The sequence below is a fragment of the Belliella pelovolcani genome, assembly GCF_900156785.1.
Taxonomy (GTDB): domain Bacteria; phylum Bacteroidota; class Bacteroidia; order Cytophagales; family Cyclobacteriaceae; genus Belliella; species Belliella pelovolcani.
Map to the genome: position 1 here is coordinate 115,343 of NZ_FTOP01000003.1, position 115,343 is coordinate 230,685.

Genomic DNA, 115,343 nt, shown 5'->3' on the forward strand with positions numbered 1-115,343 from the left:
TCGGCAATATTTGATTACAACTCGCCTGAGTTAAAAACAGACCTTACTCGAGCTACATACAAAGTCATGGATCAATTTAGGGTGTTGACGAGAAATTAACAGTTAGAAATTTAAATTTTTAAATAGGCTCTTTCTACAGATGGGAGCCTATTTTTATTTTTGCTCAATATTTTCTTTTTCTACCCGAATTCCTCACATATTTGTGACATGATGGATGATAGATTTCCTTTTTTGAATGAAAAGCTCAATTTTCCTCAATTTGAATTTAGGCTTCAAGAAGAGCAGGATGGTAAGCTGAGTATTTTTGATTCATTGAGAAAAAAGTACTTGATCCTGACACCTGAAGAATGGGTGAGACAGCATATTATCCAAGTTTTAATTCAAAAATATGAATATCCGAGAAGCTTATTTGCATTGGAAAAGGGATTAAAATACAACCGACTTCAAAAAAGGTTTGATGTCTTGGTTCACGACCGAAATGGTCTACCTTTTTTGTTGATAGAATGCAAAGCACCTGAGGTGAAGCTTACCCAAAAAACTGTCGAACAGGTCTGTATTTATAATAAAACCATCCAAGCTCCATACCTCGGAATCAGTAATGGAAAGCAACATATTTTTTTGAAATTTGAGGAGCTGGCCAATAACTTTATTCAAATCAGTGATTTGCCTAAAATTTAGTTTATTGCGTCTGTATTTTATGACAAATGTTGGTTTTTTGATTATATTTAGACATTGAAGAAATGAATATAAGTAACCCCATTTTAGGCTATGATTAAAGAAAAAGCAAGTCCCTGCGAACTTTGTTTGAGTAGGAAATTTTCCATGTTTGCAGATTTAACGGACGCTCATCTTTGCAATATTTCCGATAATAAAAACTTTATATCGCACAAAAAAGGGCAGATTTTGTATTACGAAGGCACCAAGCCACTTGGCGTTTTTTGTGTGAGTTCGGGTATTGTAAAAGTCTTTAAAACAGCCTCCAATGGAAAGGAACAAATCATCAGACTTGCACAGAAAGGTGATTTTCTTGGCTATTCCTCAATGCTTGGCGAAGAAGCCTATTCAAATACTGCTACCATTGTAGAAGATGCCAAAATTTGTTTTGTACCGAAAGATGTGTTCTTAAAGGTATTGGTCGAAGACAATAATTTCCATAGAAGATTGACTAAAGCGCTGTGCAACGACCTGGGGATGATGGAGGAGAAGCTCACAGATGCTACACAAAAAACGATCAGAGAGAGGCTTGCTTTTACACTACTCAAGCTCAGTGATACTTATGGTGTAGATGGAGGTGAAGGTGAGAAAATAGATGTCGTGCTGACTAGAGAAGAGATTGCAGGTTTAGTTGGTACTGCTACCGAAACAGTCATCAGGTTACTGTCGGAATTCAAGAAGGATAATCTGATAGAATTTGAAGGAAAGAAAATCATCGTCAATGATAAAAAAGGACTGGCTAGACTGAGTGATTTTTATGGGTAATGTTCATTGTAGTTTAGATAAAGCCATAAGTTGATTAAAACAATTCCAAAGTTTAATTAAAGTTAAATTGAACTTATTTCACATGCATCAACTTTGGAAAAGTAATCCTAAATATACAACATTAGTTAATGATCAGTAATCAACTACACCATCAGGAGAGTCTCGTGTCGATCACATACGAGGCTTTTGTTTTTATTTAGGTTTTGAACTTTAGCAATGCATCAATGTTCAAGTAGTATGAAATTCATTATCTCAGTCTTTTTCTTGTTTTTAACCACATTCGCAATGGTCAATGCTCAGAGTTTCGCTTACAAGACCTTGCTGAAGGGTGTGTATGATTCAGATTTTCCTGTCATTTATCCAGACAATGACTCCTTGATCGGGAAAGCCGTATTGCTAGACACGAGAGAAAAGAGAGAGTTTGAAGTAAGTCATTTAGAAAATGCCAAATGGGTAGGTTATGAGACTTTTGACCTTGAAGTGATGAAAACTATTCCTAAGGATCAAGTAGTGATAGTCTATTGCTCTATAGGAGCGAGAAGTCAGGAGATTGGCAAAAAGCTTCAATCAGCAGGCTATACACAGGTATACAACTTGTATGGAGGAATTTTTCATTGGGTCAATGAAGGTAAGCCGGTCCACAACCAAAACGGTGCGACAAATGCTATTCATCCTTATAGCAAGACTTGGGGTATTTGGTTGACTAGAGGAGTCAAGCAATATTGATCCTATATACTGATAGTTGAATTTTAATTTTTGAAACGTTGGTAACATGTTGTAGCTAATTAAGCTTTGTATTGATATTGGTTGATATTAGAAATTCATGGATATTAGTCTTAAGCAAGCGATAACGCTAAGAAATAAATTGATACTGTCAGAGAAGCATATCATCTGGTAAAAAGTGGAGCCTAGCATATTTCTCCAAACTGAGCTTTGGAAAAATTGGATCAAAAGTAAAGTATTGATTATTGTATATGAAAAGACAAAAGCCTACTAAATATGTTCGATTAGTATTCAATCCATAAGCCGACATTACTCGTTAATTGTGTAAAAAAATGAAAGTTCAAATCCTCCTTGCTTGTATTCTGCTTTTTAACTTATCATGTGGTGCATCCGATTTAGGAGCATTGGGAAGTAGTGCGCCATCCCATGAATTATTTGATCAATTGCTCAAAAAACATGTCACCAAAGACGGTATGGTGGATTATCAGGGCTTCATCAAAGACAAAGCTATACTAAATCAATATTGTGACCTGCTGAGCAAAAATGCGCCTGATCGCAAGAGTTGGTCTGAAGCTGAACAATTGGCCTACTGGATCAACGCTTACAATGCTTTTACCATCAAATTGATTGTGGATAATTACCCAGTAAAAAGTATTCAAGATTTGCATCCAAAAATCAAGATTCCCTTGATCAATACTGTCTGGCATATCAAATTCTTCCAGATAGGAGGTCAAGACGCTAGCCTAGATGAAATTGAACACAAGATCTTGCGTAAGGAATTTGAAGAGCCACGCATTCACTTTGCGATCAATTGTGCCTCTTATTCTTGCCCGCCCTTACTCAACGAGGCCTTTGTACCAGCTAAGCTTGATGCTCAATTAGATAAAGTGGCAATAGCATTCATCAATGACCCCAAAAGAAATAAAATCAGTAAAGACAAGGTCGAGATTTCAAAGATTTTTTCTTGGTTTAAAGGAGATTTTACAAAAAATGGGAATATAATTGATTACCTTAACCAGTATTCCAAAGTAAAAATCAATACCAAAGCCAAAGTCTCCCATCTCGATTATGACTGGTCTCTCAACGAAAAGTAAATCAAAGCATTTTGTAATCATAGGCAATGGAATAGCAGGAGTTACATGTGCTAGACACCTAAGAAAAGCAGATCAAAACTGTCAAATCACAATTATTTCTGGAGAAAGTAAGTATTTCTTTTCAAGAACAGCCCTGATGTATATCTACATGGGGCAAATGAAATATGAGCATACCAAGCCTTACGAGGATTGGTTTTGGGAGAAAAATAACATCAATCTGATACAAGCCTGGGTAAGTGAAGTTGACACGGATAATAAACAGCTGATTTTCTCGGATAAGACCATTTTTGACTATGATGTATTGATCATTGCGTCTGGATCCAAACCCAATAAATTTGGATGGAAAGGCGAAAATCTGAACGGTGTGCAAGGTCTCTATAGTCTACAAGATTTGGAGTTGATGGAACAGCAAACTCATGGGATTTCAAAAGCAGTTGTTGTAGGAGGTGGTTTGATTGGGGTCGAAATGGCGGAGATGCTGGCAAGCAGAAAGATTCCCGTGACTTTTCTAGTCAGAGAGCGGAATTTCTGGGATAATATCCTGCCAATGGAAGAAGCAAAACTGATCAATCGACATTTATTGGAGCACCATATTGACTTACGTCTAGCTACTGAGTTGGATGAAATCATCGGAGATGAAAATGGCGCTGTGAAAGCTGTCAAGATCGATTCAGGTGAAACAATTGCTTGCCAGTTTGTAGGATTGACTGTGGGAGTGAGTCCTAATGTAGATTTCCTCAAAGGAACTGCTATTGAATTGGGTAGAGGGGTGAAAATAGACGGATATTTTAGAACTAACATAGCGGATATATATGCCATTGGAGATTGTGCGGAATTTCTTGAAGCACCTGCTCCGGATAGAAAGAATATCGAACAAGTATGGTACACAGGAAGAATGCAGGGTGAGACACTTGCCTATAATTTGACCCAAGCCAAGCCAGTCAAGTACCAGCCAGGCATTTGGTTCAATTCTGCCAAATTCTTTGACATAGAATATCAAACTTACGGTTTTGTCCCTCCAGCATGGGGGAAGGAGTTTGAGAGTTTTTACTGGGAAGACCAAGGTGGCAAAACAGCCATCAGATTTTTATATTATAAATCAAATCAGCAAATCTCCGGCGTCAATGCCATGGGCTGGAGATTGAGACATGAATATTTTGATAATGCCATACAAAAGGGTTTCCAACTCGAAAAAGTTATTTCTGAATTGGGCAAAGCGAGTTTCAATGCGGAATTTTACCAGCCATTTCATCAAGAAGTTTTGCAACAATACAATACTCAGTTTGGAAAGTCTATCAAGCAGAGCAAACAATCATTTCTCCAAAAACTGATAGGGTCAAGGTTATGAAAATAATGCAAAAAATCGGCTTAGGCTTATTTCTACTAGCCATGCTCAGTTTCAGTTTCTTGCCATTCGTTGGTTCTTATCAACTGGAAGCCGATATCGTACGAGCTGAAACCAAAGATATACACCAAGAGGCCATGCTAGAGATTTTACAACCTATGTATGGTAAGTCTTATGATTCTAACATCAGATTCATAGCCGATTTCAATGAATATTTCAATGCTTATAATGAAGGCTTGAAAAAAGCAGAAGAATGGGATCGGGTGATATGGGATGATTATGCATTTGCGCTGACCAAGGCCGCTTCAACTGGGCCAGTTGGCGAGCAGCCTTATTTATACCTTGGAATTACCGTATTACTGGGCGTGATTGGAGCATTGCTGTATATTTTACCACTATATCGCGGTCAACCAGAGGGGATCAAAAATGATGGTATTTTCTTTTCTTCAATGAAGTCAAGGGGGCTTATTGGCATCTTGACTGGGAGTTGGTTGATTTTGTTTTACATCGTGTTATATTGGTTTCCCGAGTATTTGACTAACCTGGTATTGATGGTCGATCCTTTATCTATGGCATTATCAGGCAACCCAGCTTCCCAATGGTTTTTGTATGGTTTTGTCTATACTTTGGCAATTTTGGTGATGGGAATCAGGATGTTTAGAAAATATCGAGGCAACAATTACCAAATGATTCGAACAGCTTCTGTGATGTTTTTTCAGCTTGCTTTTGCATTTATGCTACCTGAAATATTGGTTCTACTAAATATGCCATGGCATGATTTCAAGAATATCTGGCCTTTGGACTATTCATTTTTCTATGACTACAGATTAGATGGCATGCTGGGCTCTGGTGCATTGGGGATGTTTATGTTGGTTTGGGGAATAATTCTGATTGTGTTAGGAGTTCCCATTTTCACATACTTCTATGGCAAAAGGTGGTATTGCAGCTGGGTATGTGGCTGTGGTGGATTGGCTGAGACGCTAGGGGATCCGTATCGTCAGCTTTCTGATAAATCACTTAAATCGTGGAAAATTGAGCGCTATTTGATTCATGGAGTCCTGGTATTTGCAGTGGTAATGACGGCTGTCACTTTGGCTAACTACTTCATGGAATTTGAATTGCTTGGCTATGCGACCAATGAGCTCCATACAGTCTATGGCTTTATGATAGGCTCTGCATTTGCAGGAGTGATAGGGACTGGCTTTTATCCCTTGATGGGTAATAGAGTTTGGTGTAGATTTGGGTGCCCATTGGCAGCTTACCTAGGGCTAGTCCAAAGATTCAAGTCCCGTTTCAGAATCACCACCAATGGCGGACAATGCATCTCTTGCGGAAACTGCTCTACTTATTGTGAGATGGGAATTGATGTTCGCTGGTATGCTCAGAGAGGACAAAATATTGTCCGGTCTTCTTGTGTAGGCTGTGGAGTCTGCTCAGCCGTCTGTCCAAGGGGCGTATTGAAATTAGAAAATGCAAATGAAGAAGGTAGAATCAATGACATGCCTATCATCATTGGCAATAAATCCATAAGCATAAAATCTTAATGATCTTTATTTATATCATCATGGGCATTTATGTCCTTGCGATGCTGTTTATCTTATTGTATAGCTTTGCTCAGGCAAATTTACTTTATCATTTTTTTAAGTTTAGAAAAAACATCCCTAAGGCAAGTCCTCCTGCTTGGGAAAAGCTTCCTTTTGTGACGATACAACTCCCGATTTTCAACGAAAAATATGTTGTCGAGAGGCTTATTGACGCCGCGGCTAAATTCAACTATCCAAAGGACAAGCTTGAGATTCAGCTGCTCGATGATAGTACAGATGAAACTGCGGATATTATCAAAAGCTATATTCAAAATTATCCAAAGATCGATTTTCAGTATATTCACAGAACAGATCGGAGAGGATTCAAAGCCGGTGCACTCAAAGCAGGATTGGAACAGGCAAAAGGTGAATTTATCGCTGTTTTTGATGCAGATTTTGTGCCTGATCCTGATTTTATTCTCCAGACTATCGGGCATTTTTCGAATGAAAAAATCGGCATGGTACAAAGTCGCTGGACCCATCTGAATGAAGGTTACTCTATTCTGACAAGGCTTCAAGCTTTTGCTTTGGATGCACATTTTATGGTGGAGCAGATGGGGAGAAATCATCAGCAAGCCTTTATCAATTTCAATGGAACAGGTGGGATTTGGAGAAAATCCTGTATCCTCGATGCCGGAAATTGGCATGATGATACCTTGACAGAGGATTTAGACTTAAGTTATAGAGCGCAGCAAAAAGGGTGGGAATTTATCTATCGTCCAGATATAAAATCACCTGCAGAATTGCCGCCTGTAATGTCTGCGATCAAGTCCCAGCAATTTCGCTGGACGAAAGGTGGCGCTGAGTGTGCTGCAAAACATTTGAAAAATGTCTGGTTGAATCCTTTTGGGTTGAGAAAAAAACTTCATGCATCAGCACATTTACTCAATGCGGTGATTTTTATTGCGGTGGTGTTTGTAAGTTTATGTAGCATTCCACTGTGGTGGGCTTTTCAGCAAGAAATGATTCCCGGAGAGATTTTTAGAGGTGCAGCTGTGTTTTTGGTTGGATTCGTGATTATCGCTTTGGTCTATTTCTTCGCCAACTTGAGCTTGGTGGAATTTTCTACAAAAGGAATTTTGAGGTTTCTGTGGGAATTACCCTTATTTCTCTCTGTTTCTATGGGACTTTCCATTCACAATGCGCAAGCGGTATGGGAAGGACTAACGGGTAAAAAATCACCTTTTATCCGAACGCCAAAATACAACCTGAGCGAATCAGAGTCTTGGAAGAAAAATAGCTATCACCAACTCAAGGTACCCATGACAACTTATTTAGAGGGAATAATGTCAGTGGTATTTTTATTTATGGTTGTCATGTCTATTTATTTTCAGACCTACGAAATGCTCGTGTTTCATGCGATGCTGGCACTAGGTTTTACGCTAGTCAGTATCGAATCTTTCAAAAGCTACAGGTTGAAGTAACCAAGTTCAAACCCTTTCTTTTCACCAAATCAAAAATTTTGCAATTGAATCAGCCTATCATAGACGTCATTATTCCAGCTTTCAATGAGGAGGATTCCATTGGAAAAGTTATCCGAGATATCCCCACAATTGTCAGGCATGTGGTGGTGGCAAATAATGGTTCTTCGGATTCCACCAAAAAAGTTGCTGAAGCAGCAGGAGCAATTGTACTGGATGAACCGCAGAAAGGCTATGGCAAAGCTTGTTTGACAGCCATGGATTACCTGTCAAAAGTTGAAGAACAAGCAGATATTGTCGTGTTTTTAGATGGAGATTATTCTGACTATCCCGAACAGCTGCTTGATTTGATAAAGCCGATCATAGACCAGGATAATGATATGGTCATTGGTTCTCGGGCTTTGGGGAAAAGAGAAGGCGGCTCGATGACCTTGCCTCAAGTTTTCGGGAATTGGCTAGCGACGACACTGATGCGCTGGATTTACAAGACCAACTATACCGACCTTGGCCCATTTAGAGCGATCAAGTGGGATCAATTGAAAGCCTTGGGCATGGTAGATGAAAACTACGGCTGGACCATAGAGATGCAAATCAAAGCCGCCCAAGCAGGTCTCAAAACCACAGAAATCCCCGTAGATTACAGAAAGCGCATAGGCGTCTCAAAAGTAAGTGGAACGGTGAAAGGAGTATTTGGAGCAGGATATAAGATTCTTTGGACGATTTATAAGTATTGGTAGTGGAGAGGATGAGATAGGTAGCATTCATCAAATATACCCTGTTGGGGGTATTTTTTTAGAGAGTAGATGGTGGTAGTTTTGGGTGGAGGAGATTAGGGTTTGGGAATCATTCATCAATCACGATTTTAAACCTGTCGAATTCGATACCTTTAGAAAACAGCTAGTGCTCAAAAGTTTTAGCATTACATTTAGAAAATAGCTTCCTGCAGCGCAGATCTGTTTTCTGGATCCACTGAGAGCCTAGATGGAAAGCAAAAATGATTTAGTAGAAGGGTTTAAAGAATTAAGATTCCCATTTATATTATAAAGAATGGAATTATTAACCACAAAAATCATAGAAAGTAGAATATTCACTTTTCAAGGAAAGCAAGTGATGGTAGATCGGGATTTGGCTGAATTGTTTCAAGTTGAAGTCAAAAGATTGAATGAGCAGGTAAAAAGAAATAGTTTAAGGTTTCCTGCCCATTTCCGATTTCAGCTATCTGATACCGAGAAGAATGAACTGGTCGCAAATTGCGACCGCTTCGAGATACTCAAACATTCAAGTTCGAACCCATACGTTTTCACCGAACAAGGAGTAGCCATGCTTTCAGCAGTATTGAGAAGCGAGAAAGCTATAATGGTAAGCATACAGATTATGAATACCTTTGTAGAAATGAGGAAAGTATTGGCTCATCATTCGGGGCTTTTGCAACGAGTAGAAAGCATTGAGTCGAGACTGCAATTAAACGACCAACATTTTGAAAAAATCTTTACTGCTTTGGAACAAGGTAAACCTACAGTCAAACAAGATGTATTTTTTAAAGGGCAAATTTTTGATGCCTACAGTTTTGTAATTGACTTAATTAAAAAAGCAGAAATCACGCTCGTAATTATAGATAGTTATATAGATCTGAGCATTTTGGAAATGCTTACAGAAAAATCAAAAATTGTTAGTGTTACCATCATAACACAAAAAAATACACCTATTAAAGCCTTAGATATAGAGAAATTCAATGCTCAGTATGGCAAATTAGAAATAAAGCATAGTCAAGACTTTCACGATCGATTTTTAATCATTGACCATAAAGAACTGTATCATATAGGAGCTTCTTTGAAAGATTTGGGAAAGAAGTGTTTCGCATTCTCTATGGTTGAGGATAAGAGTTTACTACAAAACTTAATCAATAAAATATGATAACCATTTGATATAATTATTACCTATTTTTATTAAAGCAAAGCAGCACAAGCTGGCTACAAAACCACAGAAGTTCCCGTAGACTATCGAAAGCGAATAGGCGTTTCCAAAGTAAGCGGTACAGTCAAAGGCGTATTTGGAGCAGGCTATAAGATTCTATGGACGATCTATAAGTATTGGTAGCGGAGAGGATGAGATAGGTAGCATTCATCAAATATACCCTGTTGGGGGTATTTTTTTAGAGAGTAATTGTTTGTAGTTTTAGGTGGAGGGGATTAGGATTTAAGCCCAATAAAACCAGATTTATTTCTTATCAATGGATGTTAAAGTCTGGTTTTTCTAGATATATAGATAAGTTATAGTGCATATTAAGAACCCCAAACCTAGCACAATCAGTTTTTTAACTTTGAAAATAGTAACTTTAAAGTTGCATTTGTATTATGGAAAAAGTAAGGGAAGTCATTGCTTATCAGGACCATTTTGAGAACTTTTTAAAAGCCCAGACAGAAAAAGTTCAAAATAAGATTTTTAAGGTCATTGAAGCGATTGAAACTTTGAAAGAGTTCCGGAGACTTACCTGAAACCAATTAAAACAAAAAAAGGGCTATATGAAGCAAGGGTTCAGTTGGCAAGTAATATTTGGAGGGTGTTTTGTTTTTTTTGATGAAGGTAAATTGGTGATTTTGCTCAATGGCTTTCAGAAGAAAACCCAAAAAACACCCACCAAGGAAATTGAAAAGGCTGCCAGACTGATGGATGAATATTATGCTGAAAAGGAAGTTCAAAAAGGTAAAAAGAAAAAAAATGAATACGAAGAGCTGGAAAGAAATCAACGATGAAGTGTATGGAGTCAAAGGAACCGAACGCAGGGATGAATCAGAAAGGGATTTTGAGTCTTTCAAAATTGGTTTGCTATTAAAAAAGGCAAGTGAGGATAAGAATCTAACTCAGGAACAATTAGCAGAATTAGTAGATAAAAAGAGAACTTATATTTCAAGAGTTGAAAACAATGGAAGTAATCTGACATTGAAAACCCTTTATGAAATAGTTGAAAAGGGATTAGGTGGTAAGGTGAAAATCTCCATTGAGCTTTGAAAAGGGAAATACGCACTATAACATCACCATGGATACAGCGGACAGTTTCGTTTAAAGATGGGGATTCGTATATTGCTAATGATTGGGGTAGGCTGGAAGGTAGGTGCTCCGAAAGCTTGTCTGTCCGCCAGGCAGGCCCGCCGTCTCCAAGCTGAATCCGGTTATGGGTAAGTTTAAAGGACGTTTCATAATAAATTGACACTTGAATAAAAAACTAAAATATGGACTTTTAATATTAGGAATAGCGAATGTCTCGATATTTGGATTTATTGGTTTCGGACTTTATGCAATGGAAATAGAAGACTACTATGGAGACCTTCAAGAAATTTTTTATTCTGCGAAAAATGGCGACCTGATTTTAAACAAAACGACTTGCGACTTTGGGAGAGTTGAAAAAGGTTAGACTCGCATCCAAATCATAAAGTCGAAAAACGAAGTTTACGATTTGTATAATTGGGTTTATCAGGATGGTGTAAAGAATGAAATAGAATTGTACAGACCATCGAAAAAGCTGACTCTTGGAAACATTTCTTATACCGAGCTGACTGACTTAATTGAAAACAACGACTTGAAATTAATAAATCAGAACTGACAGAAATGAATAGAAATCTAAAAATAGGACTATTGACCGTAGGGATTTTAATCTTAACTGGGTTTGGGCTAAAAGGTCGAATAACTCACGAAAAATTCACTTCTGACAGATAGAAAAATTGGGAAGAAACAGAATCTGAATGGTCATTACGTTGGGATATGATGAATAGTTTACGGAATAACTATCAATTAAACGGAATGACTAAGGACGAAATAATTGAATTACTTGGAGAACCTGAATCACAATATCAAAATGAATTTAGTTACTATCTTGGTATGGAGAAAAGGGGAATAGACATTGGAACCTTGACAATAAAATTTAATGAAGAAGGGAAAGTGACAAATTACAAGGTTAGACGAAGTTAGAAAACCTGCCCATAACATTTAGCCCACTAGAGAAAAGCCCTCGAAAAAAAGCCCTGATAGGAGAAAAAATCTATCATAGTTCCGATAGCTACCGGAATAGTAGCTGTTGACTGACATCCGTAGAGTGAAGTGTTTGCTAGGTGGAATAGTAGGATGATTGGTGGATTTTAGGAAGCGGTTGTTTTGGTTTTGGGACTAGAAATAGGCTCTTTGGTTTTTTTATCTCCAATATTATTCACCCTTGAATAAAAATACCTATAAATATAGTTGATGCTAGCATTATGACAATGAGATTTAAGCTAAATAAAGATGTAATCTAATCAAGCTCTTATCCCATTGCATCTAATCATTTAATCGTAAATTAGTGATCGCATAAATGATCAAATACTATGAAAAAATCACCGTCCATACTTTTTTTGATTACTTTACTCTGCTTCTCTTGCTCCAAAGCGCCTCAGCGGGAAAATATTGATTTTGAAGCTTGGGGTAAATATTGGTTTCAGGGAAAAGCAGAGATCAGTAGCTTCGACCTGAGTCAGTATAGGTATGGGGAAGAGCGGACAGGAGAGGCTGTGTTGATTTTTGTGACGGAGGATTTCTCTAGGAGCAAGCAGGTGAAGCTTGATGATCCCAATGCTGCGGGTAAGGATAAGGTTGCTGTATTGAAAATGAATCAAACTAGGGATTTTGTCACGGGGATCTACCCTTATCACATGATGCTGTCTGCATTCACCCCAACCAAAGAAAAAGCTCAAGGATTGAAATTCACGGCTAGTGTACAGGAATGGTGTGGGCAGACATTTACGCAATTGAATAAGTCAGGAGAGCAAAGCTATACAGGGAAGTTATTTTCCTATTTTGAAAAAGAGGGTGATGCTGCCTTAAGTGTGACAGGCTTGGCGGAAGATGATTTGTGGAATTTGATTCGGATTTCGCCTAGTGAAATCCCAATTGGGGGCGTTCAGGTTTTTCCTTCTCTTTTTTATCAGCGAACGACCCATGAACCTTTGAAGGCAGAGGAGGCATTTATCCGTGTGCATGACATCAGCAATAATCGCAAGCAACTTGAATTGACTTACGGCTCTGGACTGAGGGTGTTGAAAATAGACTTTGAAAAGGATTTTCCACATGAAATCATGGCCTGGGAAGAAATACAAACCAAGTCCAATGGACAGCAGGAAATTACCAAGGCCAAGAGAAAGGCCATCAAAGTGATCGATTATTGGAAGCAAAATAAAGTAGAAGACGAGTTTTTAAGACAGGAATTAAAATTGAACTTCTGATATCTTAATTAAGTAAATACACTTTGAAAAGTAAACCACTTTACTGGCTTTTGGCTTTGACCTATGCAGCTTGCATTTTGGTATTAGGTTATGGATTGGAGCGAGTGGAATTCTGGAAGCTATTTGGTCTTTATTCAGTTTGCTTTGGAGTTTACTTGATTTTTTGTGCAAGAGCAGCAGCATGGCAGTTTTCTTTTGGTCGTATTGTTATTGTATCCTTGGGGCTTAGAGTATTGCTATTGCTCGCCATGCCCAACTTGTCCGATGATTTTTACAGGTTTGTATTTGATGGACAGCTGGTCAGGTTTGGAATCAACCCATATTTGTATCTTCCATCGGAGAGTTTTGCCATGCTTGCGATTGAGAAGACTCCCTATTGGGAAACTTTGCTCTTGGAGATGAATTCTGAGCGCTATTATTCAATTTACCCTCCTTTGCATCAGTTGTTTTTTTGGTTGTCAGCTTTAGCAGGAGAAAGTTTGCTTGCTAATGTTATCGTGCTGAGATCATTTATACTGCTTTTTGAAGCATTCAACCTGTTCTTGATTTCGAGGATTCTAGCCCAATGGGAGCTACCACAATCAAAGCTTTGGCTGTATGCTTTGAATCCCTTGGTGATATTGGAGTTGACGGGTAATCTGCATTTTGAAGGGATGGTATTGACTGGACTGCTTGCGATGGTTTATTTCATGGGAAAGCGTAAGCCGATTACAGCCATACATTCTTGGCTTTTTGCGGTAGGCGTGAAGTTGCTTCCTTTGATTCATGCTCCATTGGTCTTGCTGTCCATTCACAAAAAGGATAGGTCGAAGGTCATTGTCATTCTCGTATTGGTGATGTTGATGCTTTTGAGTCCCCTGTTTTTTGGAGATGCATACCTGAACTTCTGGAGTAGCTTTCGACTGTACCAAAGTAGTTTTGAGTTTAACGCTTCGATTTATTATTTACTCAGATGGCTCAGTGGGTTTTGGTTGGATTATAATCCGATCCAAAAGCTTGGACCTATTTTAAATGGAATTGCCTTAATTGGTGTTCTTTGTGTCAGTATTAGAGTGAAAGTAGGAGGTATCAAAGATTTGGTCAAGAGCATAGTATGGGTTTATTTGATCTATTTGCTATTGCAGACTACCATACATCCTTGGTATCTGATTCCCGCATTTGGATTGGGTATTTTGGTCAAGGATAGGATTTTCTTGATTTGGACTTGGTTGGTCTTTTTGTCATATCATGCTTATGGGAGGGAGCAAGTTGATGAGCAGTCCATTTTCTTAGTATGCCAATATGCTTTATTGTTGATTTTGATTTTGTGGAGATTTAAGAGCAAATTTGCATTTCTTAATCACCTGCAAATGAAATCCCCTTTAAGTTTATTCTTGTTTTCTGGATTCCTCCTAATTGCTTGCAATTCATCTCCGGAGAAGCAAGCGAAAGCTATCATTGATGCTTCTGTTGATTTTCACGATCCAAAAGGGAGTTGGTCGACTGTTGATCGCGTACAAGTTGACAGAGATGTCCAACACTTTAATCAAGAGGGAGAATTGGTTGCTGTCGATAAATTCAATCTGGAATTTAGGCTGAAGCCTTTTTTTGAAGCTAAAAGCTACTGGGTAAAGGATAGCCTTGTGCACCGGGTTACTCTTGATGGCTTGAAAGTAAGCTATTGGATGGGACAGAATGAAGTGCTCAATGAAGGCTTCCTAGCCAACAAGAAGTCAGAGTTGGAGTCTTTTTATCATGATTTTACTTTTCCACTAAGCTTGAATGCAAATATAAGCTCAGCATATTATCAGAATAAAATTCAACTCTCTGATAACAGAGAAGCTGAAATTGTGCAAGCGGAACTTCGAAACGGTAATGTCCTTACACTTTTCTTTTTACCAGAAAACCATCAATTCATTGGTTACAAAAGAGCCAACAGGGGGGAACATGAAGTCGTAAATACTGTAGAAGTTCAGCAAATCAAAGGAGTGATTTTCCCTGCAAAGAAGGAGGTTTTCGCTGCAGATAGCTTAGGGAATCATCTTTTTCTCAAATCAGTTATTACCTATCAATTAACAAATTGATTGCGTAACTTTCGGGCAATCTTGATCTACCCTAAATATGAAAACTTATATACTTTACATACTTGGTGCGCTTTTGCTTTTTTCTTGTGATTCACGAACAGAGGCCGAAAAGTTGATAGACCAATCAATAATGGCTCATGGAGGAAAGAAATTTGAGTCTGCCAAGATTAGTTTTGACTTTAGAGATCGCTCTTATCAAATATTCAAATCACCTACTGGTTTTGAATACATCAGAGCATTTTCAGACAGTACAGGTCAGGTGAAAGATGTGTTGAATAATGAAGGTTTTACTCGTTTTGTCAATGGTAATGCCGTAGAATTGGATGAAAAAAGAGAGCGGGCATTTACCAACTCTGTCAATTCAGTAGCCTATTTTGCTTATTTGCCTTATGGGCTCAATGACCCAGCGGTATTTAAAACGTATATCGGTTCTACTGAAATTGATGGTAGCAAGTATGATGTAATCAAGGTGACCTTTGCCGAAGAGGGTGGTGGAGAGGATTTTGATGATGAGTTTTTGTACTGGATCAATCAAGAAAACCATTTGATCGATTATTTAGCCTATTCATACCATACCGATGGTGGAGGTGTTCGATTCAGAAAAGCCATCAACAGGCATGAAATTGGTGGCTTGATCTTACAAGATTATGAAAACTACAAACCGTCTGATAAATCCGCAAAACTAGAAGAGATGGAAGCTTTCTACAAATCAGGAAAACTTGAATTGCTTTCTGAGATTTTACTGGAAAATGTGTTAGTGGAATAGAGATGTAATTGGAAGTCAATAGATTAAAGTGGGAACTTGTTTTTCTTAGCTTAATTTTGAAATTAGACTAATTCCAGGTGTACCCAATAACTAATTAACTCAATAACTATCTAAAGCTCCTCAAATGCCGGTTTCATATTGGCCCAAAAAGCATCTAAGGCGATGATTCTGGGCTTGAGGAAAGAGATGATTTTTGGCCAATCATTTTGATTCATCACATTGACATTGGGTAGTGTTTTTTGCGTGCGGGAAATTATACTCCCAAACTCGTCTACATGATGCAGCTCCCAGTCCCATGCTTCTCCAACTTCTGAGTGTAGGATGTTTTTAAATTCCTCCAATTGCTCGAAAAACAGCTGTTGAAGTTCTATATCCGAATGTGTAAATTCTATACCAATAGAAGCGAAGCCCTGTTCAGCTTTCATCTTAAAAAATAGATGCTTGACTCCTGTTTTATAGTTTGGCCAATTGACCTTAGTGCCTTCAGCAGAAGGAACAGGCTTCATATATTGACCAAAGGCTGTCCAAAAATCCTTTCTAATTTTGGATTTTTCCGCTTTACTGTACATGTATTAGTAACTTTTCGGACTATCGGAAGGCAACACAAAGATAAAATCAGCAATCCCTATTGAAGCGTCTTCCAAGTTGCTAATATCATTTTGCTCAACTGTCGCTATGGTTAATATTTTTGCTTCAGGATACATCTGTTTGATATACCATACTATTCCTTCGTAATTATTGGAGTGATAGCTTCCATTGATATGATAGATTTGTTGCTTCTTTTCAACCGCATCATAAAGTGAGTATGCCATTGTAGCGTCTTTGATAGCTTGAGCTTCTACCATGTAGTCTACATTCATGCCTGATCCATGCATCATATTCTTCATACCTACATAGCCAGGAAGATCTTTGTCAATCACAATAGGCAATGGAGCTATGAAAGCTTTTGCTTCTTGGGATAATTCTTCCAGAGCAGTCAGTCCATCTCTGCTCACTAAAGAAGCGTATTTTCTTGGTATATTGGAGGCTATAAATGGAATATTATTTTGCTTAGCATAAAGCATCAAAGGCTTATAATCTGTGCTATAATTGTTCCAGAGTTTGGCCTCTGCTTCAAAATTTTTGTCAGTGATTTTTCCTGAAAACCATTCGTTGATATTCAGTTGATCATCTCTTTCAAAAAACTCTCCAGCTAAAACCAAATCAGCCCTAGACTGATGCAAAGATTTCAAAAGTTGCAGTTGCAGCCAGTGTGCAATGGAGTTGTTGTGTAGCTCCCCAAAGAATATGAGTTCAGACGAAGAGGAGGCCTCCAAGATTTGTTCAATTGTAGCAGTCTTGCCTTCTTTGTCAAATACCTGATGCGTTGATATTTGTGCATTGAGGAAATTAGTCGCGAATATAAAAAAAGTAAGTAAGCTTAATATTCTAGTCATAGTCTTCGGGGTAGTTTACGGTGATGACGGAGTAATTGACCACGCCTCCGATGGAAGGGTTATGTTTTTTGATGGTGATAGCTACTTGTTTGGAGTCAGGATAGGTCTTCAGAATATCTTTGATCATCAGATGTGCAAGATGCTCTAGAAGTTTGACTGGCTCAAGCATATGAGACTTTGCGATCTGGTAGATTTTAGCATAGTCGACAGTGTCCTTTAGCGTATCATGAAGCATAGCTTGTCTAAAATCCGTCTCCACATGGATATCTACTGTAAACCTATTCCCTAGCTTATTCTCTTCTGAGAATACGCCATGATAAGCGTGAAATTCTATTCCTTCTAATGATACTTTTCCCATTAACCTACTTCGTCAAAAAATGAAGTTCCTTTATTTCCTTTATTTTTTTCTTCTTCTGGCTCTTCTTGTATTGAATCCTCTTGGGGCACGTCAATTTCTTGCGATAATTCTGAATCTATCTCTTGTGCCTTAGATTTTACATCTTCAATATTACTTTCTTCTTCTGTTTCGACTTGATTTTCGCTATGAATATCTGGAATCTCTGAAACGTCAACTTCCTCGTTTTCTATTGTAAACTCCTCTTTCGTTTCTAGTGTCATTTCACTATGCTCAATGCTGTCTACATTAGCTATCGTAAAAGCCTCAGTTTTTGTCAATATTTCGACCATTTCTAAGTGTGCATGCAAATTGATTTTCTCAAGGTTACCATTGGAAACACTGATGTTGTCTTGGATGTCATCGGATAGACTTTTAAGATTTTTTAGGATCAATTCACGCTGCTGAACCAGTGTTTCATATCCTCGTATCAATGAGCTGACATCATTTTTGAGCTCTTCCATGATTTGCTTGGCCTTTGATTCAGCTGTTTCGATCAGGTTTTGAGATTTGGTTTTTGCATCATTGAGCATGGCGTCAGCATTTTGATGTGCCTCTCTGACGATATACTCAGCTGCTTCATTAGCCTCTTCGATGATACTAGCTCCAGTGTCTTCAGCTGTCTTTAAGGTCCTGAAAAGAGAAGCTTCTACTTCTTTCATTTTATTAGCTTCCTTGATGCTGTCGTCTAGCTTTTTCTGAAGTTCCTCTGTCGCATTGTTTACCTTTTCCCACTCTTCTGAAAGCTCTTTTAAGAAAGCATCAACTTCTTCTTTATCATAACCTCTGAAGTTTTTCTCAAAGGATTTTTTACGGATTTCTAAGGCTGTTATCTTCATATGGTTAAAATTCTACTTTCCAAATTGAAATACTTCTATCATCACTGACTGAGATGATAGATTGGTCATAACTGCTCCACAATACCTTATTGATAGAGGTACCATGTCCAGCGTGCCGGGCTTTGTCTATTACTTTCAAGAGTTTATGACTCTCTGCATCCCATACTTTTAAGGACTTATCCATGCTACAAGTCACAAAATACTTACCATCTTCTCTGAAGGATAGGTAATTGATGGCAAACATGTGCGCAACTACCTGATCTGAAAGGTTATAAGATTTAGTGTTCCAGATTTTTAAGTGAGCATCTCTACCCCCAGAGATCAATTTCTCCTCTATCGGGGAATAAGCCAAAGCAAATACAGAATTGCTATGGGACTCTAGATTGTGAAGTGCTTTGTAATCTTTAGTACTAATGATTTTAATGGTATGATCACTAAAACCCACAGCTAGAGATTTTCTATCATTGTCAAATGCCATGACCCGAGCACTTTTTGAGCTTAATTTCAAATGCTTTTTGACTGCTTTTTGATCTACATCGACCACGATAACTACTCCATCTGCAGCTCCAACGTAAATTTCCGTCCCCAATGATTTGATATCAAATATGGATTGATCAGTGAGCTTGAGAGACCATATCTCCTTATTTTCATTCAAATCAATCACATGAATTCCTTCAAAATTGTGACCAATGATCAAGAGGTTTCGCTCTCGATCTACTTCTAAAGCATAGACAGAATGTGGAAGCTTGGCGATAAGTTTGCCATCCTTTGGATTATCCAAGTCCCACTCGACAACCATTCCATCACCAGACCCTGTATAGAAATACCTCGGGTTAGCTCCCTCTGCAAGAGCATAGATACAATCATTGTGTCCTGTTAGTGTATGAAGTTTATTAACTTGGATTTTTGACATATATTGCGTTTTATGCAAAACAAAACCCATAGTGGGCTATGCAAACAAAAATAGAAAAAATAAGTACTTTATCGGCCTTGGCTGTAAATAATATTCAGGAAGTCTGTAATCAAGAGGTTGATTTTTTGAGTTTTCGCGAGAAGCTATCACTGGCAAATATTTCCAAAATCGAAAAAAGAAATGAATGGAAAGCTGCAAGATTGGCTATCAAAGCAGCCTTAGACTGTATTTCTTTGCCTTATCCTGGATTTTATAAAGATGAACATGGAAAATCTCATGCTATGGATGGTTATGGACATGTTTCGCTTACTCATACCAAGGGTATAGCTGCAGCTATTTTTCATAAGGATATGCCAGTAGGTATAGATTTGGACTACGTAAGAGAAAAAGTAGTAAGACTTGGCCAAAAGTTTCTCGATCATTCAGAAATTGAATTTCTGAAGAGTGATCCATTGCTTTATACAATGGCTTGGTCTGCCAAGGAATCAATTTATAAATGTCAAGGTCGAAAAGGGATCAGTTTAAAGGAAAATATACTTCTAAAACCCTTTGGGGTAGAAGATCAAGTGATCCAAGGTAAAGTGTATGATTCGGAATTTTCAGATCATTTCTACTCAGTAAAAGTTGAAGTGTCAGGTGAAATGGTGCTGACTTATACAATTTGGTAGAAAGTTTGTTTATATATTTATGTATTGTAAAACAGTTAGATCACCCCAGCTATGAAAAGGTTTTATGTATTCATTTTAATTGCATTGTTATCTTCATCATTTGTTCACGGACAGCGCGTAGATAATTTTATGCTAGAAGATGTTTTGACGGGTCAGAACTTTGAGTTGGATAAACATGAAGATGCTAAAGCAGTGGTGTTGATTTTCAATACATTATCTTGCCCATTTTCAAAGCTTTATGAAAATAGAATCATTGATCTCTATGAAAATTTTAAAGCTGATGGCTTTGTTTTTGCCATTGTAAACCCACACTTTGGAAATGATCCCGATGAAAATAAACAGGCGGTGGAAGAAAGATTTAAAGGGAGAGTACAAGGCCTGTCCATCTTAAATGATGGAAACCAGAATGTGACTAAACAGCTACAAGCTACCAAATTACCTGAGGTGGTAGTGATTACGCCGAGTCCAACTGGATTCGCCATTGCTTATAGAGGTGCTATAGATAATAATCCGCAAGTGCCAGAAAGTGCAAACATGCGTTACCTCGTCTCAGCCATCCAAAGCATACAAAATAAAAGAAATCCAAGCCCAAGTTCAAGTAGGCCGGTGGGTTGTAATATTAGGATGAAATAAAAAAAGGGCCTCAGCCCTTTTTTTATTCTAGTATCTGCAATAGTGCTTTTACTTCTTCGACTTTTCCTGTTTCTCCAAGTTTTTCAAAAGAAACAATCAGATTGCGAATCATCCTGGTGACGATATCCTTATTGCTACATGGTTCAAAGAAAACATCTCTTGGAGCGATTTTCAAATGTTCTAGGTAGTTATGAATGTCCTGCTTATTGAATACAAGCCCTTTGTTGAACGCATTGATATAGAAATTGACATCTGAAGATTTGTAAGTCAATACAAAAAGATTGGGCAGGTTTACGCCATATATCGGCAAACCGAGCTTCTGTGACACAAGTAGGTAAATGGCGCAAAGACTAATTGGATTGCCTTTTCTAGTCTCTAGCACATTGCTCAACATGCTATTACCTGGAGAATGGAAATTTTTGGTATTTGCAGAAAACCTCAAGTTACTAAAAAGCACGTGGTTGATGGCTTTGATTTGTTCGTGAGGAAGTAGGTCATTTTTGAATCCTGTCCAAACTTCAAAATAAATTTGATGCATATCAGCATTGATTTTATCAAACTCTAAATCTGGATATTGGTAGGTGTTGATGATCCAAAGCCCAGTGAGTAAATCTTGATCTGGAGAGTTTACCCAGTCTTTTAGTCTTTCTTTGAGCTGTGAGAATTGTAATTGATGCACGAGGTCTTCAATTTCCTTTTGTACCTCGGGATTAAAACTATCCTCCCATTTTTTTTCCAAAAAAGGAATAATTCCATGCCCCAAAGAGATGATTTTGTCCTGTACATGTGACTTGATCTCTTGATCTTGATCATCAAGCAAAGAAACTAAAGCATGTAATTCCTTGTCTGTCAATTCTTCCATGAAGTTTTCTCAATGTGCCATTACTAAATTACGGGATTTTAATTTTTTTAGCTTAAAATATCTCAAGAAGTTTTCTAAAAGCAAATAGCGCACAAGGGGTCTTATTTCTTGTGCGCTATCCGTAAATGCCATGATCAATGTCAAATCAATCTACAAGCCATAAGTAATCTGCATATCCTTCGGCTTCCATGTCATTTTTAGAAATAAATCGCATTGCTGCCGAATTCATACAATATCTCAGTTGAGTTGGTCTTGGACCATCGAAAAAGACGTGACCCAAATGGGAGTCTCCCAACTTGCTCCTGACTTCAACCCTGACCATACCATATTCATAATCCAAAGGCTTATCGATGAGTCTTGCATCTATGGGTTTTGTGAAGCTTGGCCAGCCAGAATAGGATTCATATTTGTCCTTTGAACTAAACAACGGAGCACCAGAAACAATACACACATAAATGCCATCCTCTTTGTTTTCGTTATATTTATTATTGAAGGCCATTTCAGTTTCATTATTGATCGCTACTTCATATTGCAATGGTTCCAATATCTTTTTTAATTCTTCTCTGGAAGGACTTTTATATTTATTTTCCAAATTAGTTGGCCAATACTTAGCGATGAAAGCATCCCTACCAGACCCTCTTCTATAAGCATGGTATTCTTCAGGATTCTTTTTGTAATAGTCTTGATGATAGGCTTCTGCTTCGTAGAAGTTGCTGAATTTGATTATCGGTGTGACTATCGGTTTGTCAAACTTTCCTGATTTGCCTAATCTTTTTTTAGATTCTTCTGCTACTTGTTTTTGAATGCTGCTATGATAGAAAATAGCGGACTCGTATTGTGTGCCTCGATCATAAAAAGAGCCACCTGCATCTGTTGGGTCAAATTGCTGCCAGAAGATATCCAGTAACTCTGAATAACTGATGACTTCTGGGTTGTAGGTGATTTGGACAGCTTCTTTGTGACTGGTTTTGCCAGCACTCACGTCGGCATAACTTGGGTTCTTTTCTTTTCCGCCAGCGTAACCAGATACGACCGAAACCACACCTTGAATTCCTTCAAAAGGGGCTTCGATGCACCAAAAGCATCCTCCAGCAAAAGTTGCTAGCTCTGTTGGACCGTCATAATTTATTTCTTCGGTTGAGGTTTCAATTGCTTCTTCCTTATTATTGGCTTGGGAGCATGCGATCATTCCGAAACTAAAAACCTGAATTAATACCAGCGAAAGTGTGAATTTTAAATTTTTCATAATGCTTTTTACCAGTTGTTGTGTTTTGGTGATTTAAAGGGCACGATTTTAGAATATGCGTGATTCATAATTTGTCAATGGTTAAAACAACACAGGGCTGAGATTGTTCTCTGAGACGTTTTGACCTTATCAAACCCAAATACGATTTAAAACCAAATTCAGATTGGATTTGCAAGATCAAGAAATTCTGACTTTATTGGTAGGATTTTGATCTATCAAAATTCTGATAAACAAGAGCTTTAACCTAATCACCCCATGAAAAAGCTAATTCAGATTACTTTAGTGCTTTTAGGTGTACTATGCTTCAGCACAGAAATCAATGCCCAGTCTAAGACAGGTTGGGGTATAAAAGGAGGACTTAATTACAATTCCAATGGTAAATATTTCAGAGATGCGGAACTTGTATTGAGTGACCCTTTGAATAATTGGGGATACAATGTAGGCCTTTTTGGAAAAATCGAAGTAGGTCCTCTATTCGTTAGACCTGAACTAGCATACACACAGTTAAACTCGGAAATCAACTCGACCCAGCTGAGAACAGAACGACTGGATATGCCACTATTGGTTGGGCTTAATGTGCTGGGTCCAGTTGTTTCTTTCTTTGGAGGCCCAGCCCTTCACTACACCATCCAAGATGATCTCAAGTCTCTTGAATATGACAAATACAATATGGGGTATCAGTTTGGTATAGGGTTGAATTTCAATAATCTTGGGCTAGATATCCGATATGAAAGGGAGCTCAATGACCAAAAAATTAATATTGATAATGTGTTCACAGGTCAAGGAGATTTCAAATACCAGCAGATCACTTTGAACATGAGTATCAAATTTTAAAGCTTTTTGAAGAAAAGCAGAAGTTTTGACTTTGGTCAATATTTCTGCTTTTAAATTCATTTTTTGGCAAATTTTTCCACTTTTTCCCTAAAAAATAACGATATTTAGAATCATCCGTTTTTTATAATAAGATTTTAAACTTAAACCGATTCTGATTATGTCACAAGATCCTTTTAATGCTAAGAAATCACTTAAATCTTCAAAAGGCTCCTTTAATTATTGGAGCTTAATTGCTTTACAAGAAGCTGGGTATAAAGTTGATCAATTACCATTCTCTATAAGAATTCTTTTAGAAAATGCCCTAAGAAATTATGATGACTTTGCGATTACTAAAGAGCATATTGAAACACTCGCTAGTTGGTCTCCAGAACCCTCGGACAAGGATATTCCTTTTAAGCCAGCAAGAGTATTGATGCAAGATTTTACAGGAGTGCCAGCTGTAGTAGATATTGCATCTTTGAGAGCAGAAGCGGTTAGGAAAGGCAAAGACCCCAAAAAAATCAATCCCCTAATACCAGTTGACTTGGTCATAGATCACTCTGTGCAAGTGGATTATTTTGGCACCAATTATTCTTATCAGAAAAATGTTGATGTAGAATATGAGCGAAATGGAGAGCGTTACCAATTTCTAAAATGGGCTCAAAAAGCTTTTGATAATTTTTCTGTGGTACCTCCAGGGATGGGGATTTGCCATCAAGTGAACTTAGAATACTTAGCTCAAGGAGTGATTGCTAGAGATGGGGATGTTTTCCCAGATACACTTGTGGGAACTGATTCCCATACTCCCATGGTCAATGGGATAGGTGTAGTAGCTTGGGGTGTAGGGGGTATAGAAGCTGAGGCGGCTATTCTAGGGCAGCCGATTTATTTCATCATGCCTGAAGTTGTGGGATTGAAGCTGACAGGCAAACTTCCCCTTGGGACTACTGCTACTGATATGGTTCTGACCATTACACAATTGCTGCGTAAGCATGGAGTAGTTGGCAAATTTGTGGAGGTATTTGGGTCTGGATTGGATCATTTGACGGTTCCAGATAGGGCTACAATCTCTAATATGTCTCCTGAGTTTGGTTGTACTGTTACCTATTTCCCCATTGATGACCGTACCTTGGATTACATGGGCAAAACCAATAGAGCCAAAGATCAAATTCAATTGGTGGAAGATTATACCAAAGCCAATATGCTCTGGAGGGAAAATGAGGACAAAATCAAATATAGCTCTGTAGTTGAATTGGATTTGAGTACAGTAGAGCCTACTGTTTCAGGTCCAAAAAGGCCACAAGATAAAATCCTCGTTCGTGAGTTTAAGCATAAGTTCGGTGAGTTGCTCGAAGAGGTACACGGAAGAAAATACATTCCTATAGATAAAAGGGATGAGGGGCGTTGGTATGGAGAAGGAGGGAGTCAGCCTTCAGATAGAGAAGGAAATAACCTTGCAGAAATTGAATATGAGACCAAGGTAAAAAATGGGCTCAAGACTGTTGTTGTAAAACTCAATAATGAAAAGTTTGCCTTGCATGATGGTTCCATCGTAATTGCTGCGATTACCTCTTGTACCAATACATCAAATCCGTCAGTCATGATAGGGGCGGGCTTGGTAGCTCGTAAGGCAAGAGAAAGAGGGTTAGATGTGAAGCCTTGGGTGAAGACATCCTTAGCGCCTGGATCCAAAGTAGTTACAGATTATTTGGAAACTGCAGGGCTTTTGGATGACTTGGAAGCTTTAAGGTTTCATGTAGTGGGTTATGGTTGTACTTCTTGCATTGGAAATTCAGGTCCACTTCCGAGACATATCGCCAAGGCCGTAGAGGAGAATGATTTGGTAGTAAGTTCGGTTTTGTCGGGAAATAGAAACTTTGAAGCAAGGGTTCACCCTCAAGTGAAAATGAACTACTTGATGTCACCTATGCTTGTGGTCGCTTATGCTTTGGCAGGAAGGGTAGATGTGGATTTAAATGAAGAACCACTGGGTTATGATCCAAATTTAGAGCCTGTTTATCTTAAGGATATTTGGCCTAGCAATGATGAGATTTTTGAGGTAATGGGTAAAGTGCTTTCACCAGCTGATTTTGAAAAAAGCTATGGAGAAATCTTTGAAGGGAATGAGCAGTGGGTAAAACTAGAAGCGCCCAAGGATGAAATTTATCAATGGTCTGATCAAAGTACCTATATCAAAGAAGCACCATTTTTCGAAGGGCTATCTGAGAATGTGACAGAACCCAAAGATATCTTAGATGCAAGAGTACTTTTGAAATTAGGGGATAGCATCACTACGGATCATATTTCTCCAGCTGGATCCTTCGCTGAAAGTAGTCCAGCTGGTCAATACCTGAAGAATCGTGGAGTCGAGAAAAAAGATTTCAATTCCTATGGATCAAGAAGGGGGAATGATGAAGTCATGGTTAGAGGAACCTTTGCCAATGTCCGAATTAAAAATCAACTGGCTACAAAAGAAGGTGGCTATACGACCCACATACCGAGTGGGGAAGAGATGAGTGTCTATGATGCCGCAGTCAGCTATAGAAAAGCTCATACACCTCTTATAGTACTTGCAGGTAAAGAATATGGTAGTGGTTCTTCAAGAGACTGGGCTGCCAAAGGAACCAATTTATTAGGAATCAAGGCTGTTTTGGCTGAGAGCTATGAGAGGATTCATAGGAGCAATTTGGTAGGTATGGGTGTGCTCCCTTTGCAATATGTAGAAGGTGATACAGCAGAAAGCCTTGGTCTCAATGGAAAGGAAAGCTTCAGTATCAGAGGGATTTCTGAGGGATTGTCTCCTCTCAAGAAGTTGACTGTAGAAGCAATTTCGAATGAAGAAAATTCTAAAACTTTTGAAGTCGTTTGTCGCTTAGATTCAGCCATCGAAATTGAGTACTTCAAAAATGGAGGAATATTACATTATGTATTGAGAGATTTTCTTAAAAAATAGGCTCCATGTTGAAGTGATTTTCAACAAAACAAAAATGAAACGGGCTAGTAAAGTTTTCTATTCAATTAGGGGGCTTTGCTAGCCCTTTTGATTTCAAATACTTTCAATTTCTAATCTTGGACATTTTATCTATATTTAAGTCCTTAGATCATTCCTACTTATGAAATATATAAGTTTTGCAATTGCCTTGATTATCACAATTTCTCTCGGCGTTGCACTATCCCTACAGTTTGGTAGCATTCCACCACTGGGCAAATTATTAGATCCCAATCACGGATTTTGGCAAAATGCCTATTCTGAGGATCAACTTGCCAAAGAAGAAATTAAGTTATCTGGACTTTCTTCTTCAGTAATCATACAATATGATGAAAACTTGATTCCTCACATTTTTGCACAAAATGAATTGGATCTTTACAGAGCCCAAGGCTATGTTACAGCCCAAAACCGCTTGTGGCAAATGGAATTTCAAACCATGGCAGCAGCTGGTAGAATCTCTGAGATCGTTGGTTCTATGGCTATTGATCTTGATAGGATGACTAGGAGAAAAGGGATGCCTTTTGCCGCAGAGCAAGGAATACAATTTTTAGAAAATACAGACCCAGAGACTTTTAAGCTTGTGCAGGCTTATGCTGATGGTGTAAACCAATACATAGAATCTCTCACGGATGCGAGGATGCCAATAGAATACAAGATCCTCAATTATAGACCTGAGAAATGGTCGCCTTACAAATCCCTGCTTTTGCTAAAGTACATGGCAGATATGTTGGTGGGAGATAGGGATTTAGAATATACAAACCTACACACTATTCTTGGTCCTGAATTACTTGACAAGCTATTCCCGCTTTTCCCAGAGGAAAATGATCCAGTCATAGAGGCTGATAAGACTTGGGATTTTACGCCATTGCAAGTTACTAAGCCAGAGGGAGTTGTTTATCCTAATGATTCAATATTTGTAAAAACCATGCCTCAACCTGAGCCTGGAGTTGGCTCCAATAATTGGGCTGTGGCAGGAAGTAAATCAGCCTCAGGCAACCCTATACTTGCCAATGATCCGCATTTGAGTTTGAATCTTCCTTCCCTCTGGTATGCGATGCAATTGACTACTCCTAATCACTCGGTCAAAGGTGCTACGCTTCCAGGTGCGCTAGGGATCATTTCAGGTTTCAATGAAAATATCGCTTGGGGTGTTACCAATGCCACACGAGATACCAGAGATTGGTATGCCATTACTTTTAAAAACGATGATCGTACAGAGTACCTATACAATGATCAATGGATTCAAAGTACATTTAGAATAGAGGAAATCAAAGTCAAAGGTGAGGCTTCTTATTTCGATACTGTGGTTTATACCCATCATGGTCCCGTAGTATATGATCAATCCTTCAGAGCAGAAAGGCAAGATGTGAATTTTGCGCTCAAATGGACTGCTCATTTACCTTCCAACGAGCAAAAAACCTTTCTTTTATTGAATAAAGGGAAATCACATGAGGATTATATAGCGGCATTAGACCACTATACCTCACCAGCTCAAAACTTTGTTTTTGCATCCCAATCAGGAGATATCGCCATGAAGGTACAAGGTAGATTTCCCTTGAAATGGGAAGGGCAAGGGAAGTTTTTGATGGATGGAAATGACCCTAAAATGGAATGGAAGGACTTTATTCCAATTGAACATAATGCAGCGACACTAAACCCCACAAGAGGTTTTGTGTCTTCTGCCAACCAACATTCTGTAGACCCTTCTTATCCATACTATGTTTTTGACAATAGTTTCGAGCATTATAGAAATAGAAGACTGAATCAGCGATTGGCTGAAATGAACCAAATCACGATAGCCGACATGATGGAGTTGCAGTTTGATAATTTTCACCTTCATGCTTTTGAGGCACTTCCTGTTATGATGAATTATATTCAGGCTGATTCTTTGATCAATGCTGGTGTGGAACATGTTTCTTACTTGAAGGACTTGGCTGATTGGAATTTCTTTACTTTTCCTAATCAAACAGCCCCAACATTATTTCACCTTTGGTGGAGGTATTTACATAGGAGCGTATGGGAAGACTTGAGAAAATCTGAGCTCCCTGTCGTGCTTCCTAATAATTACCAGACAGTTAAATTATTAGCAAACGAACCAAACTCAAGTCTGTTTGATAAAAAAACTACAGGTATAATAGAGACTGCTAAGGATCATGTCATGGCAAGTTTTGATTCTATGATTGTTCAAGTGAAAAAAATGGAGCAAGATAAGGGAGATTATACTTGGGCAAATCAGAAAAATACAACTATCCAGCATTTGGTTCCCAATTTCAAATCATTTTCCTATGAAGGTGTATATACTGGTGGTGGGGCAGGAATTCTGAATGCTACATCTGAACGTCATGGGGCTAGTTGGAGAATGGTGGTAGAATTAGGAGAAGAACCTGAAGCTTTTGGGATCTATCCAGGAGGACAATCTGGTAATCCAGGAAGTAAGTATTATGACTCATTTTTGAAAAAATGGGCTAATGGAGAATACGTGAACTTCAAACTCAAAAAGATGGAAAATTCTCAAACTAGCCTTTTTTCAACCACTTTAAAGCCTTGAAAAATATGAAATTTACAGCATTATTTGTCTTGACAGTTTTACTGGTCTTGTTTTTAGGACCATATTTTAGCTATCCCTATCTGATGGGAGTCATTGTCATACTAGCATATTTAATGGCATCAAATGGTACTGCCTCTTTCTTTGCTTCTGGACTTGCCATGGGGCTTGTTTGGTTAGGAAAAGCTATTTCCATCAGCATCGAGACAGGTTCTTCACTTCCAGATAAGATGGCCATATTGATGGGAATGGAACAAAGTAATTTGTTGTGGGTAGCTACGGGTGTATTAGGATTTTTACTTGGAGGATTTAGCGGACTTACTGGAGCACTTTTAAAGAACCTTTCAAAGCCAAAAAGACCACAAGGGATGTACAGATATTAGTTGAACTTGATTCTCCCCATTCTAGCTGAGAATCAAATTATCGGCCAATGTCTACAGGCTATACAGAAATGCTAGTATGTAACTTTTTTATATCCCAACTTAAGGAAAAGACAGAAACACAAAACAAAAAAGTCAGGAGATTGATCTACTGACTTTTTTGTTTTGTATCACCAAGCATAAATTAAGTTTGGATGACGCCTACATTGAATTTTTCTGTGATAGGAGCATGATTAGCTGCTTCGATTCCCATGCTGATGACTTTTCTAGTTTCTAGTGGATCGATGACACCATCTACCCAAAGTCTCGAAGCTGCGTAATAGGGGCTTAGTTCTTCATTGTATTTGGCAGTGATTTCTTCGAGTAGATTCTTTTCATCTTCAGGAGTAATTGTCTCTCCTGATTTTTTGAGAGAGGCTATTTTGATTTGGAGTAAGGTTTTGGCGGCAGAAGCTCCAGACATTACGGCCATTTGAGCCGTTGGCCAAGAGTAGATCAGTCTAGGGTCATAAGCTTTGCCACACATGGCGTAGTTGCCTGCGCCATAAGAATTTCCAATCACTATGGTGAATTTAGGAACTACAGAATTTGCCATGGCGTTGACCATCTTTGCGCCATCTTTGATGATACCACCATGTTCTGCTTTACTGCCGACCATAAATCCAGATACATCTTGAATAAAAATAAGCGGTATTTTTCGCTGATTACAGTTCATGATAAATCTAGCCGCTTTGTCAGCAGAATCTGAGTAAATTACGCCCCCCATCTGCATTTCACCTTTTTTATTTTTGACGATCTTTCGCTGATTGGCTATGATGCCGACAGCCCAACCATCGACTCTCGCAGTTCCGCAGAGTAAGGTTTTGCCATAATCTTTTTTGTATTCGTCAAATTCTGAATCATCAACGAGACGTTCTATGACTGCTCGCATATCATAAGGCTTAACCCTGTCTGATGGGAATACACCATAGAGTTCATTTTCATCTTTTTTGGGTTTTGAAGGCTCTTTTCTATCAAAACCAGCTTTTTCGTAAGCACCTATTTTGTCGAAAATATTCCTAATTGCATCTAAACATTCTTGGTCTGTGTCGTACTTATTGTCTGTCACGCCTGATATTTCGCAATGTGTGGTGGCGCCTCCTAGTGTTTCATTATCCACACTTTCTCCGATAGCAGCCTTGACCAGATAGGAACCAGCTAAGAAAATAGAACCTGTCTTGTCTACAATCATGGCCTCGTCTGACATGATCGGTAGGTAGGCTCCTCCAGCGACACAACTTCCCATGATAGCTGCTACCTGTATAATACCCATGGAGGACATCTTGGCATTGTTTCTGAATTGCCTTCCGAAATGCTCTTTGTCAGGGAAAATTTCATTTTGCATAGGAAGGAAAACGCCTGCACTATCTACCAGATAGATGATGGGGAGTCTGTTTTCCATGGCGATCTCCTGTGCTCTAAGATTCTTTTTTGCTGTCATTGGAAACCATGCACCAGCCTTTACAGTCGCGTCGTTGGCAACAATCATACACATACGACCTTTGACATATCCGATTCCAGTGACTACACCTGCAGAAGGGCAGCCTCCTTCTTCTTCATACATGCCATCTGCTGTAAGTGCACCCACTTCCAAAAATTCTGAACCAGCATCTCTCAAATAATCAATTCTTTCCCTTGCAGTCAATTTACCCTTCTGGTGCTCCTTGGCAATTCTCTTTTCCCCTCCCCCTAATTTGACTTTTTCTAATTTTTTGCGCAGCTGAAAAAGTAATTGTTTGTTTTGATCTTCGTTTTTATTGAATTCAATATCCATAAAGTTATTCGGGTTTAATTTTCAAAGCTAAAATAAGGTAATATGTTGATAAGTTTCAAAATAGGATGGGAGTTTTGATGTGTGGGACTTAATAAAAATAAAACGCCTTCACAAAGCGAATTGGTGAAGGCGAATTTAGCTTATTTTATGTTTTGGTCAAGGAAGGAATTATAGAGATTCTATTTCCTCTTTGTATGCTTTTACCGAACGATAGATGGCAGATGCCAAATAGGTTTGGCCATCTTTGCTATTGAGGTATCTTTCTTCATTAGGGTTGGATATAAAACCGAGTTCAACCAAAACGGATGGCATGCTTGTGGTCCAAAGGACGTAGAGTGGTGCTTGCTTGACACCTCTACTATGTCTATTGACTCGGCTAGTAAAATCATTTTCTATTTTTGAAGCTAGCGATAAGCTATTGGAAAGGAAAGCTTTCTGCATGATGTTGAACATGATGTAGGATTCCGGAGACGTAGGATCGAATCCTTCATAATTTTCCTCATAATTTTCCTCAAGTAGGATCACAGAGTTCTCTCTTTTTACAATATCGAAATTCGCTTCGAAGTTTTTAGTACCCATGACGAATGTTTCTGTTCCATAAGCAGATCTATTGGAAGCAGCATTACAATGAATTGAAATAAAAAGATCAGCTCGATTTCTATTGGCAATATTCGGTCTTTCTTTCAGGTCTACAGCAACATCAGACTGACGTGTATAAATGACCTTGACATCAGGTAGATACTCCTCGATATATTTACCAACCTGTAGGGCTACTTTTAATGTAATATCTTTTTCTTTACTGAAAGAGCCTAGTGCCCCAGGGTCTCTACCACCATGTCCTGCATCGATGACCACAGTCCTTAATTTGAACTCCGGTGCCCTACTTCCTGTGGGTTGGAAGCCCATAAAAAGAAAGGAAAATGTAAATAAAGTAATTGCAAGAATATTTTTAACTTGAAGTCGTTTCATAAGCACTAAATACCATTAACTTTGCTCGTTCGAAATTTAGAAATTTTTAAACAAATTTGATTCAATCGGTGCGGAATAACAGGCTCCAATTCATAATATTCCTACTATTTTGGGTAATCCCCCAATTTGTATTCTCTCAAGAGAGAAGAACGAGGAGGGTGGAGAATCCAATTGTTGCACCTGATTCTATTTTAAGAGCACCAGCTCAGGTACTTCCTGAAGTGGAATTACCAGAAATAACCCTTCCAGACAGCCTTCCAGAAAACGACTCTACAAAGGTAGTGCCTAAAGGTGACATAGAAACCATTATCAATTATTATGGGGAAGATAGTATCATCACTGATTTTGCTCAAAATAAAATCTATTTACACAAAGAAGCTTGGTTTGAGTATGGAAATATCAGACTTGATGCAGATCTGATTATCATTGATTGGGATAAAAGTGAACTTTTTGCTTCTGGGGTGACAGACTCGTTGGGTAATATCCAAGGTAATCCGATTTTTAAAGAAGGTAATACCACTTACGAAATCCGAAAAGAGATGCGTTACAACTTCAAAACGCAAAAGGCAATCATCAAGGATGTAGTGACAGAGCAGCAAGACGGTCTCTTAAGAGGAGAGACGATCAAGAAAACTACAGATGGTAGTATCTACATGGATAGAGGTTATTACACTACCTGTAACTTAGCCGAGCCACATTTTCATATATCAGCTGCCAAAATCAAATCTATCAGGGGCAAGCAAGTGGTCACAGGTCCATTCAATCTCTATTTTAATAATATCCCTACTCCAATTGGGTTGCCTTTCGGTATTATTCCCGATACGCCTGAGGAAAAAGCTTCTGGAATTGTCTTCCCTTCATATGGTCAAGAACAAAGAAGGGGTCTTTTCTTAAGAGATTTTGGTTATTACTTTGCTTTCAATGATTTTATTCATACACGACTGACAGGGGATATTTATTCCAATGGAGGATGGGGGGCAAAAGCCGCCTCGATTTATAAAAAGCGTTATCGCTATAATGGTAGTTTTAATATAGATTACCAAAGCTTCAGAAGTCCAGAGACAGAATTGAATCCACTTGATTTTACATCAGTTTGGGTAAGTTGGCAGCATACACCAGAAACTAGAGGTAATTCTAGGTTTTCAGCTTCAGTCAATGCAGGTACTCAGAATTATAATAACTTGGTCATAAACCCAAATAATTTTGCAAATAACGTAAGGGCGGATTTCACATCTAATATAGCCTATAGCAAAACATTTGCAGGGACTCCCTTTAGTATGTCTGCAAACTTGAGACACTCACAGAATATCAATACGGACGAAGTTAACTTGACTCTACCTGACGTCGCTGTCAATATGAATCGTCAAAATCCTTTTCAGAATTTGACTAGGTTTGAGCCTTTGAAGACACTAAATATTGCTTGGAATTTCAACCTTCAAAATCAAATCACCAACAGAATTACACCCGCATTAGGTGTTCAAAATCAAAATTTTCAACAGGATTTTGGTTTTGGTGAAGAGTTTCAGCAAGCTCCTGATGTTTTAGCATTTAGTTTTGCAAACTTACCGCAACTTTTAAGAGATGCCAATAATGGTGCAAGAAGTACTATACCTATCTCGTCCAATTTCACACTCTTCAAGTATTTCACTGGAACTGCATCCGCAAACTATACCGAACTTTGGTATTTGGAAAGGATCAATTACTTCTATAATGATGTAGAAAATAGAGTAGATAGAATTCTCGAAAATGGCTTCAATAGAGTGGGCTTCTATACCACTTCATTCAATATGAACACCAATGTGTATGGTTTCTATACTTTTAAGAATAGTAAGAAAGTAGAAGCTATTCGTCACCACATGCAGCCATCATTTGGGTTTAATTTTACTCCAGATTTTTCTGATCCGAGATTTGGATACTATCAGCAGGTACAGGTCGATAGTGCTGGCAGAACACAATTTTTTTCCAGACATCAAGGGTTTATCTTTCAAGGGGCTCCATTGGGTGAATCTAGAGCCTTGAGTATTTCTATCAGGAATGTACTTGAAGCGAAGATCAGAACAGAGAGTGATACAGCAGAGGTCAAAACCAAAAAGATCCCATTGCTTCAAACCTTGAATGTGACTACGAATTACAACTTCGCAGCCGATTCCTTTCAGTTGGCTCCTGTAAATATGAATACTAGAACATCATTTTTTGACAATAAGCTTTCTGTCAACCTTTCTGCAACTTTAGATCCTTATGCCTCAGGAGTCTCTAGAACAGCTCAAGGACAAGAAGTAGCTAGAAGAATCAATGATTTTGCATGGAGAAGGGGACAAGGTATTGGGAGTATTCGTAATGCCTCTGTCAATATCAATGGTAGCCTCAATCCAAGTAAATCCGAACGCTCCCCTGGTGAAGTAAGAGATGAAATCACCAATAACTTTCTTCAGCAAGGTGGTCAGATGAATGAGTTCGTAGAAAATGAAATCAACCGAATCGTCAATGATCCTAGTCAATACATAGATTGGAGTATTCCTTGGAACTTAGGATTTGGTTACAACCTATCTTACAATAACAGACCCGGAGGACAGTCCAATGTGACTCAAGCCTTGAATATCAATGGAGATGTAAGCTTGACAGATAAGTGGAAGGTCAATTTCAATACAGGATATGATTTTTCCACAGCTAAAATCACTCAAACCATGATTTCTATAGCCAGAGACTTACACTGTTGGCAGATGAATGTATCATGGATTCCATTTGGAACTTTTACTTCATACAGTGTAGATATTCGCGTCAAGTCAGCCATTCTACAAGATCTTAAGGTCAATAGAAGAAGGTCATTCTTCGATAGGTAGAAGTTGATTTAAGATTTTAGAATGATGTAGCTACGATTCATATCGGTAAAAAAGATTCAAGATGTATGATATGTATTGCAATGCGCAGCACAACATTTTAACTTTTAAACTTTCTAACCTTCTAACATCAAAACCAGATCCGTCAAATTTTTGCTCTACTTAATGGCATGGTCATGCATCTAGGGCCACCAAGTCCACGAGAAAGCTCAGAAGAAGGGATTTCCAAGACTTCCACCCCAAGATTTCTCAAAGCGCGATTGGTGTGCTTATTTCTATTGTAAGAAATGACCCTTCTTGGTCCTATGGCAAAAACATTTGCGCCATCAAACCACTGCTCTCGCATGGCATAATCTGGATTGCCATCGGCTGTATGGAGGATTTCTAAATAGGGGATTTCTTTCTCCAATACAGTTAGGAGTGACTCATTTAAGACCTCTCTTTTGATATGTACTTTGTCCTCCTTGATTTCTTTGAGTGTGTAAAGTGATGTTTGAAGTACAGCATTGAGCGCATCTGGATAGGTCAATACCAAATTTTCATCCAAAATGGTAAATACCGTATCAAGGTGCATGTAGTTCCTTTTTTGCGGTAGGTGAACTTCATAAACTCGCTCTACAGTACCTTCTGCAAGTAAGGACTTGGCCACATGATAAATAGCCTTTTCATCAGTTCTTTCTGAGTTGCCTATAGCCACTGCTTTTTTTGATAAAATGATGATGTCACCACCTTCAATACTTGCGGGGTTATTGTGGCCATTGACTGGGTAGATACAATTGATGTTTTCTTTAAAATCGGGATGATTTTCAAAAATACTTCTTAAAAGATCTGCTTCACGCTGTCTACCCTCCATTTTCATACTAGAAAAGACAATCCCACCCGGTGTGACGGCCATTGGGTCTCTTTGGAAATATAAGTTGGGACTAGGGGGGATGATAAACGCATAGTCCATCAATTCACCAGCTGATAAATTTGGGATTTTTCTTTTAAGCTCGTGTACTTTGATGCCAGCCATCAAAGCTACCGCACATTCTGCAGTTGATAATCGCCCCATGATTTGCTCAGCCAAATGAGTCATATTGGATCTGCTAAGGGCTTGTTTCATAAGTTTGAAAAGTAATTTTTCATCAGATAATACTTGAATCAACAACTCTTGTAGTCTATAGACAGTAGCTCCGGTAGTCTGTTTAATCAAATCAGTAAAAAAATCATGTTCCTTCTGCATGGCTTCGAGATAAGGAACATCTTCAAAAAGCAAGAACTCCTTATTGTAAGGTGTCAACCTATCAATCTCTTTTCCTGGTCTATGCATCAATACAGCCTTCAAGGTGCCAAATTCTGAGTTCAATCTTAGATTCATGGTTAAATTATCAATGATGTTTTTTAAAAATAGTGTAAAAAATTAAAAATATGATTTAATAAATGACTTAATAAATAAAATAAACTGTATAGGTCATGAAAAAAGCCGAATCTCACGACCCGGCTTTGTTATTCATTTAATCTCCAATCTCCCTGATTCCTCAGGACTGAAATCTAAAATCTTAAGATAACCAAGATTCTACTTCTTCTTTAGTAGGATTGCTGGCGTCTAGTTTTAGTTTTTTTCTTCTTCCGCAGACATCATTGAAGAGTTTGTTGGCGTCTTGCTCCTTCAGTTGCTCCATGGTATGGATATTCAGATCTCTCAATGCAGGAATCAACCCTTGTGGAATGCCCACTGCCATGAAATCTTCATCAGTAGCGATTTTTACTTTTTTCTCAGGGCGCATTTGTGGGAAGAAGAGTACCTCTTGAATGGTAGTCTTATTGGTCAGCATCATGGTCAATCTATCTATACCTATTCCGAGACCAGATGTAGGAGGCATGCCGTATTCCAAAGCTCTCAAGAAATCATCATCCATAGCCATCGCTTCATCATCTCCTCTAGCAGCTAGTTTTAATTGCTCTTCGAATCTTTCTCTTTGGTCGATTGGGTCATTCAACTCTGAATAAGCATTGGCGATTTCCTTACCATTTACAAATAGTTCGAATCGCTCTACCAGTCCATCTTTGGTTCTATGTTTCTTAGCCAGAGGTGTCATTTCGATCGGGTAATCTGTAATGTATGTTGGCTGAATCAAATGATCTTCAACTTTAGCTCCGAAGATTTCATCAATCAATTTGCCTTTGCCCATGCTGGCATCTGTTTCGATTCCTAGGTCAGTACATACTTTTCTCAATCCATCCTCGTTCATCTTAGATACATCAATACCCGTATATTCCTTGATAGAATCATACATGCTGATTCTTCTGTAAGGTCCTGCAAAATCAATCTGCTTATCACCAACAGTGACTACGGTAGTACCATGAATGGAATGTGTTACTTTTTCTAACAACTCTTCCACCATTTCCATCATCCAAATATAGTCCTTGTAGGCTACATAAATTTCCATAGAAGTGAATTCAGGGTTGTGAGTACGGTCCATGCCTTCATTTCTGAACATCTTCCCAAACTCGTACACGCCGTCAAAACCACCTACAATTAATCTCTTGAGATAAAGCTCATTGGCAATTCTCAGGTAGAGTGGCATGTCTAAGGTGTTGTGATGCGTGTTGAATGGCCTTGCCGCAGCACCTCCATGTACAGCTTGGAGTATGGGGGTTTCTACCTCTAACCAACCGTGGTCATCAAAGTACCTTCTCATATTAGAGATGATCTTGGTTCTGGTGATAAAAACTTCCTTTACTTCAGGGTTTACTGTCAAATCTACATATCGCTGCCTGTATCTCAATTCAGGGTCAGTGAAGCCGTCATATACATTACCATCATCATCTCTTTTGACAACTGGAAGTGGTTTTACAGCTTTAGAAAGGACCTTGAGCTCTGTGACATGAAGAGAAATTTCACCTGTTTGGGTAGTGAAAATATATCCTTTCACACCGATGAAGTCACCAATACCGAGTAGCTTCTTGAATACAGTATTGTAAAAAGTCTTATCCTCACCTTCACAAATATCATCTCTACGCACATAAATCTGTAATCTACCGGTAGCATCTTGAATCTCAGCAAAGGATGCAGAACCCATGATTCTTCTACTCATCAATCTCCCTGCTATGGAAATGTCTTTGTAGTCAGTTTTATTGTTTTCGTAGTTTTTATGAATATCTGCCGCAGTGACGTTAATTGGAAATGATTCTGCTGGATAAGGATTGATTCCCAGCTTGATCAACTCTTCTCGGTCTTTTCTGCGCTCTATTTCCTGTTCACTTAATAATTGCATTGTTTATAGATTTGAATAGAGAAGGTCTCAAATGGCTCCTCCTGATTGGTTTGATATTTTTTTACTTATTCAAGTTTCTTCTTCTAGCAATCTCTTTTTTGATCAAATCAAACTCTCTTGAGCTTTGACCTGCTACAGAAGTATTTTCTTCAGCTCTTCGACCTAGATATGGCATGACCTTCTCCACCGGACCGTAAGGAACATACTTGACTACATTGAAACCTGCATTAGCCAAGTTGTAAGAAATATTATCACTCATGCCATAAAGTTGGGCAAAGTAGACGTTTTCATCTTTTGGATTGATTTGTTTTTCTTCGATCAATTCAGTAAGATAAATATTGCTTCGCTCGTTGTGTGAGCCACTTACTAGGCTGATTTGTCCAAAATTTTCAATGCAAAAGGCCAAAGCTGCATCATAATCCCTGTCCGAAGAAGCCTTGTCAGGTTGAATTGGTGAGCGATAGCCTTTCACTTTGGCTCTTTCTCTTTCTTTTTCCATGTATGCGCCTCTCACGAGTTTCGCTCCTAGCTTGTACCCTTTGGATTCAGCTACTTCATTGGCATCCTTAAGCCTTTGAAGCATGTCATGTCGATACATTTGATAGGTATTGTACACAATGCAATCTTTCTGATTGTATTTTTCCATTGCCTCATACACCATCTGATCTATGACATCCTGAAACCATGACTCCTCAGCATCGATCAAGATCCTTGTGTTCGCCTCAGCGGCTGCTTGACATAAGCCATCTACTCTAGCTTTCAGTTTGTCAAAGGATGCACGTTCAGCATTGTTCAGCATTTTTCCTTCTTGTACTTTGATCATGATTTTATAATCACCAAGACCAGTTACCTTAAATACTGCGAAGGGAATATTATCATCTCCTGCGGATCTTTCTATAGTCCTCAAGATTTCTTTATAAGTGGCCTCGTAACTATCTTCATTCCCCTCACCTTCTACCGAGTAATCTAAGATTGTCTTGATGTTGAAAGCTGCCAATTCGTCTACTGTTTGCTGGGAATCTTCAATGCTTTCTCCTCCGCAAAAGTGTCCAAACATGGTGCTTTTCATCAGACCCTTGATTGGGAATTTGATTTTAAAAGCCAAATTGGCCATTTTGATCCCCATTTTTACAGCAGTGTTGCTGTTCATGGTTGCAAAGATGAGATACATTTTTCTCAAGTCCGCATCAGATTTAGAAGCAAAAGCAACTTCTAAATTCTCCAAAGAAATTTTGGTTTTTGTGGGCATATTCTGTAATTCGAGCTGCAAATATACTTTGTGAATCATAGCCTTCCAAACCTTGTATGGATTCTAGCGATGTTTGGCTAGGCTTTTTTTTCGATTCAAAATTAGCTTATTTCTTTATCTGAAGGCTGATTTCTGTCAGGTATTTCTGTGACAGTAACTTTTTGTGATGGGCAATTGTTAATTTGCAGATTAGAATTGAGTTGAAATAAAATATGGGAAAATCATTTGAAGCGTGGGGATGGAGTGAAAAGCATCCGCTAATTATAGCTGGACCTTGTAGTGTAGAGACACCTGAGCAATTAGACGAGACCGTTGCAGCTTTGGTCAAACAAGGTGTGAAGATTATCCGTGGAGGTGTTTGGAAGCCTAGGACAAGACCAGGGAGCTTTGAGGGGGTTGGCGCGATAGCATTGCCATGGATACAAGAAGTGAAGAAGAAGTATGGGGTCAAGTTTGCCATAGAAGTAGCCAACCCAAATCACGTTAAGCAAGCTTTGGATGCTGATATAGATATCTTGTGGATAGGAGCAAGGTCAACAGTAAACCCATTTACAGTACAAGAAATAGCAGACAGTCTTAAAGGTGTGGATATTCCCATTTTTGTAAAAAATCCCGTCAATCCTGATCTAGCATTGTGGATAGGTGCTTTGGAGCGACTTGATCAAGCTGGATTGAAGCGAATAGGAGCCATTCACAGAGGTTTCTCAAATTTTAATGATACGACCTATCGTAATAGCCCAATGTGGCAACTTCCTATAGAATTGAAAACGAAGTTTCCAGAATTACCTTTGATCAACGACCCGAGTCATATTTGTGGGAGGCGAGATTTACTTTTTGATGTGGCCCAGATGGCGCTTGATTTGGACTTTGATGGATTGATAATTGAATCCCACCGAGACCCTGATCATGCGTGGTCAGATGCAGCGCAACAAGTGACGCCAGGTGTCTTGGGAGATATGCTTCACAGGCTTAAGATTAGAACAATCAATCCTGAGAATTCTGAATTTCAATATCAACTTGAACAAATCAGAGGTCAAATTGATGATGTGGATAGAGAACTACTAGAGGTATTGACACGGAGGATGAATTTGGTAGCGCAAGCAGGGGAATTTAAGAAAATGAATAATGTGGCGATTTTTCAAATTGATCGCTGGAAGAAGGTTTTCAAAAGTAGATCTGAATGGGCGCAAGCAATGCGACTCAACCCTGAATTTATCAAAGAATTATTTCGTATGATTCATTCAGAATCTATCAGCAAGCAAAAAGAAATCATGGAGGACAAGCAGCTGGAAAAATAATCATATTTGGACATGATAGACGTCTGTCTGATTTCTATTGATACCTGTAATGGAGAAACCGCCTGATTGAGGGATTTCTTCGATCAGGTCAAAAACCCTACAATCTCTCGGTAAGCCTTCGAAAATTAGGGTGAAGTTAAACTTTTGATTTGGTTTGATAAAAGTCCAAAACGGGAAGAATGTGATATTATCAGCATTGAGTAGTTTGGATTTTGTACTGCTCTCTTTTGGTACCAAAAATGTACTTTGCCATATTCTGATCATTTGTTCCATAGAGCCATTTTCCAAAAAGCATTTGACGATAACTTGTCGCTCTACATTTTCTTCGGTGATGATTTGTTCAAGTATCTGAGTATCGACTTTGGTTTTGTGATGATATTCATGCTGCTGTTTTATTCACAACTATAAATCAATTTGAGATTAGATGGTTCCAGATTGATGGTGAAATATATGAATTAATGTACCATAGAATATTTTGAAAATATTAATCAAAAGTAGTTTGATTGCTGATTCGGTAACAGTATGGGTTGGATTTACAGTATTGTCAAAAAAATATTCAAAAATTAATTTGTTTTTAAAAAATCACCCTTTACATTTGAAGCATGTTAATCGCAGCCGTTATATATTTTACCTTCTTTTACTTTTACTTTCGTCCTGAAGGTCGAATCGGAGCTGCCTATTGCTAGATAAATAAATAATTTAATCATACATGCAAAAAAGCCCGATTCGACAGAGTCGGGCTTTTTTGTTTTCAAACCAATTTAAACTCATGGAAAATCACTTACAAACAAAAGACTGGGGACTAGGACTACAAGGTCATGTCATCATTGCAGGGCCTTGTAGCGCTGAGACACCCGAACAGATTGAGCGAGTATGTCTCGATATGAAAAATGAAAATATGATTCCCAACCTTTTCAGAGCTGGAATCTGGAAACCAAGGACTAGACCAGGAAGCTTTGAAGGAATCGGAGAAGATGGATTGAAATGGATGGAAATTGTCAGACATCACCTGAACATTCCTATCACTACAGAAGTGGGAAACGCTGCTCACGTAGAGCTTGCGCTAAAGCATAAGGTTGATGTACTTTGGATTGGAGCAAGGACTACAGTAAACCCCTTCGCTGTTCAAGAAATCGCTGATGCTCTCAAAGGTGTAGATATTCCTGTCATGGTCAAGAATCCAATGAATCCGGACCTTCAACTTTGGTTAGGGGCTTTAGAAAGATTGCAATCAGTCGGTATCAATAAGCTTGCGGCTATCCACAGAGGTTTCTCGGATTCTTACGACAAGCGGTTCAGGAATAAACCAAACTGGTCCATGCCTATCCACCTGAAAAGAGAATGGAAAGGAATGGAAGTGATCAATGATCCAAGTCACATCGTAGGCAATAGAGCTGGCATTCTTGAGACTTCCCAGCGAGCGATCAATTTTGGCTTAGACGGATTGATGATTGAGACGCATCATGATCCAGATAACGCTTGGTCTGATGCAAAGCAACAAGTTACCCCTGCTACTTTGAAGCAAATCCTAGCTCAAATAGATTTTAAGAATACAGGGGAGTCTGAAAATCCAGGAGAAAGACTCAATGATCTTCGATTAGCTGTAGATCATTTAGATGATCAGTTGCTCGATTTATTGCAAGAAAGGTTTGCTATGATTGACCAGATTGGAGCATACAAAAGAGAAAATCATCTCACGGTATTTCAATCTGACAGATGGAAATATGTCATGGAATCAAGGACTCAAAAGGGAGTTCAGAAGAATCTTAGTGAAAAATTCATGAAGGAATTACTGTACTGTATTCATGAAGAATCTGTAAAAAGACAAGAAAAACAATTGAGAGAAGCAGATCCTGTTAAGAAAGCTTAGATTTGTTAAAAAAAACTGCATAAAATTGGATTCAGTCATATTTTCAAGTTCCATTCAGAATGACTTTGTCAGCTTTCTAAGCAGACAAGTGTATACTCAGTTAGGTATCATCATGGATAGCAATACCGAAAAGTATTGTTATCCACTCATCGCAGAAAAGCTTCCTGCCCACAAACACTTTGCTTTTGAAGCTGGTGAAGTGCACAAGAATTTAAACACTTGTACAAATATATGGCAGTGGATGACTGATTGTGGATTTGATCGAAAGACACTTATCATCAATTTAGGTGGCGGAGTGACAGGAGATATGGGAGGGTTCTGTGCTAGTACTTACAAGAGAGGAATTCCTTTTGTTAATATTCCGACAACATTGTTGTCTCAGGTTGATGCAAGTGTCGGTGGGAAGTTGGGAATAGACTTCAATGGTTTCAAAAATCACATCGGTGTCTTTACAGATCCTATTGCGGTATTGATTTCAGATGAGTTCCTCAAAACACTTCCTCAAGCAGAATTGAGATCTGGCTATGCAGAAGTGATCAAGCATGGGTTGATTCAGCATGCAGATTACTTTTCCTGTATGAAATCTCAAGATTGGGAAAATCAAGACTGGAAAACCATCATTGAGAAATCAGTTAGTATCAAAAAGGAAGTCGTAGAGAAAGACCCCAAGGAGTCTGGATTGAGAAAAATACTCAACTTTGGACATACCATTGGTCATGCTTTTGAATCTTATTATTTAGATACGGCTCGTCACCTGCTTCACGGAGAGGCGATTGCCATAGGAATGATCACAGAAGCATTTCTTTCACATAAAAAGTCTGGGCTTACGGTTGAGGAGCTGAATCAAATCTCTGAGTTCCTTTTGGAAGTATATGGAAGAATAGATGTTCCACCTGCTGATGTGACAGAGATTATTTCCCTTTGTAGTCAAGATAAGAAAAATGATGCTGATAGAATTAATTTCTCTTTACTTAGAAAAATCGGGCAATGCGATTACAATATCATCTGCAGCCTCGAGGATATAGAAGAAGCCATAACATACTATCGATCGCTTTAAGCATATTTCAAGCCTATTTCACTCAAAAATGACAATTCAAATTTTACCACAATTATCGAAATTCAAATCAACCACAATCCCATTGCCTTCTTCAAAAAGCGAAAGCAATAGGGTTTTGGTGATCGATGCGTTGACGGCTGGAGATAATCAAATCAGTAACTTGGCAGAGGCCAGGGATACACAGACCATGATTAGGTTATTGGAAAGTAATCCACCTGTATATGATGTATTAGATGCTGGTACCACGATGAGGTTTTTGACAGCTTATGCCACCATTACCAACCAAAACAAGGTAATGACAGGCACTGCCAGAATGTGTGAGCGACCTATTGGGATTTTGGTAGATGCACTGAGAAGTATAGGAGCTGAGATTCATTATATGAACAAGGAAGGCTATCCGCCACTTGCTATTCATGGATTCAAGGGACAGAAAACTAAGCACATCAAAGTACGGGGTGATGTGAGTAGTCAGTATGTATCAGCATTATTGATGATAGGCCCAATGCTGCCTCAAGGATTGGAATTGGAATTAGAAGGGAAAGTTGGGTCTAGGACTTATATTGAAATGACTTTAGAATTGATGGCTCAGTTTGGAATTACTTACACCTGGGTAGACAATATCATAGTCGTTGCGCCTCAATCCTATCAACCAACAAGTTTTTCGGTAGAATCAGATTGGTCTGGGGCGAGTTATTGGTTCAGTTTATTAGCTTGTGCAGAGGAAGGAGAGTTGTTTCTAAGAGGTCTCAAAGAAAATAGTCTTCAAGGTGACAGTAAGATTGTGGAAATCATGGATAGCCTAGGAGTCAAAAGTGAATTTTCTTCTGAAGGTATTCGCCTCACCAAGCAGCCAGTGAAAGGGTTGAAGTCTTGGGATTTCACACATTGCCCTGATTTAGCTCAAACTGTAGCAGTGACCTGTGCAATTCTTGGTCAGAAGACGGAGTTTACAGGTTTAGAAAGTTTAAGAATCAAGGAAACAGACAGGATACTTGCGCTACAACAAGAGTTGGCAAAATTCAATGCACAACTAGTAGAAGGAGCGAATGAAGTGTTTACTTTAATTCCTTCTGTTGAAATTCCTGCTGAAATACAGATTCACACTTACGATGACCACAGGATGGCGATGGCTTTTATGCCTTTGATGACCAAAACAAAAGTAATCATAGAAGATCCTGAGGTGGTCAATAAATCCTACCCGAGTTTTTGGAAGCATGTTGGACTATTGCAAGACTGTAATGTTTAAAACTAATTGCCATGCTACTATGGGAGAGAGTCATCCTCTTCGTAGTTTAATTTATCTTTAATAACAGATTTACGTATCTTTAAGTATGGATATTTCAGTTAATCTTAAATTTGAGCAAATAAAGGAATTGTTGAATAAACTATCCCCTAAGCAATTCGAAGCTGTAAGAAGGTATGTGAACGAAGTGTCACATGAAAGATCTTTAATTTCAAAAGAGAAAAATAATCTAAAGCAACTTTTGAAAAATGCTCCTGTGATTTCAGAAGAGGAGATTGAAAAAATTCAAGAGGCTAGAAGAATAATTATATCATGGAGAAACGAATAATTTGTTTGGACACTTCTGTGCTTTTAGATTTTTTCAGAAAGAAAGATCGAGATAAAACATTTTTAAATCAACTCCTTGAAGAATTTGATGAGATTGAAATTTCTTCGATCACCGAATTCGAAATTAGATATGGGATAAATGAAAACCAATCTCAATTTTGGGATCAATTATTTGAAAATGTTAACGTCTTACCCTTTGACAGTGAATCAGCAAAAAAGGCTGTTGAGATTCATAGATTACTAAAAAAGATCAATAAGCAAATAGCAATCCCTGATTTATTTATTGCTTCTACTGCCATGCGTTTTAAAAGACCTTTTGCCTCAATTAATAAAAAACATTTTGAGAGAATATCGGGATTAGAGCTTTTATTTTCAGATAATAATCAGCAATAATGAAAATAGCCATTCAAGGAATTCCCGGATCATTTCACCATCAAGTAGCCATCAATTGCTTTGGACAAGATGCTGAAATTATTGGCTTCAGAACTTTCGAAGAAGTAGCCAGATGTGTCAGTCAAGTAGCCTGTGATTTTGGGGTGCTGGCAATTGAAAACTCTATTGCTGGGGCAATTTTACCCAACTATGAATTGATAGACCGCTATAATCTGACGATTAAAGATGAATATTACTTACCGATCTCTCACAATTTCATGTGTTTGAAAGGTCAAAGTATAGCAGATATTACAGAGGTTCGCTCACACCCAATGGCATTGTTACAATGCAAAAAGTTTTTTGAGCAATACCCTCAAATCAAATTGATAGATGATATAGATACTGCATCGGTTGCAAGAAGAATTAGGGACGAAAGAATCAAAAATGTGGGAGCAATAGCCAGTAAGACTGCGGCTAAAATCTATGGATTAGAGCTTTTGGCCGAAAATATTCAGACTGTCAAAGACAATTTCACGAGGTTTATTATTTTACAAAAGCCAGTTTTGGATTTGGGATTTATCAAACCAAACAAGGCATCTATCAAGGTAACCATGAAAAACGAAAAGGGTATCCTTGCAAGGCTCTTGACAGTTATCAGTGAAAGTGAATTAGACCTAAGTAAAATTCAATCCATCCCGGTGATTGACAAGCCTTGGGAGTATGCGTTTTTTATTGATTTGCAGTTTGATGATTATAAGGTTTATCAAGCTGTGATAGAAGTTGTCAAAAAAGAATTTGGTGATGTAAAAGTTTTTGGAGAATACGTGAATAGGAAGTGATGAAGGGGTTTTCAAAAAGGTTGGCTCATGTACAGGAATATTACTTTTCCCAAAAACTCAAAGAAGTCGCAAAACTCAAGGCTGAAGGGAAAAATGTAATTAATATGGGTATAGGTAGCCCAGACTTGCCACCACATCGTTCAGTGATCGAAGCCCTGAATACTACTGCCTCGAGCAAGCATGCACATGGCTATCAAGGCTATCAAGGTATTCCAGCATTGAGGGAAGCAATTGGTCAATTTTATCAAGATCATTATCAAGTAAGACTCAACCCTGATTCAGAAATTCTTCCATTGATGGGATCTAAGGAGGGTATTGTTCATGTCTCTATGGCATTTTTGGATGAAGGTGATGAAGTACTGATTCCCAATCCTGGGTACCCGACATACGCAGCAGCATGCAAATTGGCTGGGGCTCATGCCATTGCCTATGATCTTAAGGAAGAGAATAATTGGGAGCCAGATTTTGAGGCCTTGAAAGCTTTAGATTTAACTAAGGTGAAAATCATGTGGGTCAATTATCCGCATATGCCAACAGGGTCTAGAGGAAGCAAGGAATTATTTCAGAAGATCATTCAGTTTGGGTTAGAGAATGATGTTTTAATAGTCAATGATAATCCTTATAGCTTTATTTTAGAAAATGAACCGAAAAGCATACTCTCAATTAGTGGAGCACATGAAATCGCTTTAGAACTCAATTCATTGAGTAAAACTGCAAATATGGCTGGCTGGCGTGTAGGTTGGCTAGCAGGAAGAGCAGATCTGATCGATGCAGTACTCAAAGTGAAAAGTAACATGGATTCAGGGATGTTCTTAGGAATCCAAAGAGGGGCTATTGCAGCACTTTCATTAGGTAAAGGTTGGTATACAGGCTTGAATGAGGAATATCAAAGAAGGAAAATGCTGATTTTGGAATTAGCTTCACTATTAGATCTCGATGTGTCAAAAGGTGCTGTGGGAATGTTCGTATGGGCTAAAATCAAAAATAATCAATCAGAAATCGAATTCGTAGACAGGCTATTGAGTGAAAAATATATTTTCATCACCCCAGGTTCCATTTTTGGGAGCAATGGAGCAGGTTATGTACGTTTTTCTTTGTGTGTACCGGAAGTACAAATAAGAGAGGCAATTGAAAGAATTAAATCAATTTAAAAAATGAAAAAGATACACATTGTAGGGCTAGGGCTATTGGGAGGCTCCTTTGCATTAGCTTTAAAACAAGCTAAGCCAGACCTTATTTTTACAGGATATGATGCAAACGCAAAAAATCAAGCAGATGCACTGACGTTGGGTATTATAGATGAAGCATGTGAAGAGCCTGATGCTGATACAGATGTCATCATGCTTGCTACACCTGCAAATACCCTCACGGGCTTATTGCTCAAATATCTGAACCAGATTGGTTCAAATACTTTAATTATAGATTTTGGTTCTACAAAATCAAAACTTTGTAAGGCTGTGGCCAATCATCCGAAGAGGGCGCAATACCTATCAGGTCACCCTATTGCAGGAACAGAGTATTCAGGACCTAAGGCAGCCAAAGCTGATCTTTTGGACAAGAAAGTCTTTATCATTTGTGAAATGGAATTGACTGATGTGCATCTCAAGGGGATGGCTTATGATATTTTGGAAGCACTTAATATGAAGCTGAGATTTATGGATGCTGAGGAACATGATAGACATCTAGCCTTTGTGTCGCATCTTTCTCACGTTTCTTCATTTATGCTCGGAAAGACTGTATTGGATAAAATGGAAGATGAAAGAAACATCTTTGATATGGCGGGATCGGGATTTGCATCCACCGTTAGATTAGCAAAATCTTCCCCAGCAATGTGGGCTCCGATCATGGAAGAAAATAAAAACAATATCTTGGAAGCTTTGAGTCTATATATCTCTAATCTTTCAAAATTCAGGGATAAGATCATTGCTGATGATTATGAAGGCTTAGCTTCCGACATGCACAAAATCAACAAAATTGGAGATATTCTTGATTTGGGGAAATGATGAAAAATATCGTCCACTGACAACAGCTCACTATTGTCAGTGGACCTAGATTATCATGCTTTACAAGAGGGTTTTCAAACAAATGGGCGTGTTAAAAAATTGATTTTCTTAAAGTAAATTAATCTATAAACGACCCATTCACGATTTTTTCAAAGGGGCCATAGAGTTTTTGTTGATGATAAGAAGGATACATTTGTGTAAGCAGTATGGCTACTGAGTTTCTTACAGGATCTATCCAGAATGTAGTTTGGAAAGCACCTCCCCAAGAGATTTTTCCATGAAACCTCCCAAAGCGCAAATCGCCATCTTCAGGAACAACTTGATAGCCATAAGTAAAGTGATCTTTGCCCATTCTCAATTCTCCAATTTGATTATTTTTTGCATAGGCTACAGTCTCTTTTTTCAAAATCTTAAGCCCATTAAGCTCTCCATCATTGAGCACCATCTGGCAAAATTTGAAATAGTCCTGTGCAGTAGAACTCAAGCCAGCTCCACCAGAAAAATAGGTCTTAGCCCCTTTGATTGGGAAAAATGCCGACATGTTAGCATTTGGGTTTTCAGGAAATTCTATCAAGGCTTCCCTTCTAGTATTGGCGTACATGGTAGTCAGTCTTGCTGCCTGAGCCTCGTCATCAAAATAAAATCTCGTATCATTCATCCCAAGAGGATCAAATATATTTTCTATTAAATATTGATCAAATGATTGTCCTGATGCTACTTCAACCACTCTACCCAATACATCGATGCTGAGTCCATAAGTGAATTTCTCACCAGGCTCGTGCTTTAAGGGTAGTTTTGCAAGTTTAGCGATACTTTCTTCTATTTTGATAGGCTTCAAAGTAGTTAGATCTATGATTCCTGCTTTAGCATAGATTTTATTCATCAAGGTGTCTGCAAAACCATAAGAAATCCCAGAAGTATGAGTCAATAAATCATGAATCGTAACTTCTCTGGTGGCAGGCTTAGTCGTATAGCTTGAATCAAGAGGATTGACATCAACCAAGATTTGAGGGTTAGCAAACTCAGGAATATACTTTGACACAGGATCATCAAAGTTCAATTTGCCATCCTCGTAAAGCTTTAAAATAGCAATAGAAGTGATGGGCTTTGTCATGGAAGCCATTCTGAAAATATCTTCGGGTTCTAAGGCAATCTCTTGAGCAATGTTTCTGTATCCAAATGCTTTTTCATACACGACCTCACCGTCCACCGCTACCAAAGCTACAGCTCCAGCAATCCATTCATTGTCAATTGCTTCAAGTAGTAACTGTCCTATTTGATTCAGAGAATCAAGATTGATTCTTTCGGTACTTTTTGTAGTAAAAGAGGCAGAAGAATACTGTGCTTGAGTAACTAAAGGGCTTAAAAAAGCCAAAATGATTAAGACTAGATTTTTTTTCATTTTGCTAGCGTTTTTTTGAGACATTCTTAGATAAAGCCTCGTCATGGTTATGGTTTGGTCAAAACTTAGCATTAAATTTATCATAATTCCTCAAATATGAAGTCAAAAGAAGGAATTAACAATAATTAAGTTTTTGTGGCTTGGGATTTGACCTGCCAAAATCAAATTAAAAAATATGAGATCTATGAAAAACTTACTCTTTTTACTTCCCCTTATGCTCTTAGCGACACTAGTTGTGGCGCAGCAACAGACTATCCCTTCCATTGACGTGGATGGAGCAAGTGAAATCAAAGTGATGCCTGACGAAGCTACCATTCAGATGAATGTTCGAGAATTGAAAATGAAAGTGGCAGACGCAACAAATGCATTAAATAAGAAAACAAAAGCCATCGAGGATGCTTTGAAAAAAACTGGGGTAAAGGACTATAAATTCATAGTTGATAATTATTATGTCAATATCAATAGAATTTATACGCGTGGAAGCTCTAAAGATAGTGGTTATGTAGCTAGTCAAAATATAAAAGTCATTGTCCAAAATACGGATAGGGATTTGGTGAAATTGATAGAAGCTATTAGCACATCCTCTGATCTTAGCTATAATGTAAGTTTTGGGATCTCAGAAAAGCAAAGAAAGTCTTACCAAGAAAAACTTTTGGAGCTAGCGCTTCAGGATGCCCAGAGGAAAGCAGATATCATTGCCAAAACTATGGGGATAGAATCCATCAGAGTTTATAAGGTGAATTATAGCTCTGGCGCAAGTTTTCAACCAATGGAATACCGCATGGAATCTATGATGGTCAAGGCCACAGCTGATGATAGGGTAGAGCCTACCTTCAACCCTCAAGAACAAACTCTCAGTGATCGAGTCAATGTGAGTTTTACATTCATTGATAAATAGAAATAAATAGAGCCAGTCTGCATCAGACTGGCTCTATTTATTCTTCAATATTTTTGAATTTGATTTTATTTACCCCATGTACTTGGGTCTCTTCTCCATTCTACAAGAGAAGCGAGTGTTTCGTCATCAATATAGTCATTGGCCAAGGCTTGTGGTAGCATGGCTGAATAGTCGCTCAAGCAAATCAACTCGATTCCGGCCTCTTTGAAATTTTCAACTGCAACATCAAATCCATAGGTGAAAATTGCCACCATACCCATTACCTCAAATCCAGCATTCAATAGATCTTTAGCAGCCTTCAACGAGCTCCCGCCTGTAGAGACCAAGTCTTCTACCACTACTACTTTCTGGCCTGGTGTGACCTTACCTTCGATCATGTTTTCCATCCCATGACCTTTAGGCTTGGATCTTACATATACAAATGGTAACCCTAAAGCATCTGCAAGCAAAGCACCCTGAGGAATTCCTGCAGTGGCAACACCAGCGATCGCTTCTACTCCAGAGAAGTTTTCTTGTATAGCTTTGACCAAATTGTCTTTGATCAGAGAGCGGACTGCTGGATAGGAGAGGGATAGTCTGTTGTCACAATAAATTGGTGATTTCCATCCTGATGCCCAAGTGAAGGGCTTTTCTGGTTGTAGCCTGATGGCTTGAATTTCGAGTAGTTTGGCTGCAATGGTAGCTGCTACTGATTTGTCGAATAGTTTCATGCCTCAAAAATAGTAGATAAAAAGGAAGGGGGATTGTGCAGGATGATTTTTTTTGTGCAAATTTGACCTGCTAAGCTATCTAAACCCGCTGGGTTGAACCAGAAAAAATCCCTAGAGATGAAGATTTTTATCAATGACAAGCCTTTGGATATAATGACACCCGAAGAGTTGCCTGTTGACAGGACATTTGAATGCATTTATGAAAACCCTAAGGATCTTCCAGCCTCGGTGGACTTTCATGATGATGTCTTGATCACTAACCCTTCTCAAGATATCATCATCAAGCTTCTCTACCTTTTACGCACCAGAAAGTTGAAAAATCTAGACTCGGTAGTATTGGTAACAAAGGATAAAGACGAGCTTAAGAAATTTATCAAAAGTAGATTTACCATCATCAAAGCCGCTGGTGGGGTAGTGACAAAAGGCGATAAGGTACTTTTTATTCATAGACTTGGTAAATGGGATTTGCCAAAGGGTAAGTTTGAAAAAAAAGAAACTCCTCCTCAATGTGCTGTCAGAGAAGTAGAGGAAGAATGTGCCATCAAAGTGAAGCTAGGCCCAGAAATTTGTAAAACTTGGCATACCTATACTCAAAACAGGAAAAGTATCCTTAAAAAGACTTATTGGTATGCGATGGAAAACCTCAATGACAAAGAGATGAAACCTCAGACAGAAGAAGGGATAGAAGATATCAAATGGCTCAGTCATCAAGAGGCAAAGGTCGCCCTTGTCAACTCTTACCCCTCCATGAGGTATCTGTACAAGCGTTTTTTGAAAATGGTACCTAAGGTTCAGACCTCGTAAGGCAGGTACATATTAATCGGCGCACCAAACCTATGCACATCTCTAATGATGGTGGAGCTGATGGCAGCAAATTCCGGAGAGGTGATTAAAAATACTGTCTCCAAATCTTCATTTAGATTTCTGTTCATTTGAGAAATCGTATTTTCGTACTCAAAGTCAGTTGTGTTTCTTAGCCCTCTCACCAAGAAATTAGCACCGATTCGCTTGGCCAATGATGATGTGAGTTCATTGTAAACTACCACCTCTACTCGCTCATTTCCCTCATAGACACTTTCGATTTTGGAAACCATCAAGTCAATATCGAAATAACGATTCTTTTTGGACGAATTATAACCAATCCCTATTACCACTTTATCAAAAAGCTGAAGACTTCTCATTACGATGTCATGGTGGCCGTTGGTGTAAGGATCGAAAGACCCAGGGAATATGGCGATTTTTTTATCCATGTCTATTTTTATTTGAACTCCCAAAAGGCTTCAAAAAGATTTGAATTACGGAAAATTTCTGCACCACTCAAATACTGTTGGTTAGCTTTAGGTTGATCCAAGATGAAGTTCTTAAAATAAAGACTTCCAAATTCCTGATCAATTTCTAAACCTTCAAAATCACCAAATACAGTGACTCTACAATATTTCCTATCAAATCCTAGTTGTGAAATGACACCAAAAACATACTTGATCAATGAATCCTTTTCTTCAGTTTCATAAACATTAAAATTGACCAACTCTTGATTTTTGAATGCTGCAACATAGCTTTCTTGGCCATGAGTATTGATGAAAACCTCTTGGTTGATGTAGCTGCTTTTATCCTTGAGAGTATATGCCAAGAAAGATGCACTTCCATGGTAAAATGAAGTCTCTATGCCATCTTTTGATAATATATCTATTAGCGCTGACTCAAAAGCGGCCGTCAGATAGATGTTGTTGCTATCCAACGCAGTAAAAGTTTGACTTTGAGCTTCTTTTTGAGGAGCATTAAAATACAGGTATTTATCCAAGTGCTCAGCGTCAAATACCAATCCGGGGACTAGAGTATATTGTTGATTGAAAATAAATACCTTAGTCTTAACAGGAAGCTTGTAGAGTTTATCTCTCTCTAATACAAATCGGAGCGAGTTCAAATCTGCAAAAAACTTCTGATGAATGGCTGAAATCTCTTCATTGGCATCTTTGGCAAGTAGAATAAACTTTTCGCCAAACAAGAAAAGCGATAAATTTGACACCATATTGATATCAAATTTATCGCTGTAAATATTTTCTCGGATATTTTCTACGGTGTTAGCCAAGATTACTCCCAGTTACCTGAAGTAGATGAATCATTTCTAGATCCTACTCTCAGCGCTTTCTCCTTATTATTCAATCTTCTTTTAGGATTGATTGGGTCAGGATCTCTGATTTCGAATACCGGAATTTCCCTTTGATTTCTTTCAACTTTGTCAGCAAAAAATTCAAATGTCTTTCCACCTGAACCTGGCACTACATTCAGCGCTTCAAGGTTGAAGTTAGGATATTTTCTTTCATTGAATAAAGAATCCATTACACCTATAGAACCAAGGGTATCAAAGGTAACTGTGGTTTCTTCTTTTCCATATTCCAATAGTTTGGTGGTCTCTTTTCTTTGAACCAACCAGATTTCACCGTCTTCGATGAATTTTTTTAGGTCTTCCCAGTTACCAGCATATTCACCATTGGAGGCAATGTAAGCAATCTGAGCATCTCTGAGCATCTGAAGTTTTTCGATGATTCTCGCTTCAGTTCTTGCGATTTCCTTTTCTGCTTCCACTACGCTGTCTACGCTGTCATAAAGCATGTAACCTAGGCCTAATGCACCTAGTAAGAAGACAATAGATAAAATTCTAGTTAACGTCATTTTTTTGGCTTGATTTAATCTACTAAATAAGGTTGATGGTGTTTCTAATAAAGTGCTATTTTAGATAATTATTCTCAAAATTAAAATATCCTTTCCATTTTCTCACATCATTCACCGATTTTATTCCCCAAAACAGCCTGTGTTTCTCAGAATTTTTGATGAGCGCAAGATTATCGATGTTAAGAAACCCGATTTCCGTGATCAATTGTAGTTCGTCGGAGAGTTCTGGATCTTTTCCCATTCTTAGGTTTCCACCTATTGCTTCAATTTCAAAATATAATTCTACGGCATGCAGTGGCGAGTGTAAATATTCATAAGTGCACAAGTAGTCCTTTACCCTGATTTCTAAACCAGTTTCCTCTATGAATTCCCGCTTGAGGTTTTCTTCTGCCGAACTGCCATATTTCATTCCGCCTCCTGGGACATTCCAGAAAAACCTGTCATTTCCCATTTTATGTTTGATCATCAAGATGTGATCATCTTGAATCAGAATCCCATTGACGCGTGTTCTAAGCCTTCCCCCAAACTTATCTTCAATTTCTTTTTCTAAATTCATCTTATTAGACTTAGATTCGTAATTCTATGGACGATAAAGATAAGCAAGTCAAAGTTAAGCCATCCATTCTGCTGCAAAGAAATTTTCCTCACGAGCCTACTTCTGGTCAAATGCAGTTTTTTTTGAAAATGGATCAATTCTTTTTGAATGGCCAAAATGCAACTTCCACTTTTATACTTCGAGGTTATGCAGGTACTGGGAAAACTTCCTTGATTTCTGCTTTGGTGAAAGTTCTCCCAAGGTTGCAAATGAGAGCAATGCTATTGGCGCCTACTGGCAGAGCTGCTAAAGTTATGGGAAATTACAGCGGGAGATCAGGTTTTACGATTCATAAAATCATCTACAGGCCCAAGGATGCGGTACCAGAATCAGGAATGGGCTTTGAGTTGATGAAAAATTATTATAAAAACACACTCTTCATTGTCGATGAAGCGTCCATGCTGGCAGACGATGGAGCGGGAAGCTTGTTGAGAGATTTGATACATTTTGTCTTTCAGGAATCTACTAATAGGTTATTGCTAGTAGGTGACACTGCACAGCTTCCTCCCGTAGGTAGCCAACAAAGCCCTGCATTGGATAAGAGCTATTTGATTAGAAATTTTCGATTACAAACAGACGATATTGAATTGACAGAAGTGATGCGTCAGCAGTTAGATTCTGGGATTTTATACAATGCGACTTTACTCCGTCAGCAAGTTGTTAAGGAAAAACCAATGATAGGATTCTATACCAAAGGGTTTAAGGATTTTTTCAAAATGACAGGAGAACGTCTTGAGGATGGATTACGCTATGCCTACCAAAAATATGGCGTGGAGCATACCACTATCATCACTCGCTCCAATAAAATGGCTGTTCAGTATAATCAATATATCCGGCAAACTATTCATTTTTTTGATGAGGAAATCAGCGCAGGAGATTTGTTGATGATTGTCAAAAACAATTACACCTACATGGCTGATTCTGAGAAGGTGAATTTCTTAGCAAATGGAGATTTTGCTGAGGTTGCCAAAATCAGGTCTTTTGAAGAACTTTATGGCTTGAGATTTGCAACGCTAGAATTGAGACTGATAGATTACCCAGAAGAGCCAAACTTTGAAGCGAAAGTTATCTTAGATACTATATATAGCCCAACACCAGCATTGAGTGTGGAGCAATATAGAGAACTATATAGGCAAGTAGCGCTAGATTATGCAGATATTGCCAACAAAGGAGAAAGGATGGAATTGATCAAAAAAGATCCTTATCTTTCGGCTTTGCAAATTAAATTTGCATATGCTTTGACTTGTCATAAGTCTCAAGGTGGTCAATGGGATGCGGTCTTTGTAGATCAAGGCTTCCTGACCGAAGAGCAAGTGGACAAAGAATATATCAGATGGCTGTATACGGCAGTTACTAGGGCAAAAAAAGAACTCTTTATGGTGAACTTTCATCCAAGGTTTTACCTTAATGGGGAAAAGAGTGAACTAGAAGATAATTGATTAGTCATTTGGTTAATTAGAGAATAGTTGATTGAGTGATTTTAAAATAGCATATAGAAAACAAAGAATAAATTAAAACTTAGAGCAATGAAAAAGTTAGTATTGATCATGGTAATGGCGCTGTTTGCAGTTGCAGTTCAAGCCCAAGAGAAAAAAGGTGCTGAGATTATTTTTAAAGAAAAGTCTATCGATTTCGGGGATATTACCCAAGGTGATAAGGTAGAACATACTTTTGTTTTTGAAAATACAGGTGATGTTCCTTTGGTGATCTCCAACGTAGCTGTGACATGTGGTTGTACAGCTCCAAACTGGCCTAAGACTCCTATCGCTCCTGGTGCAAAGGGAGAGATGAAAGTGGTCTTCAACTCTGCTGGAAAGATGGGTAAGCAGAACTCTGTAGTAAGAGTCTATTCAAATGCTTCTGAACCAATCGAGAAAGTATCATTAATCTCTAATGTACTTCCTAAAGGAAAGTAATGGTATAGAAAATCATAAAAAAAGCAGACTCCTCAAGGGTCTGCTTTTTTTATGCCTAACTCCAAATTATTTTTGATTTAATGCCAAATATATTTTTATTTAATTTGGTTATTTTGTATAAAAATATATATGTTTATATTTGATTTATATGAAAGATAAATCTGTTATTAAAATGGTCTTAGGCGGGTTCCTGATAGGTGGATTAGGGTATTGGTTTCAACCATACAACGATCTATATATACTTGGAATTAACATATATCTGATTATTGGAGTTGGGGCATTCTTGGCTTCATTGTTTATGTCATTGTATAAAAAGAGAAAACCTATCAAAATCGCTAGTTTTGTTACAATAGGAATCATCCTAGCTGTTGTCTGCAGAATAGTATATGATATCACTTTCTGGGATGGTACATCACATAATCTTGCTCCTTTTGAGCTAGTTATTTGTGGATTGATTGCCTTTATTCCTGCCATTATTGGAGGGTTTCTTGGGAAATTCACAGGCAATATGTTCAACCCAAAAACAAGCTTTCTTCAAAGAAAGAAGTAAAGTAAACTTCTAGAAAGTAAGGTTTTCTAAAAGTTCAATTCGATTAAACCTACCAGGTTTGGTGTATTCCGCTAATGTGATAAAGTAGGATTAACTAGTCGCTACGATTCAAAATCCCATCTTCTCAACAAACCCAACCAATTGTGCTGCCCAAAATTTGTAAATCAAGCCGCTTGGATGTAATTTATCAGAAACAACTGATTCTTGCTTCATGCCATGGATTCTATAATGATCAGTGATGTCAATATATGCCACTCCCATTTCTTCACAGATCGTTTTTTTGGCAAGATTATATTCATCGATTTCACGAGTCACCTTTTCTTGGTCTGAACCACGGTTGATTGCAAAAGGCGTCACTCCCCAGTCCGGGATGGATAGCACGACTACATGATTTTTATCCCCTTCTGCATAAGTGATTGCGCCTTCCAAAAGGGCTCGAAACTCCTCTTGATAATTCTCTACAGGTCTTCCTCTGTATTGATTGTTCACACCAATTAGCAAAGTGACCAAATCATAAGTTTTCCCATCGATTTCTGCTATTTCAATACCTTTGGCCAATTCATCTGTTGTCCAGCCAGTGGTGGCGATGATTTTTGGCTCAGAAAAAAAAATGTTCTTTTGCCTTAGCATCTCCACTGCCTGATGCGGATAGCGGTCTTTGTCCTCAACTCCCTCCCCAATGGTATAAGAATCTCCAAGTGCCAAATATGTTAGTTCTTTAGAATTCATTTTTTGATTTTGTTTCGAAATGTTTTGACTGGATATACAGCTCCATTGGCCTAATACAAGCAGCAGCGCAATTGCAGTAAAGATTTTTTTCATTAGGATTTATTGAAAGATTTGTTCTATTAATGTCAATGTGCCTGCATCTGCATCAAGTCTGACTTGGGCACCAACTGGGATTATAAATTGCTTTGGAATATGGCCAATCATTGCACCTTTGTAAGCTGGAATTCCAAGTGGTAGAATGTAGTCATCCAATACATCATCTAAAGTCAAGGAACCATAACCACCTGATGGTGTACAATCAGTACATTGACCAAATACAAAGCCTTTGATTTGATCCAATGTTCCGTTGAGCTTTAATGTGCTCATCATTCGGTCGATTTTATAAGGATCTTCACCGATATCTTCTAGGAATAGTATCGCATCCTTGAAATCTGGGAGATAGGGTGTTCCCGACAGCGCTGTCAAAACAGTCAGGTTACCTCCGAGTATTTTGCCAGCTACAGTTCCAGACTGCATGGTGATCGTTCTGTTGTTTTTGATGACCAAATCATCTCCTTTGGATATTTCATTTTCAAAGGTCGGGAGGGATTTGTCGAAAAATATTTGATCAAACTGCGCCACATTGAAGTTGTTCCAACTACCAGTTCCATTAGGTCCATGGAAGGTGATCAGCCCTGTCTTTGCGTGGATTGCATTGTGTAGTGCAGTAATGTCAGAATAGCCTAAAATTGGCTTTGGATTTTTTTTAATAAGCTCATAGTCGATCAATGGTAGGATCCTCGCAGCTCCTGAGCCTCCCCTGATGCAGATGATTGCTTTGACTTCAGGGTCAGCAAACATTCCATTGAGGTCAGCTGCTCGCTCTTCATCGGTTCCCGCAAGGTGTCCCCGTCTATTTTTTAGGTTTGTACCTAGCTTGACCTTGAAACCTAGAGCTTCCAAGGCTTCCTGTGCAAACATGAATTGAATGCGCTCTGCTGTGGCTGCAGAAGGACTGATCAATCCAACAGTATCCCCTTTATTGATGGCCTTGGGCAAGAGGGTAGTGTTTGATTGTTTTGGCTTTTGATCTAGAGATAGCAAGGGGATAGCTCCTATCGCAAGTCCCAGGGATTTGATAAAACTCCTTTTATTCATCATCGAGCTAAGATTGGTAAGGCTGAAATTTAGTAGTTGTTTCGTATAAAGACCAGAACTTTCTCCATTTCCCTTCTGATTTCAGAAGCGGAATTCAAGTAATTATTGTTCATAAATGCAAAGGCATAATGTCTATTGCTATTGGTACGGATGATGCCTACAAGTGCGTGATTATTGCTGATGGTGCCTGTTTTAGCAAATATATATGGTCTTGGAGCTCTGTAGTTATTTTTAAGTGTACCGTTGATACCGCCTTGAGGCAAAAGACGCATGAGTTGCTGTCTTGGCATGATGTTGTCAAGTTTTTCAATGAGCTGAACCATACTTCTTGGAGTGACCAAGTTGTGGCGAGATAGTCCCGATCCATCTACCCATTTAGGAGTGTCGGGTAGATCACTGAGGTGTTTTTTGAGGATATGATCTATGGCTTTTTCTGTATTGAGTTCACCAAACAGCTCATCACTTACCATTAGCATGATCTGTTCTGCGATGAAGTTATCGCTCTCCTGTAGCATCTCTTTCCATAGTGGCTGCATGGTACCTCCTTGATATTTCTGAGCATTGCTTGGAAGTGGTGTATCCACCAACTCCACTGGCTTCTGAAGGATATTGCGCATCAAGTCAACTGTCAGCTCTGGGGAGGTCACGAAGGGTAGGATAGGGCCTGGGTTGGTATATGTCCTAGGATTGTAAAAGAAAGTATTGCTATGAAAATCTCTTCTTACAGTGGTAAGGTTGCCATTGACATTTCTAGAAAGAACTTCAAATCCAGGAATCATCGATTGAGGTCGGCCATTCACATTTCTAAATGTCACAATATTCCCATAGATAGGTAGAGGTGATTTTTCTGCTGAATAGGCAAAGTAATAATCATCCCATTGCCAACCATAGCCAAAGGAGGTATCATTCCAGTTGGCAGCTGAGAATTTCACTTTTTTATATGTTCTAAGAAAATCCTCTATCTTAGGTTGAGGTAGTAGGTTATATTTCCAAGAAGGGTCACCAGATCCCCAGATGGTGATTTCATCTCCTTGGACAGTGTACCTGAAAGTGTTCGTTTTTTCATTGAGAACTACCAGAGAAGCATAAAACGTCAATAGCTTGGTGGTAGAAGCTGGAATGAAATTCATATGGCTGTTTTTTTCGTAATGCACCCATTGACTATCTAAGTCATAAAGCATAAATCCAGTCAAATGATTGTCAAAAAAAGTGTTTGGGCCAAGTAATGCATGTAGTTGAAAATACCGATTGCGTATACTATCCTCAAGTGCATCCTGTTGCTGAGCACTGGCGAAAGAAATAAATGAAAATAGAAATATGAATGTAAAAAGCTTTTTCAACTTCATAGATTCTCAAATTTTGATGGTTTTCCAGCAAGAAATAGAAATATCCACCCCAGAATGAAGGCTACTCCACCCAAAGGCGTGATGGCGCCAAGCCAAGTGATACCAGTCAGTGAAAGGACGTAAAGTGATCCAGAGAAAATCAAAATTCCAACTAGAAAAAGAAAGCCAGCGCTATCCAGATGTTTTTTATCAGGAAAAATAGCTTGAAGGATTCCGACTGCTAAGATGGCAAGGGTATGATAGAAGTGGTATTTCACAGCTGTTTCAAAAGTCTCTGTACGCCCATGTCTAGCTATAAGCTCAGCTAAGCCATGTGCCCCAAAAGCGCCAATCCCCACCGCCAAAGCTCCCAGTATTGCTGCGATTTGAATGTGTTTGTTTTTCATAGACAATTGGAAAATTACAAATTAGAAAATTATAAGATTAAAGTACCTGTCCTGTTTATGGATTTGGTTAATTTTTAAATTTTTCAATCTTTCAATTTTAAAATCAGCGAGACCCGAAGATTGCTGAGCCTATTCTGACCATGGTACTTCCTTCTTCTTGTGCGATCAAGTAGTCACCAGACATACCCATGGAGATCTCTTTAAGCTCAAAGTTATCAGGAAGTTTTTGACTTTTTAGTTTGTCAAAAAGATGCTTAAGCCCTCGAAATTCCTTGCGCACCTGTGATTCATCATCAGTAAAAGTCGCCATACCCATCAAACCAATGATTTTCACATTTGACAATTCTTGGATTTCTATGCTTTGTAGCATTTCATCAAGCTCCTGCTGATCAAAACCAAACTTACTATCTTCCTCAGCAATATGCATTTGAATCAGGCAAGAGATGGTTCTATCTACTTTTTTAGCCTGTTTATTTATTTCTTTGAGGAGTTTGAAAGAATCTACTCCATGAATCAAATGAACAAATGAAGCGATGTACTTTACTTTATTTCTTTGCAAATGACCAATCATGTGCCAACGAATGTCAGCTGGTAATTGCTCTTGTTTTTCTACTAATTCTTGTACCTTATTTTCCCCAAAGTCCCTGATGCCAGCATCATACGCTTCTTGAAGCAGGCTGATAGGTTTAGTTTTGCTCACAGCTACCAAGAGACAATCAGAATTCTGGAAGGTGTTTTTTATCTCGATTAAATTTTCTTTAATATTCATTCTTTTAACTTTGATACTTCTACATAACCAAACTAGGTAAACAAAGATATGGCTATCTTAGGGACATTGCTAAAAAATGGCATCAGATTACGTGAATCCTTGGAGCAAGAATATAGTGCGCCAATAGAGCTTCAAAAGAATGTACTCAAAAAGTTACTGATCAAATCTGTCAAGACAGAGATGGGAATGAAGTATGAGTTCGATTCCATTTTGAAGTCATTCAAAGCGGAGGGCGATGATTTTTATGTTGCTTTTTCTAGCCGTGTGCCCATTTATAATTATGACAAAATCTATGAAGAATGGTGGCACCGGCTCAAGGATGGAGAGCAAAACATCACTTGGCCTGGTGCCATCAGGTACTTCGCTTTGAGCTCAGGAACCTCAGGGGCAGCATCCAAATATATTCCCATCTCCAAAGACATGGTCAAAGCGATTAGGAAAACAGGTGTCAGACAAATCCTTACTTTGTCTAAATATGATTTGCCAAATTCCTTGTTTACCAAAGGGATTTTGATGCTTGGTGGGAGTACGGATTTGGAGTTCAATGGGACCTACTTTTCAGGGGATTTGAGTGGGATTACCACGGGAAGATTACCGATATGGTTTCAGCGGTTTTATAAGCCAGGCAAGATGATTTCCAAAAACAAAAATTGGGGAGAAAAGCTAGATCAAATCGTAGCCAATGCGCCCAAGTGGGATATTGGTATCATCGTGGGCGTTCCTGCTTGGTTACAGATTCTGATGGAGAAAATCATCGAACGCTACCAATTGAAGTCTATTCATGATATTTGGCCTAATTTACAGATTTTTGTTCACGGTGGGGTGTCCTTTCAGCCTTACAAGAAAGGTTTTGAAAAGCTACTGGCCAAACCACTGATCTATATGGAGACTTATTTGGCTTCAGAAGGGTTCTTGGCTTTTCAAGCTTTCCCTGATAGATCTTCCATGCGTTTGGTGTTGAATAATGGGATTTTTCATGAATTTATTCCATTCAACGAGGAGAATTTCGATGAAGATGGTGAATTGAGAGCAGCAGCAAAGGCGCTCTCAATTGATCAAGTAGAGGAGGGGAAAGATTATGCTTTATTGATCTCAACTTGTGCGGGAGCATGGCGCTATTTGATCGGAGATACGATCAAGTTTGTATCCAAAAAAGAAAATGAAATCATCATCACTGGACGAACAAAGCATTTTCTAAGTCTCTGTGGAGAGCATCTCTCTGTGGATAATATGAATCGAGCCATCAATATGGTGGAGGAGTCCATGAATATCAGCATAAGAGAGTTTACCGTTCTAGGCTTGCCGCATGGTAGTTTGTTTATGCATCATTGGTTTGTAGGGACAGAGGATGAAGTGGATCAAGGAGAAATTATGCGACAAATAGATGAGAATCTTAAAGTGCTCAATGATGATTATATCGTAGAGCGTAGGCATGCCTTGAAGGAGGTTAAATTGACCAAAGTGCCATCTGCGCTTTTCTATGCATGGATGAAATCGGAAGGAAAAGAAGGGGGTCAGAATAAATTTCCAAGAGTGCTGAAAGGAGACAAAATGAAGTCTTGGCTCAGTTTTCTTCAAGCAAACCACATAGAAATCGTATGATTCAGGCCTTATTGGAAGGAGTGAGTATGGGACTTATTCTCTCAGCGATGATTGGACCTGTATTCTTTACCCTAGTCCAAAATTCAATTGCTGCGGGGTTTAGAAATACGGCTGTTTTGGCAACGGGTATTTTTCTCAGTGATTTGATATATGTGGTCATTACCTATTTCAGTGTGAGTGCTTTTGCTCAGAATCCATACTTTGAAGTTTTCCTCGGCTATGGAGGGGCTTTGGTTCTGATAGGTTTTGGTGTGAGTACTTTTTTCAAAAAGACAGTACAAAGACCTAATTCAGCTGGTATTGACATGATCAAGCCAAAGAAAATGTCCGCTTTTTTCAAAGGATTCAGCATCAATGGGGTCAATCCTTTCGTTTTGTTATTTTGGATTTCGATCGCAGGACTGGTAAGTCTCAAAGATGAATTTACTTCGGTAGATGTATTTTTGTACTATGTGGGCATCTTGCTGACAGTATTTTTGATTGATCTTCTCAAAGCTTTTGTAGCCAAGCAACTCAAGCCTTTCGTTACACCAAAGTTTATGGTAAACATGAATAGGGTAGTTGCTGTTGTATTGATATTCTTTGGTGTCAGGTTGATCTTGTTTGCTTACGAAAAGCATCAAGCATTGAAAGAAGTGACTATGGCATTGGATGGATTAAAATTCTAAATTGATGATGAAAGCAAGTTTGACATTTTCTAAAAACCAGGAGCGTCTGTTGATACTCTTTATCCTATTGACAGCTTTATATATTTCTAATCCTGTATCTGCTCAGACAGAGCCTCGAGGATTGGTTGAGTTCAATCAAAAAAGGATTGATTACAATCGATCAGGCATGTTAATCTTGGGTTCTTGGGCTGTTGGGAATATGGTGCTAGGTGGAGTGATGGCGGGCAGAACATCGGGAGAAACACGTGCTTTTCATCAAATGAACATGTATTGGAATACAGTCAACCTTGCCATTGCTGGATTTGGGTATTACTCCGCGACTCGGGAAGTTCCGAGTGGTGAATTTTGGGAGTCCATGCGGGCGCAACAAAGCATAGAAAAGATTTTACTTGTCAATGCAGCTTTGGATGTGGCCTATATGGCTGGAGGCTTGTATTTGCTAGAGCGTGGTAGGAGATTAGAAAATGATCAATTCAAAGGTTTTGGGAAATCCGTCATCCTACAAGGTGTCTTTTTGATGAGTTTTGATGCAATCAAATTTGCCTTTCACAACTTTCATGGTAAAGAACTTCCTGATATCATGAATCATGTAGGAGTGACCACGAATTGTATCGGGCTATTGATTACTTTTTAAAAAAAATAAAAGCCCCTCGTAAGTGAGTCGAGAGGCTTTTGTGTTGGTTTTGTATGAATTAGATCTTAGTCAGCTAAGTATTTTTCTACTGGCACATAATCTAAGTTGAATGCTTCTGCTACTGCTTTGTAGACGATATCACCATGGATGACATTAAGACCTGGTACCAACTCAGGGTTTTCTTGGGCAGCTTTTTTCCAACCTTTGTCAGCCAATTGAATAGCATAAGGAAGGGTTGCATTAGTCAATGCTAGCGTAGAAGTATAAGGTACAGCTCCTGGCATATTTGCCACACAGTAGTGAACAACGTCATCGATGACGTACGTTGGGTTTTCGTGTGTAGTTGGTTGGCATGTTTCGATACATCCACCTTGGTCCACAGCAACGTCCACCAATACAGCACCTTTTTTCATATCGGTCAACATGTCTCTAGTGATCAAGTGCGGTGCTTTTGCACCAGGGATCAAAACAGCCCCTATGATCAAATCAGCATCCTTAATCATTTCTCTGATGTTGTATTCGTTAGACATCATTGTTTTGACATTGGCAGGCATGACATCAGAAAGGTATCTCATTCTTTGTAGAGAGACATCCATGATTGTAACATCAGCACCCAAACCTGCAGCCATCCAAGCTGCCTGAGTACCAACTACTCCACCTCCAAGGATGATGACTTTGGCAGGAAGCGTTCCTGGCACTCCACCAAGAAGAATTCCTCTTCCACCAAGTGGCTTTTCAAGGTAATTAGCTCCTTTTTGAACAGCCATTCTACCAGCCACTTCAGACATAGGCACCAGTAGAGGTAAGCTTCTATCAGCTCTCTCAACTGTTTCGTAAGCAAGACAGACTGATTTGTTTTCAATCATCGCTTTGGTCAAAGGCTCGTACGAAGCAAAATGGAAATAAGTAAATAACAATTGATCTTCTTTGATCAATTTATACTCAGGCTCGATAGGTTCTTTGACCTTCATGATCATCTCTGCGATGGCATATACATCTTCAATAGTAGGAAGAATTGCAGCACCAGCTTCTGTATACTGATCATCAGTGAAACCACTACCTTCTCCCGCAGTATGTTGAACAAATACAGAATGACCTCTCTTAACAAGCTCTTGAGCTCCCGCAGGGGTTAATGCTACCCTGTTCTCGTTATTTTTAATCTCCTTTGGAACACCTATTATCATGTCTCGTAAATTTGGGTTAGAATAATTGCGGCAAATATAAGAACTGCATAGCATTCCATTTTGAAATTCAATATACTTTTTTGATTCAAGTATGAAATCCTTTTCTAAATGAAATTTAATTTTATTATTAAAGCTTATTCTTAATATAATTTCAAAAAAGAGGTTTTAAACATTGAAAATTTTGAAGATTTTTTTCATGATTACAGCATTGCAATTTCCATTGGTTTTTCAAGACTTTAGTGTTTTATAAATTTAGAAAAAACGAGTTTTTAAGAATAAAATTCTTTTAAAATGTGTTTTTATAAATATTTACAAAATAAATTTTCGAAAAATTTAAAAATTATTCTGTTAGACAGTTTGTAAAAATAACAAAATTCTTTATTTTTGAAATACTTGGAAAAGAAGTACAATAACCCAAATATAGCGTAAAGATTATAAATTATGACAGAGGTGGCATCAGCAGCAAAAAACAAAAAGCAAAAAGCTCTGAAAAAGGAGCAACTTTTGAAAGATTACCGCATTGCTCAAGAAAGTCGACAAGCTTCCTTGATGGGAAGAAAGGAAGTTTTCATGGGTAAGGCCAAATTTGGCATCTTTGGTGATGGAAAGGAATTGGCGCAGCTAGCCATGGCAAGATATTTCCAGAATGGTGATTTCAGAGCTGGATACTACCGTGATCAGACTTTTATGTTTGCCATCAACCAACTGACCGTTCAGGAGTATTTTGCGCAGCTTTATGCACATACGGATGTAGAGGCTGATCCTGCATCCGCTGGTCGATTGATGAATGGGCACTTTGCCACCCGTTCATTGAATGACGATGGTACTTGGAAGAACTTGGCGGAGATGAAAAATTCCTCTGCGGACATTTCTCCTACGGCTGCTCAAATGCCTAAATTGCTCGGACTGGCTTATGCTTCTAAACTTTTTAGGGAAAATGAAGGACTACATGGTCTAACTCAATTTACAAACAAGGGAAATGAAGTAGCTTGGGGTACAATCGGAAATGCATCTACATCTGAAGGGATGTTTTTCGAATCCATCAATGCTGCTGGAGTATTGCAAGTTCCTATGGTAGTATCTGTTTGGGATGATGGCTACGGCATTTCGGTTCCTAATGAATACCATACGACCAAAGGAAGTATCTCCGAAATCCTGAAGGGATTACAAAGAAATGATGACCAAAAAGGCTACGAAATTTTTGTGGTCAAAGGCTGGGATTACGAGGCTTTGGATAGGGCTTTTGAAAATGCTGCTAGAATTGCGAGGGAAGAGCACGTGCCAGTTTTGATCCACGTAGTGGAAGTCACACAGCCACAAGGTCACTCCACATCAGGCTCTCACGAAAGGTATAAATCTCCAGAGAGGCTTCAGTGGGAAAAAGAGCACGATTGTATTCTGAAATTTAGAGAATTTCTACTTGACAGAGGTGTTGCTTCTGAAGAAGAACTTGGTCAAATTGACGCGGAAGCAAAGCAGTATGTCAAGGATCAAAAGGAAGCAGCATGGAAGGCATTTGCAGGAACAATCAAGTCTGAACTTGACGAGGCCGTAGCACTTTTAAAAGAAACGGCAACAAATTCTTCCAATCCATCAGGTATCAATCAGCTTGCAGAGGAGCTTTCCAAAACACTCAATCCTATCAGAAAAGATGTGATTTCAACTGTAAGGAGAGCACTTTGGATGCTTAGAACTGATTCAGAGACTGTCAAAGCTAATCTAAGGGATTGGTATACAGCGCAGCAAAAACTTAATGAGGATCGCTACAGTAGCCATCTTTACAGTGAATCTGAATTTAAAGTAGAAAATATAGCTTCAGTTCCTGCGATATATGCAGAAGATGCCCCATTGGTAGATGGCAGGGAGATTTTGCAAGCATGTTTTGATGATTTGCTTACAAGAGACCCTAGATTTTTTGCATTTGGAGAGGATGTGGGTAAAATCGGAGATGTGAATCAAGCATTTGCAGGGCTTCAAGCTAAGCATGGAGAGCTGAGAGTGACAGACACTTCGATTCGTGAATGTACCATTATCGGTCAGGGATTGGGTGCGGCACTCAGAGGGCTAAGACCAATGGCTGAGATTCAATACCTAGATTACATCTATTATGCTTTGATGACTTTGGCAGATGATGTTGCTTCCCTTCAGTATAGAACAAAAGGTGGTCAAAAGGCTCCATTGATAGTGAGAACACGTGGGCATAGACTTGAAGGAGTATGGCATGCAGGCTCTCCTATTGGCATGTTATTACATTCACTGAGAGGTATGTTGCTATGTGTTCCGAGAGATATGACTCAGGCCGCAGGAATGTATAATACTTTAATGGAAGCTGATGAGCCCGCTTTAGTAATTGAGTGTCTGAATGGTTACAGATTGAAAGAGAAGATGCCTTCTAATATTTCGGAAATGAAGGTTCCTTTGGGACTTCCAGAAATATTGAGAGCAGGTACTGATTTGACCATTGTAACCTATGGTTCTATGTGTAGAATCGTGATGGATGCTGCTGAGGAATTGGCCTTAATGGGAATAGATGTAGAAGTAATTGATGTGCAGACATTGCTGCCGTTTGATACCACAGGAGTGATTGGAAGATCTATTCAGAAGACAAATAGAGTACTCTTCGCTGATGAGGATGTGCCAGGTGGAGCTTCTGCATATATGATGCAGCAAGTGATTGAAGGACAAAATGCCTATTATCACTTAGATTCAGAGCCTGCGACTATTGCAGCCAAAGCACACAGACCAGCTTATTCTTCGGATGGGGATTATTTCTCTAAGCCCTCTATTGAGGATATAGTTGAGAAAGTCTACGCCATGATGCACGAAGTAAATCCAGCTAAATTCCCTCAGATTTAATCTTAATCTTTGGATTTAAACAAAAAACCTGAAGCGCCTCTAGTTTCAGGTTTTTTGTTTTAGGATAATCCAAAACTTTACCAACCTTCTGACTTTTTATACTTTCTCCTTTTGAGGCAATTGTTTACCTTTGCCTCTTCTAAAAAAGACATCCAAAACTCAGGACATGATTCTCTTTTTCCAATCCCCTCAAGCAGTCATATACGCTGTACAGACCCCACAACCACTCAATAAACAAGATCTTGATAAACTCACCTGGCTCTTCGGAGATGCCAAACAGCTCGAAGGAGCACAGGTTGATGGTAGGTTCTCAGGTCCTCGCAAAGAAATGATCACTCCATGGTCTACCAATGCAGTAGAAATCACCCTCAACATGGGGATCCAGGGGATTCAGAGAATTGAAGAGTATTTCCCGATTTCGGAGCAAGATACGATCGACCCCATGCTTCAAAAAGCTTATAATGGGCTAGATCAGGAAATCTTCAATATACAAGTAGCGCCTGAGAAAGTAAAGGAGGTCACCGATATCAAAGCTTACAATGCTTCAGAAGGGCTTGCATTGAGTCAGGAAGAAGTAGATTACTTAGAAAATGTCTCCAAACAATTAGGAAGAGCTTTGACAGATTCAGAAGTATTTGGGTTCAGTCAAGTCAATTCGGAGCATTGCCGACACAAAATCTTCAATGGTACTTTCATCATAGATGGTGAAGAAAAGGAAAAAACACTTTTTCAACTCATCAAAGAAACCTCGAAAAGAAATCCCAACAGAATCGTCTCGGCTTACAAGGATAATGTAGCTTTTGTGCAAGGTCCTAAAGCGCAACAATTCGCCCCAAAAACACAAGATAAACCAGATTTTTTTGAGCCTGAGAGCATAGATACTGTCATTTCCCTCAAAGCCGAAACGCACAACTTCCCAACCACAGTGGAGCCTTTCAACGGGGCGGCTACTGGATCGGGTGGAGAAATCAGAGATAGAATGGCTGGCGGTACTGCTTCTATTCCATTGGCTGGTACTGCGGTCTACATGACTTCTTATGCTCGTTCCGAGGCTGGTAGAAGCTGGGAAAAGAACCTTGCACCAAGACCTTGGCTCTACCAGATACCTATGGATATCCTGATCAAAGCTTCTAATGGAGCGAGTGATTTTGGAAATAAATTTGGTCAGCCTTTGATTTCTGGGTCGGTATTGACCTTTGAGCATGAAGAAGGAAACAAGGCGCATGGCTACGATAAAGTGATCATGCAAGCTGGCGGTATAGGATTTACCAGAAGTGAGTACAGCAAGAAAAATGATCCTGCCAAAGGTGATCAAATCATCATCATGGGGGGAGACAATTATAGAATAGGCATGGGAGGCTCGGCGGTCTCTTCTGTTGCAACAGGTGAGTTTTCCAATGCCATAGAACTCAATGCAATACAGCGATCCAATCCGGAGATGCAAAAGCGGGTATCCAATGTGATCCGCGCCATGGCAGAGTCCAACGAAAATCCTATCATCTCTATACACGACCATGGAGCAGGAGGGCACTTAAACTGTTTATCCGAATTGGTAGAGACCACAGGTGGTACCATCCACATCGATCAGCTTCCCGTAGGAGATCCAACACTCTCTGCCAAAGAAATCATCGGTAATGAATCCCAAGAAAGAATGGGGTTGGTCGTAGGCAAGGAAAACCTTGAACTACTTCAGAAAATATCAGAAAGAGAAAGAGCGCCCTTCTATGTAGTCGGTGAGACTACTGGTGATATGCACTTCAAATTCGAGAATCAACAGACTGGAGAGAAACCTGTTGACTGGAACTTGGCCTATATGTTTGGTAGCTCGCCTAAGACCATTCTTGAAGACAAGTCTGGCAACGCCTCTTTTGAAGATGCTGAATATGATGTCAGTCAGTTGAAATCATACATCAAGGAAGTATTGCAGCTTGAAGCCGTCGCTTCCAAGGATTGGTTGACAAACAAAGTCGATCGCTCTGTGACTGGTAGGGTAGCCAAGCAGCAGACAGTAGGGGAGATACAGGTTCCTCTCAACAATGTAGCGGTAATGGCCATAGATTTTACAGGTCAAAAAGGAATCGCGACTTCAATTGGGCATGCGCCGGTGGCTGCATTGGCTAATCCAGAAGCTGGTTCAAGACTGGCCATCGCAGAAGCCATGACAAACCTAGTTTGGGCTCCAATTGCTGATGGACTTGCGGGTGTTTCTCTCAGTGCCAACTGGATGTGGCCAGCCAAGAACAAAGGAGAAAATGATAGACTTTATCGTGCTGTCGAGGCAGTTAGCAATTTTGCCATAGACTTAGGGGTGAATATTCCAACTGGTAAGGATTCATTGTCTATGACACAGAAATACCCTGATGGGAAAGTAGTCTACTCTCCAGGTACTGTGATCATTTCTTCTATTGGGGAGTGCTCAGATATCAATCAGGTAGTATCTCCTGACCTGAAGCCAGTCGATGGCAGTAGGGTTTTCTATATTGACTTGTCTAAAGATGAGCCGAAGCTGGGAGGTTCGAGTTTCTACCAGATACTGAACAAAGTAGGTTCTGATACACCAGATATTAAGGAAAGTCATTACTTCGGACAAGCATTTATGACTGTGCAGAAATTGATCGAAAAAGGGGAGATTCTAGCTGGACATGACATTTCTTCTGGTGGATTGATTACAGCTTTACTAGAAATGACCTTCCCATCTACACAAGTAGGTTTGACGATCAAAATAGATCGGCTGGACGGGAGAGATATCGTAAAATCACTTTTTGCTGAGAATCCTGGACTTTTGATTCAGGTGAAAAATCCAGAAAGAACTAGGGCTGTTTTGGCCAATCATGGTATTGACTTCGTGTCTATCGCCAATGTTAACTTAACTGGTAAAGTTGAACTTACTGGCCTCGACCTTAGTTTTGACGTTGAAGAAATGAGAGATACTTGGTTCAAATCTTCTTATTTGCTTGACAAAAAGCAATCTGGAGAGCAATTGGCCTTGGAGCGATTTAAAAATTACAAAAATCAGCCACTAGCATATAGTTTTGGAGAAAATTGGGAGGGCACTTTTGATGCTTTCAGCTTGAATCCATACAGAAGAGAGAAATCAGGCAAAACTGCTGCAATCATTCGTGAAAAAGGGGTAAATGGGGATAGAGAGATGGCGTATTCGCTGTGGTTGGCAGGCTTTGATGTGAAAGATGTACACATGACTGATTTGATCTCTGGCAGAGAGACATTGGAAGATGTGCAGATGATCGTTTTTGTCGGTGGCTTCTCTAATTCTGATGTACTCGGTTCGGCAAAAGGTTGGGCTGGTGCTTTCCTTTACAATGAAAAGGCAAAACAAGCCTTGGATAATTTCTACGCTAGAAAAGACACCTTGAGTTTGGGAGTTTGTAATGGTTGTCAGTTGATGGTGGAGCTAGGTTTGGTAACTCCTGACCACGATGTGAAGCCAAAAATGCTACATAATGCATCGCACAAGTTCGAGTCAGCCTTTGTCAATGTTAATATTCCAGAGAATGATACAGTGATGTTCAAGAGCCTTGCCGGTCAGCGTCTTGGCGTATGGATAGCACATGGAGAAGGTAAATTCTCCCTTCCAAAGGCATTGTCAGATTATCATGTGGGGATGACTTATTCCTATGAAGCCTATCCAGGCAATCCAAATGGATCAGATCATGCTGTTGCAGGGATTGCTTCTGCAGATGGCAGACACTTGGCTATTATGCCGCATATAGAGCGTTCTTTAAAGCCTTGGAACTGGCCTCACTATCCCGCAGAGCGAGCTGATGAAGAGATCACTCCTTGGGTAGAGGCTTTTGTTAATGCCTTCAAGTGGGTGAGCAGTGAAAAGTGATTTTAGAATTGAAGATTGGAAGACCACAGTTTGAAGGTTGAAATGTTTTAAAGTTTGGCGTATTCGTGATTTTCTAGACCTTTGAGGTTTTTTTGAACCTCGAAGGTCTTTCTTATGAGGTCGAAAAAGAGTTTGGAAGATTGGGGTTAGGAGGTTTGAACGTTGTAAGGGTGTAATTCATAGGTGACCATTGAGTACACCATTGTGCACTCAATGGTCTTTTTTTTGTATTTAGTTGATTGAGTGATTAGGAGTTGGAAGAGTTACTCCTGAGCAATGAGATTAGAAAATTAAAAAAATGCTAAATAATTGGCTCTTTAGCGATTACATGATTTTTGGGAATTGCTTTAGTTCTCGCAACGAGCGCAACGGTGTAACGCAACGGAAAAGAGGTTAGGGAAAATGGGAGATAGATATTTCATCCACAATTAAGAGTTGATTTATTGAGAGTTCGGGGGAATTTGTACCGGGCATTGGGACTAAAAAGTTAAAAAATTTCGAAATGATCGACCCTGTCAGAACCCTATCACCTTATCAAATGATAAATATCACTTCGACATTTTAGCCAATTAGGGGTCTATGCTTTTAGGATTAGAGAGAATCACAAACAACTTCAATGAGTTAAAATTCAATTTTCCCTATATAATAAACCATGCGATCCGCTGAGATGGGCAACTTCTACCTAATAACCGTTGTAATAACTTTCCAACCTTCCAACTTTCTAACTTTCCCCATAAATTTCTCCCAACCATTATCTATATCTCACGATTCTCCTTAATTTTAAGTCATGCAATGGACGGTCAACTTCGATATACCTGATTTTCAACCCAAAATCGATCATCACTCGCAGCTTTATGCGATAGGTTCCTGCTTTTCGACCATGATTGGAGATAGGCTGAGTGATCGGAAGTTTGATGTAGTCAACAATCCATTTGGTACACTTTTCAATCCCATTTCCATCTCCCAAGTTCTGGAAGATGCCTTACTTGAGATGCCTGTCAATACGGATATGGTCTTGGTGAGGGATTCTTTATACCTGCATTTTGGGATGCATTCGGATATCTCTGCCTACAGCAAGGATTCCTTGGAGCGCTTGATCCACAAGAAGCAACACTTGACCAAGACACAGCTGGAGCAAGCCAGTCATTTGCTGATTACTTTTGGGACGGCATGGGTGTATGAATATGGAGAAGTAAATCAGCTCGTGGCCAACTGTCACAAGCAGCCTGCTGGATTATTTGAAAAGCGCCTACTGAACCTTGATGAAATTCACAAGACCTATATTGGGTTTTTTAATCTCCTTAGGGAATTTAACCCCAATATCCAAGTGATCCTCACCGTCAGTCCAGTCCGACACCTGAAGGATGGGATCATGGAGAATCAAGTAAGCAAGAGCCTACTACGTGTAGCTTGCCATGATATTTCTGAATCTTTTGATTTTGTCCATTATTTCCCGAGTTACGAGATCATGATGGATGAACTGAGAGACTATAGATTTTATAAGTCTGACAAGACCCATCCCACAGATGAAGCTGAAGTCTATATTTGGGAGCGGTTCAAGCAGGCTTGGATTGCGCCAGCTGCCTATCCCATGATTCAAGAGATCGAGCAAATCAGGAGAGAGCTGGCACATCGTCCATTCAATCCCGAGAGCCCTTCACATCTGAAGTTTTTAGAAAACCTCAACAAAAAGCTAGAGCGACTCAGCCAATTCTTCGACTTCTCTAAGGAAATGGATCAGTTGAGAAAGCAGGTAGATTTTAGGAAGTAGTCTGGAGTCCAGCAACTTATTGTTTTTTTATTAAGTTGAATTCGGTATGTTTAGGTATAATTAAAAAATATTCGCAATGAGTTGCGCAAAGCATGCCATTTGGAACAAATAGCGCAATTAGTTTCGGGAATAATCTCGTTAGATTGCATTAAAAGAACGTCCCATTTTTGGAATATGTTATCTTTTGAGATAACTTTTTAGATATGGTAAGAAAGATAATTTTTTATGAAAACCACTTTATAGAATTTTACCAAAGCCAGAATGAAAAGGTCAAGAGTAAGATTCAGTATGTTTTTGAACTGATCAAGCAAGTGTAAAGGGTACCCGAGAAGTTTCTCAAGCATCTTGAAGGAACTGAAGGGTTATTTGAAGTGAGGGTGGAATACCAATCAAATATTTATAGTCCCGATAGCTATCGGGATCTGCTGTTTTGATGAAGGAAAGCTGGTAGTCCTTTTTAACGGATTTCAAAAGAAGACTCAGAAGATCCCGAAGAAGGAAATAGAGAAAGCAGAAAGATTAATGAAGGAATATTTCCAAACAAAGAAATAACACTATGAAAGATTATAGCAAAGTCAAAACATTCGATGAATTGATTGAACTGGAACACGGTAAAATTGGAAGTGAAAGCAGGAATAAGTATGAAGAGAATGCGCAGATGTTCATCATCAGCGAAATGCTAAAAGAAGCGAGGAAGGAAGCAAATCTGACTCAAGAACAATTGGCGGAAAAAGCAGGAACAAAGAAAAGTTATATTTCAAAGCTTGAAAATGGAAAAGGGAATATCCAGTTATCGACATTGATCCGAATTTTTGAACAAGGTCTAAACAAAAGAATTGGATTAACTTTCCTTTAGTGGAGTGAAAGGGATAACGCACTCTAACATCACCTTGGATACAGCGGGCGGTTCCGAGTAAATTGAAAGTTTGGTATCTTTAAAAAGCTAGGGTTTAACTTTAAGAAACTTAAAAATGAAGAAGGTTTTCATATTAGTACTTTTTCCTATTTTGGCCTATGGTCAGTCTGATACAGATGGTAAAATGCCCCCAGAAAGTGTTTTATATGCGGAAGAGAAACAGTTTTATGTAGTATTAGATCAGGACTGTAAAATAAAACTTGATAGTGTTATGCTTGTAGCGTTTGACCCGGAGTGGGTCAAAGAATTAAGAATTGTAACAGATGAAAAATACACTGGGATCTTTGGAAATACTCCGATTAAAACAGATTTAATTTACCCTAAGAGAAAATATATAAAGAAAATTCATGACTTTTTGGAGATTTACAAGAAAGAAGAAATATTTGACTAGCAAATGTTCCATCTAGGCTAGTCCAAAAAAAAGTCCCTGATCTACACTTCTTCTACTTTTCTTAGGTGTTTAGATTATAAGGCAATACACAGGACAAATACATGTTTTCTTAGAACCATAAGAAAATATTGAAGGTATGGGATTTGGTTTGAGAGTTTTTGGCTTTTTTATCCAAACTGCAACATAAATTCTGCAATCTAAAATCTAATTCCCCAATACCATTTCCCTATATTTGCCTAAAGGTCTTTTTGGATTGACCCTAATTTGAGAACCAATCAAAATTCAGATTTTTGGAAAGTTTATTTGGCGATACTTACGAACCCCAGGATGAAAAATCTCGGCTTTTTGCTGATGTGATCCTGCCTGTGCCCATTCCCAAGATGTTTACCTACAAGATTCCTCGCAATCTTGCAGAGGAAGTGGGAATTGGTTATAGGGTGATGGTGCAGTTTGGGCAGAAAAAAGTACTCACAGGCATCATTGGTAAGGTCCATCAGAAGCCACCAAAGGAATATGAAGCTAAGACCATCCTCGATGTGCTTGATACCTATGCCATGGTCAATCCTTTGCAGATCAAGTTTTGGGCATGGATGGCGGAGTACTATTGTTGCCATATTGGGGAAGTGATGAATGCAGCTCTTCCAGCTGGTCTCAAGCTCAGCAGTGAGAGCAAGGTTCAGCTGAACCCTACCTACGATGCGGATACTTCTCCATATCCTTTGGACGAAAGGGAAGAAGTCATCCTGCAGGCTTTGGCTACCAAGGCAGAATTGACTTACGAGGATTGTCAGGAGTTGGTGGGAGTCAAGACCATTCATGGTATATTAAAAAGCCTGGTGATCAAAGAGGCCATCATCATCTTTGAGCAAGTCAAGGATAAGTATACGCCCAAGGTTGAGAATCGTATTAGGCTTTGTCATCCTTATGCGAGTGATAAGCAAGCCCTAGAGCGCTTGTTTCAAGAGATCGCTGCTAAGCCCAAGCAAGAAGAAGTATTGCTCAAATACCTCCAAGAAATTCCCGTATACCAAAATCCAGCGTTGAACTCAAAAGGCGTCGAAAAGAAAGTCATTGCTGATGCAGGACTTTCTATGAGTTCTTTGAAAACCTTGATTAAAAATGGGGTTATGGAAGAGTATAAGCTGATCATCAGTAGATTTGAGGACAAGGAAGGAAGTGGTGAGGAGATCAAGCTCTCTGAAGAGCAGCAACGTGCGCTAAATGAGATCAAGCAAGGGTTTCAAGATCATCAAGTCAACCTTCTCCATGGGATCACAGGAAGTGGGAAGACGGAGATTTATATCAAGCTGATAGAAGAGGCTTTGGCGAGTGGCAGTCAGGTGCTATTGCTATTGCCTGAGATTGCGCTGACCACGCAGATGGTGGGAAGGCTGCAGGAGGTCTTTGGGAGTAGAATGGGCGTCTACCATTCGAAGTATTCTGACAATGAGCGCGTGGAGGTATGGAATGGTGTCATCAGTGGAAAGTTTGCTTTTGTGGTTGGTGTGAGGTCTTCTATATTTTTGCCATTCGACAGCTTGGGTTTGGTGATTGTGGATGAAGAACACGAATCTTCTTACAAGCAGTATGATCCAGCACCACGGTTTCATGCAAGAGATGCAGCTATCATGCTGTCATGGTTGCATCAAGCGAAGACGCTACTTGGTTCTGCGACACCATCCTTTGAGAGCTTTTTCAATGCCAGAACCAAGAAGTACGGCTATATCCAACTCAATCAGCGCTATGGTGATGCGAAGTTGCCTGAGTATATTTTGTCTGACATTTTGGTGGATAAAAAGAAGAACTTGCTAAAGCTTGATTTTACTAGGGTGATGAGGGAGAAGATCCAAGAGGCACTCAACAAGCAAGAGCAAGTGCTAATTTTCCAAAATAGGAGGGGCTATGCACCCTATATTTCATGTGAAGATTGTGGCTGGATCCCAGAGTGTGAGCACTGTGATGTGAGCTTGACCTACCATCAGTTCAGTGAGGAGATGAGGTGCCATTACTGTGGATTCAAGGAGAATGTACCCAAGGTCTGTCCAGCCTGTGGTAGCGGGAAGTTGGCAGCAGTAGGGCTCGGCACAGAGCGGATAGAGGAGAGTTTGGCTTTGCTTTTTCCTGAGGCAAGAGTTGCCCGGATGGACTTGGATACGACAAGGAGTAAGTATGGTTACCAGCGTTTATTGGAAGACTTTGGTGCTGGCAATGTAGATATTTTGGTCGGTACCCAGATGATTACCAAAGGTCTAGATTTCGATAGAGTGACGGTAGTAGGTATACTTGATGCGGATCGGATCTTATATTTTCCTGACTTCAGGGCTGGTGAGCGAGCATTTCAGCAGATCACGCAGGTAGCCGGTCGGGCTGGAAGAAGGGAGAGAAAGGGGACTGTGGTCATACAGACCCGCAAGCCAGATCATTATGTATTTGATGCAGTGATGAAGGGTGATTATAAAAACTTCTATGTAAATGACATGACTGAGCGGCAGAAGTTTTTTTACCCTCCATTTGTCAAGCTGATCAAAATATCGAGTAGGCACAAGGATTATAAAACAGCTGAGAAAGCAGCGAGGCATTTACATAACCTACTGAGCGATATACAAGTCAGAAAAATCATGCTGGGTCCTGAAAAAGGACTGATCGGAAAAATCAAGAATCAATACATCTTCGAAAGCCTCGTCAAATTAGACAAATCTGGTAATGCTCAAGCCGTATTCAAGCAGGAACTCCAGAGGATATTAGAAGAAATGTACGCCAATAAGGAGTACAGAAGTGTCAGGGTGGTAGTGGATGTAGATCCTTATTGAGTTTTATGAAAATTTGTAGATTTAATTTTAAAAATATAATAAAAAAATTTCTCAATTTTTTAGTTTTAATTACATTTGCTAGATTTTATTTACCAGCAATTTTATTTTATGGGGAAGAAGTACTGTTTATTAAGTTTGATATATTGTCTTTTGTGCAGCGAACTTTTTGCTCAAAAAGTCACGATCAGTGGCACAATCAGAGATGCTGCCAGCAATGAGGCATTGATTGGCGCTAATGTTTTTGACAAAGTGGCTCAAAAAGGTGCCGTCGCCAATCAGTTTGGTTATTACTCTTACACTACAAGCACAGATAGTGTAGACCTGTTTTTTAGCTTTATAGGCTACCAGACTACGAGGATTCAGTTCAAAGCTATGCGAGATACCCTGATCAATGTTCAGTTATTGGCTGATGGGCTACTCGATGAGTTTGTTGTGTCTGCTGAGCAGATGGATCCCATTCAAGAAGTCACTAGGATGGGTACGATCAATGTACCCATCAAGCAGATCAAAGAGTTACCCGCATTGATGGGGGAAGTGGATGTTTTTAAAGTATTGCAGTTGCTGCCAGGTGTACAGTCGGGTACTGAGGGGGCGAGTGGACTGTATGTAAGAGGAGGAGGACCTGATCAAAATCTGATTTTGCTTGATGGTGTGCCTATTTATAATGCCTCACACCTCTTCGGTTTTTTCTCCGTCTTCAATGCTGATGCGATCAACAATGTGGAGCTGATCAAGGGAGGGTTTCCTTCAAGGTATGGAGGTAGACTATCTTCCGTCATTGATGTGACGATGAAGGAAGGGAATATGAAGGAGTTCAAAGGAGAAGGATCTATCGGGCTGATTGCTTCTAAGCTAACTCTAGAAGGACCTATTGTGAAGGATAGAACATCTTTTATCTTATCCGCTCGGAGAACCTATCTGGATATACTAGCCAGACCGATTGTGGCAGCTGCTACTTCTGGTAACGAGACCGTGGGCTATTATTTCTACGACCTCAATGGCAAAGTCAATCACATCATCAATGACAAAAACAGACTGTATCTTAGCGTCTACTCGGGAGATGATAAGGCTTATGCGAGGTACAAAAATTTTTATGTAAATAATGACGTGAGATCAGATTACGAAGATGAATTTGGCTTGAAGTGGGGTAATTTCATCACGGCTTTGAGATGGAACAATGTGATCAACAACAGACTTTTTGCCAATTATACCTTTACTTACAGTAGGTATCATTTTGACTTATTTAGTGAGTATCAAGAAAAAGGAACTGGCCCTGGAGTTAATGAAAGTGTTTTTTATGCTGAGCAATATTTTTCTGGAATTAGAGATTGGGCGGCCAAAGCAGATTTTGAGTTTATACCCAATCCTGATCACTACGTGAGGTTTGGTGCTAATATGATCCTGCATAAGTTCTCTCCAGGCGTATATGCCAGCAAAAGTAACCAGCAAAACAGCAACATTACCCTAGGTTCAGAAGAGCTGAATTCAACTGAGTATGCCATCTATGCTGAAGATGACCTCAATATCAATCCTAAACTCAAAGCCAATGTAGGGGTACATTTTTCTGGATTTGTGACAGATGGACAGCATTATACCTCTCTCCAGCCAAGACTGGCTGCTCGGTATTTGATCAATGAGACTACCTCGATCAAGGGGTCTTTTGTCACCATGGCGCAGTTTATCCACTTGCTGACCAATGCAGGCCTAGGGCTACCGACAGACCTGTGGGTGCCAGCTACTCCACAGATAGGGCCTCAGCGGTCTGTGCAAGGAGCACTTGGTATTTTCAAAAGCCTCAAAGGGATTGAATTGAGTGCAGAGGCCTACTACAAGACTATGGATGGGTTGATAGAATATAGAGATGGAGCCACTTATTTGAATATTGATCAGGATTGGCAGCAGAAAGTGGCAGTCGGAGAAGGTAAGAGCTATGGTCTCGAACTGTTGGCTCAAAAAAAGCTCGGGAAAGTTTCAGGTTGGGTAGGTTACACTTGGTCTAATACAACAAGGAGGTTTGATGAAATCAATTTTGGAGAGTGGTTTCCTTATAAATATGATCGAAGACATGATGTCAGTATTGCCTTGACCCATGATTGGAAAGATAATAAGGATTTTTCATTGGTCTGGGTATATGGCACAGGCAATGCGGTGTCTTTGCCAGTTCATCGATATGAAGGAGCAGAGTCTGTCAGGTGGGGTTCTACCTGGAGGCCAGAGGTTCAGTACTATGAGAGTAGAAATAATTTTAGAAACCGTGCCTACCACCGATTAGATCTCAGCTTTAGCTGGTGGAAAGATACCCGATGGGGTCAGCGTAAATGGACCTTGGGAATATACAATGCCTACAATAGGATGAATCCTTTCTTTATGGACTTGAGCTATGATAGAAGTGGTAATAGGAAAATTGTACAATACAGTCTCTTCCCTGTCATCCCTTCATTTGCTTATACCTTTAAATTCTAATTGTGATGAAAACCTGCTATCAACATATCTCTTTTGCATTATTTGCCTTCATCATCTTACTGGCATGTGAGACCGTAGTGGATCTAGATATACCATTTGATCGACCCAAAGTTACGGTAAGCAGCTCTTTGATTGCTTCGGAGAGCCCAGAAGTAAGATTGACTTTCAGTAAGCATATCTTGGATAATAATTATAATTATGAACCCATAGCCAATGCCACTGTTCGGATGATTCACAATGGCAATACTTATATACTCGAATTTGACCCAGAAATTGGGAAGTATGGCAATGATGCAATAACAATTGAAGCCGCATCACTGTACCAACTGATTGTGGAAGTGCCAGGTTATGATGCCATCAGTGTGACAGAGACAGTGCCAGTCACTGTACCTATTCAGTCATTTGAGATCAACGGGATAGTAGAATTGGAGTGGAATACACGAGAAGACATCAGCTTGGTATTTGATGATCCTATTGGAGAAAATTTTTATGAAATTTATGCTTTCAATATTCAAAAATACCAGTATACAAATCAGTCTGGTGAAATAGTGGAGTATGTAAATCAACAGCCGATCTACTTGACAGCTAAAAATCCCGTATATCAGCAAGAATATGGAGGTTTTACGATACTTTTTAATGATAGATTATTTGATGGCAACACTTTTGAAATGGAGATGTTTGCCTCAGGAAGTCCCTTTACATATGACCCAGGAAGTGGGGGTGTGGATTTAGATGTTGAGGTGGAAAGTTATGTTGTATTGAAATCAGTTTCAAGGAGTTATTATCTCTATCAGACGACTTTTAATTTACAAAACTGGAATGATGGCGATCCATTTGCTCAGCCGGTACAAGTCTTTACCAATATACCAAATGGACTAGGAATATACTCAGCTCAGGCACCATTTGTATATCAAGTGAGGTGAAGGTGATAGAAGCTGCTTGGTGAATTGATCAATTCACCAAGCAGCTTATTTTTAAAAATGATAAGAAATCCTCAGTGCTTTGAGAGGAAGTAAGTTCAACCCAAAAGTCTCTGGCCCTGATTCTCGGTCTGTGGGGGTAAATGAACTTCCATTTTTGAAGACATAATTGGCATAAAAAACTTCAAAACCAGTTTCTGCGGAAAAGCTCAATCTTGGATTGAAGTGATATTTGACTCCCCAGAAATTCGCAGCGCTGTACCTCATGACATCAATGTTGAAAAATTCACTCTCTCCTGCAGGTTGTCCAATTCTATCAAAAAATCTGGCATTGGCAAAACCAAATCCAAGGTCAACACCTCCATAGGCAATGAATTTATCATTGATGAATTTTTGTCTCTCAAGCCCCATGGTGATCTCGTAGGTCAGTTCTCTATTTTTTCTAAAATTGACTAACTCTTCGAATAGAAAATTAGAATTGAATTCATTCTGAAAAACCATGTTCATTCTGAATCCCATATTTCTACCTTTCGGGCTAAGGTAATTTTTCCTGTAAAATAGTGAGCTAGGCACTTCTCCTCTTAAGATGGGAAGTAAGCTGACTGCAAGTTCGTGTTTGGTTTCCTCATAATTGTAAACGCGCATTTCATTTTCATCTTCTGATTGAGCCATGACTACTGAGCTGGAACATAATAGAATAGCTAATAAAATTTTGATTTTCATAGAATAGGATTTAATAAATAAATAATTGTTTTCAGGTAAGCTTACGACTTTAGTATATGAAAAGTTTATGTTTAGTTTAAAAATGTTTTATTCTGCTGAATAGCAGTTACTGATTTATGATTTTCTAAAGATTTTATTTTCTACTTAACTGGTAAGAAAGTGGACAATCAGGTTGTTATTGATGAAATTTCAGAAGTCCAAATCTATGATTATTTAAAATTACGACAATTAATGTCAATTAAGTGTTGGTTTTATAAACACATATATGTTATTTAAAATAACTTTCTTATCTTAGCTACTGTTAAAACGCAAAAGCTATGGAAGAGATCGCAAAAATCAGTTTGACTCAAAAAACCTTGCCATCAGGCAATTGTCAAGTGAAGTTTTTTATAGAGGATGAGCAAAAGCCACAATATGGCTATTTGCTAGTCAGTGAGCCTAAGTCGGTGGGAGAGATCATAGAGGAAATCAAGAATAGGATGGAGCAGAGAAAAATGAGCAACCCATTTTCTGTGAAGAATCCAGTGAAAGAAGATCATAACTTTTATCTCTACTCTGCTTAATGCTGTTGGCTAAGAATCTTAAGTTCCTCAGAACTACCAAGGGGATCACCCAATCGGAACTTGCTGAAAATCTCGGCGTGCAGCGCACCATGATATCTGCTTATGAAGATGGAAGGTCTGAACCAAAACTTACAGCTTTGGCTAAGATTTCTGAGATTTTTATGGTGTCTATTGATGAATTGCTTCATCATGATATACAGGAGAAGGGTAGGAAAGTTTTACAACAAAAACCGCTTAAAGTACTGACCATAGCAGTGGACAAGGAAGATAATGAGCATATCAGCATGGTAGGTCAAAAGGCTTCCGCAGGTTACCTCAATGGTTTTGCAGATCCTGAGTATATGGAGCAGCTTCCACAGTTTCGTTTGCCTCATCTTGCTACCAATCAATCTTACAGAGCTTTTGAAATAGCAGGGGATAGTATGCTACCCCTTGTGCCAGGGACTTTGATTATAGGAAGCTATATTGAGCAGTTATCAGCTATCAAAAGTGGAAAAACGTACGTCCTCGTGACAATTACTGAGGGCGTAGTGTATAAGCGGGTATTTAATTATTTGCAGGAAAATGGAAAGTTATTTCTGGTTTCTGACAATGAACACTACAAGCCTTACGAGATCAAAGGGGAGGATGTGATGGAAGTTTGGGAGGCCAAAGCTTTTATCAGCACTGATTTCCCAAACCCTAAGGACAAGAATACGCCTGTTACCAATGAAGACTTATCCAAAATGATACTAGACTTGAAAGCTGAGATCGTCAAGATGAAAGGTTCTCGAAATTGATTATGCTTATTTATAGAAAACTGATAATTGTTTGACAAAGCTTTTTCTTTCATTTCGATGTTTTAGAAAAATGAATGAGTGAAAATATTCTGAAGGCCCAAAAGTATGAAACATAAAAAAACCGGTAATCTACCGGTTTTTTTATGTTTCAATAACTCCTTTAACAATTTTCAATCACTTTTATATCAATTTTCAATTTCACCTTTTTCAGCTTTCTCGATCAAGACGTCATTGGCTGTGATCAGAATTTCAACTCTTCTGTTTTTAGCACGTCCTTCGTCAGTGTCGTTGGTAGCTACAGGTTTATCAAACGAAAAACCTAATGTAGTCATTCTTTTATCTTCAATACCTTGCATTTTTAGGTAGTTTTTTACGGAAGCTGCCCTTCTTTCAGATAGTCCAAGGTTGTACTGATAGGATCCTCTGTTGTCAGTATGACCTTCTATGGATAGGTCTGTATCAGGATATTCTTTGAGGATTTCTGCAAACTTCATGATGTTTTCTTGCGATGCAGGAGTCAACGAATAAGAATCAAATCCAAATAGAATACCAGAATCAAAAGTCAATTTGATGGCATCACCTACTCTTTCTACTTCAGCATCTTTTACTTCTTCTTCTATTTTCTTGGCTTGCTTGTCCATATAGATACCCACAGCAGCACCAGCAGCAGCACCGACTACTGCTCCTATAGCAGCACCTTTACCAGCTTGACCACTTTTATTTCCAATTACTGCTCCGATTGCTCCCCCAGTTCCACCGCCTATGGCAGCGCCTTTTTCTGTATTATTCCAGCTAGCACAGCTGAATAGAAACACCACCCCTAAAATTTGGGCGAAAATACTCTTGATGAATTTAGGCTTTTTCATAGCTATTAAAGTTGGTTATAAGTTTAAAAACCCTTCTTTGATTTTATAGACTGCATCATAAGAAGCGTCGATGTTATAAATTCCTTTCCCAAATTCATGCCAAAAACCATCACCACAGTCGATATAAGTTCCTCTTTTGGTAGGTTTATTTTCTTTGGCTATATCGTAATCATAATCAGGTAAATAGACGTTAGTGAGGAGTTCTTTAGTTTTTTCCCAATTGAGTTCTTTTTCTAAGCCATTGATCAATGCAAAGGCTTTTCTTATAGAAAACTTCATCGTCAGGGCAATTTCTAAACTTGAATCCGAAGTGATATGAAGGAAGTTGACTGTAAGAGGTGCTTCTCGCTTGCTGGTTTCGAAGATAGCTTGGATGATCTCTTGGGACTCTATCTTCCAATCTTCTTGATTGAGTGGAACAGTTCTGGCAATCTTGCCATGGATGTCTTTGGCTAGGATTCTGATCCCCCCCTCTTCTTCATCTATTTTTTTATTGGACCATTTAGATTTGATGTAGAGTTTTTTGATTGGTGCGACCCAAGCATTATGCAACTCGCCTACCCAATGGTAATCATCATCTAGGGTGAATCCCTCGTTCAGAATTTCTTCTTCTGTCAATTCTTCTCTATGGGTGTATTCCATATCCACAGCCGTATTGAGGAAATTCTTTTCAAAATTGAGCTTCAATTTGAATCTATGACTAAAGGGTGGGGGAATACTCCCTGAGTCAAAATCTATCTCCAACCTCAATAAGTCATCTGTTTTTAAGTGCATATTAATTCTGTTTTTATGAAATTCCGCTTTCTAGCATGTAATCAAATATACTCGAACCTAATTGTTTTCGAATTGCAGTCGACCATGTCTGATCCACCCACTTCAAATCAAATGTCCTTATTTAAAACGCGTATAATTGCGGATAATTTGTTTATGTAATTACTACTCCTCAAATGTTTTCGAGGAATTAGCGACCATTTCGTTGATGATTTCCATTTCTTTTTTGCTAAGGTCTCTCCATTTTCCCACAGGAAGATCAAGCTGTACATTCATGATTCTAATTCTCTTGAGCTTGGTGACTTCGTAGCCCAGGTATTCACACATCCTTCGAATTTGCCGGTTGAGTCCTTGAGTGAGGATGATGTTGAACTTATTTTTGCCAATTCTCCTTACTTTACAATTTTTAGTCACTGTTCCTAGAATTGGAATGCCATTTTCCATACTTTTCACAAAGTCATCTCCAATAGGCCTATTCACAGTGACTACATATTCTTTTTCATGGTTGTTGCCCGCACGAAGGATTTTATTGACAATATCGCCATCACTGGTAAGGAAAATCAACCCCTCACTTGGTTTGTCTAATCTTCCGATGGGAAAGATCCTTTTAGGATGTCCTATATAATCAATGATATTATCTTTTTCTGCCTTTACATCAGTAGTGCAGACAATACCGATTGGTTTGTTGAAAGCGATGTAAACATGGTCTGAACTTGGTGGCGAAATCAGCTTTCCTTTTACTCTCACTTGGTCTCCGGGGAATACTTTAGTACCCATTTCGGGGATTTTCCCGTTGATAGTGACAAGGCCCTGTTCAATAAGTTTGTCCGCAGCCCTTCTCGAGCAGTATCCTACTTCACTGAGATATTTATTGACTCGGGTAGCTTCTGATTGATCCATGAATTCGGAGTTTCATGCAAATTTAGGGCTTATTTCAGGAATATCTCTTTTGATCAGGACTGATAAATCGTTAATTTTAAGTGAGACACATTTTAAACCCTTAATCTATATGGAAACAAAGCAATTCAAGTCAGTAGGAATATGGTTAGACTTATCCAAAGCGCATTTTATAGGATATCATGAAGGTGAAGCTCAATTTCTAGAAACGCTCATCTCCCCTCACGAAAGGATAAAAAGGGAAGAAGGAGAAGAAAATGATACGCACCAGTTCTCTCCCAACCCTGAGCATATGTCAAATAATGAATACCGGAAAAATAACATCACTCAGAATGAATTGAACGAGTATTTCAAGATGTTAGAAAATAAGATTTCGGCTTATGATGATATCTTATTGTTTGGGCCAGGGACTGCCAAAGATCAATTCAAAAATAGAATTGCAGAAAACAAAAGCATGAAAAACAAGTGGGTATCTATTCAAAATTCAGATAAGATGACCGATAATCAGCTTTTAGCATTTGTTCGAGATTTTTACAAGAGTTGATGTTAATCCAGAAAACTAAATAAGGCATACTGAAAAAGTCGATGGTTGTATTTTGTAACCATCGACTTTTGTGCTTGATAGGCAAGCCCCAGTAGTAAATCACTATTTAAATATCAATGTCGTTTAGTTTAGGGTAAATTTCCAAAGTTCCGATTTGTCAACAATTTTTGTTTTTACATTTTATTCAACTTTGGAAAAGTTTAAATTCAATTTGTAGTCTTATCTAAACGACATTGATTTAAATATATAGATCTATACCCTTCGAAAATCAAATCTATCGATTTATTGGCTCAAGAATTTTTCTTTTTTAAAAATTATATAATCCTCTAAATCTGAGTGAAGGATATCATGTAGTTCCTTTTCGTTTTCCTTGCTGGTTTCGGTAAATAAAAATCCAAATACCCCAAATTCATTCAATGGATACCTTCTGACATGTATGGGATTTTCAAAGTCTGCGGCGATCTTTTCATAATCGAAGGACTCAATCTCTTCCCTCTTGAATTGATGTGACTTATCCAATAGGATCAAGCTGTACTTTTTATCCTTCTTGTTTTTGAAGACAGCCTCCCAATCAGGTTTTCTAGATTCGAAGAAATATTGGTATGAGTTAATGCCATATGCAAACCAAGTTAAATCAGCAGTAGTACACCAGCCTCCAAATCGCATTGGGTTGACTTCTATTGGTATGATGTGATCATTTTGGTCTACTCTGACCTCAATGTGAAGTGGAAAATTTTTGATTTCGAGTTTTTCACCTATTGCTTTTAAGAAATCCATCAATGGGTCATGAAGCTTATTGATGATTTCCTCAGAACTGTAATACCAGCGATCGCTGACATCTTCTTCAGAAATAAATACATGGTGGAGGATATTGAGGATAACAGGCTCGCCATTTTTATCAAAATAACAATCGAATGCATATTCTTCACCTTTGATGTATGCTTCAATGATAAAGTCTGTATTGTCAATCACTTCTTTAGGATAGAGGCTTTGAGTAGAGGCTATTGATGCTATGATTTGGTCTACTGTTCCATTCCAGTCTTCGGGTCTATCTACTTTATGCACAGCAATGCTGAAAAATCCCACGGCAGGTTTTACAATTAATGGGTATTGCAGATCATTTGGATTGATATTTTTTAATTCAGAGAAAGGGATTGATCGAAAATAGTAATCGGGAAAGATATCGCTTACGAGTTTTCTAAATCGGAATTTATTTTTGAATGTATCTATTAGTTCTGGAAATCTAGTGCCCTGGGCATGTTGCTGCACCCAGCTGATAGAATTTTCAGAATTGGTATATATCGCAATTTTAGGATCTTGTTGAATGCGCTTTTCAGCCTCTTTTTCAGAGATGAAATTGATGTTTCTGTTTTTACACCAGTCTTTTGCTTGCTGTGTGGCCACTACCGGATACTGGAATTGCTCGATTGTTTCGAGAAGGAAATCTGAAACAAATGGGTAATCTAAAAGAATCATAAGTTTGGGATGATTAAAAGGCAAAATTAAGCTTAACGAAGACTGATTGTTTGTCTATTTACACCAGTGGTCAAGGAAAATGTAGCTTTACTAAATGAAGGAGGTCCGAAAGTTCCCGTTACATTATTGGAGAAACCATAACCATCCTGAGGAATTCCAAAACGATTGACTCTCAATTTGCCTTTGTTCTCCGTATCATGAATTACAGCAATGGCGTATCTGCCTGCTGGTAAGTTTTTGAAAGTATAAAAAGCTTGGTTTTGGTTGATAACAAGGGTTGCACTTTGGATGGCTTTTGATGGGTCATCCGGCCATCCATTTTCTTGATTGAATACCAAAACTCTGATTACCCCTATATCACTTTTTATTTTATCTACAGTTAAATTTAGTTCTGCCATCTGGTTAGTTGTCTTTCCAAAAGCTAAAAACATCACTAAAATCAATTGAGTCCACATAGTTTGAATGTTTCGTGTCTGTTTATTTTTCCTGAATCCGTTCTTTGAAAAGAAGGTATTCCGTAGATTTTCTTAGGGGATTCGTATTTATTTAGATTTGATTTTAAAACCTCGAGCAATTCCTGTTCCTTCTTTTGGTATAGCTCAGATTCGATGATCAAAACGGCTCTTTGACCGAGGTATTCATCAGCTTCGCCAATTATAAAATAATTGATAGGACCTAGGCTAGCAGCAATTATTTTTTCTATTTGCTTTTCTATGATTTCAGGGTGAATTTTCACTCCTCCTGAATTGATGATGAAATCAGCTCTTCCTAACCACTTGAAGCTTGTAGGAGCAACCAGTTCAACGATATCATTGGTTTGGAGCCTTTTTTCTTGCGCCATGGGAGCTTCTATCCAAAGACAGCTTTGATCATCAACTCCTATCTTTACTTCAGGAAGTACGCTATAGATCAAATCACCCGATTCTATTTTTGCTAATGCGATATGGGAGACTGTCTCGGTCATGCCATAGGTTTGAAAAGCATTGAGTCTAGCTTTTTTGATTTCTGCTACCAATTTTGGAGAAGATGTGGCTCCGCCTATAATCAGAGTCTTTATTTTTCTGAGGAATTGGGTTTGTTCCTGACTTCGAAGGCTAGACTCCACCTGCATGGGTACCATGGCCACAAAATCATAGGGCTGTTGCAACCATGCCTCCTTTAAAGGATCGCTAGAAGGTTGGCAAAGATAAATACTGGCATCCCACTCCATGGCTCTTACAAGCATCATTTTACCACCTATCATTGCAGTATTGATGCAGCCTAACAGGAGAGGCTGAGTTGGGATCTTAAAAAACTCAGCCGTAGCCTTTGCTGATTTTTCCATTTGGCTTCTTGTGACAAGAATATCTTTTGGGTTTCCTGTAGAGCCTGAGGTTTTCAAGACAAATTCTTGTTTGCCAGACAACCAATCTTGACAAAATAAGAGGCTTTCTTTGAAATAAGGTGCTTCTACTTGCCATTTTCCAGCAAGAATCTCGTTGAAAGAGAAAGTCTGATGTTCTAAGATTATTTGCCCCATATTTTTAAGATCTATGCAAGGTAATGCCTTTCCTAAAATTCAACAAAATTCAGCGAAGCCTGTTATCTTGCAAAAAAATAAAAAACAAAGTAGACATGACAATCAACTGGAAAACTGCCAAGGAATACGAAGATATTACTTATAAGAAATGTGATGGTGTAGCTAGAATTGCCTTCAATAGACCTGAAGTAAGAAATGCATTCCGTCCTAAGACTACAAGCGAGCTTTATGATGCCTTTTATGATGCCATGGAAGACACCTCGATAGGGGTGGTTTTACTTTCTGCTGAAGGACCTTCTCCAAAAGATGGTGTATATTCATTCTGCTCTGGTGGCGATCAGCGAGCTAGAGGACATCAGGGATATGTAGGTGAAGATGGCTATCACAGATTGAATATTTTGGAGGTTCAGCGTTTGATTAGGTTTATGCCAAAAGTAGTAATAGCTGTTGTGCCTGGTTGGGCAGTAGGAGGGGGACATTCACTTCATGTGGTGTGTGATATGACTTTAGCGAGCAAAGAACATGCGATTTTTAAACAAACTGATGCCGATGTGACCAGTTTTGATGGCGGCTATGGTTCTGCTTATTTGGCGAAAATGGTTGGTCAGAAGAGAGCAAGAGAGATTTTTTTCTTGGGAAGAAATTACTCTGCCCAAGAAGCTTATGACATGGGAATGGTCAATGCCGTTGTACCTCATGCAGCGCTGGAAGATACGGCTTATGAATGGGCTCAGGAAATCCTAGCCAAATCTCCTACATCCATCAAAATGCTCAAGTTTGCATTCAACCTTACTGATGATGGTTTGGTCGGACAGCAAGTGTTTGCCGGTGAAGCGACTAGGTTGGCCTATATGACGGATGAAGCCAAGGAAGGAAGAAATGCATTCTTAGAAAAAAGAAAGCCGAATTTCAAGGATGTGAAGTGGATACCTTAAGAATTTAAGATTTTTGAAGGTAGATCTTTAAGAAACCATAGAAAAGAAACAAGACTTAGAAATATTAAAAATCAAGTGTTTTTCTAGAAACAGCATTGTCTTCGAATTAAGAATTCTAGTTATTTTCTAGATAGAAACTAAAATCTAAAATCTAAAATCTACAATTCAAATGAACTACCTAGAGACAAATTATTCTACTCATGACGGATTGAAGCTCTACCTTCAAGCTTGGATTCCTGAGCAACCAAAAGCATCCTTGCTCTTAGTTCATGGGCTGGGAGAACATAGCAGTAGGTATGTACATTTTGCTGACAGGTTGATCAAAGAAGGTATTGCAGTGTTTACATTTGATGGTAGGGGACATGGTAAGTCCTCTCAACCAAGGCCGACGGCTTATTTTGCAAATCATGAAGATTACTTGAAAGATATTGATGCCCTATTTGGCAAGGTCAAGTCCTATTTGAAGGACATTCCAATATTTATATTTGGACATAGTATGGGGGGAGGTTTGGTTGCTAAATATGTGATCAGTTATCAACCTGATGCAAGAGGTGTGATTTTGAGCGCTGCGGCGCTCAAGCCTGCTGATAATATTTCCAAATCTCTCATAGCCATCTCTTCTCTAGTCAGTAAGGTAGCTCCGAAGCTCAAGGTATTGAAATTGGATAGTTCGATAATCTCTCACGATCCTGAAGAGGTCAAAAAGTACAATGAGGATCCTTTGGTCTATTCCAAAGCGATCCCCGCGAGAACTGGGTTTGAACTTCTGAGGATGATGCGAGAAATTGAGGATGCTGCTGAGGCATTTAAACTTCCAGTTTTTATGCTCCATGGTACCGATGATCAACTGACCAATCCAATGGGAACTGAAATGTTATTTCGACGTGCCGAAACATCAGATAAAACTTACAATCGATACCCAGGCCTTTATCATGAATTGCTTAATGAATTCGAAAAAGAACAAATCATGGATGATATTATTCAATGGATAAAAGATAGAATATGATTTTCAAAAAGCTCTTTATAAAAAATTAATAGTACTCTTTGTTCAAAATTGTTTTGATTCTATTAAGAATCTGATTCCAGATGTTCTTCTGTAGATTTAGTGATTTTCCGGATTTTAAGATCTAGTTTTTCAGCTTCAAGAAGCAAATTGTTATAAAGAGATTCAATTTCTTCCTCTTTGAGATTTGATCGTTCATTTTTTAGCATTTCGATCAAGCCCATGATATTTGCCAATGGACTTCTTACTTCGTGAGATTGAACCCAAGCGATTTCTTTTAGTTTTTCGTATTGAGCTTGAATTTTGGCTATCTGATTTTTAGATTCTGTGATATCCTTGACTACTTTACTCACACCAATTAACTGCTGACTCGCATCATAAACAGGGTAAAAAACATATTCTAACCATTTATGAGTCCCATCTTCCTGAGTAAGCTTTTGTTCGAATTTTGAAATAGACCCATTCAATGCAATGGTGAAATTCTCGAAAAAGTCATTTTTAATTTCTTCTGAGACGTATTCTCTAAAATCTTTTCCTAACACAAGCTTATTTTGATGTATGCCGTGGCACATGTTAAAAGCTACCTTGTTGAATGCTAGGATATTGAATTCTTGATTGATCAAGATGATGCAGTCTGAAGTGCTGTCTAGGATAGCTTTTAGTTTATTTTCAGATTCTTGTAGACGGATTTTTGCCTTTTGTTCTCTGGTATTGTCACGAAAAATGATACCCACTCCCTGTTTGTCTGGAATAGCTATCCCAAAGTAGTATAAATCTAAATTTTCAATATGGTCTTGAAATAGCTCGACTTTGTCAGTATTAACGCTTGAAATGATGGCATCAACACATGGAGTGTTTTCTTTTATTTGGAGCTTCTCTTTGAAAGTGTCTTTGGCATTCTCGTCAGAAATCCCCATGAATTTAGATGCTGACTTATTTATTCCCTCTAATTCCAATTTCTTTGAAAGATGAACACAGCTATCTGCACTATTTTTCAGAATTTTAAAAATATTGAGGTTGTGAAATATTTTGTAATCATTGATCTCTGATACTGAGTTGATTTCATACCCTACCGAAAAAATTCCAATGGGAATGTTCTGATTATTGCGCATTAATGAAAATACCCAACGACTGTGAAATGTCTGCTGTCCTTTACCAATTGGTTTTCTCAAATCTACCTCGAAAGCATAGGTTGGGTGTTGTATACATTTGGTAGCAGCAACTATGGCTTTTTCAATGTCTTCAGCAATGATCGTTTCGGTAAAATATTTATTGGATATATCAGTATCTACTGATTGAAATTTCTTGATAAAAAAATCATTGACATAAAGGTATTTCCCCTCCATGTCAGTGATGACTACATAGAATAGACCAGAATTGAAGATCCAATCAGGTAGTGGATTGCCTAAATCCACCGAAATATTTTTCTCCTCAAGCGACAATAAGATAGTTGGTTTAGAGCTTAATATAATTTGGTTTTCACCAATATTCAGCAAAAATACTTTAATTAAATCTAAAAAATACAGCTAATTATAATAAAAAAATAAGATGCATTTGTCTTATTTTGTAATACAAAAAACAAATAATGAACTAATCTAATTACACGTATAACTTGAAAATTAAGTAAGTTTATTTGACAATCAATAAGGGGACAGTGGTATGATAAGACAACTGAACTGAATCACTATCATTGAATAAATATTCAAAAAATGATTTCTTTTTGTAGAACATGACCATCAAAGCATTTTGATTTTTATTGAGATACGATTCCATGCCTTGCAGTACAGCAGCGGATTTGATGATCTTTGTGCTTGATTTGATACTGGGATAATTAGAGTTGATGTAATTTGCTAGCCCTTTTACCGCTAATTCTTTATCAAAGTCCTTTTCTTTTTCTATATGTATAAAATCATATGGAAAATTAAGGTTCATTGTAAGATCGAGGAGCTTTTTGTAGAATTTATCTTCTGTTTGGTCAAGTTCCACACCCACTATAATCTTTTCAATGTTTTGCCATTTTGCTTCTGACGGCACCGCAATTACAGGAATTTGGGATTCCTTTATGACATGTCCTGTATTTGAGCCAAAGAGCGCTTTCTTGATGCCGCTAGCACCTTGGGTTCCCATGACAATCAAATCATAATCCTCCTTGTATGCTTTAGAAGTAACAGCAGTTGCTACTGTCCCCTGTACGATCTGATAATCGATTTTCAAACCTTCAGATAGAGCCAAGTCTACTGCTTTTTTCATTGCTTTTTTTGCATCTGACTCTATGCTATCGACAATCTGACTGGCATTGGCTGCGAAGTCATAGACTGCATAGAAAGCAAATAATAGGGTGATTTGCACATTTCCATGAGATTTAGCCATGTGTTTGGCAAAAGTCAAAGCATTGTTGGCATTATCTGAAAAATCAGTAGGTACGAGGATTTTCATGTCTGTCAGAAGTTAGACTTCTAAGATAAGAAAGTTTAAGGGCAAGAACCATGATACTGAGTATCTATTATTCTATTTTTTTGATTCCAAAAATCTTTCATTTTTTATTGCAAGTTACCTGATCAAAAACACTAAGGAATGTAACTTAGATCACAATTTGCGCTTAATTGTTTCAGTATTTTTGAATTTCAAATTAGGAATAGTCTTGCTATTCAAATTATAATAAACCTTGAACATGAAAAAATATTTGATATTACTTTGGTTGTCAATTTTTGCTATTACTTCTCAAGCGCAGTTTAATGAGCTTGTAAAGGGCAGAGAACCTCAAAAGTCAGAAATAAAGCAATTTGAGGATGATGGTTTAGCGCATTTTAGCTATGCCATTTACACTGAAGGTAAGGTTGTTTTGATCGATCCAGGGAGAAATCCTCAGCAATATTATGATTATGCCAAGGAGAAAAAAGCAACAATCGTAGGAGTTATCGAAACCCACCCTCATGCGGATTTTGTGAGTTCCCATTTGGAAATCCAGCAAACACTTAATGTACCTATTTATATCAGTGAATTGGTCAATGTACATTATGATTTTACGCCATTTGACGAAGGGGATGTGATAGCATTAGCCGATGGTGTGAAACTCAAAGCCTTGTTTACACCAGGACACTCGCCTGATGGTATATCAGTAATCTTGGAAGAGGACGGGGTGGATATTGCTGTATTTACTGGTGATACTATGTTTATTGGAGATGTAGGCAGGCCTGATTTGCGAGAAGCGGCAGGAAGTATCCAAGCACAGCGTACGGAGTTAGCTAAGATGATGTATCACAGTACAAGGGAGAAATTGATGAAATTAGACGATGAAGTATTGGTATATCCTGCTCACGGTGCTGGATCGCTTTGCGGTAAATCATTGAGCAAAGAAAAAGTAAGTACCATTGGTCAAGAAAAACTTACTAATTATGCTTTGCAGCCTATGACGGAAGAAGAGTTTGTAGCTGTCTTGCTAGAAGATCAACCCTTCATTCCCAAGTATTTTCCTTTCAGTGTAGAGGTAAATAGGAAAGGTGCCAAAGCATATCAATTAGCCAAGTCGGAAGTGACTTTACTGAGGGAAAATACTGTTTCTTTAGAGGAAGCTTATATCATCGATGGTAGAAACCAAGCTGCTTTCAAATCAAGTCATCTTCCAGATGCGATTAATATCATGAATGGAGCCAAATTTGAGACTTGGCTGGGAAGTATTGTACCTCCCACTGCTGAATACTATCTCTTAGCAGGTTCGGAAGCAGAGCTTGAAGAGATGATTTCCAAAACTACCAAGATTGGTTATGAACCATTTATTAAGGGAGCGTTTGTCTATTCTCGGACTGATGGATCATCAATGCCAATGTTTGATAGGAATGCTTTTGATGCGAATCCCGAATCATATACCATTTTGGATATCAGAAATTCTGGAGAAGTATTTCAAAATCAAGTATTTGATGGAGCGATCAATATTCCACTTCCAGAACTGATGGAGCGGGCTAAAGAGTTGCCAACAGATAAGCCCATCATAGTACATTGTGGTACTGGATATAGGTCTGCGGCTGGATCAAGTATCGTACATCAAATACTAAAAGGCGTTAAAGTCATAGATATGGGTTCGGCAATTTTAGATTACAACAAATAGTTATTAGTTTGTGGTTTATGGATTGTGACTGAGGGCTATCTTCTGGGTAGTCCTCTTTTCAAAATAGAAATTCAATGATGGATAAATATATTAATGTAGTTCTAGATGCTTATTATGGGTATTTTGATTATTTAAAAAATGAAATACTCTATCCTTCTTGGACTAATTACTTCTGGTGGTTATTAGGGCTATCGGCAGCTGTTTGGCTATTGGAAGTAGTATTTCCGTGGAGAGAGAAACAGGCAATTTTCAGGAAAGACTTTTGGCTTGATGGTTTTTACATGTTTTTCAATTTCTTTTTATTTTCTTTGATTGCTTACAATGCCATTTCAAATATAGCTGTAGAGGCATTCAATGATTTTCTAGGAGTATTTGGATTAGAAAACATCGTTGCTTTGCATGTGGAGACTTGGCCAGTTTGGGCGCAGTTTTTATTGCTTTTTGTTTTGGCGGACTTCATACAGTGGAATGTACACAGAGCCTTGCATAGATATCCTGCACTTTGGGAGTTTCATAAGGTGCACCATTCTGTAGAAGAGATGGGGTTTGCAGCCCACTTGAGGTTTCACTGGATGGAGACGATCATTTATAAGACGGTTCAGTACATACCTTTAGCGATGATTGGCTTTGGTTTGGTTGATTTCTTTATAGTTCACATTTTTACCACCGCCATAGGTCATCTCAATCACGCGAATTTGAGAATTACTTATGGGCCATTAAAATACATCGTCAATAATCCCATCATGCATATTTGGCATCATGCCAAAAAGCTTCCCGAAGGTGTCAACGGTGTCAATTATGGATTGACCTTGAGTGTTTGGGATTACTTATTTGGAACTGCTTACATTCCAAATGAAGGCAAGGATGAACCACTAGGTTTTGATGGCATGGAAACTTTCCCAAAATCATTTTGGTCTCAGGTTACTTACCCTTTTATTCAAAAAAAGAAATGAAAACTACTATCAATAACTGGAGATTTGTCACCATACTTTGTCTTACTCTAGGACTTGCCCCTTTTGTTCCTGAGCCACATATTTTTGGTAAGGTAAGGTGGATTTTAGGAGGCGCTGTTGGTATGGAACCCATGGACTGGTTTGACTTCCTCTTTCATGGTATTCCTTTCTTTTTGCTTTTAAGATTGATATTTATTCATCTGAAAAAGAAATATTTCTCGAGTAAACAAACTGTTGGAGCTAAGTGATAAAGGTTACTGTAGCGATTGGTTTAGCACTGTACTTTTACATAGTAAAATATAACAAATAGCTATGTTTAATTTCTTTAGAACACAACCAAAAAACTATACAGATCTTAATTCAGAAGATTTCAAAAAAGGGATGACCGCTGCGGACGCAGTATTGATCGATGTCAGGAGTGCAGGAGAATTTCAGTCCGGGAAAATCAAAGGAGCAAGAAATATTGATATCACGAGCGGGAATTTTATGAATCAGATTCAAAATCTACCCAAGGACAAGAAATATTACCTCTATTGTAGAAGTGGTAATAGAAGCGGACAAGCTTGTTCTATTATGGCCAATCAAGGTTTTGAAAACATCTACAACTTAGGAGATGGAATCATGGGTTGGCCTTATGATATAGTTTAAGATATTTATTGATTGAGAGTAGATTGATTGACAAAGCCCGGTAGTATCTATCGGGCTTTTCTTTTGCTGATTTTATTCAAAGTAATGACTTTTTGACGACTGCATTTGAAGTGACTGACATCTTCAGTTGCCCTTCCAGCATGCTTTGTTTTTCTGCCTTGTACACGGGCTCGCCACATCCTAAATGAAGAAGCTTTCATTTCTTTTCTCATGATTTTGATAACATCCTTTTCTGGAATGCCAAACTGACGCTCGATTGCATCGAAGGAAGTCCTATCTTCCCAAGCCATTTCTATGATCCTATCGATTTCTTCGTCTTTTAGTGTCGTAATTTTATTCATATTTTAAAAACCTTGAATGAATCCAAATGTTTTCAAATCATGCAAGAAGTAAATATAGTCTGGTTCAAAAGAGATTTGAGGCTGAGAGATCACGAGCCTCTCAAATTGGCTATAGAAAGGGGGTTGCCTATCATCATGGTCTATTTTTTTGAGCCAGATTTGATTGCCGCCCCACAGAGTGATGAGCGACATTGGAGATTTGTCTATCAAAGCTTGCTGGATATGAATCAGCGGCTTCAGCCTCTTGATGCCTGTATACATTTTTATCATACTGATCCTACCCTTTTTTTTGAAAGTGTTGCCTCTCAATATCATATCAATACTGTTTTTTCTCACCAAGAGACAGGTATAGCAGTGACTTTTGAGCGGGATAAAAGACTAAAGAAATTCTTTGAACAACATCAGATCACTTGGATAGAATCCCTGCAGCAAGGAGTGAGACGTGGTAGACGTAACCGTAAAAATTGGTCACAAGAATGGTATGCACAAATGAGTCAACCATTGCAAAACCCAGATTTGAAAAGGGGTAGGTTTTATACGCTTTCCAAAGCATTTGAAAAGGAGCTTATGATTGATCCGATTCCTGAGCAATGGAAGATCATTCATCCTGCTATGCAAAAAGGTGGAGAAACAACAGCTTATAAATATTTCGAATCCTTTTTCGCTGACCGAGCAAAGAATTATAACAAGCACATTTCTAAGCCAGAGCTGAGTAGAAAGGGCTGTAGTCGCTTATCACCCTACATCGCATGGGGAAACCTATCAATCCGTCAGGTTTTCCAAGCTGCGGAAAAAAGGAAGAAAGATGGATTCCAAAAAAGAAACCTGACTAATTTCCAATCAAGGTTACGCTGGCACTGCCATTTCATTCAGAAGTTTGAGATGGAGTGTAGGATGGAAAAGGAGCACGTCAATCGAGGCTTTGAACTTATGGAGAAGCAACTTGACTCAGCAAAAGTAAAGGCATGGGAGGAAGGGAGGACAGGTTACCCGCTTGTAGATGCCTGCATGCGCTGTTTGAAAGAGACAGGTTATTTGAATTTTAGAATGCGAGCTATGGTAGTTTCTTTTTTGACCCATCATTTATTTCAAGATTGGAGAGTAGGGAAGGATTTTTTGGCAAGACAGTTTCTGGATTTTGAGCCAGGAATCCACTATCCTCAGTTGCAGATGCAAGCGGGGGTGACGGGAATCAATACGGTGAGAATTTATAATCCTGTGAAACAATCTGAGGATCATGATGCAGATGGGGTGTTTATCAAAAAATGGGTGCCAGAATTAACGAAGGTACCAATAGCTTTGATTCACGAGCCTTGGAAAATCACTGCAATTGAGCAAGAAATGATGGGCTTCAGGCTTGGAGAGCATTATCCTTTTCCAATAGTTGACTTAGGTCATTCGGGAAAGTATGCTCGAGAGCAGATATGGACTGCTCAGAAACACCCTGCCGTCATCCAAGAAGCCAACAGAGTTTTGAATTTTCATACAGTCCCAAATCGCTGGCCTTGAGTTTTTATTTTAAAAGAATCATACGTATATTGAGCTTAATAATTTAAAAAATGGCACGTATGTCCAAGTTAACATTAAGCATCGATAATCAAGAAATCATCGAATGGTCTAAATCTTTTGCGAAAAAAAACAATACTAGTGTAAGCTCCTTGGTGGAAAACTATTTGATTTCATTGAAAAAGTTTAATGAAAGTGAGGTGATTATATCTGATAAGATAAAATCACTTAAGGATGCAGGTTTAAGACCTAATGATAAAGAGATTGAAAAGCATTTGATAAAAAGGAGAAAACGTCAAATCTGAATTAAATGAAGAAAATTTTTTTAGATACCAATGTACTTCTTTCCTTTCATTTTTGTGATGCGGAACCCATTCAGCAGAAAGCGATTGATTTTATTTTTCAAGAGATTCAAGATGATAAGTTTAAAGGAATTATCAGTATTATATCTTTCTATCAGTTACTTTATTTTCTGGAAAAGAAGTATGCAAGTGCCAAAATAGCTTCAAATAGGGCTTATGCCTATTTGGAATTATTAGAGATTGGCAAATTTGATCCTAAAAAATTAGAAGGGGTTAATTATGATTATTGGCCTGATTATGAAGATGGTTTGCAATATGCTTCGGCGCTTAGCTGTGATGCAGAAGTAATCATAACTACCAATTCAAAAGATTTCTTTTCTTCAAAAATTGAAGTGATAGATCCGCTAAATTTCATCCTTCTAGGAGGTATATAAAAAGTTAAAGTTAAGAACAGATAAGGACTGCCCAGAAACACCCTGCTGTCATCGAAGATGCCAACAGAGTGCTGCATGTGCATACAGTGCCTGACCGTTGGCCTTGAGTATTGATGCTTGCCATTAATAATTTAATAAGTCCATTAAAATAAAAGTTAGTCATTGATATTTTCTTTTTGACCTATCTTAAATAAAGTTTGATTATTTTTGAGTATGAAATTTTCAATATTACTTATTGTTTTTATTAGTTTAATGCTTTTTTCTTGTCTTGGAGATGAGACAGAGACGAAACCAATTGTCGAAGATGAAACCGGCTGGATCAAGCATCCTTTTTATCAACATGATTTTAAGGCTATGCGTGGAGTCTTTGAGTTAGATAATCATATTTTGACATTACATGATTTTGGATATGGTGCTAAGACTTATCATAAACTTGAAGATAGTGTAGAAGCAGTTTTCTTAAATTTAAATGTAGCTCATTATCCTGGAAAACTTCATAAGCATTCTGATAGATCTTTTCCAATAAATGAAAAATATTTACCAGTTAGTTTTGTAGAATTACCAAACACTATATTTGTTTATTCTCTAACTAAACCAATGAATCCTGTAACAGCAATGGGTGGGTTGGAAATAAAAGGTGAAGATATTGATCCTGAATTTAGACAATTCTCTACTCTAGGTTCTTCAAGAGGAAATACTATTAGTTTAAATGAAGATTATCTCTTCTTGGCTTATGAGGTCAAAAACAATAATGCAAGACCCCTAAAATTTGCTCTAATTGAGCTCAAAGAAAATACAGAAGGAATAGGTGTAGGGGTAGAAGTTGTTTCGATTCAAACCATCGATGCACCACAACGTGAAGATTTGGTGGGGAACCAATTTCTTTCGGTCATATCTGTGAATGACGGTTTTATAGTTACTACATTTTTTAGTTTATTTAAGTGGAGATTTGATGGAACAATTAAAGAATTTGAACGTGACCCAATTGATAGGGATGGTTTTGAGAGATATACAACAAGTTTTCTTATAAATGATCCAAATACCAATGTTATTTTATGTGCTGAAACAAGTACATTTTTAGATTCATATTACTCAACAGATAACGGTGAAACTTGGGACATTTTGAGAAACTTTGTCTCGAATGTAGATTTCGTAACATTAGATATTCTAAACTTCTATAATTTTAAAGGTAATTTATATGGCACCTATAATTCCCAAATATTTCAAATATCTATTTCACCAAATCAATTGATCGTAAACGAATTGGATAATAGTGGGTTAGTTGGGAATAAAATTACAGGAATAAGCTCTTATCATAAAGATAGTTTGGTGATGGTGTCAACTCGTTCCGGTGCATTTTATAAGCCTTCAGCTGATTTTCTTAAACCAAAAATAAATGATTCAATGGGGCTTTTTTCAGGGGGTTTTTAATCACCCTACTTCCACATCAAAAGCCCCATTGACAATCTTACCATTGATTTTGACTTGGATCCAAACTCTGTATTTGCCTGACTCAGGAAATGCATAGGGAAAGCTGACCATGCTATGTTCTTCATGTTCTTCACCATAAAGTCTCTGATGATCCATGTCCGCCATCAAGAGTTCGTCTCTTTCTTCATCTGAAAGCTGATCGAGAATTCGAATCACATTATCAATACTATCTGGAAAGCTCAATCCAGAAGGAAGATTATTGAATCCAACTTTTCCTGAGGCAAAACGCTCTTTGAGCATTTGCTGTGATCCCATGGAATAATTTCCTGTAGGATGGAGATGAATGTAAACTGAGCCATCATGCTTCAATACCACCGCATGCCCCATCATTCCCAAATATGGTTCAAGGACAGCCGGTTCTCCGCTTGAATCAAAAAGTGTAAAGTCTAAGGTATACAACTTACCAGCATCAAATTTACCTGTCTCTGTTTCCCAAATAGCCGAATAACCACCTGGCAAATCAGTTTTGATCCCAGGTTTTCCACAAATCATAATGGCCTCGTCTAACCGAAGTGGCTTAGGATCTGAAACAGGAGTGGAAAATGTATAGGTGTCATCTCTCCCCAAAATAAATTCCTTTTGGCTAGCAAAGGAAAAAGTGCCTTGATCAGGAATTTGGAGATCTGCCACGATGGTTTCAGAAAAGCCCGTATATCTTGTAATATCAGCGAATACATGATAATCTCCTGCGGGGAGATCAGGTATGCTGACACTGTAATTCAGGGTGTCAATTCTTTGCGGGTGTAAGTGAGCAAAAACATCTAAATCTCCTTTTCTAATCAAAAACATGTGCATAAGCTTGCCATGGTCTGGCACCATATAGCTAAGCTTGCGGGTGATTCTACCTTGATTCAGATCTTTGGGGTCTATGGATAGCTTAAGCAAATGCCCGCCTGAATTGGTTTCTATCTGGACACTGGCCGAAATCGGCTGAAAGAGGTATCGAGAATAAGTCTCTGCTTCAGCATCCCACCAGTTTTTACCAGCCCATAAAATCAAGAACATGCAAATAGATCCTAAGGCAATACCTACTTGGTTTCTTCTTACTGTTGATTTATTTCTTATTTCTCCGGGCTCTCTGATACTTTCACTCATGGCCGAACTGATGATCGTTACCATCAAGATGACTAGAAATATCCCCAACCCAGCCAATATTAATCCCAATTCCTGAGGCATATCCCGTTGTGCAGTGGGCATGGCCATCACTGGGATGATGGTTTCAAAAACCTCACCGTTTTGTTCAAGTATGATTTGAACACTTGAGGTGCCAGGTTCCATAAACCACAGCTCACCTTCGAATCTACCCATCTCACCTGCCACAGGAAGCATAGGGTCTGCTTTTGGGGTTCCTTTAAGTCCAGCAGACCAATAAATAGGCCTTGCTTCTATTTTGACTTGATTGGGAGATTCAGGAAGGATGATAGTCAAGGTAGCTGTTCCTGGAATGACATCAGGTGGGTTGATATTTGCAAGAACCCTGTAGTTGCCTAACATGCCTTCATAGGTGACTCCAGGGCTTCCAACATGGCTACTATTTACCAAATAGCAAAATAGCAGTATAACTAGGTGGAGGGATTTTTTCATGATTTTATCTTTTGACCTGTGACATCCAATTGCCCCAAGCCAAGGCAATCCTCGAGCTCAAGATACCAATTATCAAAGCATACAATAAGCCAATTCCCAAACTGAATATGGAACTGACTGAACCAGGATAAAACATGTAGCGGTAGTTTCCGTCAGGATTGACAAAATAGGGAAGAGAAAATCTTCCAAAAAACCAACCTCTAGCATACTCCGTCAAGAGAAACTCTGAGAAATACCATTGTGTAGGAATAAATACAAGCAGGAAAGCAATAGATAAGATAATTGCAAGTATCCATTTATTTTGTGCCTTGTATTTCATAGTTACAATGTCGATTGCGAGTGCTGGTAAGATCAAAATCATTGGGAAATGATAAGGTTGGAACCTATCTATATGATTTAAAACTGGGCTTAGCAATGGTTCTGCTTTGAAAAGTGGTAGGATCCATACCATAGCAGCCATAGTTATCATATAGATGGCTGACATCTTTGTAGCTGCAAACTTGAATGGAGATGCATAAGCAACTGAAACTATAAAAAGTGGAAATACAATCGCTGCTACTTGGTAAGGAAATACTTGATGCATGGCATTCGGGTAGAAGTATTCCGAAGTCAAGGTATAGACCATGACTAAAAGAAATCCTGAACTTAATGCAAATAGCCACTGAAGATGGGTTTTTGTTTTTTCATCCATATTGGCTTTCATGCGATTTTGAGTTGAAATCACCGATATCATTGCCCCAAACTGAATCATGATCATTCCTAAGCCTAGCAAAGCATGGGGAGGAGAGAGGATTTTTACATCTAGTCCGTAGGTATTGTGCCACCAATCGTCAAAAGGTGCAGATGTCAACATTGCAAAAGCTCCCCAAATACAAAACATCGACCCTAATGAGCCATGGAAAATACCCCAAAATTTAATATTCTCAGCCTTTTCATCTTTTGATCCCCAAAAGCTATTTTTTAGAACTTTGACACCAGAAAACACCCCTGATATCACCGCACCAAGGTAAATCAAGATATGTGGAGGAGATAGTAAGCCATCTCTTCCCACAGTCATGTGCCATGAAATATCCCAAAGTAATCCAGTAGCTATGCAAAATGAAGCAAATACTGAAGCATAAATATAGGTAGGGATTGCCCTTGCTTTGCTCTCTGACAACTCAATAGAACTGTCTATAACGAGTGTATTTGATTGATTCATAATGGTATATGGCTGATAAAGAATGTGATAAAGTTAATCAATATTTCCAGATCGAGCATATCAATTAATTGATTTAGAATTGGAATATAAGGTTACCGTATCAATGGAAAACCTTAACAATTATTGAATAAGCAACCAAACCACCCAGTTACCTAATAACTTAATCACCTAATCACCCAATCACCTAGTAACTCAATCACCCAATCAACTAATAACTCAATCACCTATTATCCCTCAAAACCCTGGCTTATAAATAGCCCTTGCATTATTCAAGACATCTTCTCTATAGTAACTGACTTCTTTAAATACGCCTTTGCTATACATTTCGGCTTGATCTACGAAGTGTGGAGAAAATGGATTGCCACTTTGACCACCTGCGAGTAGGGATTTTGCTTTTACTTTTTCGCCAAACTCTACGGCTGCCACAAAGCTATTCCCTACATTTCCATACCATTTTTTTGTATTAGGATAAGCCCTACTGCCATAAGCTGCCAGAGAACCCCAAAGCGAGGAGTTGTAGCCTACGGGTAAACTTGGCAATTCATCGTAGAATTTACCTTGAATGTCATTGGTGACACGCTGGAACCTGTTGATTTCTCCCCAAGGGGTATTCCAAGTACCGAAGTCTTCTGTCAATTTTTCTACAGCTTTTTCAAATGCGGTTAACTTTTGTTCGTCACTCGTTTCTGTCGCTAAGAAATCAAAGATATATGTATCCCATGCTCTATCCATTCTTCGCCCTTCTGCCATCAATTGATTCCCCCAAAATACAGCCAAAGAAGTCCCTACAGAATGAATGCCCGTCTTCAAATCCCAGTCTGCTAAAACCCCAATTGGCTCTTGCAATTTTTCCTTTCTTGGATCAGAGTTAGGAAGCTTACGAAATGCCTGTGCAAGCGCTGGAATCATTGGCTTGAATGCCAACAAGGTAGGTTCGTAAGCCACATCTGTAATCAATCTATCCAAAGTTAGGTCATTGATTTCTGATAAAATTCTCACTGCATTGAGACCACGAGCATTTTCAGTGTCCCAAGCGATATAAGGTGGGTAGTCAGTTCTTTTTGGGCTATCTACACCTAGTGCATTGAAAGGATCCGAATTACAATGTTGAATCCAACCATTTTCTGGATTATGGATAAAAATCATTTCCTCAATTTCGTGTAGCCCTTGCCAATCAGTAGCTGGATTACTTCCGTCTACTACATTTCTCCAATCAAACTGTGGATCTCTTTTCGGTATAAAATTGCCATGGTAGTATGCAATATTACCATCTCTATCGGCATACACCGTGCTATTAGAGGAGTTTGTTTTCAAATTCATGTTTGCTTTGAACTCCTCGTGATTTTTTGTCTTTGTTCTTTTGTATGATTGTGTCAACGCTTTTTCTCTTTCTACCATCAAGGCAATCGCTATCCATTTCCCATCTTCTTCTCGAATGACAGGGCCGTGGTGGGAGTAGTATGCGGTAAATTCCTCATGAGCCAAGTCATTTCCATCTTTATACTTGATAGTGATTTTCTTTTCTGTGAATGGTCTCCAATCATCGCCAAATTTGTAATGATATTTGCCATTTTTCTTTTCTACAGTCAAGGCGAAATGATCAATGGCATCAGCCTTGGCTGAGGTATGCATCCAGCCATTGTATTCGTTAAAACCTTGGTAAATAAAAAATTGCCCCCATGTCACAGCGCCATAAGCATTGAGTCCTGCTTCGCTGACCATATGCACTTCTGGTCTAAAGTAGAATGAAGTATGTGGATTGATCATCAGCATGGCATTGCCTGATTGAGTTAGCTTTGGTGCGATAGCAAAGCCGTTAGAACCTTTTGGCTCTTCCTCCCAGTCTCTCTCGGTATAAGTTAAATATGCATGGGCCTTGTTGTCATAAAAAGCTTTCAGTCCATTAGGAGAAATTGTCTCAATATCACCACCAATACTACCTTCACTAAATGTCAAGGCCATCCATGGTTCAAATTTGCTGAGTAGCCTTGGCTTAACTTCTGGATGTGTATGAAGGTAGTAATTGATTCCGGCTGCCCAAGCATCCATTAAATCTCTGAGCCATTTTGGGCTATTTTCATATTCTTTTTTCACCACTTCTGGATCGATGTAGAGTTTCATTCTCAAATCTACATAGAGTTGACTGATTCCTTCTACCTCAGCCATTCTACCCATTGCATTGATGTAATTGGTTTCTACCCGATTAAAGTCATCTTCACATTGGGCATAAATCATCCCAAATACAGCATCAGCATCTGTTTTTCCATAGATGTGCGGGATGCCCCATTGATCACGGATGATTTCAGTATTTTGGGCATATTGTTCCCATTTTTGAAGTTCTGATTGTGCATGGGCTTGGGTGATAAATGCAAGCCAAACTAATAACAGAAGTGATTTCTTGAACATGGTATCGGGGTTATTGCTCTAAATTGATGTTTGGGTTATTGATTCTGATTAAGACCAAAGGCTAAAATAATGATTTGATCCGAAATCAAAAGCCCTAAGAAATGGAGGTGGATGAATTTGACTATGGATGGTGTAAAAATTAGCTTTCACCGCCACATTAGTGTTTAACTAGCGTTAACTTTATTATATGGATTTACCCTTAATCCTTGGCGATCTTTTCGTAAGAAGCCAATACCCCTCTGACCATGGCTGATGAGAAGCCTTGATGTTCCATTTCGTTTAACCCTACAATTGTACATCCCTTTGGCGTAGTGACTTTATCAATGGCTTCTTCTGGATGCATGTTTTTTTGAATCATCAATTCTGCTGCACCTTTTACAGTCTGGTTGACAATCTGAGAGGCTGTCTTTGCATCGAAACCAATCTGTATACCCCCTTGAATCATTGCCCGCATAAACCTCAATACGTAGGCAATCCCACAAGCTCCAAGAACAGTTGCAGCTTCCATCAGATTTTCATCTATTGTGATGGAAAATCCTATGCTGTTGAATAAGCTTTTGACCAATTCATCACTTTTTAGCTCATTATTTCTTCCACAAATGCAGGTGATAGACTCGTTGATATCAGCGGCTATATTTGGCATGGCCCTGTATAGTATAGTGGTAAGGTCAAGTTCAGCATACATTTGCTCAAGTGTGATTCCAGTAGCTAGAGAGATGATTATTTGCCTTTTTGGGTCAAGTACTGGCTTGATTTGTTTCAGAATAGCGGTGACATTATAAGGCTTTACACCTAATATGATGATATCAGATTCTTGAGCTGCGATCAGGTTATCATTATGTACACGCACGCCTTTGTCCTGAAGATAAAGCAGGTTAGCAGGATTTCTTTTGGTGACATGTAGGTGTTGCGGATGAAAGCTTTTTTGGTCTAGCAGGCCGTTGGCTATTGAAGTACCAAGATTGCCACATCCAATGATGGCTATTTTTTGTGAAGTGTTCATTTCAAACAGTGTTTGAGGTAAAGTTAATGATTTTAGGTTTTGAGATTGAAAAGTTGAAGAAAAGTAGCTTGTAATGTGTGAATTTCGAAATTTTACATGGTTTATCTTGCTGATTTGAAAATTAAGTAATTTCGAGTGCATATTAGGATCTCACGCAGAAGAAAAAAAATATGTAAAATAAATTTGATTAAAAGTAAAGTTTGTTTTACATTTAGTAAATAATATTTGACCTATGGAAAAAAATAAACTAATACATGTTTCTTTATTACAAAAGAAGTGGAGTGTTTTAACTGTGTTAAAGTATCAGAATTGGAAGTCTAACGGATAGAAGGACATAACTCAAAATAAATTCAAAGCTATGATTCCCAAATATTTATTGCCCAGCTATTTCAAATCAATAGGGTTAATATTATTCTTACTTTCACTAATTGGCCATTTGATTTATGGATACTTCTACTTTCTTTTATTTACTGCGGTAGCATTCTTCGGTCTATTTCTAATTGCATCATCGAGAGAAAAAATCGAGGATGAAATGATTCAGGATATTCGCTTGAAATCTTTGCAGACAGCTGTCTTTTTACAGGTGGTATTTATCCTTGGATTTACATTAATTGATAATTGGAGAGGAGAGGGGTTTGTGAATTTACCGATTCCAGCTGTTCTAGTTGGTATTCTATTTATAGCGGTTTATTTGGCGGTATTCTATTATCAACTTTATTTCAAGCAAGATGAAGAATAGTCTAAAAGTAGAAAGAGCCAAAAAAGATATGACGCAACAGGATCTAGCTAAGCAGATAGGAGTAAGTCGACAAACGATTAATTCTATTGAAGCTGGAAAGTATGTGCCTTCTACAGTACTTGCATTGAAGATAGCAAGGTGCTTTGACGTTGCTGTGGAAAGCATTTTTGAATTAGAAGAAAATGATTGAACTTATTTAAGACAAAGATTTTATGAAAAAGTTAAAAATTATATCAATTGGGCTCTTTTTAGCCCTAGCTATTACATCTTTTGTGATCAAATATGATGCATTGATTAAAGAAGCACCAAGGCAGGAGCTTGTCCTTTCAATTGAAAATGAAAGTGTAGCGTTGAACTTATACCGTGAGACATTCATCTCAGGGATCAAGCTCAAAGGCTACGCTTTTGGTCCAAAGCTCCTGCAAAAATCAGGTTCATTTGATGAAGTGATTTCCGTTATTTTAAATGGAAAGCCCGTTGAATTGAATTTTGAAGACAAAAGAGGCTACAAATTAGATCTTAAGTCAACTGTTCCAGTCGATGACATCAGGGAAGATGTAGCATTTGAAATTGTAAATGGATTGGGTTTGACTGCTAAGACTATTGCTAAAGAGAAAGCAGTGAATTATTTAACCCTTGAAAATGAAAGTCTTGCGCAGTCTGGCATAGAAGATTTACCTGTTGGCGCAGCCTCGTATTCTGACACCAGCAAGAGGAAAAGGAGATACCTTGGTTATTCATTAGATAAATTGGCTGAGAGTTTAAATGAAGATTTTGAAAAATGGACTTTCGTTGCTGAGGCAAATAATGAAGGGTACTTAGCTGTTGAGGTTTCACTAAATGGAAGCCTTGAAACTATTCTGAATGAATTAAAAGCTCAAGGGATCAAGTCAGAAGAGAGAGTTATTCAGCAAGAAGTATTTGTTGTGTCTAAAAATTAAAAGAGAGGCTAAAAAGCCTCTCTTTTATTAAAATCTTACAGGTGAAGTTCTCACTTCTGGTTCTTTGATCATGATGTAGGATTCACCTTCCATGGCATGGCAAGCATTACAAGCTGAAGTAAATGCTCTGAATCCCTTGAGGAATTCTTCTTTGTTTTCTTTTTTGATTACTTCTTCAATGGCAGGTAGTGCATCTTTCATAAAGCTTTCCGCAGATGCTGCTCTTTCTGGTCTTCTTTTGAGACCATCTTCCAATGCTTCAATGATATGTTCTACTTGGTGGTCAGCATAGCCCCAATTTTCATCCATTCCAGCCCAATAAAGTTCTGAGTATCTGTAAGAAACTTCTACCATGGTTTTACTGAACCCACCTATCTGATGGGCGATTTCTTCAAATTTCTCTTCAGAAGTGCCTTCTAGCCAGCCTTCGTGTCCTACGGCTGTGCTTTTTTCTTCTTGTTGGATATTGGTTTGACAAGCAAAAAGAGACGCTATTGCAAATAGATAAAGAATAAGTTTTTTCATACTTAATTTCATAATTCTTTAAGGTTGTTGATCAATTGTAAAGTATGGACAGCAGCTACGGCAGCTGTTTCTGACCGTAATCTACTTTTTCCTAGGGAGCAAGGTAAGAAATGATTGTCAAAAGCCAATTGGATTTCTTGATTTGAAAAATCACCTTCTGGCCCGATTAGTATCAAGTAGGCATTGTCAGGCTTGGCTTTGTCAAAGAGGTGCCTATCATTTTCCTTGTCCACATAGGCTATAAATCTTTGATAACTATTGAACTCACTATCTTGTACCAATTCATTCATAGGTCTTACAGGGTTGAGCTTTGGGAGCCAAGTTTTGAGGCTTTGTTTGCTAGCGGCTATGATTTTTTTTTCTAACCTTTCTAGCTTGAGGTGACTCCTTTCAGAAAATTCTGATTCCATGAAAGTAATTTCATGTACACCTATTTCTGTAAGTTTTTCTACCATCCATTCCATTCTATCCGAATTTTTGGTTGGAGAGATGGCCAGATGGATGTAATAGTCATCTTCTGGCTGAAACTCTCGCTCTTCAATTTTTATGATAGCCTTTTTGGGATTGGCATCTATGATGATACAATGGTAAAGGCAGCCTTTACCATTGGTGAAATGCACTCTATCCCCTTGTGTTTTTCTTAATACTTTGATTAGATGCTTTGACTCTTCAGCATCCAAAGTAAATTGGTTTTCGTTGGTGTGTTCAGTGAAAAATAGTTGCATGGGCTTTAAGTTTCTTTAGGTAAAAGTACTAAATCTTCATGAAAGGAAAGGGTGTCTGTGGTCACATAAAACAAAAAAAGCGCATCCTCTCAGAGGATACGCTTTCAATTTACAAACCTTTATAAATTAACCTTTTGAAATCTCGATATTGACAATTTTACCTTTGATGGTATTGTCTCTCATGACGCTGATGACATGCTGTGCATCTTTCTGTGGCACATCTACGAAAGAGAAGTTGTCAAAGATATCAATGCCGCCAATGCTTCTACCAGGTACGCCCGTTTCTCCAGCGATTGCACCTACAATATCATTTGGACGTATTCTATCTTTTTTTCCTACATTGATGAATAGTCGAGCCATTCCTGGTTCTCTTACCCCTTTTTCTCTTGAAGATGTTCTTTCTCTTCTAGGGCCTCTATCGCCTCTATCTGACCTTTCACCTCTTTCTCTTCCCGAGAATCTTTCTCCTCGCTCACTTCTACCTCTGCTTCCGAAGTCTCTCTCACCTCTTCTAGCACCACGGTCAGATCTTTCTCGTCCACCGCCTAATTCGAGTCCGAAGTTTTGATCTTCCATTTCTTTTACAGTATCTCCCATTTGCAGCTTGATCAAGCCAAGTGCAACTTGTTCGATATTCAATCCTTCAGCAAGCATCATTCCGATAGTTTCTTCGAAAAGTTGGTTGTTTTCCTCTTTGCTGATAGCTGTATTGACAGCTTTCACCAAAGAAGCCTTTTTCAAATCCACCAAGTCTGATACAGAAGGTGGATCCATTTTGCTGATGGTAGTCTTGATAAACTTCTCAAGGTCTCTCAGTCTGTAAGTATCCTTTCTGCCAGTTACAAAGCTTAGAGCCATTCCTGACTTGCCAGCTCTACCTGTTCTACCGATTCTGTGTACATAGTTCTCCTCGTCTAATGGAAGATCGTAGTTGAATACTGCTTCTACATCATCCACATCAATACCTCTAGCGGCTACGTCTGTAGCGACCAATACTGAGCAAGTACCTTTTCTAAACTTGTTCATTACTTTTGTACGCTGAGCTTGAGAAAGGTCTCCGTGAAGAGCTTCAGCCATGATTCCTTTAGAAATTAAAGCTTCTGTAACTTCATCTGTAGCTCTTTTGGTATTACAGAATACTACACTTAATTTGAATTGGTTGATGTCCATCAATCTAGCCATCAATTCAATTCTTAAGCTTGGTCTTACTTCGTAATATGCTTGAGAAATATTTTCTACTGTCAATTCTTTCCTTAGCACTTTTACAATCTCAGGATTATCCTGATATTTTCTAGTCAAGTCAAGGATTGGCTTAGGCATTGTAGCAGAGAAAAATACAGTCTGTCTTTCTTCTGGCATTGAGCTTAAGATAGTTTCGATATCATCTCTGAATCCCATATCGAGCATTTCATCAGCCTCATCAAGGACGATCATTCTTACCTCAGAAAGGTTTAATGTTCTTCTGTCCATGTGATCCATAATCCTACCCGGTGTTCCTACTACGATTTGTACACCTCTTTTCAAACTTTTGATCTGACGGTCGATAGATTCACCACCGTAGATACAGGTACTGCTGATTCCTCTTTTGTATTTTGAAAGTTTTACAATCTCTCCTTCTACTTGCACAGCTAGTTCTCTAGTTGGGCAAAGGATCAAAGCTTGAGGTCTTTTGATGTTCGGATCTACCAAATCAATGATAGGAATACCAAAAGAAGCGGTCTTTCCGGTTCCAGTTTGAGCCTGACCGATGACATCTTTGCCTTCAAGAAGCAATGGGATAGATTGTGATTGAATAGTAGAAGGTTGGGTATAGCCCATGTCTTCCACTGCCTTCAGGATTTCTTCAGAAATCCCAAGGTCTGAGAATAATAATTCTTGTTCCATGAAATGTTTCCTTACTTTTCTCAACCATGATTTCCTAAGAACCTCCTATTGTAAGCGACAGTAAGGAAACCCACGGCTAGAAAAATGTTAAATTTTAATTCGGGTACAAAGGTAAGGTGAAATATTTTGAATTCCAATCTGTCTTGCAAAAGAAATTAAAATAATCTTAAGAAATACATCCTGATATTTGAAATAAATTTGGTAATACAGGTCAAAAAATCAAATTACCCCAATAATTTTTGGGGTAATTGCTTTATAAATATTTTGAAGAAATTTCATTTACAAAAGCAATATATTGTTTTGTAGCTTCTTCCTTGCTTTTTCCTGCTTGATTGAGCCATGCATTGTATTTGGCTGCTGCCACAAAGTCAAAGCCTCCAGGTCTTTCTCCTTCATTGTCTCCTTCTGTGGCTTGTTTGTATAATGCATAGATTTTCAATAATTCTTCATTGCATGGCTTAGATGTGAATTTTTTTGTCAAAGCTACAGCTTCTTCTAGGGTGTTAATGCTCATAGAAAACTCAATTTAGGTTATTTAGTTTCCAAATATAAAATAATCTCCATTAGCAAGAATAAAAAATGGGTATTTTTAATAAAAAAGACTCGAGACCAAATGGCCTCGAGTCTGATAATTTTACAACTAGATTGAATTATCCTCTTTTGTTCATTGATACATAATCTCTTTCCACTGCTCCTGTGTAGATCTGACGTGGTCTACCGATAGGCTCACCGTTTTCTCTCATTTCTTTCCATTGTGCGATCCATCCAGGAAGTCTACCGATGGCAAACATCACTGTAAACATGTCAGTTGGGATGCCTAATGCTCTGTATATGATACCAGAGTAGAAATCTACATTAGGATAAAGGTTTCTGTCTACGAAATATTGATCACTAAGGGCTGCAGCTTCTAGTTCTTTTGCAATGTCCAAGACAGGGTCATTTACACCTAGCTTAGCCAACACATCATCAGCTGCTTTTTTGATGATTTTAGCTCTTGGGTCAAAGTTTTTGTAAACTCTGTGTCCAAAGCCCATCAATCTGAACGGATCATTTTTGTCCTTTGCTTTGTCCAAGAATTTCTTGGTGTCACCACCGTCAGCTTTGATCGCTTCAAGCATTTCAATTACAGCTTGGTTGGCACCTCCATGAAGGGGACCCCACAGCGCATTGATGCCGGCAGAAATTGAGGCGTAAATTGATGCTTGAGAAGAACCTACAATTCTTACTGTAGAAGTAGAACAGTTTTGCTCGTGATCTGCATGAAGGATTAATAATTGATCAAGCGCTTTTGCAACAACCGGATCTGCATCATAACGCTCAGCTGGTAGTGCAAACATCATTTTGAGGAAGTTTGAGCAATAATCTAAGCTGTTATCTGGGTAATTTACTGGGTGACCTACTTTATTTTTGAATGCCCAAGCTGCGAAAGTTGGCATTTTAGCTAAAAGTCTGATGATGCTCAAGTTGACAGCTTCTTCGTTTCTTGTAGGATCAAGCGACTCTGGATAGAAAGCGGTCAAAGAACAAATCAAAGAAGAAAGTACGCCCATTGGATGGGAGTTGGAAGGGAAGCCATCAAGAATTTTTTTGATGTCTTCATGTACCAAAGTATGGGTAGTGATCTCTCTGGTGAATTTTTCGTACTCTTTTTGAGTAGGAAGTTCACCGTAAATCAAAAGATAGGCTACTTCAAGAAAAGAAGATTTTTCAGCCAAATCTTCAATTTTGTAACCTCTGTATTTCAATATACCGTTTTCTCCATCCAAGTAAGTGATTGCAGAAGTAGTAGAGCCAGTATTTTTGTATCCTGGGTCGATGGTGATCAAGCCAGACTGAGCTCTGAGTTTGGCGATATCAATCGCTTTTTCGTTTTCTGTACCTTCAATTACTGGGAGTTCGTATTCCTTCCCGCCGTATGATAACTTAGCTATTTCGGACATAAATTGATTATTATTATTAGTTTATTGATTCTTGTAGATATTAACTTGTTTCAGCGCCTTAAGTTAGCAAAAACGAGTGTTATTTACATGATAATTCGTATCAATGGTATATTCACTGGTAAATTGCTCAAAGCCATTTTCCTTCATAGAATAGCTTTTTGGTATTTGAAATAAGGCCTGCTTTAAATTTCTGACTATAGAATTTGAGTAAACAGTATTAAAATCAAAATTTTATTCTGAATACTCTTGTAAAAAGTGCTATATTTTTTTAGCAGAAAAAAAGCCCCGAAGGGCTAATCATTTAATCTTTGCAGAAGTGTTCAAAGACCTCTATCAAGTGATCACCGATCATTTGTGCATTTCTGCCTTCGATGTGGTGTCTTTCAATGAAGTGTACGAGTTCGCCATCTTTGAAAAATGCCATAGCAGGGGAGGATGGAGGGTATGGAAGTACTACTTCTCTGATTTTGTTAACAGCTGATACATCATTTCCTGCAAATGCTGTTGCAAGATAGGTTGGCTTCACGCTACTTTTCTCAATAGCATATCTAACACCAGGTCTTGCTGCACCAGCCGCACAGCCACAAACAGAGTTTATCACTACTAAGGTTGTGCCTTTATGATCTTTCAGATGGTTGATTACATCTTCATCTGTTCTGAACTCTTGGAAACCTACATCGGTCAACTCTGCACGCATTGGTGCAATTAAATCCTCTGGATACATATTTTTAGTTATTTATAATTTTTAAAGAAATCCTAATTCTAGTTTTGCTGCCTCAGACATC

At 38.6% G+C, this 115,343-nt stretch carries 112 protein-coding genes and 1 pseudogene (2 of these 113 running past the window's edge); 67 read left to right on the top strand and 46 right to left on the bottom strand.

Annotation, left to right across the window (positions count from 1 at the left end):
- From BW935_RS04555 to BW935_RS04635, 18 genes and pseudogenes are all read left to right on the top strand, one after another.
- A protein-coding gene (locus BW935_RS04555; RefSeq protein WP_076498983.1) for a DUF4136 domain-containing protein crosses the window boundary here: on the top strand, nucleotides 1–99 show its final stretch. Its footprint begins 486 nt before the window's first position; the window shows 99 of its 585 coding nt (coding positions 487–585); its start codon lies beyond the left edge, outside the window; it ends in the stop codon at nucleotides 97–99.
- A gap of 108 nt (nucleotides 100–207) precedes the next feature.
- A complete protein-coding gene (locus tag BW935_RS04560) occupies nucleotides 208–678 on the top strand; it encodes a type I restriction enzyme HsdR N-terminal domain-containing protein (RefSeq protein ID WP_076498985.1) in 471 nt (156 codons plus the stop codon).
- A gap of 90 nt (nucleotides 679–768) precedes the next feature.
- Nucleotides 769–1,479, top strand: coding sequence for a Crp/Fnr family transcriptional regulator (locus tag BW935_RS04565; protein ID WP_076498987.1), 711 nt, complete (start codon nucleotides 769–771; stop codon nucleotides 1,477–1,479).
- Nucleotides 1,480–1,716: 237 nt separating this feature from the next.
- Nucleotides 1,717–2,205, top strand: a complete 489-nt coding sequence (locus BW935_RS04570) for a rhodanese-like domain-containing protein (protein ID WP_076498988.1) — start codon at nucleotides 1,717–1,719, stop codon at nucleotides 2,203–2,205.
- Nucleotides 2,206–2,534: 329 nt separating this feature from the next.
- On the top strand, nucleotides 2,535–3,296 hold the full coding sequence (locus BW935_RS04575) for a DUF547 domain-containing protein (protein ID WP_076498990.1): 762 nt from the start codon (nucleotides 2,535–2,537) through the stop codon (nucleotides 3,294–3,296).
- Nucleotides 3,271–4,644, top strand: coding sequence for an NAD(P)/FAD-dependent oxidoreductase (locus tag BW935_RS04580; RefSeq protein ID WP_076498991.1), 1,374 nt, complete (start codon nucleotides 3,271–3,273; stop codon nucleotides 4,642–4,644). Before BW935_RS04575 ends, BW935_RS04580 begins: the two co-directional genes overlap by 26 nt.
- Entirely contained in the window at nucleotides 4,641–6,185 is a 1,545-nt protein-coding gene (locus BW935_RS04585; protein WP_076498993.1) for a 4Fe-4S binding protein, read from the top strand. The genes BW935_RS04580 and BW935_RS04585 overlap by 4 nt, the downstream gene beginning before the upstream one ends.
- Nucleotides 6,185–7,648 carry a cellulose synthase family protein gene (locus BW935_RS04590; RefSeq protein WP_076498995.1) on the top strand — a complete coding sequence of 488 codons (1,464 nt, stop codon included), beginning with the start codon at nucleotides 6,185–6,187 and terminating at the stop codon, nucleotides 7,646–7,648. Before BW935_RS04585 ends, BW935_RS04590 begins: the two co-directional genes overlap by 1 nt.
- Nucleotides 7,649–7,692: 44 nt before the next feature.
- The gene (locus BW935_RS04595) at nucleotides 7,693–8,382 is read left to right on the top strand and encodes a glycosyltransferase family 2 protein (RefSeq protein WP_076499445.1); all 690 of its coding nucleotides are present in this window, start codon (nucleotides 7,693–7,695) and stop codon (nucleotides 8,380–8,382) included.
- A 310-nt stretch (nucleotides 8,383–8,692) separates the two neighbouring features.
- Nucleotides 8,693–9,559, top strand: coding sequence for an ORF6N domain-containing protein (locus BW935_RS04600; RefSeq protein WP_076498997.1), 867 nt, complete (start codon nucleotides 8,693–8,695; stop codon nucleotides 9,557–9,559).
- A gap of 60 nt (nucleotides 9,560–9,619) precedes the next feature.
- Nucleotides 9,620–9,742, top strand: a pseudogene (locus BW935_RS18625) (glycosyltransferase family 2 protein); the annotation flags it as partial.
- Between the two features lie 425 nt (nucleotides 9,743–10,167).
- Nucleotides 10,168–10,398 carry a type II toxin-antitoxin system RelE/ParE family toxin gene (locus tag BW935_RS18820; RefSeq protein WP_317044800.1) on the top strand — a complete coding sequence of 77 codons (231 nt, stop codon included), beginning with the start codon at nucleotides 10,168–10,170 and terminating at the stop codon, nucleotides 10,396–10,398.
- Nucleotides 10,364–10,654 carry a helix-turn-helix domain-containing protein gene (locus BW935_RS04615; protein ID WP_076498999.1) on the top strand — a complete coding sequence of 97 codons (291 nt, stop codon included), beginning with the start codon at nucleotides 10,364–10,366 and terminating at the stop codon, nucleotides 10,652–10,654. Before BW935_RS18820 ends, BW935_RS04615 begins: the two co-directional genes overlap by 35 nt.
- A 202-nt stretch (nucleotides 10,655–10,856) precedes the next feature.
- Nucleotides 10,857–11,057 (top strand): hypothetical protein, encoded by a 201-nt coding sequence (locus tag BW935_RS18170; RefSeq protein WP_139325493.1) that lies wholly within the window; start codon nucleotides 10,857–10,859, stop codon nucleotides 11,055–11,057.
- A 386-nt stretch (nucleotides 11,058–11,443) separates the two neighbouring features.
- Entirely contained in the window at nucleotides 11,444–11,611 is a 168-nt protein-coding gene (locus tag BW935_RS18540; protein WP_217695343.1) for a hypothetical protein, read from the top strand.
- Between the two features lie 389 nt (nucleotides 11,612–12,000).
- Nucleotides 12,001–12,894, top strand: a complete 894-nt coding sequence (locus tag BW935_RS04625) for a hypothetical protein (protein WP_076499000.1) — start codon at nucleotides 12,001–12,003, stop codon at nucleotides 12,892–12,894.
- Between the two features lie 23 nt (nucleotides 12,895–12,917).
- The gene (locus BW935_RS18310) at nucleotides 12,918–14,957 is read left to right on the top strand and encodes an MptA/MptB family glycosyltransferase (RefSeq protein ID WP_076499002.1); all 2,040 of its coding nucleotides are present in this window, start codon (nucleotides 12,918–12,920) and stop codon (nucleotides 14,955–14,957) included.
- A 37-nt stretch (nucleotides 14,958–14,994) separates the two neighbouring features.
- Nucleotides 14,995–15,723: a DUF6503 family protein gene (locus BW935_RS04635; RefSeq protein ID WP_076499004.1), complete on the top strand. Its 729-nt coding sequence runs from the start codon at nucleotides 14,995–14,997 to the stop codon at nucleotides 15,721–15,723.
- Between the two features lie 110 nt (nucleotides 15,724–15,833).
- On the opposite strand, the gene BW935_RS04640 is transcribed toward BW935_RS04635, so the two are convergent.
- The 5 genes from BW935_RS04640 to BW935_RS04660 are packed head-to-tail and all read right to left on the bottom strand — an operon-like array spanning nucleotide 15,834 to nucleotide 19,305.
- Nucleotides 15,834–16,292 (bottom strand): DUF4268 domain-containing protein, encoded by a 459-nt coding sequence (locus BW935_RS04640; protein ID WP_076499005.1) that lies wholly within the window; start codon nucleotides 16,290–16,292, stop codon nucleotides 15,834–15,836.
- Between the two features lie 3 nt (nucleotides 16,293–16,295).
- Nucleotides 16,296–17,159, bottom strand: coding sequence for a ChaN family lipoprotein (locus BW935_RS04645; protein ID WP_076499007.1), 864 nt, complete (start codon nucleotides 17,157–17,159; stop codon nucleotides 16,296–16,298).
- A complete protein-coding gene (gene folB / locus BW935_RS04650) occupies nucleotides 17,152–17,517 on the bottom strand; it encodes a dihydroneopterin aldolase (RefSeq protein ID WP_076499009.1) in 366 nt (121 codons plus the stop codon). Before folB ends, BW935_RS04645 begins: the two co-directional genes overlap by 8 nt.
- Entirely contained in the window at nucleotides 17,517–18,392 is an 876-nt protein-coding gene (locus tag BW935_RS04655; RefSeq protein WP_076499010.1) for a DivIVA domain-containing protein, read from the bottom strand. The genes folB and BW935_RS04655 overlap by 1 nt, the downstream gene beginning before the upstream one ends.
- Nucleotides 18,393–18,396: 4 nt before the next feature.
- Nucleotides 18,397–19,305, bottom strand: a complete 909-nt coding sequence (locus BW935_RS04660) for a WD40 repeat domain-containing protein (RefSeq protein ID WP_076499447.1) — start codon at nucleotides 19,303–19,305, stop codon at nucleotides 18,397–18,399.
- Between the two features lie 38 nt (nucleotides 19,306–19,343).
- Here BW935_RS04660 and BW935_RS04665 point away from each other — a divergent pair, with 38 nt between their 5' ends.
- Both BW935_RS04665 and BW935_RS04670 read left to right on the top strand, forming a co-directional pair.
- Entirely contained in the window at nucleotides 19,344–19,973 is a 630-nt protein-coding gene (locus tag BW935_RS04665) for a 4'-phosphopantetheinyl transferase family protein (protein ID WP_076499012.1), read from the top strand.
- A gap of 51 nt (nucleotides 19,974–20,024) precedes the next feature.
- Nucleotides 20,025–20,606: a redoxin domain-containing protein gene (locus BW935_RS04670; protein ID WP_076499013.1), complete on the top strand. Its 582-nt coding sequence runs from the start codon at nucleotides 20,025–20,027 to the stop codon at nucleotides 20,604–20,606.
- Nucleotides 20,607–20,628: 22 nt separating this feature from the next.
- Here BW935_RS04670 and BW935_RS04675 read toward each other — a convergent pair whose 3' ends face one another.
- Together BW935_RS04675 and msrA are read right to left on the bottom strand one after the other, a co-directional pair.
- The gene (locus tag BW935_RS04675) at nucleotides 20,629–21,468 is read right to left on the bottom strand and encodes a transglutaminase-like domain-containing protein (protein ID WP_076499015.1); all 840 of its coding nucleotides are present in this window, start codon (nucleotides 21,466–21,468) and stop codon (nucleotides 20,629–20,631) included.
- A gap of 145 nt (nucleotides 21,469–21,613) precedes the next feature.
- Complete coding sequence (gene msrA / locus BW935_RS04680; protein WP_076499016.1) at nucleotides 21,614–22,714, bottom strand: peptide-methionine (S)-S-oxide reductase MsrA; 1,101 nt, start codon at nucleotides 22,712–22,714, stop codon at nucleotides 21,614–21,616.
- Between the two features lie 255 nt (nucleotides 22,715–22,969).
- Here msrA and BW935_RS04685 point away from each other — a divergent pair, with 255 nt between their 5' ends.
- From BW935_RS04685 to BW935_RS04700, 4 genes are all read left to right on the top strand, one after another.
- Complete coding sequence (locus tag BW935_RS04685) at nucleotides 22,970–23,548, top strand: outer membrane beta-barrel protein (protein ID WP_076499018.1); 579 nt, start codon at nucleotides 22,970–22,972, stop codon at nucleotides 23,546–23,548.
- Between the two features lie 157 nt (nucleotides 23,549–23,705).
- Nucleotides 23,706–26,480, top strand: a complete 2,775-nt coding sequence (gene acnA / locus BW935_RS04690) for an aconitate hydratase AcnA (RefSeq protein ID WP_076499019.1) — start codon at nucleotides 23,706–23,708, stop codon at nucleotides 26,478–26,480.
- A 160-nt stretch (nucleotides 26,481–26,640) separates the two neighbouring features.
- The gene (locus BW935_RS04695; protein ID WP_076499021.1) at nucleotides 26,641–29,064 is read left to right on the top strand and encodes a penicillin acylase family protein; all 2,424 of its coding nucleotides are present in this window, start codon (nucleotides 26,641–26,643) and stop codon (nucleotides 29,062–29,064) included.
- Nucleotides 29,065–29,069: 5 nt separating this feature from the next.
- Nucleotides 29,070–29,444 (top strand): hypothetical protein, encoded by a 375-nt coding sequence (locus BW935_RS04700; protein ID WP_076499022.1) that lies wholly within the window; start codon nucleotides 29,070–29,072, stop codon nucleotides 29,442–29,444.
- Nucleotides 29,445–29,625: 181 nt separating this feature from the next.
- Here the strand turns inward: BW935_RS04700 and BW935_RS04705 are convergent, their stop codons facing one another.
- Both BW935_RS04705 and BW935_RS04710 read right to left on the bottom strand, forming a co-directional pair.
- Nucleotides 29,626–31,254 carry an acyl-CoA carboxylase subunit beta gene (locus BW935_RS04705; protein WP_076499024.1) on the bottom strand — a complete coding sequence of 543 codons (1,629 nt, stop codon included), beginning with the start codon at nucleotides 31,252–31,254 and terminating at the stop codon, nucleotides 29,626–29,628.
- Between the two features lie 168 nt (nucleotides 31,255–31,422).
- Entirely contained in the window at nucleotides 31,423–32,223 is an 801-nt protein-coding gene (locus BW935_RS04710; RefSeq protein ID WP_076499025.1) for an N-acetylmuramoyl-L-alanine amidase family protein, read from the bottom strand.
- Between the two features lie 68 nt (nucleotides 32,224–32,291).
- Here BW935_RS04710 and BW935_RS04715 point away from each other — a divergent pair, with 68 nt between their 5' ends.
- Nucleotides 32,292–35,063 (top strand): putative LPS assembly protein LptD, encoded by a 2,772-nt coding sequence (locus BW935_RS04715; RefSeq protein ID WP_076499027.1) that lies wholly within the window; start codon nucleotides 32,292–32,294, stop codon nucleotides 35,061–35,063.
- 142 nt (nucleotides 35,064–35,205) lie between these two features.
- Here BW935_RS04715 and BW935_RS04720 read toward each other — a convergent pair whose 3' ends face one another.
- The 3 genes from BW935_RS04720 to BW935_RS04730 form a co-directional block, all read right to left on the bottom strand.
- Complete coding sequence (locus tag BW935_RS04720) at nucleotides 35,206–36,420, bottom strand: arginine deiminase (RefSeq protein ID WP_076499028.1); 1,215 nt, start codon at nucleotides 36,418–36,420, stop codon at nucleotides 35,206–35,208.
- A gap of 181 nt (nucleotides 36,421–36,601) precedes the next feature.
- Entirely contained in the window at nucleotides 36,602–38,320 is a 1,719-nt protein-coding gene (gene lysS, locus BW935_RS04725; protein ID WP_076499030.1) for a lysine--tRNA ligase, read from the bottom strand.
- A 61-nt stretch (nucleotides 38,321–38,381) separates the two neighbouring features.
- Nucleotides 38,382–39,569, bottom strand: a complete 1,188-nt coding sequence (locus BW935_RS04730) for a proline dehydrogenase family protein (RefSeq protein ID WP_076499449.1) — start codon at nucleotides 39,567–39,569, stop codon at nucleotides 38,382–38,384.
- Nucleotides 39,570–39,781: 212 nt separating this feature from the next.
- Here BW935_RS04730 and BW935_RS04735 point away from each other — a divergent pair, with 212 nt between their 5' ends.
- Nucleotides 39,782–40,867 carry a bifunctional 3-deoxy-7-phosphoheptulonate synthase/chorismate mutase type II gene (locus BW935_RS04735; RefSeq protein ID WP_076499031.1) on the top strand — a complete coding sequence of 362 codons (1,086 nt, stop codon included), beginning with the start codon at nucleotides 39,782–39,784 and terminating at the stop codon, nucleotides 40,865–40,867.
- On the opposite strand, the gene BW935_RS04740 is transcribed toward BW935_RS04735, so the two are convergent.
- Nucleotides 40,868–41,140, bottom strand: coding sequence for a hypothetical protein (locus BW935_RS04740; protein ID WP_217695344.1), 273 nt, complete (start codon nucleotides 41,138–41,140; stop codon nucleotides 40,868–40,870).
- A gap of 496 nt (nucleotides 41,141–41,636) precedes the next feature.
- On the opposite strand from BW935_RS04740, the gene BW935_RS04745 reads away from it, so the two are divergent.
- The 8 genes from BW935_RS04745 (at nucleotide 41,637) to BW935_RS04780 (ending at nucleotide 48,578) form a co-directional block, all read left to right on the top strand.
- The gene (locus tag BW935_RS04745; protein ID WP_076499035.1) at nucleotides 41,637–42,737 is read left to right on the top strand and encodes a chorismate mutase; all 1,101 of its coding nucleotides are present in this window, start codon (nucleotides 41,637–41,639) and stop codon (nucleotides 42,735–42,737) included.
- A gap of 25 nt (nucleotides 42,738–42,762) precedes the next feature.
- Nucleotides 42,763–43,794, top strand: coding sequence for a 3-dehydroquinate synthase (gene aroB, locus BW935_RS04750; protein WP_076499036.1), 1,032 nt, complete (start codon nucleotides 42,763–42,765; stop codon nucleotides 43,792–43,794).
- 28 nt (nucleotides 43,795–43,822) lie between these two features.
- Nucleotides 43,823–45,040: a 3-phosphoshikimate 1-carboxyvinyltransferase gene (locus BW935_RS04755; RefSeq protein ID WP_076499038.1), complete on the top strand. Its 1,218-nt coding sequence runs from the start codon at nucleotides 43,823–43,825 to the stop codon at nucleotides 45,038–45,040.
- A gap of 85 nt (nucleotides 45,041–45,125) precedes the next feature.
- Entirely contained in the window at nucleotides 45,126–45,365 is a 240-nt protein-coding gene (locus BW935_RS04760) for a hypothetical protein (RefSeq protein ID WP_076499040.1), read from the top strand.
- Complete coding sequence (locus BW935_RS04765; RefSeq protein WP_076499042.1) at nucleotides 45,350–45,757, top strand: type II toxin-antitoxin system VapC family toxin; 408 nt, start codon at nucleotides 45,350–45,352, stop codon at nucleotides 45,755–45,757. Before BW935_RS04760 ends, BW935_RS04765 begins: the two co-directional genes overlap by 16 nt.
- Nucleotides 45,757–46,575 (top strand): prephenate dehydratase, encoded by an 819-nt coding sequence (locus tag BW935_RS04770; RefSeq protein WP_076499044.1) that lies wholly within the window; start codon nucleotides 45,757–45,759, stop codon nucleotides 46,573–46,575. The genes BW935_RS04765 and BW935_RS04770 overlap by 1 nt, the downstream gene beginning before the upstream one ends.
- Nucleotides 46,575–47,726 (top strand): pyridoxal phosphate-dependent aminotransferase, encoded by a 1,152-nt coding sequence (locus BW935_RS04775; protein WP_076499046.1) that lies wholly within the window; start codon nucleotides 46,575–46,577, stop codon nucleotides 47,724–47,726. The genes BW935_RS04770 and BW935_RS04775 overlap by 1 nt, the downstream gene beginning before the upstream one ends.
- Before the next feature lie 3 nt (nucleotides 47,727–47,729).
- Nucleotides 47,730–48,578, top strand: a complete 849-nt coding sequence (locus BW935_RS04780; RefSeq protein ID WP_076499048.1) for a prephenate dehydrogenase — start codon at nucleotides 47,730–47,732, stop codon at nucleotides 48,576–48,578.
- 118 nt (nucleotides 48,579–48,696) lie between these two features.
- Here the strand turns inward: BW935_RS04780 and BW935_RS04785 are convergent, their stop codons facing one another.
- The gene (locus BW935_RS04785; RefSeq protein WP_175606639.1) at nucleotides 48,697–49,980 is read right to left on the bottom strand and encodes a serine hydrolase domain-containing protein; all 1,284 of its coding nucleotides are present in this window, start codon (nucleotides 49,978–49,980) and stop codon (nucleotides 48,697–48,699) included.
- A gap of 184 nt (nucleotides 49,981–50,164) precedes the next feature.
- On the opposite strand from BW935_RS04785, the gene BW935_RS04790 reads away from it, so the two are divergent.
- Complete coding sequence (locus BW935_RS04790) at nucleotides 50,165–50,878, top strand: SIMPL domain-containing protein (RefSeq protein WP_076499056.1); 714 nt, start codon at nucleotides 50,165–50,167, stop codon at nucleotides 50,876–50,878.
- Nucleotides 50,879–50,943: 65 nt separating this feature from the next.
- Here BW935_RS04790 and pyrE read toward each other — a convergent pair whose 3' ends face one another.
- Nucleotides 50,944–51,588, bottom strand: coding sequence for an orotate phosphoribosyltransferase (gene pyrE, locus BW935_RS04795; RefSeq protein ID WP_076499062.1), 645 nt, complete (start codon nucleotides 51,586–51,588; stop codon nucleotides 50,944–50,946).
- 117 nt (nucleotides 51,589–51,705) lie between these two features.
- Between pyrE and BW935_RS04800 the strand changes: the two genes are divergently transcribed.
- Nucleotides 51,706–52,392, top strand: a complete 687-nt coding sequence (locus tag BW935_RS04800) for an NUDIX hydrolase (RefSeq protein ID WP_076499064.1) — start codon at nucleotides 51,706–51,708, stop codon at nucleotides 52,390–52,392.
- On the opposite strand, the gene coaD is transcribed toward BW935_RS04800, so the two are convergent.
- From coaD to BW935_RS04820, 4 genes are read right to left on the bottom strand one after another with little or no spacing between them, the layout of a single operon-like run.
- Complete coding sequence (coaD, locus tag BW935_RS04805) at nucleotides 52,380–52,838, bottom strand: pantetheine-phosphate adenylyltransferase (protein ID WP_076499066.1); 459 nt, start codon at nucleotides 52,836–52,838, stop codon at nucleotides 52,380–52,382. The two genes, BW935_RS04800 and coaD, sit on opposite strands and share 13 nt — an antisense overlap.
- A gap of 8 nt (nucleotides 52,839–52,846) precedes the next feature.
- Nucleotides 52,847–53,677, bottom strand: coding sequence for a DUF3822 family protein (locus BW935_RS04810; protein WP_084565815.1), 831 nt, complete (start codon nucleotides 53,675–53,677; stop codon nucleotides 52,847–52,849).
- 2 nt (nucleotides 53,678–53,679) lie between these two features.
- The gene (locus tag BW935_RS04815; protein WP_076499067.1) at nucleotides 53,680–54,261 is read right to left on the bottom strand and encodes a hypothetical protein; all 582 of its coding nucleotides are present in this window, start codon (nucleotides 54,259–54,261) and stop codon (nucleotides 53,680–53,682) included.
- Nucleotides 54,262–54,316: 55 nt separating this feature from the next.
- Nucleotides 54,317–54,817: an NUDIX domain-containing protein gene (locus tag BW935_RS04820; RefSeq protein WP_076499069.1), complete on the bottom strand. Its 501-nt coding sequence runs from the start codon at nucleotides 54,815–54,817 to the stop codon at nucleotides 54,317–54,319.
- A 26-nt stretch (nucleotides 54,818–54,843) separates the two neighbouring features.
- On the opposite strand from BW935_RS04820, the gene BW935_RS04825 reads away from it, so the two are divergent.
- The 3 genes from BW935_RS04825 (at nucleotide 54,844) to BW935_RS04835 (ending at nucleotide 57,322) form a co-directional block, all read left to right on the top strand.
- A complete protein-coding gene (locus tag BW935_RS04825) occupies nucleotides 54,844–56,295 on the top strand; it encodes an ATP-dependent DNA helicase (RefSeq protein ID WP_076499071.1) in 1,452 nt (483 codons plus the stop codon).
- Nucleotides 56,296–56,382: 87 nt separating this feature from the next.
- A complete protein-coding gene (locus BW935_RS04830; protein ID WP_076499073.1) occupies nucleotides 56,383–56,772 on the top strand; it encodes a DUF1573 domain-containing protein in 390 nt (129 codons plus the stop codon).
- 148 nt (nucleotides 56,773–56,920) lie between these two features.
- Complete coding sequence (locus tag BW935_RS04835) at nucleotides 56,921–57,322, top strand: hypothetical protein (protein WP_076499074.1); 402 nt, start codon at nucleotides 56,921–56,923, stop codon at nucleotides 57,320–57,322.
- A 108-nt stretch (nucleotides 57,323–57,430) separates the two neighbouring features.
- Here BW935_RS04835 and BW935_RS04840 read toward each other — a convergent pair whose 3' ends face one another.
- The 5 genes from BW935_RS04840 to BW935_RS04860 form a co-directional block, all read right to left on the bottom strand.
- The gene (locus tag BW935_RS04840; protein ID WP_076499076.1) at nucleotides 57,431–58,144 is read right to left on the bottom strand and encodes an SGNH/GDSL hydrolase family protein; all 714 of its coding nucleotides are present in this window, start codon (nucleotides 58,142–58,144) and stop codon (nucleotides 57,431–57,433) included.
- 6 nt (nucleotides 58,145–58,150) lie between these two features.
- Nucleotides 58,151–59,188 carry a S66 peptidase family protein gene (locus BW935_RS04845; RefSeq protein ID WP_076499453.1) on the bottom strand — a complete coding sequence of 346 codons (1,038 nt, stop codon included), beginning with the start codon at nucleotides 59,186–59,188 and terminating at the stop codon, nucleotides 58,151–58,153.
- Nucleotides 59,189–59,217: 29 nt separating this feature from the next.
- A complete protein-coding gene (locus BW935_RS04850) occupies nucleotides 59,218–60,534 on the bottom strand; it encodes a D-alanyl-D-alanine carboxypeptidase/D-alanyl-D-alanine-endopeptidase (RefSeq protein WP_076499078.1) in 1,317 nt (438 codons plus the stop codon).
- Nucleotides 60,531–60,920, bottom strand: a complete 390-nt coding sequence (locus tag BW935_RS04855) for a DUF423 domain-containing protein (RefSeq protein ID WP_076499080.1) — start codon at nucleotides 60,918–60,920, stop codon at nucleotides 60,531–60,533. Before BW935_RS04855 ends, BW935_RS04850 begins: the two co-directional genes overlap by 4 nt.
- Nucleotides 60,921–61,023: 103 nt before the next feature.
- Nucleotides 61,024–61,689, bottom strand: coding sequence for a YggS family pyridoxal phosphate-dependent enzyme (locus BW935_RS04860; RefSeq protein ID WP_076499081.1), 666 nt, complete (start codon nucleotides 61,687–61,689; stop codon nucleotides 61,024–61,026).
- 48 nt (nucleotides 61,690–61,737) lie between these two features.
- Between BW935_RS04860 and BW935_RS04865 the strand changes: the two genes are divergently transcribed.
- From BW935_RS04865 to BW935_RS04875, 3 genes are read left to right on the top strand one after another with little or no spacing between them, the layout of a single operon-like run.
- The gene (locus BW935_RS04865) at nucleotides 61,738–63,291 is read left to right on the top strand and encodes a GH3 family acyl-acid amido synthetase (RefSeq protein WP_076499083.1); all 1,554 of its coding nucleotides are present in this window, start codon (nucleotides 61,738–61,740) and stop codon (nucleotides 63,289–63,291) included.
- The gene (locus tag BW935_RS04870; RefSeq protein WP_076499084.1) at nucleotides 63,288–63,959 is read left to right on the top strand and encodes a LysE family translocator; all 672 of its coding nucleotides are present in this window, start codon (nucleotides 63,288–63,290) and stop codon (nucleotides 63,957–63,959) included. Before BW935_RS04865 ends, BW935_RS04870 begins: the two co-directional genes overlap by 4 nt.
- A gap of 4 nt (nucleotides 63,960–63,963) precedes the next feature.
- Nucleotides 63,964–64,593: a DUF6992 family protein gene (locus BW935_RS04875; protein WP_245802638.1), complete on the top strand. Its 630-nt coding sequence runs from the start codon at nucleotides 63,964–63,966 to the stop codon at nucleotides 64,591–64,593.
- 65 nt (nucleotides 64,594–64,658) lie between these two features.
- On the opposite strand, the gene ald is transcribed toward BW935_RS04875, so the two are convergent.
- Complete coding sequence (ald, locus tag BW935_RS04880; protein ID WP_076499087.1) at nucleotides 64,659–65,777, bottom strand: alanine dehydrogenase; 1,119 nt, start codon at nucleotides 65,775–65,777, stop codon at nucleotides 64,659–64,661.
- Between the two features lie 441 nt (nucleotides 65,778–66,218).
- Here ald and BW935_RS04885 point away from each other — a divergent pair, with 441 nt between their 5' ends.
- The 9 genes from BW935_RS04885 to BW935_RS04925 all read left to right on the top strand — a co-directional run bounded on the left by BW935_RS04885 (nucleotide 66,219) and on the right by BW935_RS04925 (nucleotide 81,757).
- Complete coding sequence (locus BW935_RS04885; RefSeq protein WP_076499089.1) at nucleotides 66,219–68,633, top strand: alpha-ketoacid dehydrogenase subunit alpha/beta; 2,415 nt, start codon at nucleotides 66,219–66,221, stop codon at nucleotides 68,631–68,633.
- Between the two features lie 166 nt (nucleotides 68,634–68,799).
- Nucleotides 68,800–72,483 (top strand): phosphoribosylformylglycinamidine synthase, encoded by a 3,684-nt coding sequence (gene purL / locus BW935_RS04890; RefSeq protein ID WP_076499091.1) that lies wholly within the window; start codon nucleotides 68,800–68,802, stop codon nucleotides 72,481–72,483.
- Nucleotides 72,484–73,270: 787 nt separating this feature from the next.
- Nucleotides 73,271–74,254 carry a GSCFA domain-containing protein gene (locus BW935_RS04895; protein ID WP_076499092.1) on the top strand — a complete coding sequence of 328 codons (984 nt, stop codon included), beginning with the start codon at nucleotides 73,271–73,273 and terminating at the stop codon, nucleotides 74,252–74,254.
- A 444-nt stretch (nucleotides 74,255–74,698) separates the two neighbouring features.
- The gene (locus tag BW935_RS18850; protein WP_394333607.1) at nucleotides 74,699–74,806 is read left to right on the top strand and encodes a type II toxin-antitoxin system RelE/ParE family toxin; all 108 of its coding nucleotides are present in this window, start codon (nucleotides 74,699–74,701) and stop codon (nucleotides 74,804–74,806) included.
- Between the two features lie 4 nt (nucleotides 74,807–74,810).
- The gene (locus tag BW935_RS04905; protein ID WP_009033879.1) at nucleotides 74,811–75,110 is read left to right on the top strand and encodes a helix-turn-helix domain-containing protein; all 300 of its coding nucleotides are present in this window, start codon (nucleotides 74,811–74,813) and stop codon (nucleotides 75,108–75,110) included.
- Nucleotides 75,111–75,225: 115 nt separating this feature from the next.
- Nucleotides 75,226–75,561, top strand: a complete 336-nt coding sequence (locus BW935_RS04910) for a hypothetical protein (RefSeq protein ID WP_076499094.1) — start codon at nucleotides 75,226–75,228, stop codon at nucleotides 75,559–75,561.
- A gap of 290 nt (nucleotides 75,562–75,851) precedes the next feature.
- A complete protein-coding gene (gene priA, locus BW935_RS04915; RefSeq protein ID WP_076499096.1) occupies nucleotides 75,852–78,371 on the top strand; it encodes a replication restart helicase PriA in 2,520 nt (839 codons plus the stop codon).
- Nucleotides 78,372–78,521: 150 nt separating this feature from the next.
- Nucleotides 78,522–80,834 carry a TonB-dependent receptor gene (locus BW935_RS04920; protein ID WP_245802639.1) on the top strand — a complete coding sequence of 771 codons (2,313 nt, stop codon included), beginning with the start codon at nucleotides 78,522–78,524 and terminating at the stop codon, nucleotides 80,832–80,834.
- A gap of 5 nt (nucleotides 80,835–80,839) precedes the next feature.
- Nucleotides 80,840–81,757: a DUF4249 domain-containing protein gene (locus BW935_RS04925; protein ID WP_076499099.1), complete on the top strand. Its 918-nt coding sequence runs from the start codon at nucleotides 80,840–80,842 to the stop codon at nucleotides 81,755–81,757.
- Nucleotides 81,758–81,808: 51 nt separating this feature from the next.
- Here the strand turns inward: BW935_RS04925 and BW935_RS04930 are convergent, their stop codons facing one another.
- Nucleotides 81,809–82,477, bottom strand: coding sequence for a hypothetical protein (locus tag BW935_RS04930; RefSeq protein ID WP_076499100.1), 669 nt, complete (start codon nucleotides 82,475–82,477; stop codon nucleotides 81,809–81,811).
- Nucleotides 82,478–82,794: 317 nt separating this feature from the next.
- Between BW935_RS04930 and BW935_RS04935 the strand changes: the two genes are divergently transcribed.
- Both BW935_RS04935 and BW935_RS04940 read left to right on the top strand, forming a co-directional pair.
- Nucleotides 82,795–83,040 (top strand): hypothetical protein, encoded by a 246-nt coding sequence (locus BW935_RS04935; RefSeq protein ID WP_076499101.1) that lies wholly within the window; start codon nucleotides 82,795–82,797, stop codon nucleotides 83,038–83,040.
- Nucleotides 83,040–83,819, top strand: a complete 780-nt coding sequence (locus BW935_RS04940) for an XRE family transcriptional regulator (protein WP_076499103.1) — start codon at nucleotides 83,040–83,042, stop codon at nucleotides 83,817–83,819. Before BW935_RS04935 ends, BW935_RS04940 begins: the two co-directional genes overlap by 1 nt.
- A 185-nt stretch (nucleotides 83,820–84,004) precedes the next feature.
- Here BW935_RS04940 and BW935_RS04945 read toward each other — a convergent pair whose 3' ends face one another.
- From BW935_RS04945 to rluF, 3 genes are all read right to left on the bottom strand, one after another.
- Entirely contained in the window at nucleotides 84,005–84,685 is a 681-nt protein-coding gene (locus BW935_RS04945) for a YiaD family glycine zipper/OmpA-like lipoprotein (protein ID WP_076499104.1), read from the bottom strand.
- Between the two features lie 15 nt (nucleotides 84,686–84,700).
- Nucleotides 84,701–85,459 (bottom strand): hypothetical protein, encoded by a 759-nt coding sequence (locus tag BW935_RS04950; RefSeq protein WP_076499106.1) that lies wholly within the window; start codon nucleotides 85,457–85,459, stop codon nucleotides 84,701–84,703.
- A 162-nt stretch (nucleotides 85,460–85,621) separates the two neighbouring features.
- A complete protein-coding gene (gene rluF / locus BW935_RS04955) occupies nucleotides 85,622–86,356 on the bottom strand; it encodes a 23S rRNA pseudouridine(2604) synthase RluF (protein WP_076499108.1) in 735 nt (244 codons plus the stop codon).
- Nucleotides 86,357–86,465: 109 nt separating this feature from the next.
- On the opposite strand from rluF, the gene BW935_RS04960 reads away from it, so the two are divergent.
- The gene (locus BW935_RS04960) at nucleotides 86,466–86,897 is read left to right on the top strand and encodes a hypothetical protein (RefSeq protein ID WP_076499109.1); all 432 of its coding nucleotides are present in this window, start codon (nucleotides 86,466–86,468) and stop codon (nucleotides 86,895–86,897) included.
- A 282-nt stretch (nucleotides 86,898–87,179) separates the two neighbouring features.
- Here BW935_RS04960 and BW935_RS04965 read toward each other — a convergent pair whose 3' ends face one another.
- From BW935_RS04965 to BW935_RS04975, 3 genes are read right to left on the bottom strand one after another with little or no spacing between them, the layout of a single operon-like run.
- On the bottom strand, nucleotides 87,180–88,373 hold the full coding sequence (locus tag BW935_RS04965) for an ATP-grasp domain-containing protein (RefSeq protein ID WP_076499111.1): 1,194 nt from the start codon (nucleotides 88,371–88,373) through the stop codon (nucleotides 87,180–87,182).
- Between the two features lie 32 nt (nucleotides 88,374–88,405).
- Nucleotides 88,406–88,771, bottom strand: a complete 366-nt coding sequence (locus tag BW935_RS04970; RefSeq protein ID WP_245802640.1) for a DUF2141 domain-containing protein — start codon at nucleotides 88,769–88,771, stop codon at nucleotides 88,406–88,408.
- A gap of 41 nt (nucleotides 88,772–88,812) precedes the next feature.
- On the bottom strand, nucleotides 88,813–89,892 hold the full coding sequence (locus BW935_RS04975; RefSeq protein WP_076499117.1) for an AMP-binding protein: 1,080 nt from the start codon (nucleotides 89,890–89,892) through the stop codon (nucleotides 88,813–88,815).
- A gap of 95 nt (nucleotides 89,893–89,987) precedes the next feature.
- On the opposite strand from BW935_RS04975, the gene BW935_RS04980 reads away from it, so the two are divergent.
- Nucleotides 89,988–90,827, top strand: coding sequence for a 1,4-dihydroxy-2-naphthoyl-CoA synthase (locus BW935_RS04980; protein WP_076499455.1), 840 nt, complete (start codon nucleotides 89,988–89,990; stop codon nucleotides 90,825–90,827).
- Nucleotides 90,828–90,996: 169 nt separating this feature from the next.
- Entirely contained in the window at nucleotides 90,997–91,833 is an 837-nt protein-coding gene (locus tag BW935_RS04985) for an alpha/beta hydrolase (RefSeq protein WP_076499119.1), read from the top strand.
- Nucleotides 91,834–91,895: 62 nt separating this feature from the next.
- On the opposite strand, the gene BW935_RS04990 is transcribed toward BW935_RS04985, so the two are convergent.
- Nucleotides 91,896–93,272 carry a PAS domain S-box protein gene (locus BW935_RS04990; RefSeq protein ID WP_139325494.1) on the bottom strand — a complete coding sequence of 459 codons (1,377 nt, stop codon included), beginning with the start codon at nucleotides 93,270–93,272 and terminating at the stop codon, nucleotides 91,896–91,898.
- Nucleotides 93,273–93,459: 187 nt separating this feature from the next.
- Nucleotides 93,460–94,266 carry a universal stress protein gene (locus BW935_RS04995; protein WP_076499125.1) on the bottom strand — a complete coding sequence of 269 codons (807 nt, stop codon included), beginning with the start codon at nucleotides 94,264–94,266 and terminating at the stop codon, nucleotides 93,460–93,462.
- Nucleotides 94,267–94,501: 235 nt separating this feature from the next.
- On the opposite strand from BW935_RS04995, the gene BW935_RS05000 reads away from it, so the two are divergent.
- From BW935_RS05000 to BW935_RS05015, 4 genes are all read left to right on the top strand, one after another.
- A complete protein-coding gene (locus tag BW935_RS05000; protein WP_076499128.1) occupies nucleotides 94,502–95,935 on the top strand; it encodes an MBL fold metallo-hydrolase in 1,434 nt (477 codons plus the stop codon).
- A gap of 77 nt (nucleotides 95,936–96,012) precedes the next feature.
- Complete coding sequence (locus BW935_RS05005; protein ID WP_076499457.1) at nucleotides 96,013–96,888, top strand: sterol desaturase family protein; 876 nt, start codon at nucleotides 96,013–96,015, stop codon at nucleotides 96,886–96,888.
- Entirely contained in the window at nucleotides 96,885–97,136 is a 252-nt protein-coding gene (locus BW935_RS05010) for a hypothetical protein (protein WP_076499130.1), read from the top strand. Before BW935_RS05005 ends, BW935_RS05010 begins: the two co-directional genes overlap by 4 nt.
- Nucleotides 97,137–97,200: 64 nt before the next feature.
- Nucleotides 97,201–97,536: a rhodanese-like domain-containing protein gene (locus tag BW935_RS05015; protein ID WP_076499133.1), complete on the top strand. Its 336-nt coding sequence runs from the start codon at nucleotides 97,201–97,203 to the stop codon at nucleotides 97,534–97,536.
- Nucleotides 97,537–97,583: 47 nt separating this feature from the next.
- On the opposite strand, the gene BW935_RS05020 is transcribed toward BW935_RS05015, so the two are convergent.
- A complete protein-coding gene (locus BW935_RS05020; RefSeq protein WP_076499136.1) occupies nucleotides 97,584–97,877 on the bottom strand; it encodes a TIGR03643 family protein in 294 nt (97 codons plus the stop codon).
- 39 nt (nucleotides 97,878–97,916) lie between these two features.
- Between BW935_RS05020 and BW935_RS05025 the strand changes: the two genes are divergently transcribed.
- From BW935_RS05025 to BW935_RS05040, 4 genes are all read left to right on the top strand, one after another.
- A complete protein-coding gene (locus tag BW935_RS05025; RefSeq protein ID WP_076499138.1) occupies nucleotides 97,917–99,386 on the top strand; it encodes a cryptochrome/deoxyribodipyrimidine photo-lyase family protein in 1,470 nt (489 codons plus the stop codon).
- A 59-nt stretch (nucleotides 99,387–99,445) separates the two neighbouring features.
- On the top strand, nucleotides 99,446–99,688 hold the full coding sequence (locus tag BW935_RS05030; RefSeq protein ID WP_076499140.1) for a DUF6364 family protein: 243 nt from the start codon (nucleotides 99,446–99,448) through the stop codon (nucleotides 99,686–99,688).
- Nucleotides 99,689–99,693: 5 nt separating this feature from the next.
- Nucleotides 99,694–100,119 carry a type II toxin-antitoxin system VapC family toxin gene (locus BW935_RS05035; protein ID WP_076499142.1) on the top strand — a complete coding sequence of 142 codons (426 nt, stop codon included), beginning with the start codon at nucleotides 99,694–99,696 and terminating at the stop codon, nucleotides 100,117–100,119.
- 213 nt (nucleotides 100,120–100,332) lie between these two features.
- Nucleotides 100,333–101,550, top strand: a complete 1,218-nt coding sequence (locus BW935_RS05040; RefSeq protein WP_139325495.1) for a hypothetical protein — start codon at nucleotides 100,333–100,335, stop codon at nucleotides 101,548–101,550.
- Here the strand turns inward: BW935_RS05040 and BW935_RS05045 are convergent, their stop codons facing one another.
- The 4 genes from BW935_RS05045 to proC all read right to left on the bottom strand — a co-directional run bounded on the left by BW935_RS05045 (nucleotide 101,551) and on the right by proC (nucleotide 107,804).
- A complete protein-coding gene (locus tag BW935_RS05045; protein WP_076499145.1) occupies nucleotides 101,551–103,194 on the bottom strand; it encodes a hypothetical protein in 1,644 nt (547 codons plus the stop codon).
- A 4-nt stretch (nucleotides 103,195–103,198) separates the two neighbouring features.
- Complete coding sequence (locus tag BW935_RS05050) at nucleotides 103,199–104,395, bottom strand: hypothetical protein (protein WP_076499146.1); 1,197 nt, start codon at nucleotides 104,393–104,395, stop codon at nucleotides 103,199–103,201.
- Between the two features lie 234 nt (nucleotides 104,396–104,629).
- Nucleotides 104,630–106,801: a penicillin acylase family protein gene (locus tag BW935_RS05055; RefSeq protein ID WP_076499148.1), complete on the bottom strand. Its 2,172-nt coding sequence runs from the start codon at nucleotides 106,799–106,801 to the stop codon at nucleotides 104,630–104,632.
- Nucleotides 106,802–107,000: 199 nt separating this feature from the next.
- Nucleotides 107,001–107,804: a pyrroline-5-carboxylate reductase gene (gene proC / locus BW935_RS05060; RefSeq protein WP_076499150.1), complete on the bottom strand. Its 804-nt coding sequence runs from the start codon at nucleotides 107,802–107,804 to the stop codon at nucleotides 107,001–107,003.
- A gap of 358 nt (nucleotides 107,805–108,162) precedes the next feature.
- Here proC and BW935_RS05065 point away from each other — a divergent pair, with 358 nt between their 5' ends.
- The 3 genes from BW935_RS05065 to BW935_RS05075 are packed head-to-tail and all read left to right on the top strand — an operon-like array spanning nucleotide 108,163 to nucleotide 109,484.
- The gene (locus tag BW935_RS05065; protein ID WP_076499152.1) at nucleotides 108,163–108,543 is read left to right on the top strand and encodes a hypothetical protein; all 381 of its coding nucleotides are present in this window, start codon (nucleotides 108,163–108,165) and stop codon (nucleotides 108,541–108,543) included.
- Nucleotides 108,533–108,733, top strand: coding sequence for a helix-turn-helix transcriptional regulator (locus BW935_RS05070; RefSeq protein ID WP_076499153.1), 201 nt, complete (start codon nucleotides 108,533–108,535; stop codon nucleotides 108,731–108,733). The genes BW935_RS05065 and BW935_RS05070 overlap by 11 nt, the downstream gene beginning before the upstream one ends.
- Before the next feature lie 22 nt (nucleotides 108,734–108,755).
- Nucleotides 108,756–109,484, top strand: a complete 729-nt coding sequence (locus BW935_RS05075) for a hypothetical protein (protein ID WP_076499155.1) — start codon at nucleotides 108,756–108,758, stop codon at nucleotides 109,482–109,484.
- Between the two features lie 27 nt (nucleotides 109,485–109,511).
- On the opposite strand, the gene BW935_RS05080 is transcribed toward BW935_RS05075, so the two are convergent.
- The 7 genes from BW935_RS05080 to BW935_RS05110 form a co-directional block, all read right to left on the bottom strand.
- On the bottom strand, nucleotides 109,512–110,009 hold the full coding sequence (locus tag BW935_RS05080; RefSeq protein ID WP_076499459.1) for a hypothetical protein: 498 nt from the start codon (nucleotides 110,007–110,009) through the stop codon (nucleotides 109,512–109,514).
- Nucleotides 110,010–110,017: 8 nt separating this feature from the next.
- Nucleotides 110,018–110,734 carry a 16S rRNA (uracil(1498)-N(3))-methyltransferase gene (locus tag BW935_RS05085; protein ID WP_076499156.1) on the bottom strand — a complete coding sequence of 239 codons (717 nt, stop codon included), beginning with the start codon at nucleotides 110,732–110,734 and terminating at the stop codon, nucleotides 110,018–110,020.
- A 126-nt stretch (nucleotides 110,735–110,860) separates the two neighbouring features.
- A complete protein-coding gene (locus BW935_RS05090; protein WP_076499158.1) occupies nucleotides 110,861–112,618 on the bottom strand; it encodes a DEAD/DEAH box helicase in 1,758 nt (585 codons plus the stop codon).
- 253 nt (nucleotides 112,619–112,871) lie between these two features.
- Nucleotides 112,872–113,132, bottom strand: coding sequence for an acyl-CoA-binding protein (locus BW935_RS05095; RefSeq protein ID WP_076499159.1), 261 nt, complete (start codon nucleotides 113,130–113,132; stop codon nucleotides 112,872–112,874).
- A 136-nt stretch (nucleotides 113,133–113,268) separates the two neighbouring features.
- The gene (locus tag BW935_RS05100; RefSeq protein ID WP_076499161.1) at nucleotides 113,269–114,558 is read right to left on the bottom strand and encodes a citrate synthase; all 1,290 of its coding nucleotides are present in this window, start codon (nucleotides 114,556–114,558) and stop codon (nucleotides 113,269–113,271) included.
- 301 nt (nucleotides 114,559–114,859) lie between these two features.
- Nucleotides 114,860–115,282 (bottom strand): BrxA/BrxB family bacilliredoxin, encoded by a 423-nt coding sequence (locus tag BW935_RS05105; protein ID WP_076499163.1) that lies wholly within the window; start codon nucleotides 115,280–115,282, stop codon nucleotides 114,860–114,862.
- A 21-nt stretch (nucleotides 115,283–115,303) separates the two neighbouring features.
- A protein-coding gene (locus tag BW935_RS05110; protein ID WP_076499164.1) for a DUF59 domain-containing protein crosses the window boundary here: on the bottom strand, nucleotides 115,304–115,343 show its 3' end. The gene runs 302 nt beyond the window's last position; 40 of the gene's 342 nt are visible here — the last part of the coding sequence; the start codon falls outside the window, past its right edge; its stop codon occupies nucleotides 115,304–115,306.

Coding starts and splice junctions, on each gene's coding strand:
- BW935_RS04560 (WP_076498985.1), top strand. CDS start 208: ATGATGGATGATAGATTTCCTTTTTTGAATGAAAAGCTCAATTTTCCT.
- BW935_RS04565 (WP_076498987.1), top strand. CDS start 769: ATGATTAAAGAAAAAGCAAGTCCCTGCGAACTTTGTTTGAGTAGGAAA.
- BW935_RS04570 (WP_076498988.1), top strand. CDS start 1,717: ATGAAATTCATTATCTCAGTCTTTTTCTTGTTTTTAACCACATTCGCA.
- BW935_RS04575 (WP_076498990.1), top strand. CDS start 2,535: ATGAAAGTTCAAATCCTCCTTGCTTGTATTCTGCTTTTTAACTTATCA.
- BW935_RS04580 (WP_076498991.1), top strand. CDS start 3,271: ATGACTGGTCTCTCAACGAAAAGTAAATCAAAGCATTTTGTAATCATA.
- BW935_RS04585 (WP_076498993.1), top strand. CDS start 4,641: ATGAAAATAATGCAAAAAATCGGCTTAGGCTTATTTCTACTAGCCATG.
- BW935_RS04590 (WP_076498995.1), top strand. CDS start 6,185: ATGATCTTTATTTATATCATCATGGGCATTTATGTCCTTGCGATGCTG.
- BW935_RS04600 (WP_076498997.1), top strand. CDS start 8,693: ATGGAATTATTAACCACAAAAATCATAGAAAGTAGAATATTCACTTTT.
- BW935_RS18820 (WP_317044800.1), top strand. CDS start 10,168: ATGAAGCAAGGGTTCAGTTGGCAAGTAATATTTGGAGGGTGTTTTGTT.
- BW935_RS04615 (WP_076498999.1), top strand. CDS start 10,364: ATGAATACGAAGAGCTGGAAAGAAATCAACGATGAAGTGTATGGAGTC.
- BW935_RS18540 (WP_217695343.1), top strand. CDS start 11,444: ATGACTAAGGACGAAATAATTGAATTACTTGGAGAACCTGAATCACAA.
- BW935_RS04625 (WP_076499000.1), top strand. CDS start 12,001: ATGAAAAAATCACCGTCCATACTTTTTTTGATTACTTTACTCTGCTTC.
- BW935_RS04635 (WP_076499004.1), top strand. CDS start 14,995: ATGAAAACTTATATACTTTACATACTTGGTGCGCTTTTGCTTTTTTCT.
- BW935_RS04640 (WP_076499005.1), bottom strand. CDS start 16,292: ATGTACAGTAAAGCGGAAAAATCCAAAATTAGAAAGGATTTTTGGACA.
- BW935_RS04645 (WP_076499007.1), bottom strand. CDS start 17,159: ATGACTAGAATATTAAGCTTACTTACTTTTTTTATATTCGCGACTAAT.
- folB (WP_076499009.1), bottom strand. CDS start 17,517: ATGGGAAAAGTATCATTAGAAGGAATAGAATTTCACGCTTATCATGGC.
- BW935_RS04655 (WP_076499010.1), bottom strand. CDS start 18,392: ATGAAGATAACAGCCTTAGAAATCCGTAAAAAATCCTTTGAGAAAAAC.
- BW935_RS04660 (WP_076499447.1), bottom strand. CDS start 19,305: ATGTCAAAAATCCAAGTTAATAAACTTCATACACTAACAGGACACAAT.
- BW935_RS04665 (WP_076499012.1), top strand. CDS start 19,344: ATGCAAACAAAAATAGAAAAAATAAGTACTTTATCGGCCTTGGCTGTA.
- BW935_RS04670 (WP_076499013.1), top strand. CDS start 20,025: ATGAAAAGGTTTTATGTATTCATTTTAATTGCATTGTTATCTTCATCA.
- BW935_RS04675 (WP_076499015.1), bottom strand. CDS start 21,468: ATGGAAGAATTGACAGACAAGGAATTACATGCTTTAGTTTCTTTGCTT.
- msrA (WP_076499016.1), bottom strand. CDS start 22,714: ATGAAAAATTTAAAATTCACACTTTCGCTGGTATTAATTCAGGTTTTT.
- BW935_RS04685 (WP_076499018.1), top strand. CDS start 22,970: ATGAAAAAGCTAATTCAGATTACTTTAGTGCTTTTAGGTGTACTATGC.
- acnA (WP_076499019.1), top strand. CDS start 23,706: ATGTCACAAGATCCTTTTAATGCTAAGAAATCACTTAAATCTTCAAAA.
- BW935_RS04695 (WP_076499021.1), top strand. CDS start 26,641: ATGAAATATATAAGTTTTGCAATTGCCTTGATTATCACAATTTCTCTC.
- BW935_RS04700 (WP_076499022.1), top strand. CDS start 29,070: ATGAAATTTACAGCATTATTTGTCTTGACAGTTTTACTGGTCTTGTTT.
- BW935_RS04705 (WP_076499024.1), bottom strand. CDS start 31,254: ATGGATATTGAATTCAATAAAAACGAAGATCAAAACAAACAATTACTT.
- BW935_RS04710 (WP_076499025.1), bottom strand. CDS start 32,223: ATGAAACGACTTCAAGTTAAAAATATTCTTGCAATTACTTTATTTACA.
- BW935_RS04720 (WP_076499028.1), bottom strand. CDS start 36,420: ATGAATCTAAGATTGAACTCAGAATTTGGCACCTTGAAGGCTGTATTG.
- lysS (WP_076499030.1), bottom strand. CDS start 38,320: ATGCAATTATTAAGTGAACAGGAAATAGAGCGCAGAAAAGACCGAGAA.
- BW935_RS04730 (WP_076499449.1), bottom strand. CDS start 39,569: ATGCCCACAAAAACCAAAATTTCTTTGGAGAATTTAGAAGTTGCTTTT.
- BW935_RS04735 (WP_076499031.1), top strand. CDS start 39,782: ATGGGAAAATCATTTGAAGCGTGGGGATGGAGTGAAAAGCATCCGCTA.
- BW935_RS04740 (WP_217695344.1), bottom strand. CDS start 41,140: ATGGAACAAATGATCAGAATATGGCAAAGTACATTTTTGGTACCAAAA.
- BW935_RS04745 (WP_076499035.1), top strand. CDS start 41,637: ATGGAAAATCACTTACAAACAAAAGACTGGGGACTAGGACTACAAGGT.
- BW935_RS04755 (WP_076499038.1), top strand. CDS start 43,823: ATGACAATTCAAATTTTACCACAATTATCGAAATTCAAATCAACCACA.
- BW935_RS04760 (WP_076499040.1), top strand. CDS start 45,126: ATGGATATTTCAGTTAATCTTAAATTTGAGCAAATAAAGGAATTGTTG.
- BW935_RS04765 (WP_076499042.1), top strand. CDS start 45,350: ATGGAGAAACGAATAATTTGTTTGGACACTTCTGTGCTTTTAGATTTT.
- BW935_RS04770 (WP_076499044.1), top strand. CDS start 45,757: ATGAAAATAGCCATTCAAGGAATTCCCGGATCATTTCACCATCAAGTA.
- BW935_RS04775 (WP_076499046.1), top strand. CDS start 46,575: ATGAAGGGGTTTTCAAAAAGGTTGGCTCATGTACAGGAATATTACTTT.
- BW935_RS04780 (WP_076499048.1), top strand. CDS start 47,730: ATGAAAAAGATACACATTGTAGGGCTAGGGCTATTGGGAGGCTCCTTT.
- BW935_RS04785 (WP_175606639.1), bottom strand. CDS start 49,980: ATGAAAAAAAATCTAGTCTTAATCATTTTGGCTTTTTTAAGCCCTTTA.
- BW935_RS04790 (WP_076499056.1), top strand. CDS start 50,165: ATGAAAAACTTACTCTTTTTACTTCCCCTTATGCTCTTAGCGACACTA.
- pyrE (WP_076499062.1), bottom strand. CDS start 51,588: ATGAAACTATTCGACAAATCAGTAGCAGCTACCATTGCAGCCAAACTA.
- BW935_RS04800 (WP_076499064.1), top strand. CDS start 51,706: ATGAAGATTTTTATCAATGACAAGCCTTTGGATATAATGACACCCGAA.
- coaD (WP_076499066.1), bottom strand. CDS start 52,838: ATGGATAAAAAAATCGCCATATTCCCTGGGTCTTTCGATCCTTACACC.
- BW935_RS04815 (WP_076499067.1), bottom strand. CDS start 54,261: ATGACGTTAACTAGAATTTTATCTATTGTCTTCTTACTAGGTGCATTA.
- BW935_RS04820 (WP_076499069.1), bottom strand. CDS start 54,817: ATGAATTTAGAAAAAGAAATTGAAGATAAGTTTGGGGGAAGGCTTAGA.
- BW935_RS04825 (WP_076499071.1), top strand. CDS start 54,844: ATGGACGATAAAGATAAGCAAGTCAAAGTTAAGCCATCCATTCTGCTG.
- BW935_RS04830 (WP_076499073.1), top strand. CDS start 56,383: ATGAAAAAGTTAGTATTGATCATGGTAATGGCGCTGTTTGCAGTTGCA.
- BW935_RS04835 (WP_076499074.1), top strand. CDS start 56,921: ATGAAAGATAAATCTGTTATTAAAATGGTCTTAGGCGGGTTCCTGATA.
- BW935_RS04840 (WP_076499076.1), bottom strand. CDS start 58,144: ATGAAAAAAATCTTTACTGCAATTGCGCTGCTGCTTGTATTAGGCCAA.
- BW935_RS04845 (WP_076499453.1), bottom strand. CDS start 59,188: ATGAATAAAAGGAGTTTTATCAAATCCCTGGGACTTGCGATAGGAGCT.
- BW935_RS04850 (WP_076499078.1), bottom strand. CDS start 60,534: ATGAAGTTGAAAAAGCTTTTTACATTCATATTTCTATTTTCATTTATT.
- BW935_RS04855 (WP_076499080.1), bottom strand. CDS start 60,920: ATGAAAAACAAACACATTCAAATCGCAGCAATACTGGGAGCTTTGGCG.
- BW935_RS04860 (WP_076499081.1), bottom strand. CDS start 61,689: ATGAATATTAAAGAAAATTTAATCGAGATAAAAAACACCTTCCAGAAT.
- BW935_RS04865 (WP_076499083.1), top strand. CDS start 61,738: ATGGCTATCTTAGGGACATTGCTAAAAAATGGCATCAGATTACGTGAA.
- BW935_RS04870 (WP_076499084.1), top strand. CDS start 63,288: ATGATTCAGGCCTTATTGGAAGGAGTGAGTATGGGACTTATTCTCTCA.
- BW935_RS04875 (WP_245802638.1), top strand. CDS start 63,964: ATGATGAAAGCAAGTTTGACATTTTCTAAAAACCAGGAGCGTCTGTTG.
- ald (WP_076499087.1), bottom strand. CDS start 65,777: ATGATAATAGGTGTTCCAAAGGAGATTAAAAATAACGAGAACAGGGTA.
- BW935_RS04885 (WP_076499089.1), top strand. CDS start 66,219: ATGACAGAGGTGGCATCAGCAGCAAAAAACAAAAAGCAAAAAGCTCTG.
- purL (WP_076499091.1), top strand. CDS start 68,800: ATGATTCTCTTTTTCCAATCCCCTCAAGCAGTCATATACGCTGTACAG.
- BW935_RS04895 (WP_076499092.1), top strand. CDS start 73,271: ATGCAATGGACGGTCAACTTCGATATACCTGATTTTCAACCCAAAATC.
- BW935_RS04905 (WP_009033879.1), top strand. CDS start 74,811: ATGAAAGATTATAGCAAAGTCAAAACATTCGATGAATTGATTGAACTG.
- BW935_RS04910 (WP_076499094.1), top strand. CDS start 75,226: ATGAAGAAGGTTTTCATATTAGTACTTTTTCCTATTTTGGCCTATGGT.
- BW935_RS04925 (WP_076499099.1), top strand. CDS start 80,840: ATGAAAACCTGCTATCAACATATCTCTTTTGCATTATTTGCCTTCATC.
- BW935_RS04930 (WP_076499100.1), bottom strand. CDS start 82,477: ATGAAAATCAAAATTTTATTAGCTATTCTATTATGTTCCAGCTCAGTA.
- BW935_RS04935 (WP_076499101.1), top strand. CDS start 82,795: ATGGAAGAGATCGCAAAAATCAGTTTGACTCAAAAAACCTTGCCATCA.
- BW935_RS04940 (WP_076499103.1), top strand. CDS start 83,040: ATGCTGTTGGCTAAGAATCTTAAGTTCCTCAGAACTACCAAGGGGATC.
- BW935_RS04945 (WP_076499104.1), bottom strand. CDS start 84,685: ATGAAAAAGCCTAAATTCATCAAGAGTATTTTCGCCCAAATTTTAGGG.
- BW935_RS04950 (WP_076499106.1), bottom strand. CDS start 85,459: ATGCACTTAAAAACAGATGACTTATTGAGGTTGGAGATAGATTTTGAC.
- rluF (WP_076499108.1), bottom strand. CDS start 86,356: ATGGATCAATCAGAAGCTACCCGAGTCAATAAATATCTCAGTGAAGTA.
- BW935_RS04960 (WP_076499109.1), top strand. CDS start 86,466: ATGGAAACAAAGCAATTCAAGTCAGTAGGAATATGGTTAGACTTATCC.
- BW935_RS04965 (WP_076499111.1), bottom strand. CDS start 88,373: ATGATTCTTTTAGATTACCCATTTGTTTCAGATTTCCTTCTCGAAACA.
- BW935_RS04970 (WP_245802640.1), bottom strand. CDS start 88,771: ATGGCAGAACTAAATTTAACTGTAGATAAAATAAAAAGTGATATAGGG.
- BW935_RS04975 (WP_076499117.1), bottom strand. CDS start 89,892: ATGGGGCAAATAATCTTAGAACATCAGACTTTCTCTTTCAACGAGATT.
- BW935_RS04980 (WP_076499455.1), top strand. CDS start 89,988: ATGACAATCAACTGGAAAACTGCCAAGGAATACGAAGATATTACTTAT.
- BW935_RS04985 (WP_076499119.1), top strand. CDS start 90,997: ATGAACTACCTAGAGACAAATTATTCTACTCATGACGGATTGAAGCTC.
- BW935_RS04995 (WP_076499125.1), bottom strand. CDS start 94,266: ATGAAAATCCTCGTACCTACTGATTTTTCAGATAATGCCAACAATGCT.
- BW935_RS05000 (WP_076499128.1), top strand. CDS start 94,502: ATGAAAAAATATTTGATATTACTTTGGTTGTCAATTTTTGCTATTACT.
- BW935_RS05005 (WP_076499457.1), top strand. CDS start 96,013: ATGGATAAATATATTAATGTAGTTCTAGATGCTTATTATGGGTATTTT.
- BW935_RS05010 (WP_076499130.1), top strand. CDS start 96,885: ATGAAAACTACTATCAATAACTGGAGATTTGTCACCATACTTTGTCTT.
- BW935_RS05015 (WP_076499133.1), top strand. CDS start 97,201: ATGTTTAATTTCTTTAGAACACAACCAAAAAACTATACAGATCTTAAT.
- BW935_RS05020 (WP_076499136.1), bottom strand. CDS start 97,877: ATGAATAAAATTACGACACTAAAAGACGAAGAAATCGATAGGATCATA.
- BW935_RS05025 (WP_076499138.1), top strand. CDS start 97,917: ATGCAAGAAGTAAATATAGTCTGGTTCAAAAGAGATTTGAGGCTGAGA.
- BW935_RS05030 (WP_076499140.1), top strand. CDS start 99,446: ATGTCCAAGTTAACATTAAGCATCGATAATCAAGAAATCATCGAATGG.
- BW935_RS05035 (WP_076499142.1), top strand. CDS start 99,694: ATGAAGAAAATTTTTTTAGATACCAATGTACTTCTTTCCTTTCATTTT.
- BW935_RS05040 (WP_139325495.1), top strand. CDS start 100,333: ATGAAATTTTCAATATTACTTATTGTTTTTATTAGTTTAATGCTTTTT.
- BW935_RS05045 (WP_076499145.1), bottom strand. CDS start 103,194: ATGAAAAAATCCCTCCACCTAGTTATACTGCTATTTTGCTATTTGGTA.
- BW935_RS05050 (WP_076499146.1), bottom strand. CDS start 104,395: ATGAATCAATCAAATACACTCGTTATAGACAGTTCTATTGAGTTGTCA.
- BW935_RS05055 (WP_076499148.1), bottom strand. CDS start 106,801: ATGTTCAAGAAATCACTTCTGTTATTAGTTTGGCTTGCATTTATCACC.
- proC (WP_076499150.1), bottom strand. CDS start 107,804: ATGAACACTTCACAAAAAATAGCCATCATTGGATGTGGCAATCTTGGT.
- BW935_RS05065 (WP_076499152.1), top strand. CDS start 108,163: ATGATTCCCAAATATTTATTGCCCAGCTATTTCAAATCAATAGGGTTA.
- BW935_RS05070 (WP_076499153.1), top strand. CDS start 108,533: ATGAAGAATAGTCTAAAAGTAGAAAGAGCCAAAAAAGATATGACGCAA.
- BW935_RS05075 (WP_076499155.1), top strand. CDS start 108,756: ATGAAAAAGTTAAAAATTATATCAATTGGGCTCTTTTTAGCCCTAGCT.
- BW935_RS05080 (WP_076499459.1), bottom strand. CDS start 110,009: ATGAAAAAACTTATTCTTTATCTATTTGCAATAGCGTCTCTTTTTGCT.
- BW935_RS05085 (WP_076499156.1), bottom strand. CDS start 110,734: ATGCAACTATTTTTCACTGAACACACCAACGAAAACCAATTTACTTTG.
- BW935_RS05090 (WP_076499158.1), bottom strand. CDS start 112,618: ATGGAACAAGAATTATTATTCTCAGACCTTGGGATTTCTGAAGAAATC.
- BW935_RS05095 (WP_076499159.1), bottom strand. CDS start 113,132: ATGAGCATTAACACCCTAGAAGAAGCTGTAGCTTTGACAAAAAAATTC.
- BW935_RS05100 (WP_076499161.1), bottom strand. CDS start 114,558: ATGTCCGAAATAGCTAAGTTATCATACGGCGGGAAGGAATACGAACTC.
- BW935_RS05105 (WP_076499163.1), bottom strand. CDS start 115,282: ATGTATCCAGAGGATTTAATTGCACCAATGCGTGCAGAGTTGACCGAT.